At 64.7% G+C, this 115,343-nt stretch carries 108 protein-coding genes and 1 pseudogene (2 of these 109 running past the window's edge); 63 read left to right on the top strand and 46 right to left on the bottom strand.

Annotated elements, in window-relative coordinates:
- The 4 genes from CH296_RS12080 to CH296_RS12065 form a co-directional block, all read right to left on the bottom strand.
- A protein-coding gene (locus CH296_RS12080; protein WP_094684844.1) for a CaiB/BaiF CoA-transferase family protein crosses the window boundary here: on the bottom strand, positions 1-112 show its 5' portion. The gene continues 998 nt to the left of window position 1, outside the view; only the first 112 of its 1,110 coding nucleotides appear in the window; it begins with the start codon at positions 110-112; its stop codon lies beyond the left edge, outside the window.
- 31 nt (positions 113-143) lie between these two features.
- Positions 144-785 carry a TetR/AcrR family transcriptional regulator gene (locus CH296_RS12075; RefSeq protein ID WP_094684843.1) on the bottom strand — a complete coding sequence of 214 codons (642 nt, stop codon included), beginning with the start codon at positions 783-785 and terminating at the stop codon, positions 144-146.
- Positions 786-839: 54 nt separating this feature from the next.
- Positions 840-2,261, bottom strand: coding sequence for a lipase family protein (locus CH296_RS12070; RefSeq protein WP_373557279.1), 1,422 nt, complete (start codon positions 2,259-2,261; stop codon positions 840-842).
- A 212-nt stretch (positions 2,262-2,473) separates the two neighbouring features.
- On the bottom strand, positions 2,474-3,355 hold the full coding sequence (locus CH296_RS12065) for a dioxygenase (RefSeq protein ID WP_094646571.1): 882 nt from the start codon (positions 3,353-3,355) through the stop codon (positions 2,474-2,476).
- An 83-nt stretch (positions 3,356-3,438) separates the two neighbouring features.
- On the opposite strand from CH296_RS12065, the gene CH296_RS12060 reads away from it, so the two are divergent.
- Complete coding sequence (locus CH296_RS12060) at positions 3,439-3,840, top strand: hypothetical protein (RefSeq protein WP_094646570.1); 402 nt, start codon at positions 3,439-3,441, stop codon at positions 3,838-3,840.
- On the opposite strand, the gene CH296_RS12055 is transcribed toward CH296_RS12060, so the two are convergent.
- Positions 3,812-4,021 (bottom strand): hypothetical protein, encoded by a 210-nt coding sequence (locus CH296_RS12055; RefSeq protein ID WP_094646569.1) that lies wholly within the window; start codon positions 4,019-4,021, stop codon positions 3,812-3,814. The two genes, CH296_RS12060 and CH296_RS12055, sit on opposite strands and share 29 nt — an antisense overlap.
- A 49-nt stretch (positions 4,022-4,070) precedes the next feature.
- Between CH296_RS12055 and CH296_RS12050 the strand changes: the two genes are divergently transcribed.
- From CH296_RS12050 to fahA, 4 genes are all read left to right on the top strand, one after another.
- Positions 4,071-4,643 (top strand): MarR family winged helix-turn-helix transcriptional regulator, encoded by a 573-nt coding sequence (locus tag CH296_RS12050; protein WP_094684842.1) that lies wholly within the window; start codon positions 4,071-4,073, stop codon positions 4,641-4,643.
- Positions 4,644-4,715: 72 nt separating this feature from the next.
- A complete protein-coding gene (locus tag CH296_RS12045; protein ID WP_094684841.1) occupies positions 4,716-5,909 on the top strand; it encodes a homogentisate 1,2-dioxygenase in 1,194 nt (397 codons plus the stop codon).
- Complete coding sequence (locus tag CH296_RS12040) at positions 5,906-6,694, top strand: hypothetical protein (RefSeq protein WP_179277705.1); 789 nt, start codon at positions 5,906-5,908, stop codon at positions 6,692-6,694. Before CH296_RS12045 ends, CH296_RS12040 begins: the two co-directional genes overlap by 4 nt.
- Positions 6,695-6,725: 31 nt before the next feature.
- On the top strand, positions 6,726-7,892 hold the full coding sequence (gene fahA, locus CH296_RS12035; protein ID WP_094684840.1) for a fumarylacetoacetase: 1,167 nt from the start codon (positions 6,726-6,728) through the stop codon (positions 7,890-7,892).
- 8 nt (positions 7,893-7,900) lie between these two features.
- Here fahA and CH296_RS12030 read toward each other — a convergent pair whose 3' ends face one another.
- Both CH296_RS12030 and CH296_RS12025 read right to left on the bottom strand, forming a co-directional pair.
- A complete protein-coding gene (locus CH296_RS12030; RefSeq protein WP_256980426.1) occupies positions 7,901-8,560 on the bottom strand; it encodes an IclR family transcriptional regulator in 660 nt (219 codons plus the stop codon).
- Positions 8,561-8,654: 94 nt separating this feature from the next.
- On the bottom strand, positions 8,655-9,194 hold the full coding sequence (locus tag CH296_RS12025) for a gamma carbonic anhydrase family protein (protein ID WP_256980425.1): 540 nt from the start codon (positions 9,192-9,194) through the stop codon (positions 8,655-8,657).
- A 171-nt stretch (positions 9,195-9,365) separates the two neighbouring features.
- On the opposite strand from CH296_RS12025, the gene CH296_RS12020 reads away from it, so the two are divergent.
- The 3 genes from CH296_RS12020 (at position 9,366) to CH296_RS12010 (ending at position 12,925) form a co-directional block, all read left to right on the top strand.
- Positions 9,366-10,589, top strand: a complete 1,224-nt coding sequence (locus CH296_RS12020; RefSeq protein WP_094646564.1) for a CaiB/BaiF CoA-transferase family protein — start codon at positions 9,366-9,368, stop codon at positions 10,587-10,589.
- A gap of 1 nt (position 10,590) precedes the next feature.
- The gene (locus CH296_RS12015) at positions 10,591-11,472 is read left to right on the top strand and encodes a hydroxymethylglutaryl-CoA lyase (RefSeq protein ID WP_094684839.1); all 882 of its coding nucleotides are present in this window, start codon (positions 10,591-10,593) and stop codon (positions 11,470-11,472) included.
- A gap of 73 nt (positions 11,473-11,545) precedes the next feature.
- Positions 11,546-12,925 (top strand): SLC13 family permease, encoded by a 1,380-nt coding sequence (locus CH296_RS12010; RefSeq protein ID WP_094684838.1) that lies wholly within the window; start codon positions 11,546-11,548, stop codon positions 12,923-12,925.
- Between the two features lie 33 nt (positions 12,926-12,958).
- Here the strand turns inward: CH296_RS12010 and CH296_RS12005 are convergent, their stop codons facing one another.
- A complete protein-coding gene (locus CH296_RS12005) occupies positions 12,959-13,471 on the bottom strand; it encodes an Lrp/AsnC family transcriptional regulator (protein ID WP_032395390.1) in 513 nt (170 codons plus the stop codon).
- 180 nt (positions 13,472-13,651) lie between these two features.
- On the opposite strand from CH296_RS12005, the gene hppD reads away from it, so the two are divergent.
- A complete protein-coding gene (gene hppD / locus CH296_RS12000) occupies positions 13,652-14,857 on the top strand; it encodes a 4-hydroxyphenylpyruvate dioxygenase (protein WP_094684837.1) in 1,206 nt (401 codons plus the stop codon).
- 28 nt (positions 14,858-14,885) lie between these two features.
- Here hppD and CH296_RS11995 read toward each other — a convergent pair whose 3' ends face one another.
- Positions 14,886-15,371: an Lrp/AsnC family transcriptional regulator gene (locus tag CH296_RS11995; RefSeq protein WP_045198207.1), complete on the bottom strand. Its 486-nt coding sequence runs from the start codon at positions 15,369-15,371 to the stop codon at positions 14,886-14,888.
- 158 nt (positions 15,372-15,529) lie between these two features.
- Between CH296_RS11995 and CH296_RS11990 the strand changes: the two genes are divergently transcribed.
- From CH296_RS11990 to lpdA, 4 genes are read left to right on the top strand one after another with little or no spacing between them, the layout of a single operon-like run.
- Complete coding sequence (locus CH296_RS11990; protein WP_094684836.1) at positions 15,530-16,645, top strand: thiamine pyrophosphate-dependent dehydrogenase E1 component subunit alpha; 1,116 nt, start codon at positions 15,530-15,532, stop codon at positions 16,643-16,645.
- Positions 16,642-17,646, top strand: a complete 1,005-nt coding sequence (locus CH296_RS11985) for an alpha-ketoacid dehydrogenase subunit beta (RefSeq protein ID WP_094684835.1) — start codon at positions 16,642-16,644, stop codon at positions 17,644-17,646. Before CH296_RS11990 ends, CH296_RS11985 begins: the two co-directional genes overlap by 4 nt.
- The gene (locus CH296_RS11980; RefSeq protein ID WP_094684834.1) at positions 17,643-18,929 is read left to right on the top strand and encodes a dihydrolipoamide acetyltransferase family protein; all 1,287 of its coding nucleotides are present in this window, start codon (positions 17,643-17,645) and stop codon (positions 18,927-18,929) included. The genes CH296_RS11985 and CH296_RS11980 overlap by 4 nt, the downstream gene beginning before the upstream one ends.
- Positions 18,926-20,293: a dihydrolipoyl dehydrogenase gene (gene lpdA, locus CH296_RS11975; protein ID WP_094684833.1), complete on the top strand. Its 1,368-nt coding sequence runs from the start codon at positions 18,926-18,928 to the stop codon at positions 20,291-20,293. The genes CH296_RS11980 and lpdA overlap by 4 nt, the downstream gene beginning before the upstream one ends.
- A gap of 21 nt (positions 20,294-20,314) precedes the next feature.
- Here lpdA and CH296_RS11970 read toward each other — a convergent pair whose 3' ends face one another.
- Positions 20,315-21,580: an EAL domain-containing protein gene (locus tag CH296_RS11970; RefSeq protein WP_094684832.1), complete on the bottom strand. Its 1,266-nt coding sequence runs from the start codon at positions 21,578-21,580 to the stop codon at positions 20,315-20,317.
- 269 nt (positions 21,581-21,849) lie between these two features.
- Between CH296_RS11970 and CH296_RS11965 the strand changes: the two genes are divergently transcribed.
- Positions 21,850-22,878, top strand: a complete 1,029-nt coding sequence (locus CH296_RS11965) for an Rv1355c family protein (RefSeq protein ID WP_094684831.1) — start codon at positions 21,850-21,852, stop codon at positions 22,876-22,878.
- Positions 22,879-22,956: 78 nt separating this feature from the next.
- Entirely contained in the window at positions 22,957-24,126 is a 1,170-nt protein-coding gene (locus CH296_RS11960) for a diguanylate cyclase (RefSeq protein ID WP_094684830.1), read from the top strand.
- 12 nt (positions 24,127-24,138) lie between these two features.
- Here CH296_RS11960 and CH296_RS11955 read toward each other — a convergent pair whose 3' ends face one another.
- Both CH296_RS11955 and CH296_RS11950 read right to left on the bottom strand, forming a co-directional pair.
- Positions 24,139-24,942 (bottom strand): hypothetical protein, encoded by an 804-nt coding sequence (locus CH296_RS11955; RefSeq protein WP_256980424.1) that lies wholly within the window; start codon positions 24,940-24,942, stop codon positions 24,139-24,141.
- 430 nt (positions 24,943-25,372) lie between these two features.
- Entirely contained in the window at positions 25,373-26,626 is a 1,254-nt protein-coding gene (locus CH296_RS11950) for an EAL domain-containing protein (protein WP_306436979.1), read from the bottom strand.
- Positions 26,627-26,885: 259 nt separating this feature from the next.
- Between CH296_RS11950 and CH296_RS11945 the strand changes: the two genes are divergently transcribed.
- Positions 26,886-27,368 carry a hypothetical protein gene (locus CH296_RS11945; protein ID WP_094684864.1) on the top strand — a complete coding sequence of 161 codons (483 nt, stop codon included), beginning with the start codon at positions 26,886-26,888 and terminating at the stop codon, positions 27,366-27,368.
- Positions 27,369-27,605: 237 nt separating this feature from the next.
- Here CH296_RS11945 and CH296_RS28605 read toward each other — a convergent pair whose 3' ends face one another.
- Complete coding sequence (locus CH296_RS28605; RefSeq protein WP_176460215.1) at positions 27,606-28,568, bottom strand: helix-turn-helix domain-containing protein; 963 nt, start codon at positions 28,566-28,568, stop codon at positions 27,606-27,608.
- Positions 28,569-28,761: 193 nt separating this feature from the next.
- On the opposite strand from CH296_RS28605, the gene CH296_RS11930 reads away from it, so the two are divergent.
- The 7 genes and pseudogenes from CH296_RS11930 (at position 28,762) to CH296_RS11900 (ending at position 34,164) form a co-directional block, all read left to right on the top strand.
- Positions 28,762-29,295, top strand: coding sequence for a 2,4'-dihydroxyacetophenone dioxygenase family protein (locus tag CH296_RS11930; RefSeq protein ID WP_094638811.1), 534 nt, complete (start codon positions 28,762-28,764; stop codon positions 29,293-29,295).
- Positions 29,296-29,315: 20 nt separating this feature from the next.
- Positions 29,316-30,611 (top strand): MFS transporter, encoded by a 1,296-nt coding sequence (locus CH296_RS11925; protein WP_094638812.1) that lies wholly within the window; start codon positions 29,316-29,318, stop codon positions 30,609-30,611.
- Complete coding sequence (locus tag CH296_RS11920) at positions 30,608-31,660, top strand: alcohol dehydrogenase catalytic domain-containing protein (RefSeq protein ID WP_094684829.1); 1,053 nt, start codon at positions 30,608-30,610, stop codon at positions 31,658-31,660. The genes CH296_RS11925 and CH296_RS11920 overlap by 4 nt, the downstream gene beginning before the upstream one ends.
- A 117-nt stretch (positions 31,661-31,777) precedes the next feature.
- Positions 31,778-32,593: pseudogene (locus tag CH296_RS11915) on the top strand (FAD-dependent oxidoreductase); the annotation flags it as partial.
- A gap of 54 nt (positions 32,594-32,647) precedes the next feature.
- The gene (locus CH296_RS11910) at positions 32,648-33,052 is read left to right on the top strand and encodes a VOC family protein (RefSeq protein ID WP_094684828.1); all 405 of its coding nucleotides are present in this window, start codon (positions 32,648-32,650) and stop codon (positions 33,050-33,052) included.
- Positions 33,049-33,363 carry a helix-turn-helix domain-containing protein gene (locus tag CH296_RS11905; RefSeq protein ID WP_094638814.1) on the top strand — a complete coding sequence of 105 codons (315 nt, stop codon included), beginning with the start codon at positions 33,049-33,051 and terminating at the stop codon, positions 33,361-33,363. Before CH296_RS11910 ends, CH296_RS11905 begins: the two co-directional genes overlap by 4 nt.
- Positions 33,364-33,453: 90 nt before the next feature.
- Entirely contained in the window at positions 33,454-34,164 is a 711-nt protein-coding gene (locus CH296_RS11900) for a hypothetical protein (RefSeq protein ID WP_094684827.1), read from the top strand.
- A gap of 162 nt (positions 34,165-34,326) precedes the next feature.
- Here the strand turns inward: CH296_RS11900 and CH296_RS11895 are convergent, their stop codons facing one another.
- Positions 34,327-35,628 carry an MFS transporter gene (locus CH296_RS11895; RefSeq protein WP_094684826.1) on the bottom strand — a complete coding sequence of 434 codons (1,302 nt, stop codon included), beginning with the start codon at positions 35,626-35,628 and terminating at the stop codon, positions 34,327-34,329.
- Between the two features lie 295 nt (positions 35,629-35,923).
- On the opposite strand from CH296_RS11895, the gene CH296_RS11890 reads away from it, so the two are divergent.
- On the top strand, positions 35,924-37,333 hold the full coding sequence (locus tag CH296_RS11890; RefSeq protein WP_094684863.1) for an FAD-binding oxidoreductase: 1,410 nt from the start codon (positions 35,924-35,926) through the stop codon (positions 37,331-37,333).
- Here the strand turns inward: CH296_RS11890 and CH296_RS11885 are convergent.
- The 5 genes from CH296_RS11885 to CH296_RS11865 all read right to left on the bottom strand — a co-directional run bounded on the left by CH296_RS11885 (position 37,317) and on the right by CH296_RS11865 (position 41,877).
- Positions 37,317-38,426, bottom strand: a complete 1,110-nt coding sequence (locus CH296_RS11885) for a CdaR family transcriptional regulator (RefSeq protein ID WP_094684825.1) — start codon at positions 38,424-38,426, stop codon at positions 37,317-37,319. The two genes, CH296_RS11890 and CH296_RS11885, sit on opposite strands and share 17 nt — an antisense overlap.
- Positions 38,427-38,455: 29 nt before the next feature.
- On the bottom strand, positions 38,456-38,824 hold the full coding sequence (paaI, locus tag CH296_RS11880; protein ID WP_170944730.1) for a hydroxyphenylacetyl-CoA thioesterase PaaI: 369 nt from the start codon (positions 38,822-38,824) through the stop codon (positions 38,456-38,458).
- A gap of 23 nt (positions 38,825-38,847) precedes the next feature.
- Positions 38,848-39,165, bottom strand: coding sequence for an EthD family reductase (locus CH296_RS11875; protein WP_032404457.1), 318 nt, complete (start codon positions 39,163-39,165; stop codon positions 38,848-38,850).
- Positions 39,162-41,189 carry a phenylacetic acid degradation bifunctional protein PaaZ gene (paaZ, locus tag CH296_RS11870; protein ID WP_094684824.1) on the bottom strand — a complete coding sequence of 676 codons (2,028 nt, stop codon included), beginning with the start codon at positions 41,187-41,189 and terminating at the stop codon, positions 39,162-39,164. Before paaZ ends, CH296_RS11875 begins: the two co-directional genes overlap by 4 nt.
- A gap of 76 nt (positions 41,190-41,265) precedes the next feature.
- Positions 41,266-41,877 (bottom strand): TetR/AcrR family transcriptional regulator, encoded by a 612-nt coding sequence (locus CH296_RS11865; protein ID WP_032380646.1) that lies wholly within the window; start codon positions 41,875-41,877, stop codon positions 41,266-41,268.
- Between the two features lie 111 nt (positions 41,878-41,988).
- Here CH296_RS11865 and CH296_RS11860 point away from each other — a divergent pair, with 111 nt between their 5' ends.
- The 11 genes from CH296_RS11860 to CH296_RS11810 all read left to right on the top strand — a co-directional run bounded on the left by CH296_RS11860 (position 41,989) and on the right by CH296_RS11810 (position 51,733).
- Complete coding sequence (locus CH296_RS11860; RefSeq protein WP_094684823.1) at positions 41,989-43,188, top strand: thiolase family protein; 1,200 nt, start codon at positions 41,989-41,991, stop codon at positions 43,186-43,188.
- A complete protein-coding gene (locus tag CH296_RS11855; RefSeq protein WP_032404454.1) occupies positions 43,185-43,907 on the top strand; it encodes an enoyl-CoA hydratase/isomerase family protein in 723 nt (240 codons plus the stop codon). The genes CH296_RS11860 and CH296_RS11855 overlap by 4 nt, the downstream gene beginning before the upstream one ends.
- Complete coding sequence (locus tag CH296_RS11850; protein WP_094684822.1) at positions 43,904-44,755, top strand: 3-hydroxyacyl-CoA dehydrogenase family protein; 852 nt, start codon at positions 43,904-43,906, stop codon at positions 44,753-44,755. Before CH296_RS11855 ends, CH296_RS11850 begins: the two co-directional genes overlap by 4 nt.
- Positions 44,752-45,522, top strand: coding sequence for an enoyl-CoA hydratase/isomerase family protein (locus CH296_RS11845; protein WP_045198180.1), 771 nt, complete (start codon positions 44,752-44,754; stop codon positions 45,520-45,522). Before CH296_RS11850 ends, CH296_RS11845 begins: the two co-directional genes overlap by 4 nt.
- A gap of 129 nt (positions 45,523-45,651) precedes the next feature.
- Positions 45,652-46,599, top strand: coding sequence for a 1,2-phenylacetyl-CoA epoxidase subunit PaaA (gene paaA, locus CH296_RS11840; protein ID WP_032379887.1), 948 nt, complete (start codon positions 45,652-45,654; stop codon positions 46,597-46,599).
- Positions 46,596-46,958, top strand: a complete 363-nt coding sequence (gene paaB / locus CH296_RS11835; RefSeq protein ID WP_032404451.1) for a 1,2-phenylacetyl-CoA epoxidase subunit PaaB — start codon at positions 46,596-46,598, stop codon at positions 46,956-46,958. Before paaA ends, paaB begins: the two co-directional genes overlap by 4 nt.
- Positions 46,959-46,986: 28 nt before the next feature.
- Positions 46,987-47,904: a 1,2-phenylacetyl-CoA epoxidase subunit PaaC gene (paaC, locus tag CH296_RS11830; protein WP_094684821.1), complete on the top strand. Its 918-nt coding sequence runs from the start codon at positions 46,987-46,989 to the stop codon at positions 47,902-47,904.
- Positions 47,905-47,945: 41 nt separating this feature from the next.
- A complete protein-coding gene (paaD, locus tag CH296_RS11825; RefSeq protein WP_068054497.1) occupies positions 47,946-48,407 on the top strand; it encodes a 1,2-phenylacetyl-CoA epoxidase subunit PaaD in 462 nt (153 codons plus the stop codon).
- On the top strand, positions 48,407-49,501 hold the full coding sequence (gene paaE / locus CH296_RS11820) for a 1,2-phenylacetyl-CoA epoxidase subunit PaaE (protein ID WP_094684820.1): 1,095 nt from the start codon (positions 48,407-48,409) through the stop codon (positions 49,499-49,501). The genes paaD and paaE overlap by 1 nt, the downstream gene beginning before the upstream one ends.
- A 17-nt stretch (positions 49,502-49,518) precedes the next feature.
- Complete coding sequence (gene paaK, locus CH296_RS11815) at positions 49,519-50,826, top strand: phenylacetate--CoA ligase PaaK (RefSeq protein WP_094684819.1); 1,308 nt, start codon at positions 49,519-49,521, stop codon at positions 50,824-50,826.
- A gap of 1 nt (position 50,827) precedes the next feature.
- Positions 50,828-51,733: a helix-turn-helix domain-containing protein gene (locus tag CH296_RS11810; RefSeq protein ID WP_094684818.1), complete on the top strand. Its 906-nt coding sequence runs from the start codon at positions 50,828-50,830 to the stop codon at positions 51,731-51,733.
- Between the two features lie 40 nt (positions 51,734-51,773).
- Here the strand turns inward: CH296_RS11810 and CH296_RS11805 are convergent, their stop codons facing one another.
- From CH296_RS11805 to styD, 6 genes are all read right to left on the bottom strand, one after another.
- The gene (locus CH296_RS11805; RefSeq protein WP_094684817.1) at positions 51,774-53,294 is read right to left on the bottom strand and encodes a GMC family oxidoreductase; all 1,521 of its coding nucleotides are present in this window, start codon (positions 53,292-53,294) and stop codon (positions 51,774-51,776) included.
- Positions 53,295-53,422: 128 nt separating this feature from the next.
- Positions 53,423-53,899, bottom strand: a complete 477-nt coding sequence (locus tag CH296_RS11800; protein WP_094684816.1) for a DUF5134 domain-containing protein — start codon at positions 53,897-53,899, stop codon at positions 53,423-53,425.
- A gap of 11 nt (positions 53,900-53,910) precedes the next feature.
- A complete protein-coding gene (locus CH296_RS11795; RefSeq protein ID WP_094684815.1) occupies positions 53,911-55,326 on the bottom strand; it encodes an APC family permease in 1,416 nt (471 codons plus the stop codon).
- Positions 55,319-57,265, bottom strand: coding sequence for a primary-amine oxidase (locus tag CH296_RS11790; RefSeq protein WP_094684814.1), 1,947 nt, complete (start codon positions 57,263-57,265; stop codon positions 55,319-55,321). Before CH296_RS11790 ends, CH296_RS11795 begins: the two co-directional genes overlap by 8 nt.
- Before the next feature lie 89 nt (positions 57,266-57,354).
- Positions 57,355-57,924 (bottom strand): TetR/AcrR family transcriptional regulator, encoded by a 570-nt coding sequence (locus CH296_RS11785; protein WP_094684862.1) that lies wholly within the window; start codon positions 57,922-57,924, stop codon positions 57,355-57,357.
- Between the two features lie 254 nt (positions 57,925-58,178).
- Positions 58,179-59,663 carry a phenylacetaldehyde dehydrogenase StyD gene (gene styD / locus CH296_RS11780; protein WP_094684813.1) on the bottom strand — a complete coding sequence of 495 codons (1,485 nt, stop codon included), beginning with the start codon at positions 59,661-59,663 and terminating at the stop codon, positions 58,179-58,181.
- Positions 59,664-59,954: 291 nt separating this feature from the next.
- Here styD and CH296_RS11775 point away from each other — a divergent pair, with 291 nt between their 5' ends.
- From CH296_RS11775 to CH296_RS11765, 3 genes are read left to right on the top strand one after another with little or no spacing between them, the layout of a single operon-like run.
- Positions 59,955-61,013 carry a carbon-nitrogen hydrolase family protein gene (locus CH296_RS11775; protein ID WP_094646531.1) on the top strand — a complete coding sequence of 353 codons (1,059 nt, stop codon included), beginning with the start codon at positions 59,955-59,957 and terminating at the stop codon, positions 61,011-61,013.
- Complete coding sequence (locus tag CH296_RS11770) at positions 61,006-62,007, top strand: phenylacetaldoxime dehydratase family protein (protein ID WP_094646530.1); 1,002 nt, start codon at positions 61,006-61,008, stop codon at positions 62,005-62,007. The genes CH296_RS11775 and CH296_RS11770 overlap by 8 nt, the downstream gene beginning before the upstream one ends.
- A gap of 20 nt (positions 62,008-62,027) precedes the next feature.
- Entirely contained in the window at positions 62,028-62,978 is a 951-nt protein-coding gene (locus CH296_RS11765) for a helix-turn-helix domain-containing protein (RefSeq protein WP_094646529.1), read from the top strand.
- A gap of 6 nt (positions 62,979-62,984) precedes the next feature.
- On the opposite strand, the gene CH296_RS11760 is transcribed toward CH296_RS11765, so the two are convergent.
- The gene (locus CH296_RS11760; protein ID WP_094646596.1) at positions 62,985-63,962 is read right to left on the bottom strand and encodes an alpha/beta hydrolase family protein; all 978 of its coding nucleotides are present in this window, start codon (positions 63,960-63,962) and stop codon (positions 62,985-62,987) included.
- A gap of 261 nt (positions 63,963-64,223) precedes the next feature.
- Here CH296_RS11760 and CH296_RS11755 point away from each other — a divergent pair, with 261 nt between their 5' ends.
- Together CH296_RS11755 and CH296_RS11750 are read left to right on the top strand one after the other, a co-directional pair.
- The gene (locus tag CH296_RS11755; RefSeq protein WP_045198157.1) at positions 64,224-64,676 is read left to right on the top strand and encodes a MarR family winged helix-turn-helix transcriptional regulator; all 453 of its coding nucleotides are present in this window, start codon (positions 64,224-64,226) and stop codon (positions 64,674-64,676) included.
- Positions 64,673-65,059, top strand: coding sequence for a DUF5313 family protein (locus tag CH296_RS11750; RefSeq protein ID WP_094646528.1), 387 nt, complete (start codon positions 64,673-64,675; stop codon positions 65,057-65,059). Before CH296_RS11755 ends, CH296_RS11750 begins: the two co-directional genes overlap by 4 nt.
- Here CH296_RS11750 and CH296_RS11745 read toward each other — a convergent pair.
- A complete protein-coding gene (locus CH296_RS11745; RefSeq protein ID WP_094684812.1) occupies positions 65,053-67,434 on the bottom strand; it encodes a response regulator in 2,382 nt (793 codons plus the stop codon). The genes CH296_RS11750 and CH296_RS11745 overlap by 7 nt on opposite strands.
- Positions 67,435-67,556: 122 nt before the next feature.
- Here CH296_RS11745 and glgX point away from each other — a divergent pair, with 122 nt between their 5' ends.
- The gene (gene glgX, locus CH296_RS11740) at positions 67,557-69,599 is read left to right on the top strand and encodes a glycogen debranching protein GlgX (RefSeq protein ID WP_094684811.1); all 2,043 of its coding nucleotides are present in this window, start codon (positions 67,557-67,559) and stop codon (positions 69,597-69,599) included.
- Here glgX and CH296_RS11735 read toward each other — a convergent pair.
- A complete protein-coding gene (locus CH296_RS11735; protein ID WP_094684810.1) occupies positions 69,580-71,013 on the bottom strand; it encodes an FAD-dependent oxidoreductase in 1,434 nt (477 codons plus the stop codon). The genes glgX and CH296_RS11735 overlap by 20 nt on opposite strands.
- A 122-nt stretch (positions 71,014-71,135) precedes the next feature.
- On the opposite strand from CH296_RS11735, the gene CH296_RS11730 reads away from it, so the two are divergent.
- A complete protein-coding gene (locus CH296_RS11730; RefSeq protein WP_094684809.1) occupies positions 71,136-71,696 on the top strand; it encodes a TetR family transcriptional regulator in 561 nt (186 codons plus the stop codon).
- Positions 71,697-71,701: 5 nt separating this feature from the next.
- Here CH296_RS11730 and CH296_RS11725 read toward each other — a convergent pair whose 3' ends face one another.
- From CH296_RS11725 to CH296_RS11715, 3 genes are read right to left on the bottom strand one after another with little or no spacing between them, the layout of a single operon-like run.
- Entirely contained in the window at positions 71,702-73,408 is a 1,707-nt protein-coding gene (locus CH296_RS11725) for a glycerol-3-phosphate dehydrogenase/oxidase (RefSeq protein WP_032395443.1), read from the bottom strand.
- The gene (glpK, locus tag CH296_RS11720) at positions 73,405-74,922 is read right to left on the bottom strand and encodes a glycerol kinase GlpK (protein ID WP_094684808.1); all 1,518 of its coding nucleotides are present in this window, start codon (positions 74,920-74,922) and stop codon (positions 73,405-73,407) included. Before glpK ends, CH296_RS11725 begins: the two co-directional genes overlap by 4 nt.
- Positions 74,919-75,773, bottom strand: a complete 855-nt coding sequence (locus CH296_RS11715) for an MIP/aquaporin family protein (RefSeq protein ID WP_094684807.1) — start codon at positions 75,771-75,773, stop codon at positions 74,919-74,921. Before CH296_RS11715 ends, glpK begins: the two co-directional genes overlap by 4 nt.
- 121 nt (positions 75,774-75,894) lie before the next feature.
- Here CH296_RS11715 and CH296_RS11710 point away from each other — a divergent pair, with 121 nt between their 5' ends.
- From CH296_RS11710 to CH296_RS11690, 5 genes are all read left to right on the top strand, one after another.
- Positions 75,895-76,878: a sugar-binding transcriptional regulator gene (locus CH296_RS11710; RefSeq protein WP_094631965.1), complete on the top strand. Its 984-nt coding sequence runs from the start codon at positions 75,895-75,897 to the stop codon at positions 76,876-76,878.
- A gap of 128 nt (positions 76,879-77,006) precedes the next feature.
- On the top strand, positions 77,007-78,272 hold the full coding sequence (locus tag CH296_RS11705; RefSeq protein WP_256980423.1) for a DUF6745 domain-containing protein: 1,266 nt from the start codon (positions 77,007-77,009) through the stop codon (positions 78,270-78,272).
- A gap of 61 nt (positions 78,273-78,333) precedes the next feature.
- Positions 78,334-78,828 (top strand): hypothetical protein, encoded by a 495-nt coding sequence (locus CH296_RS11700; protein WP_256980422.1) that lies wholly within the window; start codon positions 78,334-78,336, stop codon positions 78,826-78,828.
- A gap of 92 nt (positions 78,829-78,920) precedes the next feature.
- Positions 78,921-80,252, top strand: a complete 1,332-nt coding sequence (locus CH296_RS11695) for an MCE family protein (protein WP_094684806.1) — start codon at positions 78,921-78,923, stop codon at positions 80,250-80,252.
- A 67-nt stretch (positions 80,253-80,319) separates the two neighbouring features.
- Positions 80,320-80,679 (top strand): STAS domain-containing protein, encoded by a 360-nt coding sequence (locus CH296_RS11690; protein WP_045198136.1) that lies wholly within the window; start codon positions 80,320-80,322, stop codon positions 80,677-80,679.
- On the opposite strand, the gene CH296_RS11685 is transcribed toward CH296_RS11690, so the two are convergent.
- Complete coding sequence (locus tag CH296_RS11685) at positions 80,656-81,804, bottom strand: PP2C family protein-serine/threonine phosphatase (RefSeq protein ID WP_094631960.1); 1,149 nt, start codon at positions 81,802-81,804, stop codon at positions 80,656-80,658. The two genes, CH296_RS11690 and CH296_RS11685, sit on opposite strands and share 24 nt — an antisense overlap.
- A complete protein-coding gene (locus CH296_RS11680; protein WP_094684805.1) occupies positions 81,801-82,601 on the bottom strand; it encodes an alpha/beta fold hydrolase in 801 nt (266 codons plus the stop codon). The genes CH296_RS11685 and CH296_RS11680 overlap by 4 nt, the downstream gene beginning before the upstream one ends.
- Positions 82,602-82,687: 86 nt before the next feature.
- Here CH296_RS11680 and CH296_RS11675 point away from each other — a divergent pair, with 86 nt between their 5' ends.
- A complete protein-coding gene (locus CH296_RS11675; RefSeq protein WP_179277704.1) occupies positions 82,688-83,740 on the top strand; it encodes an NAD(P)H-binding protein in 1,053 nt (350 codons plus the stop codon).
- Here the strand turns inward: CH296_RS11675 and CH296_RS11670 are convergent.
- The 7 genes from CH296_RS11670 to CH296_RS11640 form a co-directional block, all read right to left on the bottom strand.
- Positions 83,737-85,221 (bottom strand): amidase, encoded by a 1,485-nt coding sequence (locus CH296_RS11670; RefSeq protein WP_094684860.1) that lies wholly within the window; start codon positions 85,219-85,221, stop codon positions 83,737-83,739. The two genes, CH296_RS11675 and CH296_RS11670, sit on opposite strands and share 4 nt — an antisense overlap.
- A 42-nt stretch (positions 85,222-85,263) precedes the next feature.
- Complete coding sequence (locus CH296_RS11665) at positions 85,264-86,466, bottom strand: MFS transporter (protein ID WP_032395450.1); 1,203 nt, start codon at positions 86,464-86,466, stop codon at positions 85,264-85,266.
- A gap of 140 nt (positions 86,467-86,606) precedes the next feature.
- Positions 86,607-87,782 carry a 4-hydroxybenzoate 3-monooxygenase gene (locus CH296_RS11660; protein WP_094684803.1) on the bottom strand — a complete coding sequence of 392 codons (1,176 nt, stop codon included), beginning with the start codon at positions 87,780-87,782 and terminating at the stop codon, positions 86,607-86,609.
- A 66-nt stretch (positions 87,783-87,848) separates the two neighbouring features.
- On the bottom strand, positions 87,849-88,601 hold the full coding sequence (locus CH296_RS11655) for an IclR family transcriptional regulator (RefSeq protein WP_094684859.1): 753 nt from the start codon (positions 88,599-88,601) through the stop codon (positions 87,849-87,851).
- A 93-nt stretch (positions 88,602-88,694) separates the two neighbouring features.
- A complete protein-coding gene (locus CH296_RS11650) occupies positions 88,695-90,197 on the bottom strand; it encodes a carboxyl transferase domain-containing protein (RefSeq protein ID WP_094681657.1) in 1,503 nt (500 codons plus the stop codon).
- On the bottom strand, positions 90,194-91,393 hold the full coding sequence (locus CH296_RS11645; protein ID WP_032395453.1) for a CaiB/BaiF CoA-transferase family protein: 1,200 nt from the start codon (positions 91,391-91,393) through the stop codon (positions 90,194-90,196). Before CH296_RS11645 ends, CH296_RS11650 begins: the two co-directional genes overlap by 4 nt.
- Before the next feature lie 212 nt (positions 91,394-91,605).
- Entirely contained in the window at positions 91,606-92,976 is a 1,371-nt protein-coding gene (locus CH296_RS11640; RefSeq protein WP_094646516.1) for an SLC13 family permease, read from the bottom strand.
- A gap of 194 nt (positions 92,977-93,170) precedes the next feature.
- Here CH296_RS11640 and CH296_RS11635 point away from each other — a divergent pair, with 194 nt between their 5' ends.
- The 7 genes from CH296_RS11635 (at position 93,171) to CH296_RS11605 (ending at position 102,514) form a co-directional block, all read left to right on the top strand.
- A complete protein-coding gene (locus tag CH296_RS11635; protein ID WP_045198123.1) occupies positions 93,171-93,869 on the top strand; it encodes a FadR/GntR family transcriptional regulator in 699 nt (232 codons plus the stop codon).
- 172 nt (positions 93,870-94,041) lie between these two features.
- Positions 94,042-95,235, top strand: coding sequence for an acyl-CoA dehydrogenase family protein (locus CH296_RS11630; protein ID WP_094684802.1), 1,194 nt, complete (start codon positions 94,042-94,044; stop codon positions 95,233-95,235).
- Positions 95,236-95,270: 35 nt separating this feature from the next.
- The gene (locus CH296_RS11625; protein ID WP_094684801.1) at positions 95,271-96,479 is read left to right on the top strand and encodes an acetyl-CoA C-acetyltransferase; all 1,209 of its coding nucleotides are present in this window, start codon (positions 95,271-95,273) and stop codon (positions 96,477-96,479) included.
- Between the two features lie 35 nt (positions 96,480-96,514).
- The gene (locus tag CH296_RS11620; protein ID WP_094684858.1) at positions 96,515-98,689 is read left to right on the top strand and encodes a 3-hydroxyacyl-CoA dehydrogenase NAD-binding domain-containing protein; all 2,175 of its coding nucleotides are present in this window, start codon (positions 96,515-96,517) and stop codon (positions 98,687-98,689) included.
- A 28-nt stretch (positions 98,690-98,717) separates the two neighbouring features.
- Positions 98,718-99,347, top strand: a complete 630-nt coding sequence (locus CH296_RS11615) for a TetR/AcrR family transcriptional regulator (protein WP_306436613.1) — start codon at positions 98,718-98,720, stop codon at positions 99,345-99,347.
- A gap of 132 nt (positions 99,348-99,479) precedes the next feature.
- Entirely contained in the window at positions 99,480-101,027 is a 1,548-nt protein-coding gene (locus tag CH296_RS11610) for a long-chain fatty acid--CoA ligase (protein ID WP_094684800.1), read from the top strand.
- Positions 101,024-102,514, top strand: coding sequence for an aldehyde dehydrogenase family protein (locus CH296_RS11605; RefSeq protein WP_094684799.1), 1,491 nt, complete (start codon positions 101,024-101,026; stop codon positions 102,512-102,514). The genes CH296_RS11610 and CH296_RS11605 overlap by 4 nt, the downstream gene beginning before the upstream one ends.
- A 4-nt stretch (positions 102,515-102,518) precedes the next feature.
- Here CH296_RS11605 and CH296_RS11600 read toward each other — a convergent pair whose 3' ends face one another.
- The 4 genes from CH296_RS11600 to CH296_RS11585 are packed head-to-tail and all read right to left on the bottom strand — an operon-like array spanning position 102,519 to position 106,001.
- Positions 102,519-103,181: a class II aldolase/adducin family protein gene (locus tag CH296_RS11600; RefSeq protein WP_094684798.1), complete on the bottom strand. Its 663-nt coding sequence runs from the start codon at positions 103,179-103,181 to the stop codon at positions 102,519-102,521.
- On the bottom strand, positions 103,181-104,116 hold the full coding sequence (locus CH296_RS11595) for a carbohydrate kinase family protein (RefSeq protein ID WP_094659053.1): 936 nt from the start codon (positions 104,114-104,116) through the stop codon (positions 103,181-103,183). Before CH296_RS11595 ends, CH296_RS11600 begins: the two co-directional genes overlap by 1 nt.
- Positions 104,113-104,592, bottom strand: a complete 480-nt coding sequence (locus CH296_RS11590) for an SRPBCC family protein (RefSeq protein ID WP_094684797.1) — start codon at positions 104,590-104,592, stop codon at positions 104,113-104,115. Before CH296_RS11590 ends, CH296_RS11595 begins: the two co-directional genes overlap by 4 nt.
- A complete protein-coding gene (locus tag CH296_RS11585; RefSeq protein WP_094684796.1) occupies positions 104,574-106,001 on the bottom strand; it encodes an FAD-dependent oxidoreductase in 1,428 nt (475 codons plus the stop codon). The genes CH296_RS11590 and CH296_RS11585 overlap by 19 nt, the downstream gene beginning before the upstream one ends.
- 138 nt (positions 106,002-106,139) lie before the next feature.
- Here CH296_RS11585 and CH296_RS11580 point away from each other — a divergent pair, with 138 nt between their 5' ends.
- The gene (locus CH296_RS11580; RefSeq protein ID WP_094684857.1) at positions 106,140-106,751 is read left to right on the top strand and encodes a TetR/AcrR family transcriptional regulator; all 612 of its coding nucleotides are present in this window, start codon (positions 106,140-106,142) and stop codon (positions 106,749-106,751) included.
- 12 nt (positions 106,752-106,763) lie between these two features.
- On the opposite strand, the gene CH296_RS11575 is transcribed toward CH296_RS11580, so the two are convergent.
- The gene (locus CH296_RS11575; protein ID WP_094684795.1) at positions 106,764-107,336 is read right to left on the bottom strand and encodes a TetR/AcrR family transcriptional regulator; all 573 of its coding nucleotides are present in this window, start codon (positions 107,334-107,336) and stop codon (positions 106,764-106,766) included.
- Between the two features lie 113 nt (positions 107,337-107,449).
- On the opposite strand from CH296_RS11575, the gene CH296_RS11570 reads away from it, so the two are divergent.
- From CH296_RS11570 to CH296_RS11555, 4 genes are read left to right on the top strand one after another with little or no spacing between them, the layout of a single operon-like run.
- Positions 107,450-108,364 carry a metal-dependent hydrolase gene (locus tag CH296_RS11570; RefSeq protein WP_032395475.1) on the top strand — a complete coding sequence of 305 codons (915 nt, stop codon included), beginning with the start codon at positions 107,450-107,452 and terminating at the stop codon, positions 108,362-108,364.
- A gap of 17 nt (positions 108,365-108,381) precedes the next feature.
- Positions 108,382-109,470, top strand: coding sequence for a PDR/VanB family oxidoreductase (locus tag CH296_RS11565; RefSeq protein WP_256980421.1), 1,089 nt, complete (start codon positions 108,382-108,384; stop codon positions 109,468-109,470).
- 17 nt (positions 109,471-109,487) lie between these two features.
- Positions 109,488-111,023: an NAD(P)/FAD-dependent oxidoreductase gene (locus CH296_RS11560; protein ID WP_094684794.1), complete on the top strand. Its 1,536-nt coding sequence runs from the start codon at positions 109,488-109,490 to the stop codon at positions 111,021-111,023.
- A complete protein-coding gene (locus tag CH296_RS11555; RefSeq protein ID WP_094684793.1) occupies positions 111,020-111,853 on the top strand; it encodes an SDR family NAD(P)-dependent oxidoreductase in 834 nt (277 codons plus the stop codon). Before CH296_RS11560 ends, CH296_RS11555 begins: the two co-directional genes overlap by 4 nt.
- A gap of 19 nt (positions 111,854-111,872) precedes the next feature.
- On the opposite strand, the gene CH296_RS11550 is transcribed toward CH296_RS11555, so the two are convergent.
- Positions 111,873-112,526, bottom strand: coding sequence for a TetR/AcrR family transcriptional regulator (locus CH296_RS11550; RefSeq protein WP_032395478.1), 654 nt, complete (start codon positions 112,524-112,526; stop codon positions 111,873-111,875).
- 124 nt (positions 112,527-112,650) lie between these two features.
- On the opposite strand from CH296_RS11550, the gene CH296_RS11545 reads away from it, so the two are divergent.
- The 3 genes in view from CH296_RS11545 to CH296_RS11535 are tightly spaced (each overlapping or abutting the next) and all read left to right on the top strand, a layout consistent with a single transcriptional unit that may run on beyond the window.
- Positions 112,651-113,784 (top strand): VOC family protein, encoded by a 1,134-nt coding sequence (locus tag CH296_RS11545; protein ID WP_032395479.1) that lies wholly within the window; start codon positions 112,651-112,653, stop codon positions 113,782-113,784.
- Positions 113,781-114,716, top strand: coding sequence for a fumarylacetoacetate hydrolase family protein (locus tag CH296_RS11540; RefSeq protein WP_032395480.1), 936 nt, complete (start codon positions 113,781-113,783; stop codon positions 114,714-114,716). The genes CH296_RS11545 and CH296_RS11540 overlap by 4 nt, the downstream gene beginning before the upstream one ends.
- Positions 114,713-115,343: the beginning of a bifunctional 3-(3-hydroxy-phenyl)propionate/3-hydroxycinnamic acid hydroxylase gene (locus tag CH296_RS11535; protein WP_094684792.1), read on the top strand. The gene runs 971 nt beyond the window's last position; 631 of the gene's 1,602 nt are visible here — the first part of the coding sequence; it begins with the start codon at positions 114,713-114,715; its stop codon lies off the right edge, out of view. Before CH296_RS11540 ends, CH296_RS11535 begins: the two co-directional genes overlap by 4 nt.

The raw sequence follows: 115,343 nt of genomic DNA, 5'->3' as shown, positions 1-115,343 counted from the left end.
TGATCACCTCGGCACCCATGTCGCCGAGCATCATCGTCGCGTACGGTCCGGCGAGTACACGAGAAAAATCCGCGACCACGAGTCCTGCGAGTGGTCCGGTGGCAGCTGTCATCGGTCCACTGTATTGCGCGGCACCCTGCAGTTCAGTTCAGGTCGGGAACGAAGGCTCCCAGCACGGCGACCATCGTCTCGACGATGAGCTCGATGGGTGGCCGGGGCGGGGCGGTACGGGACCAGTCGGAGACGATCTCGGTGAGCGCTCCGAGGAATGCTGTTGCAGCCAAACGGTATCCACCCGGGGGAACGAAGTCGGAACCGACTTCCGAGCGCAGGGTGTTCTCGAAGAATTCCACCCACTGTGCACGGCGGCGCGTCCGGTGCTGTTCGACGGCATCGCTGACACCCAGCATCTCCAGATACGAAATCCGCGCTCGCCGTGGGTCACCTCCAATCGATCCGACCAAGGCGGTCATCGCGGCGACGACCAGCGCGCGTCGGTCTCGGTCGACGTGCCCGTCGAGTGCGGCGACGACTGCAGCCAACGCGTCGTCTTGGATCAGGTCGTAGACATCCACGAGCAGCGCCTCACGGTTGGCGAACTCACTGTAGAACTGACTGCGCGCCAAACCGGCCGCGGTGCAGATATGGGCGACCGAAGTGGCTGCGTATCCGCGCACCCCGATGACCTCGATCCCGGCCTGCAGAAACCGTGCGCGTCGATCGGCTTTGCGCGCGGCGGACGATTGTCCGGCGTAGATGCGGCCCTGATCGTCGGCGACAGTCACCGGCGGAGTCTACCGCCGGTGACTGTCTAGCGGGCCTGACGCCGATCGGGCCCGTCACGCCCCGATCGGCTTGCCGAACAGTCCGGCGATTATCTCGCCGACGGCATCGACGAAGAGCGGGTGTGCACGTGTGTCGAGCGCCATCGAGCCGACATCGTTCGTTCGGCAACCCGGTTCCACAGGAACACCGGCAAACCGGTCGCGCATCCACAACACCGCGCTCGGAAAGGCAATCAGCTCCAGAGTGATGTGCTCGCTGAAATGGTCACGGGTGTAGGTGACATCGGCACCGGGACGGCTGCAGTACGAATCGACCATCGCGTTGACCGGCCCGATCGGCACCAGCCAATCCGGGTTCGAGTGGTAGACGTAGAGCGGCATGTTCGGGGTGGTGCCACCGAGTCGCATCGCGGACAGGGCCTTCTTCACCACGGGTTGTTGAATCGGGTCGCCGTCGGTATGCAGGAAACCCTTCAGGTTGACGAACGGGAGCAGCGCCGACGAGTAGCCGACACAGAGATTGTCCTTGGCCGCGAACAAAGTTCGGCCGAGCGGATCGATGTGCCGGTCGATGAAGTCGGCCAACTCGGGATCTTCGCGGCTGGCACCGATGATGCCGGCAGCGACGATGCCGGAGCCGAGGGCATTGTTCGCGTTGTCGACCAGGGCCCCGAGTTCAGCCGGGGTTCCGCCCTCGGTGACGCCGACGATATCGAGCTCGGGCGCATAGCTTCCGGCCAGCTCGGCTGCATGACCGGTGGCTATCGCGCCACCGGAGTAGCCGCTCATCCCCACCTTGGTGGCCTCCCCGGACAACTGCATCGGCGCGAAGTTCTCGGCCGCTCGGATGCCGTCGAGGGTGATCCGACCGGCGACCGGCCCCGCGGCGAACGAGTTGTTCGGACCTTGATGGTCGGGTACCGATACCGCCCAGCCCTGAGCCAACGCTGCCTGCACCTCGAGGAATTGAGCACCCGACGTCACTGCGCCCGTGACCGGCCAGGGAATTGCCCCCGCTCGCATCGCATACGAGGGCGCGCAGTAGGCGGCGAGAGAATCCTCGGCCAATTGGATGGATATCAGCGGGCGCGGTGCCGCGGGCACGCCACGGGGCTTGATGACCGTGGTGACCGCAGCTATCGGCTCGTCGCGTCCGTTGTTGGACCGAAACGATAGCTGCCAGGCGTCCACCTGTGTGGGGATGACATTGAGAGTGGCCAGCTCGACGGGCCGAGCGGCGATGATCTGACCTGGTTCGGCCGCGGCCACGACGTCGGCGGGAGGACGGTAGAAGCCGGTGTCGAACTCGGGGATTGTCGGCCACGTGAACGGTGCCAGAGGCGGCTGGACCACCACCTCGGGCGGATCGCTGACGTCGGGTGCAGCGGCAGCGGGACTGGTCGTCGCCGCAATGGCGGCGACGGCAGTCACCAGGCCGATTGCGACCCGAAGCGTCCAAGATCGAGCAGAAGACACGGCTGTACTCCTTCGCGCCGGAGGACGGGCTCCGTAGGACGCGCGCCCGGCGTCGGTTCGTACAGCGCATCCGACCATCTTGGACACCGATGTCCGAGATGGTGCTGAGAACTGTAGAGCGAAGTGGTGTGGATAACAATCCCCGGTTCGAAAAGAATTCAGAAGTGAACCGATTCCATCTCCAGCCGGCCATGCCTGCCCCTCCTACGACATCACGCGACCGCGAAGGACCTCTTCGCCAAACCGAATTGAAAGCCGGTGATGGCGGTGGTCACCGGAGCTTCCGGGTTCTCGGCCGCACCCAGAGTGACGAACAGTGGCGTGAAATGTTCGACGGTGGGGTGGGCGTACGGCATCCCCGGCGCAGCACTACGGAAGTCCGCCAGAGTCGCGACGTCACCACGCGACAACGCGTCGGCCGCCCAGAGATCGAAGTCCTCCGACCAGGTCGGCACAGTGTTGGTGGCGAAATTCTCCCGGGACAGGAACGGCAGACCGTGCGTCATGAACCCGGAACCGATCACCAAAACTCCCTCGGCGCGAAGTTCCTTCAACGCGGCGCCGATCGCCATCAGCCGATCGGGAGCGTGCGTCGGCAGGCTCAACTGCAGAACGGGAACATCGGCGTAGGGGTACATGACCTTCAGCGGAACCCAGGCACCGTGGTCGAGGCCGCGGGAGTTGTGCTGATGCAGGTTCTCCGACGCCGGAATGGCCGCGGCAACGCGTGCGGCCAGCTCCTCGGCGTCGGGCGTCCGATATTCCATCGAGTAGTAGCGCTGAGCGAATCCACCGAAGTCGTAGACCAATGGGGTTGCGGCACCCGAGGCGGACAGACTCAGCGGTGCCTCTTCCCAGTGCGCGCTGACGATGAGGATCGCTTTCGGCTTGGGCATCGACTGCGACCAGGTGAACAGCTGGTCCATCCACAGGGCGTCGTCGAAGACCGGTGGTGCGCCGTGGCTGATGTAGAGGGCGGGCATCGGCCCGTCGCTCGGGGTCCACAGTTTCTGCGAACGGCTCGCGGGCGCGGCATCGGCGAGAAACGCGTCGAACGCTGCGCCCGCGACCGGCGGGTTGATCACAGATGGCATGGCAGGTCCTTCGAAGTGATTAAGTTGAACCTTCAAGTTAGCATCGATCGTGCATTCTGGCCAGCATCGCTACGCTCGGCCCTATGCCGGACGCCGTCTACCGCGCACCGATGCCCGGGGGTGTCGAACGTGCCCTCACCTTCGGACTCTGCGGGATGGCGGCCGACGACGAACGATCACTACGACGGGTAGAGCGCTTCGAGCAGGTCGCGGACGGCTCCTGGGTCTGGACGCGTACCGAGCGCGGCGAGTACTTCCTCGGCCGAATATCCGGTCCGCTTCGCCAGGACCACAGCGCCGATGCGGTGGCGTCGAACATGACTTTCGTACGTGACTGCGAGTGGACCGACGAGCCCGTTCCCGAACATCGGGTACCGGCCGCGACGCTGCACACCTTCGCCCGCGGCGGGCGGAACTTTCAGCAGACGCACGACCCTCAGGTCGCCGCGGAGTCGGCTAACGTGTGGCGAGCTCGAGGTCGCTGACCTGGGGATCGACCTGCACGACGGCGTAGCCCTGAATCTCGAACTTGTTCTCACCCTCGGGCGGCCCGAGCACGGCGCGGACGATCAGCGTTGCAGCGGCAGCGACGAGTGCGATCACGACGACCACCGCGGCCACGATCAGCAGGGTCCGGGGGCCGCCGAACAGGTTCTTCGAGCTCATGCGTCCATCATGACTCCTGCGGGACGAGGCACGTATCGCGCCCAGCGAAATGATAAAGGTGTTGATCAGATGGTTTCGTGGTTACAATGAATCCGTGACCGACTCACCCGAGCCCGATTTCTGGTCGTTCATCGAGACCGCCAACAGCACGTTGGCCCGGAAGTACGGCTTCGAGCATCAGCTGGCCACAGAGGTTCTACTGACGCTCAACCGGGCGTCGAACATCGTCACGTACGACCTGGAGTCGACGGTTCATCGCCCGCGAGGCTGGTCATGGTCGTCGTTCCGGCTGATGTTCGTCACGTGGCTGGCGGGTCCGATCGAGCCGAAGCGGGCCGCCGAATTGACCGGCATGAGTCGCGCGACCGTATCGAACCTGTCAAAATCCCTGATCGCGGGCGGTTTGCTCGTCAGCACCCCCGACGAGTCCGACGGGCGTTCGGTTCGCCTGGCCCTCACCGAGCGTGGTCACGCAGAGATGATCGAGACGTTCGCCGAGCAGAACGAGCGGGAGAACGCGTGGGCCAGCGCGCTCACCGAGCCCGAGCAGCGGATTCTGGTGATGTTGTTGACCAAGCTGATCACCAATCGAAGCCAGTTCGACGTCCGCGGACGGAACTGACGGTTGCGTAGATCACGTCGAAATAGTTAATGTATTTACTACATCCGGTGAACTCGACCCAGGAGCGACGACGTGGCCTATTACCGCCAGCTCGGATCGGTGCCGCCGAAGCGGCACACCCAGCATCGAACTCCAGAGGGCAACCTCTACTTCGAGGAACTGATGGGCGAAGAGGGCTTCTCCTCGGACTCGTCTCTCCTCTATCACCGCCACATTCCCTCGGCCATCGTCGATGCCACGGTCTGGGAGCTTCCCGATCAATCGACGACGCCGAACCATCCGCTGAAGCCGCGACACCTGACGTTGCACGAGCTGTTCCCGGACTCCGTCGTCGCCGACACCGACGTCGTCACCGGCCGGCGACTCGTCCTCGGTAACGCCGACGTTAGACTGTCCTATGTCGTCGCGTCGAAAACCTCACCGCTGTATCGCAATTCGATCGGTGACGAGATGGTGTATATCGAATCCGGTTCTGCTGCAGTGGAAACGGTATTCGGAACCCTCCAGGCACAGCAGGGTGACTACGTGCTCATTCCGCGCGCGACGACGCACCGCTGGATTCCTCACGGTCCACTTCGCGCGTACGCCATCGAAGCCAACAGTCACATCGCGCCACCGAAGCGGTTCCTGTCGAAGTACGGCCAGTTGCTCGAGAACGCTCCCTACTGTGAACGCGATCTGCACGGCCCCAGCGAGCCTCTGCTCGGCGAGGGAACCGACGTGGAAGTGCTTGTCAAACACCGCGGTTCGACGGGGATCGTCGGGACCCGATACGTCTACCCGCAGCATCCGTTCGACGTGGTGGGGTGGGACGGCTGCCTGTACCCGTACACGTTCAACATCTCCGACTACGAACCGATCACCGGCCGCGTGCATCAACCACCGCCCGCGCACCAAGCGTTCGAGGGTTCCAATTTTGTGATCTGCAACTTCGTTCCACGCAAGGTCGACTACCACCCGCTGGCAATTCCGGTGCCGTACTACCACTCCAACGTCGACTCGGACGAGATCATGTTCTATGTCGGCGGCGACTACGAGGCCCGCAAAGGTTCCGGAATCGGCCAGGGTTCGATCTCGGTGCATCCAGGCGGTCACGCTCACGGGCCGCAACCCGGTGCCTACGAACGCAGTATCGGTGCCGAGTTCTTCGACGAACTGGCCGTCATGGTCGATACGTTCCGCCCGCTCGAACTGGGCGAAGGTGCGCTGGCGTGCGAGGACACCGGGTATGCGTGGACCTGGGCAGGCCGGGGACCGAACCGATGATTCCAAAGTTCTTTCATCGCCTGTGCGACGATGCCGCTGTTTTCCCTCCCGGCAATGCGCCGCTCGATGTTGCTGCGGCACAACATCTCGAGTACCGGGGCAGTTCTTTCGCAGACCTCGTCGGCCCGTTGGTCGTTCCGATGGACCGGGTGAACGAGCTCGTCCTCGGTGCTCGGATGGAGGTGGCGTTGACCGCACCTGCCGGACCAGGCAGTGTCGAGGCCGGCCTACGCGCCGCCGACCGCACGGCCGGGGTGACCGTCGTGGCCATCGAAGTGGCAGTCCCCGACGGCACCGACATCGATGCCCTGCGCACCATCACTCAGGACATCGACATCTACGTCGAGATTCCCCGGGATGCCCGACGAGACGCCATCTTCGATGCAGTCGACGAGTTCGGGTATCGCGCCAAATTCAGAACCGGCGGAGTCACGGCCGACCTGTACCCGGACGAGCAGGAGCTCGCCGCGTCCATCTACGAGGCCGCGCAGCGTGAGGTCCACTTCAAAGCCACCGCGGGCTTGCACCATGCGGCTCGTAACACCGATCCCGACAACGGGTTCGAGCAACACGGCTTCCTCAACGTGATCCTCGCGGCGCAGGCCGCCCACAGCGGCGCGCGAGTCGGCGAGCTCGAGAAGATACTGGCGATCCGCGATGCAGACGTCCTCGCCGGGCTCGTCGCCGGGATCGAGGGCCAACGCGCTTTCGCCTCCTTCGGTACCTGCAGCGTCCGCGAACCCCTCGACGATCTCGTCGCCCTCGGCCTCGTGCCACCCCTGTGAGCCCCACCCCCGTACATCAGGAGCGCCGTCCATGACGCACATCGACATCCCCGCCGATTCCGAGTTCGGAATCGACAACCTCCCCTATGGCATCTTCAGCACTCCCGGTACCGACGCACGCGTAGGAGTTCGGTACGGCGACACCGTGATCGATCTTTCCGTAGCTGTGGACGATCCCGATTTCGCCTCGCCCAGCCTCAATGCGTTCATGTCCCGTGGACGCACCCGCTGGGTGGAGGTGCGCACGTCCGTCACCGACATGCTCATCAGTGGCACCACCCCCACGGACGCAATCGTATCCGTTTCCGATGTCACGATGCACCTGCCGTTCGCGGTGGCCGACTACGTGGACTTCTACGCCTCCGAGCACCACGCGTCCAACCTGGGTCGACTCTTTCGCCCCGATGCCGAACCGCTGCTACCGAACTGGAAGCACCTGCCCGTTGCGTATCACGGCCGGGCCGGCACGGTGTTCGTCTCCGGTACCGACGTCAGGAGGCCGTGCGGTCAACGCAAGGCACCCGACGAGGCGTCGCCCACGTTCGGTCCGAGTCGGCGACTGGATATCGAGGCAGAGATGGGCTTCGTCGTCGGTGTTCCGTCCGACGGACCCATACCGCCGGATCGGTTCTCCGAGCACGTGTTCGGTGCCGTCGTCGTCAACGACTGGTCGGCTCGCGACATCCAGGCCTGGGAGTACGTGCCGCTGGGGCCGAATCTCGGCAAGAGTTTCGCGACGTCCATCTCACCGTGGGTGGTTCCCCTGCTCGCGCTCGAACACGCGCGAACCTCGACGCCGGTTCAGGATCCGGAGCCGCTCGAGTACCTCCGCGAATCTCGTTCGTGGGCTTTGGACATCGATCTGACGGTCTCGTGGAACGGCCATGCCGTTTCCCACCCGCCCTACAGTGCGATGTACTGGTCGCCGGCGCAGATGCTGGCGCACGAGACCGTCAACGGCGCAACCAGCCGAACCGGTGACCTGTTCGCCTCGGGCACCATCTCGGGACCCGAGAAGGATCAGCGCGGTGCCTTCATCGAACTCACCTGGGGTGGTAAGGAACCGGTGTCACTCGGCGCGGAGAACAGAACGTTTCTCGAGGACGGCGACGAGGTCGTCATTGCCGCCAGCGCCCCGGGGCCGAACGGCTCGCGCATCGGCTTCGGTGACGTCCGGGGCCGGATCACGCCGGCCTGAACGACTGGCTACCACTCGGATCGCACGACCAGAGATTTCTCGATCTCCAGCGCTGCGTCGCGCACGGCCTGCCCCCACAGCAGGCCGGCCGACGTCGCCACCCTCTCGATCGGACCCGCGACACAGACGGCGGCGACGATGCGCTCGTCTCGGCGGACCGGTGCACTCACCGAGGTCAGGCCCGGGGTTCGCTCCGACGCCGATTCCCACCACCCGCGGGCCCGACGCTCGGCGTCGGCGTCGAGGTCGCCTGCCAACACGTGACTGGCCGACCCCGCTCCGAGCGGAAGTAGCGCCCCCGCGGGCAAGGACGCCCGGAGTTCGTGCTCCGAATCCTCCGACACCAGACACAACCGATGCGATCCCCGCAGTACCCACAGCTGCGCGGATTCGCCGGTCTCCTGCCGCAGACGCCTGAGAATCGGCACGGCGAGTCCGCCGAGAGTGGACGTACCGAAGCGATCACCGGGATGAACAAGACCGTCGTTGTCCCGGCGCAGCATCGAGTACCGCACCATCTCGCCGACCAGCCGATAGACCGTCGATGCAGACAGACCCAGCATCTTGGCGAGGTCGCCGGTGGTCCGCGGACACGCCTCGACGGCGTTGAGAATCGCTGCGGCCCGAGCCAGAACCCCGGTGGTGGTGTCGGCGCTACCGTCCGTCACTGCTGTCGACCTCCGTTTTCGATTCCGGCACTGCACCGGCGACCTGGCCGACACTGACTACGCAGCATAGGTGTCGGACCGATCCGCGACGCCGTCAGCAGCGCCGAGCACCACGGTGGACTCCGGCCAAGGTGCGGTAGGTGAGCGCGTTGGCCGTGCAGTGCTCGACCTCCTCGTCGGTCAATTCCCGCCGAACTTTGGCGGGGACACCCGCCACCAACGATCTGGGTGGAATACGAGCGCCTTCGGTCACCAGCGCGCCTGCTGCAACGAGGCAGTTCGCTCCCACCACTGCGCCGTTCATGATGACGGCAGCCATGCCGACCAGTGTTCCGTCGCCGACGGTGCAACCATGCAGGACGGCATTGTGTCCCACACTCACGTTCGCACCGATCGTGAGCGGATAGCCCGGATCCACATGTGCGACAACGCCATCCTGAACATTGGACCCACTGCCGACCGTGATCTCCTCGGAGTCGGCGCGGAGAACGGCCCGATACCAGACACTGCTGTCCGGCCCCAGATTCACTCGTCCGACGAGCGTCGCAGTGGGGGCGACCCACGCGGACGCGTCGACGTTCGGAGAACCGCACTCGAGCGCGAGCAGCATCGACCCTGAGCTCGTATCGGTCATGAGTTCCTGTTTCCTTCCATCGGTACAGCTATTTCTGGAATCCACGTCACAGTGCTTGTCATCAGTGATCCAGCGCACTATGGTCATTCCTACCAGAAGATAATGCACTTATCAAATAATGATAATTATCTTCACTCGGACCTACTACCCAACTGCAGGGAGTGACCACCGGTGTCCACCACTACCGAGAACGGCCCATTGCACGGAATCCGTGTGATCGAGCTGGGCAACTTCATCGCCGCACCGTTCGCCAGTCGTCTTTTCGCCGACTTCGGTGCCGAAGTCATCAAGATCGAACGCCCCGGCGTCGGAGACGAACTCCGCGGCTGGCGTCGAAGCCGCGGAGACACCTCCATGATGTTTCGGACCATTGCCCGCAACAAGCATTCTGTGACCCTCGACCTTCGAACCGACGACGGCCGCGATCTGGCGCTGCGCCTGGTCGAAACCGCCGATGTCGTCGTCGAGAACTTTCGACCCGGCACACTCGAGCGGTGGGGTCTCGGGCCCGATCGTCTGCAGGCAGTCAATCCCGACGTCGTCCTGGTGCGGATCTCGGGCTACGGTCAAACCGGCCCGCATCGCGATCGCGCGGGATTCGGAGGTGTCGCAGAGGCTTTCGGCGGACTTCGCCACGTCACCGGGCACGCAGATCGCGACCCGGTGCGCCCGGCCGCACCCATCGGAGACGTCCTGGCCGGACTCCACGGAGCTGTCGGCGCTCTGGTGATGCTGCTCGCTCGAGAACGCAGCGGAGATCATTCTCGGCCCAAGGTCGCCGACGTCGCACTCTACGAAGCAGTGTTCATGGCCATGGAATCACTGGTCCCGGACTTCGACGCATACGGCACCGTCCGCCAGCGCACAGCGGGCAATCTTCCCGGCGTGGTCCCCAGCGGAATCTATCCATCCCAGGACGGCAGCGTCATGATCGCCGGTAACTCGAGCAGCGTGTTCGGCCGGCTCATGACCGCAGTCGGCCGAGCAGACCTGGCCGCGGACCCCGACTTGGCCGACGGCGACAGACGATTTCAGCGCGAGGCCGAGCTCGACGAGGCGATCTCGTCGTGGACATCGGCGCGCCCCACCTCCGTGGTCGTCGACGAGCTCGGTGCTGCAGGCGTTCCCGTCGGAGAGGTATTCGACGCAGGCCAGATCGCCGAGGACGAGCACTTCGTCGCCCGCGGCATGGTGCAGCCTCTGAAAGTCTCGGTGGAACAGGGCAGCACCGAGGAAGTGCGCTTTCCCGGAGTGGTTCCGCGCTTCGGCGACACCGCCACCGCCGTCAAGTGGGCGGGCCCGGATCTGGGCGAGCACACCGACGATGTTCTCGGCCGCACACTCGGTCTCACCGAGGAGCAGCTCGACGATCTCCGCGCCAGGAAGGTGATCTGAAATGCCGCGCGTCAACATCACCGACGTCTATCTCCGCGATGGTCTGCAGGACGAGAAGTGCATCGTCCCCACCGCCGACAAGCTGGCGGTGCTCGATGCAACCCTTGCGTCGGGCATCACCTCGCTCGAGATCGCGTCGTTCGTCTCTGCCACCCGGGTGCCGCAGATGGCCGACGCCGAGGAAGTCGTGAAACGCGCACCCCGCCGAGACGGAAGTCGTTACAGTGCACTGACTTTGAACAGTCGCGGTGTCCACCGGGCAGCCGAGACGGACATCGACGTGATCCAGATCGTGACGTCCGCCAGCGAGAGCCACAGCCGCGCCAACGCCGGACGCTCGCCCGACGACGCCTTGCGCGATCTGAGTTCCGCTGTCGCACTGCATCCGGACCGCACATTCACCGGCGGGGTCAGTACCGCATTCGTGTGCCCGTTCGACGGCGTCATCACGCCCGAGCGGCTCGTCGAAGTGTGTGAACGCATGGCCGACATCGGTGTATCGAGCCTCGGTCTGGCCGACACGCTGGGGATCGCCACCACCGACCAGGTACTGACAGGTGTCGACGCCGTACGAACAGCGTTGCCCGAGTTGACAATCAGCCTGCATCTGCACAACGCTCACGATCAGGCCCTCGACACAGCGGTACGTGCAGTACTCGACCTCGAGATCGAATACTTCGACAGCGCACTCGCCGGGTACGGCGGTTGTCCCTTCGCCCCGGGCGCGCACGGAAACCTGGCCACCGAACAACTCGTGGATACGTTCCATCGCGCCGGAATCGACACCGGTATCGACACTGACGGTCTCACCGCCGCTGCCGATCTCGCTCGTGCAGTGGTCGACCGCGCCCTACCTCTCCCCACCCCCGCCTCCGCTCTGTGATCAGGCGGGCTCCGGCCCGCGCATCGCCGCTTCCTCCGCGGCACAACCTCATCCTCCGTCCGAAAGGCCAGCCATGGTCTACGCAATCTCGATCGTCGCCCTCATCGCCATCTTCACGGTCGCGACGATCACTCCCATCAACATGGGTCTACTCGCCTTCGCCGGCGCGTTCCTCATCGGTGGCGCGATATCCGGCATCCCCATCGACGACATCATCGACGCATTCCCCGGTAGTACGTTCATCATCGTCGGCGGCATCACCTTGCTGTTCGCCATCGCCAAAGCCAACGGAACCATCGACGTCGTCATCGATCGTTCCCTCCGACTGGTGGGCGGGCGACGCTGGGCCATTCTGTGGATGATGTTCCTGCTGTCCGGGCTGCTGATGGCCCTCGGCTCCGTTCTCGCCGTCGGCATGCTGGCACCGATCGCGATGCCACTGGCCAAGCGCAACAACGTCAATCCCTTCCTCATGGGCATGGTCGTGAGCCACGGCGCTCTTGCGTGCTGCTTCTCCCCGATCAACCTGTACGGCGCTTTCGTCAACGGCCTGATGGATTCCACCGGAGTCGGCTCACATCCGCTTGCCCTGTTCCTCATCCCGTTCGTGCTCAACACCTTCATCGCTCTCGTGCTCTTCCTCGTTCTCGGCCGCGACCTGATCACAGATCGAACGCGTGCGTTCGACGTTCAGGACCTGCGCGACCAGGAGAGCGGACTGCCGACGCCGTCCGGACCGCGTCCGGGCCACACCGGGTTGCCCGAGGGCCGCGGTGGCGGCACCGCAGTGCAAGTCGAGGCCGATCCCATCGAAGCTGCCTCGGTCACAACGGTTCCCGATCAGCCCGTTCCGCTGAATCGAGTGCGTATCCTCACGCTCCTCGGCATCGCCGCCCTGGTAGTGCTGTCGGTGACCTTGGGTGTCGACATCGGCGTCAGCGCGATCTGCGTGTCGGTGGTGCTGCTGCTGTTGGCACCCAAGACCCACCCCAAGGTGGTCGACAACATCGCCTGGCCCGCCGTGGTCCTCGTCTGCGGCGTCCAGACCTACATGACGGTCATGACCCAGAACGGCACACTGGGATTCCTCGGCGACGCCGCGTCGGCCCTCGGCTCACCACTGCTGACGGCACTGATCCTCTGCTACGCGGTGGCCATCATCTCGGCATTCGGATCGTCGATCGGCACCATCGGTATCGCCCTACCCCTCGCTGCACCGATGTTCGCCGCCGGTGAGCTGGGTGCCATCGGATTCGTTGCTGCCATTGCTTTCTCGGCGACGGTGGTCGACGTCAGCCCGTTCTCCACCAACGGTGTCATGGTCCTGGCCGAAGCACGAGTGGACGACAAGGCCCGATTCCAGCGAAAGATGCTGGGGTACTGCGGACTCGTCGTTCTGCTCGCCCCGCCGACGGTCTGGCTTCTGACAGTGGTTGCACCATCGGTCACCTGACTCGGCGAAACGACACGCCCCTGCTCACCGCCCTCATTCCCGCGAGGGTCGGTAGGCGGGGGCTTTCGGCGTTCGATCGGTCTCTGCGGTGTTCAGCAGCGGCATCGTTCGGAACTCGACCAGTTCCGAAAGCACCACCACACTCGTCGACCGGGCGATCGTACGAGACTGGTTGAGTACGATCAGAGTTCGTTGCAGATCGTCGTGCGAGGCAGCCGCGACTCGGCACAACACATCACCGGCACCCGTGGTGGCAAAGGCTTCCAGGACGCCGGGGATCTGCTCGAGCACAGCGACGACGTCGCCGAGCGCACCTTGCGCGATCTCCAATGTGACGAACGCCTGGACCCCGTAACCTGCTGCAGCCAAGCCGATTCGCGGCCGGTATCCGGTGATGACACCGCTGTCCTCCAGCCGTTGCAGCCTCGCTGTCACCGTCGCCCGTGCCACCCCGAGGTTCCGTGACAGCTCGAGCACCCCGATTCTCGAATTGTCCTGCAGCGCAGCGAGTATTGCGCGGTCCAGCTTGTCGAGCGTCGGTTCCATCGTGCACCTCGGTGGTCATCGTATTTTCTAGACATATCGTATAGCAGAACGAGAGATTGTCTGCGCTATATGTACAGCTGAGACAGTAGAAACGAGGTCGATTGACGACCTATCCGCCAGATGTTTTGCTCGACGGAACAACTGGTCGACACGACACCAGCTCGGCAACAGGGAGATTCAATGAGCCTCGACAACATCCTCAACGACGACGAACGGTTGGCCGATCTCGACGCCGAACAATTGCGTCAGCTCGTCGGCCTGGTCGAGTACGACGACAAACGCGACCCCTTTCCGGTCAGCGGCTGGGACGCCATCGTGTGGGTGGTCGGCAACGCGACGCAGACCACGCACTTCTTCCAGTCCGCCTTCGGCATGGAATTGGTGGCGTACTCCGGCCCGACGACAGGTCAGCGCGACCACCACGCGTACGTACTCAAGTCGGGCGCAGTGCGATTCGTCATCAAGGGAGCCGTCGATCCCGACAGCGACCTGGTGGCGCACCACACGCGGCACGGCGACGGCGTCATCGACATCTCACTGGCCGTCCCGGATGTGGATCGATGCATCGAGCATGCGCGGGCGCAGGGCGCGCGAGTACTGCAGGAACCAACCGATATCTCCGACGAGCACGGCACGGTGCGGACTGCGACCATCGCCACCTACGGCGACACCCGGCACACGTTGGTCGACCGATCCCGGTACACCGGCGCGTACCTCCCCGGCTACGAGCCGCGGACGTCGACACTGCAGCGACCGGTAGGCGCTCCCAAGCGGATCTTTCAGGCCCTCGATCACGTGGTGGGCAACGTGGAGTTGGGCAAGATGGACGAGTGGGTGGACTTCTATCACCGCGTCATGGGATTCACGAACATGGCCGAGTTCGTCGGAGCCGACATCGCAACCGACTACTCGGCGTTGATGAGCAAGGTCGTCTCCAACGGCAACCACCGCGTGAAGTTCCCGCTGAACGAGCCGGCCGTCGCCAAGAAGCGATCGCAGATCGACGAGTACCTCGACTTCTATCGAGGCCCGGGCGCACAGCATCTGGCGCTCGCGACCAACGACATTCTGTCTTCGGTCGATGCCCTGCGCGCAGCGGGCGTCGAATTTCTCGCCACCCCCGATTCGTACTACGAGGACCCGGAACTGCGGGCCCGCATCGGCAACGTCCGGGTACCGATCGAAGAACTGCAGAAGCGTGGAATTCTCGTGGACCGAGACGAGGACGGGTATCTGCTGCAGATCTTCACCAAGCCTCTGGTCGATCGCCCCACGGTGTTCTTCGAGCTGATCGAACGCCATGGCTCGCTCGGCTTCGGCATCGGCAACTTCAAGGCCTTGTTCGAGGCCATCGAGCGTGAGCAGGACGCTCGCGGCAACTTCTGACTCGTGATCTGTTCGACGCCGCCCACCGTCAGCGTTCGGTGGGCGGCGTCGTGCGTCCCAGACCGCCTCGGTCCTCGTCGAAGATCAGCCACGTGCGAGTCGCGCGGACTCCGTCGAGTGATTGCAACCCCTCCAGCACCACCTGCCGCAAACTCTCGTTGTCGGGAGTCCTGATGAGCACCAAGACGTCGAAATCGCCACCGAGCAAACTGAAATGGTCGACGAATTCCATTGCACGCAAACCCTCGGACACGGTCCGCCACGAATCCTGCCGGATGGACAGCGCAATGAACGCAGAGGTCCCCAGCCCTGACGCCGCATGGTCGACCTGCACGGTGAACCGCTCGATGACCCCCGAGTCCTTCAACCGATCGACACGCGTATACGTATGTGCACGAGAGAGATTCAATCGATCGGCCAGTACCCGCATCGAGACCCGACCGTCGGCGGTCAACTCGGTGAGGATGCGCCGATCGGTGTCGTCCAGCTCCACACGCCTCGAGACGTCGTCCATTCGTCCGCTCCTACCTGGTCGTTCTATGCACTGATCGGACATATCGCTGGTGTACGCGAGGATCGGTAGCCATATGTCTGCAATTCTACGACCATAGGACTTCTTCCTCACCGAATCGGCCAGAATCGCCGTACAAGCCGATTTCAGGAGAGTGCGCCATGACGACCGTCGAGAAGGTTCCGGCAACGTCCTATCAACAGTTCATGCCCGCCGACCGTCCCGTGCAGTATCTCGCACCCGACGGGACAGGCGTCGACAGCGCCGCACGGTATGCGCGCCCGTCCGACGAACGGCTGCTGGAGATGTATCGCTCGATGGTGCACGGTCGCCGATTCGACCAGCAGGCAACGGCATTGACCAAGCAGGGCCGGCTCGCGGTCTATCCCTCCTCGCGTGGACAGGAAGCCTGCCAGATCGCCGCAGCCCTCTGCCTGGGTGAGCAGGACTGGATGTTCCCGACATACCGGGACTCGATGGCTCTCGCGGCGCGAGGCGTCGACCAGGTGGAGTTGCTCGGTATGCTCGCAGGCTACTGGCACTGTGGTTACGACCCGACCGCCTACAAGGTCGCTCCCCAATGCACACCGCTGGCAACACAATTGCTGCACGCGACCGGTTTCGCGTACGCCGAGGCCAAGCAGGGACGAGACACCATCGCCCTGGCATTCTGCGGAGACGGCGCAACCAGCGAGGGCGACTTCCACGAGGCCCTGAACTTCGCCGCCGTCTTCCGGGCCCCGGTCATCTTCCTGGTCCAGAACAATGGTTTTGCGATCAGCGTTCCGCTCGCGCGTCAGAGCGCGGCTCCGTCGTTGTCGCACAAGGGCGTCGGCTACGGCATCGGTAGCGAACAGGTCGACGGCAACGACCCCGTCGCGATGATGGCCGTCATGGACGAGGCAGTGAAGTACGTCCGCGCGGGCAAAGGACCGGTGGTCGTCGAGGCGCACACCTACCGCATGGACGCCCACACCAATGCCGACGACGCCACCCGCTACCGCAAGGCCGACGAGGTCGAAGGATGGTTGGCCCGAGATCCGCTCTCGCGCTTGGATTCCTACCTCGAAGGCCGAGGAATCCTCACCGACGAGCTCCGCGAGCAGATGACGGTATCCGCCGACGCCGACGCAGCAGCACTTCGAGCCGGCATGAACGTCGAGCAGGACGTCGACCCCGAGGATCTGTTCCGGTTCGTCTACTCATCCCCCACCCCCGGATTGACCGACCAGCGCAATCAGGTCGCCGCCGAAATCGCAGCAGGAGAACTGTCATGACCACGATCACCATGGCCGGGGCCCTCAACGCCGCCCTGCGCGACGCGTTGACCGAGGACGAAAGGGTCGTTGTTTTCGGCGAGGACGTCGGCACGCTCGGCGGCGTCTTTCGCGTCACCGACGGACTGACCCGCGACTTCGGTGACGACCGCTGCTTCGACACCCCGCTCGCCGAGTCGGGCATCGTGGGATTCGCGATCGGGATGGCGATGTCGGGCTACAAGCCCGTCGTCGAGATGCAGTTCGACGCGTTCGCCTACCCGGCATTCGAGCAGATCGTGTCCCATGTGGCCAAGCTGCGCAACAGAACTCGTGGCTCGCTCACCGCGCCGATGGTCATTCGCATCCCGTTCGCGGGCGGCATCGGCGGCGTCGAGCACCACTGCGACTCGTCCGAGGCCTACTACACGCACACCCCGGGGCTGAAGGTCGTCTCCCCGTCGACCGTCGCCGACGCGTACTCACTGATGCGTGACGCCATCGCGGATCCCGATCCGGTGATCTTTCTCGAACCGAAGCGGCTGTACTTCTCCAAGGACGACATCGAATTGGGAAAGACCGAGCCGATCGGCACGGCGGTCGTACGCAGAGGCGGTACCGACGTCACGCTTCTCGCCTACGGACCCACCGTGTCGGTGGCCATGCAGTCCGCGGAATTCGCGGCCGAGGACGGCCGGAGCGTCGAGGTGATCGATCTGCGGTCGCTCAATCCGTTCGACGACGAGACCGTCGCGGCCTCGGTTCGTAAGACCGGACGCTGCATCGTGATTCAGGAGGCGCAGGGCTTCGCCGGCGTCGCTGCCGAGATCGCCTCACGCGTATCCGAGCGCTGCTTCCATCACCTGCACGCCCCTGTACTCCGCGTTGCCGGACTCGATATTCCCTACCCTGCACCGAAACTCGAGCACTTCCACCTGCCGTCCGCAGACCGGGTACTCGACGCGATGGACCGGCTGCAGTGGAACGATGCTCCCGATCTCAGCAAGGCGGTCACGGTATGAGCATGCAGGTGTTCCTGCTCCCCGATCTCGGTGAGGGACTGACCGAGGCCGAGATCGTCGAGTGGAAGGTCAAGCCGGGCGACATCGTCACCATCGATCAGGTCGTCGTCGAGGTCGAAACTGCAAAAGCGTCCGTCGAGGTGCCGTGCCCCTTCGAGGGTGTGGTCGGCGAACTGCATGCCGCCGAGGGCACTTCACTGGCCGTCGGCGCTCCCCTGATCAGCATCACCGGCGGCGCCATCGTCGATACGCCCGCCGCCCATGAGCGGTACCGCGAGGAAGAACGCGCCGGCTCGGGCAATGTGCTCATCGGCTACGGCACAGGACACGGCCCGACCGGTCGTCGCAAGCGGAGTGCGGCTGCGCCGCAGCAGAGAGCGGCTGCGCCGCAGGTGAGCGGAAACTCGACCCAGGCTACGAATTTCCACTCACATGCGCCGAAGGTGCTCTCCCCCATCGTTCGGAGCATGGCGTTGAAGGGTGGGCTCGATCTGGGCAGTATCGACGCAGAAGGCAGCCACGGCGTCATCACTCGTGCAGACGTCGAGCGAGCTTTGGCAAGTTCGACGGTTGCTTCCTCGCCGGAGGGCGTCACGCGAATACCCATCACCGGTATTCGTAAGACCATCGCAGACAAGCTCTCTCGCAGCCGTTCGGAAATTCCTGAGGCCACCGTCTGGGTCGACGTCGACGCGACGGCTCTGCTGCAGGCCCGACGCGACCTCGATGCCTCCATAGACGGCGTCAAGGTGACGCTGCTGGCGGTCCTCGCGAAGCTCACCATGGTCGCGCTGGCCAAGTTCCCGGAGCTCAACAGCACGGTCGACACCGCTGCAGGCGAGATCCTGCGTTACGAGAATGTCGGACTCGGCATCGCCGCGCAGACCGACCGTGGACTGATGGTTCCCGTTGTGCCCCAGGCCGACAAGGCCGACCTGAAGGAACTGTCCGAACGGCTGGCCGAGCTGACCGAACTCGCGCGAACCGGTTCACTGCCCGCAGCCCGGCTGAGCGGCGGAACGTTCACCCTCAACAACTACGGAGTGTTCGGGGTCGACGGCTCGGCCGCGATCATCAACCACCCCGAGGCCGCGATCCTGGGCATCGGCCGCATCATCGACCGTCCCTGGGTGGTCGACGGCCAATTGGCCGTCCGCAAGGCCGCGCAGTTGTCGTTGGCGTTCGATCACCGCGTGTGCGACGGCGGAGTGGCAGGCGGGTTCCTGCGCACCGTGGCCGATTTTGTCGAGAACCCCGTCGTGGCATTGGGATCCGTCCGATGAGCGACGTGGACGTTCTCATTCTTGGTGGAGGGTCGGGCGGCTATTCGTGCGCCCTGCGTGCCGAACAACTCGGCCTCTCGGTCGCGCTGGTCGAGGAAGACAAGCTCGGCGGTACCTGCCTGCATCGCGGATGCATCCCCACCAAGGCGCTGCTGCACACCGCCGAGGTTGCCGATGCAGTGCGCGGTTCGGCGCATGTCGGCGTCACGGCATCGTTCACTGGTGTGGACATGCCCGCGGCACTGGGCTATCAGCGCAGCGTGGTCGCCGGCCTGTACGCAGGTCTGCAGGGATTGCTGAAGCGTCCCGGTATCGAGATCGTCTCCGGTCGTGGCCAGGTGGTCGGTCCTCGCACCGTCGAGGTCGACGGTCGACGCATCACCGGGGGCTCGCTGGTTCTCGCCACCGGGTCGTATTCACGCACCATCCCCGGTATCGAACTGGGGCCTCGCGTGCTCACGAGTGACGGGGCGATGGCACTCGATCGGGTACCGGAGTCGGTCGTCGTGCTCGGCGGCGGTGTGATCGGTATCGAATTCGCCAGTATCTGGGCATCGTTCGGTGCCCAGGTCACCGTCGTCGAGGCGCTCGATCGCATCGTGCCGGGCGAAGACGAATGGTCCTCGAAGCAGTTGACCAAGGCATTACGCAAGCGCGGCATCGACATTCGTATCGGCACCAAGGTCGAGTCCGTCACCGAATCTCCCGACGCAGTCTCTGTGTCACTGTCGTCCGGGGACACCCTCTCGGCCGACCTCGTCCTGGTGTCCGTCGGACGCGGACCCCGCACCGACGGCCTCGGCCTGATCGAGCAGGGCATCGCCACCGAACGCGGCTTCGTAAGCGTCGACGACAATCTGCTCACCACCGTGGACGGCGTCTATGCCGTCGGCGACATCGTGGCGGGATATCAGTTGGCACACCGCGGATTTCAGCACGGCATGTTCGTCGCCGAGCACATCGCCGGCCTCGCACCGGCACGCATCGACGGCGATCTCATTCCGCGCGTGACCTATTCACACCCGGAGGTCGCATCGGTGGGACTCACCGAAAAGGCCGCGGAGCAGAAATACGGCACAGTGACCTCCGTTGTCTACGACCTCGGCGGCAACGGCAAGAGCCGCATCCTGTCCACCGCCGGCGGAGTCAAAGTGATTCGAGCCCGTGACGACGGCCCGGTTGTCGGTGTTCACCTCGTCGGCGACCGCGTGGGCGAGCTGATCGGCGAGGCACAACTCGCCGTGGCATGGGAAGCACTGCCATCAGAAGTCGGGAGTTTCGTGCATGCTCACCCCACGCAGAACGAGGCACTCGGTGAGGCGATGATGACACTCTCGGGACGTCCGCTGCACGCGCACAGTTGACCGCTGCCGGAACAGGTTTCGTCATGGTCGACCCGATGTCAGGTCGGGCCCGGGTCGGGTGGGGCTCGAACTGTGCACGATCAGTGTGCGCGCAGAGTCGCAGACCTGGGCCGGATCGGTGCTGAAGAAATACCTCCACTCGTTCGACGGCGACGCTGGAGCATCGGGGTCGAGCGGGGCGGCGACCAGGGCGCAGTAGAACCGTTGGCCGATGACGGCGATGGCACCGATTCTTTCCGAGGGTTGAACCAGGTCGGCGTGGCGCACCCCATCGGTGGCAGTGAACAGTGCGCGCGGTGCGTCGAGCGCTTTGACGTACGGGTGTCGGCGCGCCAGACGCTGCAGTTTGCGCGCCATGTCTGCGCTGCACAATTCCGGTTCGCGGAACGCGACAACGATCGTCAGAGTCTCGGTGGTCGTCATCGCGAAGTCGAGCAAATGGTCGGAGATGGACGTGAGGAGCGAGATCGACGTCGTGTCGGTGGCGCGGTCGTCGAGAATGTCCGTCAACGGTCTCGTCACAGGAGGGCGTGGCTGCACAGGGAAGGAGGAGGTCGGGGATGCATCGAGGGGGCCGGGACGGCCGAGATGAAACCCTTGCCCGTAGTCGGCACCCCACGCCAAGGCTTTGTCCTTCTGTCTCTCGGTTTCGATTCCTTCGGCGATGAGTGTCACCTCGAACCGGCTCGAGTATGCGAGCGCGGCGAGCAAGGTGGCGAGCTTGTCGCCGGGGAGGTCGTCGTCGAGCAACGATCTGTCGAGTTTGATCACTTCCGGTGCCAGAAGGGGCAGCAGTACCAGAGAGTCGGGGTCGGCACCGACGTCGTCGAGAGCGATGGTGACTCCGTCACGTCGGAGTCGGTCCGCCGATCTGAGCAGGCGTGCAGGGTCGGTGAGCAGGGAGCGTTCGGGGAATTCCGCAACCGGCCGAACCTGGGAGCCGCCTGCGCGGAGCAACTGGCTGAGGCGGCGGACCGAGGCCGACGAATTCTCGGAGGACATCGCTTCGGCTTCGATGTTGACGAACAACGTACGCGGCGCGTGGTCTGCAGGGGTGGACTGTGCCGCTGTGGTGACTGCCGACTCGATGCATCTGCGGTCCAGCTCGTCGACCATTCCCATGGTGCGAGCGATGTCGAAGATCTGTTCCGGCGAGGTGTCCGGAAACGCCGGCCACCGGGTGAGTGCCTCGTGCGCGACGACCAACCCGGTCCTTGAGTCGACGATCGGCTGAAAGATCGAGGTCAGTGAGCTGAAACGCTCGTCGAAGCCCCTGTCGACGCCCAATTCTCACCCCACGTTCTCGGTCCCACCGCTGCACGTACACAGAGACTTTCGTTCCCTGTGCCGCGGCACGCGGGCGCGTTGTCCGTACGCGGGCTTCACCACAGCGGATGGACGGCGTCTGCTTAGTTCTTATCAAGCGATCCGCAGCCTGGCAATGATTGCCGCCCGTTGTTCAGTAACGTGAACCAGCCTGGTGTCGCGTCCGGCTGTGGGACGTGATCGGTGCCGTCCGTCGGCGACAATCATCCGAAAGATGCGGAGACTCAGCAATGTCAGAGCACAGAGTGTTCGATCCGTCCGAGCATGAACACGACTCGATCGTCCGTGGTCTGATCGACGATCCCGCCATCGGCGTCGTCGACACGACACCCGACCAGTTGGCCTCGCTTCGTGGGCTACTTCCCGCGATCGCCGGCGACCTCGCGGAAGAGCCACGGTGGGTGTACTACCCATGGCGGCGCTCATTGGTGCGGGTCCTCGGTCCACGCGGCTTCGATCGGCTGCGACTGGACCGCAACAGAAACAAGATCACCACCGAAGAGCAAGCTCGGTTCAGAGCTCTGCGGGTGGGAATCGTCGGGCTGAGCGTCGGTCATGCCGTCGCGCATACCCTCGCACTGGAGGGATTGTGCGGGGAGTTGCGTCTGGCGGACTTCGACGAGCTCGATCTGTCGAATCTCAACCGCGTCCCGACTTCGGTGCTCGATCTGGGCGTGAACAAAGCGGTCGTGGGAGCCCGACGAATTTCCGAGCTCGACCCCTATCTGAATGTGCAGGTCTTCGCGAACGGTGTGACGGCCGAGACGCTCGGTGGCTTTCTCGACGGACTCGATCTCGTCGTCGAGGAATGCGACTCGATCGACACCAAATTGCTGGTCCGCCACCACGCCCGCGCCCGAGGTATTCCTGTGGTGATGGAGACCAGCGACGGAGGCGTCCTCGATATCGAACGCTTCGATATCGAACCCGACCGACCGGTGTTTCACGGACTGCTCGGCGAAATGGACACCGCGGATCTGGCCGACATGACCATCGAGCAGAAGAGCACAATTGCAGCGACGTTGCTCGAACCGAGCAAGCTGACCCCTCGAATGATTGCGTCGGTACCGGAGATCGGGCGCACGCTCTCGACGTGGCCCCAGCTCGGCGGAGACGTCGCACTCGGGGGTGCCGCTGTAACCGCTGCCGTGAGGGCATTCGGCCGCGGCGAACCACTCCCTTCAGGTCGGCGGCGGATCGATCTGGATGGGTTGGTACGCACCGGCCTCGACCCTGCCGCCGGTCCTGCAAACGTGTGAGCGGGCGCACCACCGGCGAGGAGCTCCGACAGATACTGTTTGTTGGGTTCGCCCAACCCTGATCCGAGGAATCATCCGATGAACGTGATCGACCAGCCGCCTCGTCGGCGCACGAACTTCTGGCGATCACGGCTCGACACCCGCACGGCCGCAGTCATCGCGAGCGCCACCGGTGCGGTGCCGCTGTTGGCCATTGCGCTGCTGTCACCGACATTCCTACGGCCGAACGCACTTCCGGTTCTCATCGCCGTGCTGACGTTCACCGCAGTCACCGTGCTTTTCGCCGCCAAGGTGGGGCGGTTGAGCGAACGCCAATTCGCGGTCCTGGGTTTCGGGGGTATGACCGGAGTCGCGATCAGTGCCTACCTGATCGCGGATCCGGCAGGAACGCGTGCGGTCACCTCGATGTTGGCCATCGTTCCGGCCATCGCCGCATCGAGCTCACCACCACGTGTGACTGCCGGCCTGTCCGCGGTCTCGGTGGTGATGGCCACGGCACTGTCGGTGATCAGTGTGGGGTCTTCCGGGTGGGCAGTGACTGCGGTCGCAATCGGTGCCGCCGTGACCACGGTGCTGGTGCCGGTCGCGCTCATCGGTGGCCTGCGCCGAACACTGTCGGTGGTCAACCGGAAACTGCAACAACTGGCCGACACGGATCCGCTGACCGGTCTGGTCAATCGACGCGGACTGCTGTCGAACGCCGGGATCCTGGTGCACGAGGCCTGCGAGCGAGGGAAACCGTTGTCTGCGCTCGTAGTCGACGTCGACTACTTCAAGGCCGTCAACGACACGGCCGGTCACACAGCCGGCGACCGAACGCTCGCCGCGGTTGCCGCTACCCTGGCGAATGCGGTGCACGCGGTGGTCGGCGCATCGGATGCGGTGGTCGCCCGGACCGGCGGCGAAGAGTTCCTGATCCTTGCCACACACCGAGAGGATCACGAGCTCACGCGGCGGATACTCGACCGAGTCCGGTCCGACTGCACGGTGACCGTGAGTATCGGAACGGTGACTGTGGACGTGCGACCGGCCGCGTCCGATGACGGTGCGTCACCCGCGACAAGCTTCGCTTCGACCGAATCGGGCGGTCTCGATCAAGTACTCGATGCAGTCGTCCGCGCCGCTGATGCCGCGCTCTACCGAGCCAAGACCGACGGCCGAGACCGCGCCTGCCACGCGGGGACCTTGACGATCAGCTGGCAGGGCACCGTACAGGGTCGGCAACACGAAAATGGTCGAGGCCAGTGATGTAGCGAGCCGCTATGCCACGCACAGGACGTGCCGATCGTCCCCACACAGTGCGCGGACCTCGTCGACCATCGAGCGCCACACCTCGGGCTGCGCGGCCTGCGCGAGGGTAGTTCGGTCCCACCACATCATGACGGTCCGGTACTGCTCACTCGGATACGCGGCAGCGGGGATGCCGTGGTCGATCCGCCCACCGGAACTCTCCCACAAACGCAGAACGTGATCGGCCGCGCTGGCGAACAGGTACCGGCTGCCGGTCAATTCGAGCGTCGGCAACGCTGTTCGAGCCAGGACATTCGACACCGTCCGCCCTGCGGCCCCCGCATCGACCCACGCGCTTTTCATTTCCACGATTCCGTGGGGAAGTCGAGACCGAAGCAGGTCGGTAACCGGTGCCAGTCCGGGCGAGTCCTTCCACTCGGTGAGGACATGGGATTGCTCGACCATCGCGTACGGCCCCTGGGCTCGAACGCCGCCGAGCATCTCTCCTGCCTCATCGCACACCACGTAGAACAGTGCTGTCGTTGCGCCGGAAGCCACTTCTTCCATGTCGAGAGCCGCGGTGACACCGTGGCGTGAATACGACTCCCACGCTCCTTCGACGTAGCGGGACCACAGTTCCGGGGAGCCCGACGGCGTCGCGGCTGTCAATGTCAGGGCTCCGTCCGCGCAGGGCGTCGACCGGTGGACGGAGTCCAGGCCTCGCCCCCGGACGAGGCTCGTCCTGTCCGTCGGCACACTGCAAACCGAGCGGGGACGGTCTACGTATTCGATGGTGCGTGCCGAGGGCACGTCGGGGAGGAGGGGGGTAGTCATGGGCGCACTCCTGGCTGATCCCTCGACGCCCTTCTGGGGCAAAATCGAGAGCATGGTTGATTCCTGAACAATCGTCAAACCTATTGTGTCCAGAAAACAACCCTACGGACCAGCGAAATAGCCTAAAACGTACTGCAGACCTGTTATTTGTCGTCACTCTGTGACATATCACTGGGCGAGTCCGACAGAAGGTCTGCGGTCACTGTGGATAGTCACATATCCAGGTCATGATGTCCGAGGCGGTCAGCGGCACGCTCTCCATCAGGAGAGTGATCCGTGTGAGCATCTGAATCGAACGAACTGTGTCGATCGCGAGTCCAGCTGACCCACGGCTGCGTCCCTGAAATCTGCATAGGTGCGCATTGTTCGCTGGAACCGAGGATGCTGTCCGGCGGCCGTGGGACCCCGCATGCTGGCCGATGTGTGCTGTTCAGTGCGGGTAGCGCCGCAGAATCGCTCGGGCGGCTCGGGTGACGGTGGCGCGGTCGAAGGTCTGCACGAAGTCGAAAGTGCGGTCGAGGTCAGGGCCGTTGTCGTGGCGGTCACGTGCGGACAGAAGTGCCGCGTGGTGTGGACCGAGGGTGATGACGGTCCATTCCTGGACGAGTGGGTCGCCGGGGTCGAGTGGGGCATGTCGAACGTTTCCGTCGACGAGGGCGGGTAGGCCCACGCCGTAGACCCCGGCGAAGCCGATGGTTTCTGCGAGATGATGCCATCGAGCGGAGGTGGTGGGTGTGAAGTGTTGTGCGCGTTGAAAAGTGCCGAGTGCGATCATCGATGATCCGGACGCTGCGGCGTGCGCTTCGAGGGATTTGCTCATCTGAATCAACAGCTTTTTCGTTCCGCGCCGGGCGGTGGCGTGTGCCGAGGCGATCGCGTAGGGGGTGCTCGAGTCGGTGGTCGGTGTGGTCCAGACCGGGTCGGCGGGCATAGGAACGACCGGCTCGTCGAGGAGTTCGGCAGGGTCTTCGACTGCCGGGAACAGTTGCCCCGTTCCGTATGTGGCTCCGATGGTGATCGCGGCCAGGCGGGTGGCTTCGGTGTCGACGCCTTCGGCGACGATCACTGCGTGGGAGCGCTCGGCGTAGGCGGCGAGGGCATGAGTGGTGGTTCCGACGTCGTGTCCGGTTTCGGTGAGCAGGTCCGCTGCGGTGATGACGATGTCGGGCTCGATCAACGGCAGAAGGGTCGTCGCGTGGGGGTGGTCTCCGACGCCGTCGAGTGCGATCAGCTTTCCACCGGTCCGCGCGGACGCTATCGCGGCCATGGCCTGGTGGGGGTCGGCGAGGACGGCTGAGGCGTCGACGGTGACGACGACGCGTTCGAGCATCGTCGATGTGCGTTCGCGGTCGCTGTCGTCGAGGGCGCGGCGTGATTGCGCGTCGAGGGTGAGGATCAGGGGCAGGTGTTCGGCGAGGGTACGTGCAGGTGCGGTGTTCGCAAGTGTGGTCTTGTGCAGATCGAATTGGGGTCGCTGTTGCATCAGGTGTGCGGCGCGGCGCAGCGCGTCAGCGGAGTCCAGTGCAGAGCCGGCAGGGCCTCGTAGTTGGAGTTCGGCTCCGGCAAGGGCGTTGTCGTCGAGTCGTCGGATGGGTGCGAACTGCATGGTGACGACCAGTCCTATCGATTCCGAGAACGAGGTGGACGGTGAATGCGCGGTCTCGGTATCGCGATGTGCTGCCATGCAAAATCCTCCCCGGCCACGCGAGGTCGCCCTGGCCTTCGTCAAAACCGATCCGAAGTCAGACGGATAGGTCGATACGAGTGCCGGCGACTCGACACCGAAGCGACGATACCGCGCGAGGCGATCGCGCTGCCACGACATGTCTTCGAGCGGTCGCCTCCGGCTCAACCGGTCGCTGTGGAACTCTGAGTGCGGACCGTCTGTAGACGCACGAACGCGCGTACCGGACCGTTAGCGCCGATGCGGGACAATGACCGTGATGCCGAACGAACCTGTTGACGACGACTCCGAGACAACCCAGCACGCCCGCTTCGGATTTCCCTACCGCTGGAGACAGATCGACCCGGCGCGCCGCGGAATCGTGCTGGCGTGGTTGGCATTCACCGTCACCTTCGGCGGTGCCCGGCTGGTCACCTGGCTTATACATATCGACACCAGCGATGTCGGCGACATCAGCGCCGGCGGAGTGCACCTGCACCACTACCTGTGGGGGATTCTGTTGCTGGCAGCCGTCGCCGTCTTCGGTCTCGTGGACCGTTCGCCACGGACACGGTCGTGGATGGGAGCGGTACTCGGGGTGGCCCTGGCGCTGATCGTCGACGAAACAGCATTGCTCATCACGCTCGAAGATGTGTACTGGCACAGCGAGGGCTGGTCATCGATTGCGCTGGCGATCACCATCATCGGCGTCGTGGGGACCGGACTGGTCCTCACACGCAGTGGCGTCGAGCGAGCCGATTGAAACGCATGCTTCACGCGTGTCGAGTATTCGAGCGGCCCGTTCACAGTTCGGGTCGAGCATGCATTCGCGCGACCGCGTCGCGTCCTGTTCGGCACCCCGACAGCGGTCAGGCCGTCAGCCACGGGCCTCATCGAGTCGCCGGCGACGTCGAACTGGAGTAGTACTGTGCGTCGACAGTATCGACTACGTCAGAACCCCTGCATATACTGCGCCGCAGCAGCTTTCGCGAACCTGGCGTCAGCGCGATTCCCTGACGAATCGAAGAGGCCCGGGGTGATCTCGCACTTCACTCGGGGTGAGATCGTAGTGTCGGCGAACCAAGGTCGAGAGCTGAGCGTGCGAGCTGAATCCCCACTCGGCGGCAATATCGCTGATGCTTTTGTTGACTGTCGTCTGCAGCGCGAGAATCGCGCGGTCGAGCCGCTCTTCTCGTATGGTCCTACTGACCGATGTTCCAGCCTGAGCCATCGAACGATTGAGATGCCGCAGCGTCACTCCCAGAGCGGATGCGACGTCGGCGGCGGACAGCTCGGGATTCGAAATGTTGGCCGCGATGAAGGACAGGGCTTGTTGCTGTCGAATCGCACCGAGATCATTTGCCAGTCCGGCCATCGTCGCGATGAATTCCACAAGGGCGGATGACTTCTCGATCTCGATTCGGGGAGCAGAACCGCCGCCTTCCGGGCCGAACAGCGCGCCTGTGAGTGCTTGCACGGTCGCCGACTGAGCACTCGAGACGATCGGTCGGTCGATGTCCGATCGTCCGAATTGCTGCTGCATTGTCTGTCGTGGCACATCGATGAGCAGCTGCCGCATGTCAGACCCGAATGCGAACAAGTACGGGTGAAGGGTGTCGTAGACGATCACATCACCCGCATGCACCGGGAGGCATCCCTCGGGGTGATAGAAGAACCCCGATCCCTCCATGAGGAGGGTAGCGAAAATGGACTCTTTGGGGTGGTTCCGCACCAGATCCGGAGTGCGTTCGATGATGTGAGGGTTGCCATCGATGTGGGCCAGCTTGAGATCGTCGATCTCGAAGTTCGATTCCTGCGCCACCAGGCCCTCGACGGAATAGGTCCCGCATCGCAATCCCACGAGGGCCTCAGCGTTGTAGTGCTCCCAGTATTCGAGCCGGTCCGTGGGTGCGACATCGTCTGTGCGGATAGAACGCACAGCGGTGAGCTGACTCGCAGGCATGACACCTCCACAATGTGATCTGCGCCATCCTACTGCACGTTTCCTATCGCCCCCGCAACAGCCGAGGCCCGTTTCAGATGTCTCAAAGCCGCAAGAAGTTCGACCGGTATCAGAAAGCCGCGCAAGCGAGTGATGCAGTTCACTGATCGAGTCCCATTCGGGACGCGCACTACTCCTCGATCGGAAGACTGACATGCCTGAACAGCCCAACACCGAATTCTGGCAGGACCTCAAGCCCATCGCCGACTACATGAAGCCGGATGCTCAACCGGAGGTTTTTCACCAATTCGCACCGGTGGACGACGAGCGCTACTACGTACCGTTCAGCGACACTGTTGCCTCGCGCCCCTTGTGGATCTCACCCCGCGACAACAGGTGGGCCGATATCCTCTGGTCGAAGACTGCGGGACTGGTCAATCGGCATTACCACCCGCACGAAGTCTTCGCGTACACGATCTCGGGTAAGTGGGGCTACCTCGAGCAGCCGTGGACGGCCACAGCAGGTTCGTTCGTGTTCGAAACTCCCGGCGAGGGCCACACCTTGGTCGCCTACGAGCACGAGGAGCCCATGCGTGCGTTCTTCGTCGTCAAGGGCCCACTGATCTGGCTCGACGAAGACGGAAACTCGACCGGACACTTCGATGTCCACGACTACCTGGCCCTCTGCCGGGAACACTACGACAAGGTGGGTATCGGGGCGGACTACGTCGATACCCTCATCCGCTGATCCCAACTCGAGGCCATGACATGACTGCCATCGATGCGGGACAGGCCGATGCCACCCGCGGTTACCGTCCTCCCCCTCGCGGTGGACATTACGAGAACGTTCTCCTCGCCGTCCTGTTCGGCACTTTCGGTTTCGTCTTCTTCGACCGACTGGCACTGAACTACCTGACTCCGTACTTCAAAGACGAGTTGGGCCTGGACAATTCACATATTGGGCTGTTAGGCGGCGTACCGGCGCTCGCGTGGGCCGTCTCCGGACTGGCCATCGGCTACCTCTCCGACCGCAAGGACCGCCGCAAGCCGTATCTGATCGCGGCGATCATCGTGTTCACCCTGTTTTCGGCCATGTCGGGACTGGTGGGTGGAATCGCCAGTCTCGTCCTGCTCCGTGCAGTCATGGGATGCGCAGAAGGAGGAGTTCTGCCTCTGGCCCAGCCGATGATGATGTACTCCTCGAGTCCCAAACGACGTGGGCTGAACATGGGCATGGTGCAAGGGTCGTCGGCGGGCTTGATCGGAGGCGTGCTAGGACCGTTCGTGACCGTGTGGCTGGCGGAAAGTTTCGGGTGGCGTACGGCGTTCTACGCCACCGTGGTGCCCGGAGTCGTACTCGCGGTCCTCGTCCTGGTGTTCGTTCGCGACTTGCGACTACGGGAGCCGGCGACTTTGGCTCAGGATGCGGCGGACACGGCTGCACCGATTCACCGGGGTGACCCTTCGATGACGTTCTGGCAGGCTCTACGCACACGCAATGTGGCTTTGTGCCTTGTCATTTCGGTGTTCTACCTGACCTGGTTCACCACTACTCAGACTTTCGCTCCGCTGTATCTGAGCGAGATCAAGGGGTTTTCCGGGGGGGAATTGAGTTTCGTGCTCAGTGGCATCGGTATTGCATGGGTGATCTGGGGAGCTCTGGTGCCTGGAATTTCGGATCGAACAGGACGCCGACCAGCAATGATCGTCTTTTCGGCCCTGGCCGTGTTCGCACCGTTGGCCATTGTGTACGTCGGCTCACCGAGCATGTTGTTCGCCGCTCTGATCGTGACGTACACCGGCATGGGGTGCTTCACCTTGATGATGGCGACGATTCCCGCCGAGACCGTGCCGAGGCACCTCATCGCGACCTGCCTCGGTGCCATCATGGGTACCGGCGAGATCATCGGGGGGTTCGTCGCCCCTTGGTTGGCGGGGTTGCTGTCCGACTCGTTCGGTTTGCAGATGAGTATGTTGATCCCAGCAGGTGCCGCAGCAATCGTGGTCGCATTGAGCTTCGGACTGGTCGAAACAGCGCCTTCTCGAACGGAAGAAGTTCGATGACAGCACCAGTCCTGGCTGTGCGCTGGCACGCCGCCAGAGACGTTCGTCTCGACGAGCTTGTCAGAACTCCCCCGGACAGGGGATTCGTCGAGATCGCCGTGGCCTACTGCGGGGTGTGTGGAAGCGACCTGCACGAGATCGCTGACGGCCCACACGCGATACCGGTCGATGCGCCACATCAGCTCTCGGGAATGAGCGCTCCCATAACCCTGGGGCACGAATTCTCGGGAACGGTGTCGGCTGTCGGCGCGGACGTCACCCACGTACGCGTCGGCGATGCAGTTGTCATAGAACCCAACTACAGATGCGGGCGGTGCGACCAATGTCGGATGGGCCGTTACCACACCTGCGCATCGTTCGGCTTCGTCGGCCTGATGGGAAACGGTGGCCTCGCCGAGCGCGCCACAGTGCCCGGATACATGGTGCACCGCCTACCTTCGGGTTTCGACCTCGCGTCGGCAGCAGTACTCGAACCTGCTGCCGTCGCCTTGCACGCGGTTCGACGGTCGTCGTTCACCCCCGGTGGAACCGCTGCCGTCGTCGGACTCGGCCCCGTCGGTCTACTCGTCGGCCAACTCCTGCGTATCAAGGGGGCTTCACGAATTCTGGGTATCGATCCCGAACCCAGCCGCCGAGAGGCTGCACTCACCACTGGGTTCGATCAGGTGGCCGATCCGACCACCATCGAACCGGGACAGGCGACGGGCGAAGATGCTGTGGACGTGTCGTTCGAAGTCGTCGGCCGGCAGTCCGCAGTAGACCTCGCGATCTCCTTTGCGCGCTTCGGCGGGGAAATCATACTTCTCGGACTCGCCCCTCGAATCTCCTTGGCAGCATTCAATTTCGTCAACTCGGAAAAGACGCTGAAAGCGAGCGTCGGATACAACAACTGCCACGCCGAACTGATCGACCTCGTCGAATCGGGCACACTCGACCTTCGGCCTTTGATCACGCGAATAGTCCCGTTGCGTCATGCCAGTGAAACGCTCACCCGCATGGCATCAGGTGGCAACACCGGAATCAAAACGCTCGTGGACTGCAGAGCTTGAAGCCCGCCGTCGGCCACCCTGCATAAACAACCTGTAAGCGAATCCGTCATCGAAGTAACGAAGACGAGACAGCCGCAGGTCCTGTCCTGCAACGGGATTAGGCGCAATACAGACTTCTTCGGCTGCAGGGAATCGGTTCTCCAGCGGAGTGGCAGGCGGGTTTCTGCGCACTGTTGCCGATTTCGTCGAAAACCCCGTCGCGGCAACAAGGCACTACGTAAGCGCGGCATCGACATTCGTACAGGCACCAAGGTCGAGTCCGTCACCGAATCTCCCGACGCAGCCTCTGTGTCACTGTCGTCCGGGGACACCCTCACTGCCGATCTGGTGCTGGTGTCGGTCGGACGCGGACCCCGCACCGACGGCTTCGGCCTGACCGAACAGGGCATCGCCACCGAACGCGGCTTCGTCACTGTCGACGACAATCTGCTCACCACCGCGGACGGCGTCTATGCCGTCGGCGACATCGTGGCGGGATATCAGTTGGCGCACCGCGGTTTTCAGCACGGCATCTTCGTCGCCGAGCACATCGCCGGCCTCGTACCGGCACGCATCGACGGCGATCTCATTCCGCGCGTGACCTATTCACACCCGGAGGTCGCGTCGGTCGGTCTCAACGAAAAGGCCGCGAAGCAGAAGTACGGCACAGTGACCTCCGTTGTCTACGACCTCGGCGGCAACGGCAAGAGCCGCATTCTCGCCACCGCCGGTGGAGTCAAAGTGATTCGAGCCCGCGACGACGGCCCGGTTGTCGGCGTTCACCTCGTCGGCGACCGCGTGGGCGAGCTGATCGGCGAAGCGCAACTCGCCGTGGCATGGGAAGCACTGCCATCAGAAGTCGGAAGTTTCGTGCACGCTCACCCCACACAGAACGAAGCACTCGGTGAAGCAATGATGGCGTTGTCGGGCCGTCCGCTGCACGCGCACAGGTAAGGACGTCGAATTGACCCCTTGACGCCCCACTTGCATTTTGCAAGCATCGAGGGCATGAGCCTGTTCATCACCTGTCCCGTCGAGAACGTCGAGCGCGCGACGTCCTTCTACACAGCCCTCGGTTGGACCCTGAACCCCGAGATGTCCGACCACAACGTGTCGTGCTTCGCCATCACACCGGGGCAGTACGTCATGCTCGGCAGCCGCGATATGTACGCGAGCGTGGGCGGCACCGAGGAGCTGATCGGCGGTCCCGACACCCCGTCGAAGGTCACGGTCTCGTTCGACCTCGGTAGCCGAGAGGCAGTCGACGAGTTGACCGAGCGCGCCGGCGCTGCCGGTGGACGAATCGGAGACACCGATGACTACGCCTTCATGTACCAACGCCAGTTCGACGACCCGGACGGCTACCACTACTCGCCGTTCTGGATGAAGCCGGATACCGATTCGGCCGAATGAGTGACCTGGCCTACGCCCTCGACGTAGTCGGCGCTCGTTGGGCGCTGCTCATCGTGGAACGGCTACTCGATGGGCCGCAACGCTACGGAGATCTGCAGCGCGAACTGGGCGTTCCGACGAACATGCTCGCTACCCGGCTACGCGAACTCGAAGCGGCAGGCGTGTTGACTCGTCTCCCCCTCCGGCACAACACTCGGGCGTATGCGCTGACCGAGAGAGGTCTCGCTTTGCGTGACGCAGTCGGCGCACTCGAGCGCTGGGGCAAAGAAGCTGCGCCACCAGTTCGTGATTCCGACGTGAGCGCGACCTGACTGGCACCCTCATCGTCGGCGACCTCATGGGAGTGATTGCACGCGCGGGACAACACACCGAACAACTGCGTGAGAGGGCTGCGGAGACGAGTGAATACGGCACAAGCCCTGATCGTGTTCTACATCGCGACCTGGGTCGGAGTGTCGGCGGTCGCGGCGATCGTCGGCAAACGGGGTGCGCTGTCCTGGGTGGCTGCGGTTGCATGGACCGTCCCCGCCGCCTGGCTGACGCTCGTCGGAGCATGGATTCTTCCGGACCGAAATCTGTACGAGCCTGCGGCCTCGGTCGCACCGTCCGAGCTGTGGCCGGTCTATCTCGCGTTGGCCGTATGGGTGACGCCCTTCGCGGCCGTGGCTGTGTGGCTGCGAAGCGGGAAAGCCGTTCGTAACGCATGCACGGCCTGCGGGATTGCTGCTGCGACGGGCGTAGCAGTGACCCTCTTCCAGATGACCAACCCGGACGAACTGATCTTTCTGACAACTCGAAGCGACCGGCCGCACGTCTACATCATCGTTGGCTTCGCCCTCGCCGTCATCGGGCTGGGTCTCGTCGCAAGCGTCGTCCGGCAACCGGGAAAACGTCACCTCAACCGTCTGGTCGCGGGCGCGGTCGCCTTCGGGGGTGCTGGCGTGACAACCTCGATCGGCGGTCTGCTCTGGCTCAGCTGGCTGTGCGTTGTCGCCGCGACAGTCACTCTGGTCACCGCAGCGATCCGCGCCGATCGCCGACGCCGAATGCCTCGTCGTCACGAAGAGAGCGCAAACGAACTCGGACAGGGTGGCCGCGCGCGGTCGGCGTGATCGAAAACCCGGTCCTGCCTCATCATTTCCCTGCAGGCAGTCTGGAGCAGATGGCAACGAGCGTGCGCGTTGGTCCGTGTTTTCAGCCGTTGCGGTCGGTCTTGCATACAAATAACGAAAGCCCCGAAATTGTGTTGGTTTCGGGGCTTTCGAGCAGGTGCGTCAGACGTTCAGATCCTCGTCTCGACGGTTCTTGATTCGCGACGTTGCCACGAAGGAGATCGCCGCCAGGATCATCAGGTAGATCGAGATCGACATCGAGGTGCCGGTTCCCTTGAACAGTGCCTCGGAGATCGTCGGAACGAAGGCTCCACCGAGCACGGTGCCGATGGCGTAGCCGATGGATGCACCACTGAATCGGACTGCAGCAGGGAACATCTCGGCATACAGCGCCGGCTGCGGACCGTACGACAGCCCGAGTCCGACGGCGAACAGCCCGAGGGCCACGTAGATCCAGTGCAACTCACCGGTGTCGACGAGAAGGAAGAACGGAATGGCGCACAACACCATTGCCATGTTGCCGAGGTTCATGATCGTGGTGCGGGCGTATCGATCGGACAGATGTGCGCCGAGCAGAGTGAACACACCCCAGACGATGGCCGCGAACAAGCTGGCCACCAACACGTCCACGCGAGCGAGTCCGTGTTCGCGCGTCGAGTACGCGACGATGAAACCGCCGACGATGATGTAGCCGTTTCCGTTGGTGCCGATGAACGACAGGGCAGCGAGCATGACCTGCTTCTTGTTGGTGCGCCACAGTGCGCGAACGGGAGTGTGGTTGCGCTCCTTGCGTTCTGCGAGCTCCTTGAACACCGGAGTCTCCTCGACACGGCGTCGGATGTAGAAGCCGACGAGGATCAGCACGAAGCTGATGAGGAACGGAATGCGCCAGCCCCAGGCCTCGAACTGCTCTTCGCTGAGCAAACCGGTGCACAGTGCCAGTGTTCCGACCGCGATGAGCATGCCGAGCGGAACACCCATCTGGGTTGCTGCGCCGTAGATTCCGCGCTTGCCCTTCGGAGCGTGCTCGACGGCCATCAGCGCAGCGCCGCCCCACTCGCCGCCGGTGGAGAATCCCTGCAGGATGCGTAGCACGATCAGGATGATCGGAGCCCAGATGCCGATTGTCGCGTATGTGGGCAGCAGACCCATTCCGACGGTGGCCGCACCCATCAGGGTGAGGGTCGCGATGAGGACCTTCTTTCGGCCGATCTTGTCGCCGAAGTAGCCGGCGACGATGGCCCCGAGAGGACGGAAGACGAAGCTGATACCGATGGTCACGTAGGCGACCAGCTGTCCGGACGAGCCCATGGGTGCAAAGAACAGTTGGGCGAAGATCAGCGACGCGGCCTGCGCGTAGATGAAGAAGTCATACCACTCGACGGTGGTACCGACCATGCTGGCCATGGCGGCGCGGCGATGCTCACGCGACACCCCGGTGGGCGTCTCGACCTGAGTTGACATCGACTTGTCTCGTTTCGTTCGGGCTCCGGCGCTCGGGCATCGAGCGGCCGTTCGGAGTGGGGCGGGGCGGGTTGCGATGGGTGAAGGACGGCGATTAGGTGCAAGCGCAGAATCGGATAAAACTCACCGTCCATTCGGTCGGTAATTACTGTGACCGGCGCCACCGTAGTTTGTCAAGGTGGTCGCGTACATAACAAGGCGATGGACGCACTTCGTCGGAAACTACCGATCGGGGCCTGTCGCTTCGTCCGAAACGACGCAGACGTCCACAGTGACGCCGGTCATACTCGAACTCATGGCCGCACCCACGTCGACTCTCGTTCACCACTCTCACGTCATCGACGAACTGATGCGCGCCCTCGGTGCCGACGCGGTGGTGACCGACCCGGACATTCTCGCCGGTTACCGGCACGACGCCGCAGCGTTGTGCGAATCCACCCTGCCTCTGGTGGCGGTACTGCCGACCACGGAATCGGACGTGCAGGCCATCATGAAAATCGCGTCGGCACACCGCATTCCCGTTGTGCCGCAGGGTGCATTGACCGGCCTGGCCGGAGCAGCGAACGCCAGCGTGGGAGCCATGGCCCTCAATACCCGGCGCATGAACAAGATCGTCGAGTTGGACGTCGTCAACCGCACCGCCGTCGTGCAACCCGGTGTCACCAACAAAGAGTTGAAAGATGCTGCCGTGCAGCAGGGACTGACGTACCTCCCTGATCCATCCAGCTGGGAGGCCTCGACGATCGGCGGCAACATCGCCACCAACGCCGGCGGCCTGTGCTGCGTGAAATACGGTGTTACAGCACGATTCGTCCGTGGGCTGCGCGTCGTACTCGCCGACGGCGGCGCGACGTTCGTCGGTCGACGCACCGTCAAAGGTGTTGCAGGCCTCTCTCTGGCCGAACTGTTCGTCGGCTCGGAGGGAACGCTCGGCATCATCACCGAGGCCACCGTCGGCCTGGACTTTCCCAGTTCAACTCCGCTGACGACGGCTGCGACCTTCCCCTCCACTGTCGCTGCAGGAGAGGCAGTGTCGAGGATTCGTGCAGCAGGTATCACCCCGAGCCTGTTCGAGCTGTTGGACCGCACCACTATCGCCGCGATCGACGCCTACGCCCGGATGGACTTCGGCACCGACGCAGCCGCAGTGCTGATCGCCCAATCCGACATCGGCGCAGGCGCTGTGGAGGAGCTCGAGGCTATCGCCGCACTGTGCACCGCAGCCGGTGCGACCGATGTGGCCGTTGCCGAGGACGAGGTCGAATCGGAGCAGCTCGTGCAGGCCCGTCGACTGGCGTACCCGGCACTCGAGCGTCTCGGTTCGCCGTTGGTCGACGATGTGTCCGTTCCCATTTCACAACTCGCCACGATGATCGACGAGGTGGGTCGGGTCGCAGACCGGCTGGGTATCGTCATCGGAGTCGTCGGCCACGCCGGTGACGGGAACATCCATCCGACGGTCATCGTCGACCCCCTCGACCCCTCATCGTTGACGAAGGCGCACAGCGCGTTCGACGAGATTGCGGCATTCGCCCTCTCACTCGGTGGAACCATCACCGGCGAGCACGGGGTGGGACTGCTCAAGCGGGACCTTCTCGAGACCGAACTCGACTCGGTTGCAGCGGAACTGCAGCGCGGCATCAAAGAATTGCTCGACCCGCACTACCTGCTCAACCCCGGGAAGGTCCTCACCGCCCGGCCCTGAGCCGTAGCGACATCCAGACCAGCAACCGGGTGTCCGCGTCGTCGAGATCGAGACCGAACAACTCCTTGGTACGCCGGAGTCGGTAGCGGAAGGTGTTGGGGTGCAGGTACAGCGATGCAGCTGCGGCGGCGACGTTGGACTCGTGCGCCAACAACGCCAGCACCGTCGCGGCGTACTCGGTACCTTCCGAAGCATCGCAGGAGAGCATCCGTTCGACGGCAGGCAACGCCAACGACACCTCGGACAGCGCTGCCCCCGCCCTACGCAGCGTGGCGTGGACTCGGACGTCCTCGAACATGACGGTCGGAGAACCGTCCTCGCATGCGTCGAGCGCCCACTGCGCATGCACTCGAGCAGTCATCGGGCGCTCGTCCGGCCCACCGAGCGCGAACGTCACCGGAATTCCGAGGGCAGATACAGCCCTGCGTCGAAGGTGCTCGAATTCGTCTACGGTAATTGGGATTTCGGAACGCATCACGAGGAAGGCAGCGCCGTCGATCACGACAGCACCCGAGTCGAGCTGTTGCCCGAAGGTCAGGTCGAGCATCCCCCGCAGTCGCGACGCGGTGGCTTCCGGCCTGTCCGACTGCACCCGGGTCGCCAGCACCGTGTACAGCTGCCCCTCGGGTGTGACGGCTGCTGGATCGGTCAGTAGTTCACGCGCCCTGGGCTTTTCGACACCCACAGCCTGCGGTCGCTGACTCAGCAACGGTATTGCTTCGGCTGCTGCCCGTAGCAGTGCAGCCATCGCGGCCGGCTCTGGCCGCGATACCGCCGCGGTGGGGACAATGCACCAGATCGAACCGAGATATTCGCCGCCACTGGTTACCGGCACGGCCAGGCGAGGTAGCACCCCGGCTACGGCGACGATCCGCACAGTGGAACTGCGCCGGAACTCCTCGTCGGTATGGTGCGCCATGTACTCGGCCGGAACCTGCTTGCCGAGAATCCCGTCGCGCCGCACGTCGTCGATCGGTTGCCCGGGCAGCGACGAGTAGGCCACGACGTAGCCGGCCGGGTCCATCACCGATACCGCGCCGCCCACAGCAGCCGCCGTGGCGTCGGCCAAGGCAGACAGATCGGCAGTGGTCATCGACTCACCGTACTGCCGAGCAGATCCGACTACCTGGCCACGGTGCGACTGTCACCTCGGAATTCGGCGACCAGCTCGTCTCGACACGTCACCGACACGTCGTAGAGGCCGTTCCGGCCGAACCGCGCACGCTCGACGGCATCTGCAACCAGCACGTCCCCGGCCTTCGTCGGACGGAGGTATCGGATGTCGCAACGTGCCGCGACGGCCGAATCGTCGTGCGAATTACAAGCCATCGCGAACGTTGTGTCCGCCAGCAGGAAGACGTAGCCACCGTGCGTGATCGCATAGCCGTTGACCATGTCCTCGGTCACGACCATCGACATCCTCGCGTGTCCAGGTGACAGCTCGATCAATTCGATGCCGAGCTTGCGGGACGCCGCGTCGACCTCGAACATCTCTCGCGCGATCATCGAATCCGTCACGGCTGCAACACCGACTGCTCGTTCTGGGTGAACATCGTGACGCCACCGGTTGCGAAGTTGCGCAGATCCTTGCCCGCGGTCTTCATCTCGGGCGAGGCCAATCCTGCCTTCAGCGATGCCTCGTCCGCGAAGTACAGGCTGGCGATCGCGTAGTACGGCGGCGGTGAATCGTCGAGCGAGTCGAGCGTGCCCCAGGTGAAGTCGACCAAACCGGGGACAGCCCGCGCGAGGGGCATGTGCACCTCGGCGTAGTGACGATCGAATGCGGCAGTGTCCTCGGGCATCCCGTAACAGACGGCTACTCGTACGCTCATGATGCGGCCTCGGGCTTCGCGACCAGGGTCAGCACGTCGTAGGTCGCGACGGGATCGCCGTCCTGGTTGACAACCACTGCATCCCAACGCACCTCGCCGTAATCGGCACTCTGACGCGGTGTGATGAGCTTGGCCGTCAACGTGACCGTCAACGAATCCCCGGCCTTGACCGGCGTCAGGAAGCGAAGGCTGTCGACGCCGAAGTTGGCCAGGACGGGGCCCGGGGCCGGGTCGACGAACAGCCCGGCGGCCAGGGAGACCACCAGGTAGCCGTGCGCGACGATTCCACCGAACAGCGGATTGGCGGCTGCCGCTTCAGGATCGGTATGAGCGTAGAACGTATCCCCGGTGAACTCGGCGAAATGATCGATATCAGCGCGGGTGACCTGCCGTGGTCCACCGATGATGGTGTCGCCCAGTTTCAGCTCGCCGAGGTTCTTACGGAACGGGTGGACGTCGCCGGTCGTCTGCTTCGCCCCGGCGACCCACTTGTTGCCGATGGCCGTCAGGACGTCCGGTGTTCCCTGAATTGCAGTGCGCTGCATGTGGTGCAGGACGCCGCGGATACCGCCGAGTTCTTCACCGCCGCCTGCGCGACCGGGTCCGCCGTGCACCAGGACCGGCAGAGGCGATCCGTGGCCGGTCGATTCCTTGGCGTCCTCGGAGTTCAGGACCAAGATGCGGCCGTGGTACGGCGCGCTGCCCAGGACGATCTCACGCGCGATCGCAGAATCCTTGGTCACGAGAGATGCAACCAGAGAGCCCTTTCCGCGGGCTACGAGATCGAGCAGGTCTGCGGTGCCGTCGTAGCCGATGACGGTCGATACCGGCCCGAACGCCTCGATCTCGTGCGGTTCGGGCGCGGCCTTGTCGCCGGCCTTCAGCAGCACCGGTGCCATGAACGCGCCTGCTCGCTGATCCACCGCGTCGGGATCGCCGAAGACCACCGATGCGGACTTGGTCAGTCCACGAATGGATTTGAGGACTTCATCTCGCTGATCGATGCTGGCGAGGGCACCCATGGTGACCCCCTCGTCGGCCGGATCACCGACGACGACCTTCTCCAGCTTGGTCTTCAGTGCCTCGATGACGAGCTCGACAGAGTCCTGCGGAACCAGCACCCGGCGAATGGCTGTGCACTTCTGCCCGGCCTTGGACGTCATCTCGGTGAAGACACCCTTGACGAAGAGATCGAACTCTGGATCGTCCTGTGCCACATCGGATGCCAGTATCGAAGCATTGAGGGAATCCGCCTCGGCCGTGAAGTGCAGTCCCTCGCCCACGACGTTGGGATGAGAACGCAGGGTCGCAGCGGTATCGGCGGATCCGGTGAAGGCCACCGAGTCCTGGCCGCCGAGGTGGTCGAGCACACCGCGGGCACTGCCGCACAGCAACTGCACCGAACCCTCGGGCAGCAACCCTGACTCGATGATCCGGCGGAACACCAGCTCGGTGAGGTACGCAGTTTGGCTGGCGGGCTTGACGATCGACGGCACGCCCGCGATGAACGCGGGGGCAAGCTTCTCGAGGAAGCCCCAGACTGGGAAATTGAACGCATTGATCTGGACGGCGACGCCGCGCCTCGAGGTGTAGATGTGCTGACCGAGGAAGGTGCCCTTCTTACCGAGCTGCTCGATCGCGCCATCGAGATAGACCGTCTCGTTGGGGAGTTCGCGTCGGGCCTTACTCGCGTAGCTCAGCACGGTTCCGAATCCGCCGTCGATGTCGACACCGGAATCGCGGGTGGTGGCGCCGGTGTGCCGGGAGAGTTGGTAGAACTCCTCCTTGCCTGCCATCAGCGTCAGGCCCAGTTGCTTGAGCAGGGCTGCACGCTCGTGGAACGTCAGGGCTGCGAGCGCGGGCCCTCCGACGGTGCGGGCGTAGTCCACCATGCCTGCGACGTCGAGTCCGCTGGATGACCCCCGAGCGATCTCGCTGCCGTCGACGGCGCTCAGCAGCGGCGCTCCCTCATCGGTTGCGGAATACCACGTGCCCTGGGCATAGCTTTCCAGAAGTCTGCTCACAACGCCTCCATCTCACCGTACGTTCGGTCGGTAATTACCATCGCCGTCAGACGCCGAGATGTCAAGACTTGTCGCCCTACGTGCGGCGCAGGCCGTCGAAGGTCAGGGCCACGACGGCGTCGGCCAATTCCTCGACCGATCCGCCGGTGCGCGGGCGATACCACTCGATCAGCGAGTTGACCGTGCCGAACACGAGCTTGGACGCCAGCGCGGGATCCACCCCTGGACGCAGGTCGCCCTCCTCGGCCGCAGCCACCACGAGCCCGGTGACGAACGAGTCGAATTCGCGCCGACGGGCGAGGGCCCGCCGCTCAACGTCGGTGTTGCCCCGCACACGCAGCAGCAGCGTCACGTAGGGAAGCTCCGCACACAGGATGTCCACGCTGCGACGCACCAGGTATTCGAGGCGGTCGATGTATCGCCCGGTCGTGGCCCGATCCTCGGTCGTCACGGCGAACAGCGCATTGAGAGCCCGCGACAACGCGAGTTCGAGCAACTCGGACTTGCCGGACACATGGTGATAGATCGAGGACTTGGTGATGCCGAGCCGCTTCGCCAGAACTTCCATGCTGGTGCCGTCGTATCCACGGTCGTTGAAGACCTTGACCGCCACTGCCAAGAGCGAGTCCAGGTCGTATCCCGGCCGCCCTGGCTGTCCGGTCTTGCGCGGCGCGCGTGCGGTTGTCATTGCCACATCTTCTCAGTCGGTGCCCGATTCCACAGCACCGTGGGCAGCAAACCTTGACAAACAACCGAATGTTCGGTTATTAATGACGCAACCGTACGGAGGAGATTTCAAGTGGGCGAAGTATTTCTCGTGGCCGGCGCACGCACGCCGCACGGACGCTACGGCGGCGCACTGTCGACCGTGCGTCCCGACGACCTGGCGGGGATCGTGGTCGCCGAGGCCGTCCGCCGAGCCGGCGTGCCCGTCGATCGAATCGACGAAGTGATTCTCGGTGCCGCGAACCAGGCGGGCGAGGACAATCGTGACGTGGCGAGAATGGCAGTTCTGCTCGCAGGACTCCCCCACACGGTGCCGGGCTACACCGTCAACCGACTGTGCGCGAGCGGACTGACGGCAGTGGCCAACGCCGCGAGCACCATTCGCAGCGGTGAGGCCGACATCATCGTCGCCGGTGGCGTCGAGTCCATGACCCGCGCGCCCTGGGTCATGGCGAAGCCGGGGACGGCGTGGGCCAAGCCCGGAGACATCTTCGACACCGCCCTCGGCTGGCGATTCACCAATCCGACCTTCGCCTCCCACGACGCGGGGACCGATCCCAAGATCACCCTGTCGATGGGCGAAACCGCCGAGGAGGTCGCGCTCAGCGAGGGCATTACCCGCGAGGAGTCCGACGCCTTCGCGTTCCGCAGTCAGCAGCGTGCCGTCGCCGCCCAGGACGCCGGACGCTTCGCCGACGAGATCGTGCCCGTCACGACCAAGAGCGGCGAGGTCACCGAGGACGAGACGCCGCGACGCGGAACCACTGTGGAGAAGCTCGGCACCCTGAAGACCGTGTTCCGCAAGAACGGCATCGTCACCGCCGGAACGTCCTCGCCGTTCACCGACGGTGCATCGGCACTGGTGGTGGCATCGGAGGAGGCCGTGAACAAGTACGGCCTCGAGGTGCGCGGACGCATCGTCACCAGCGCGAGTGCCGGTATCGCGCCGCACATCATGGGGCTCGGGCCGGTGCCCTCCACACAGAAGGCGCTCACCCGCGCAGGATGGTCGGTCGAGGATCTCGGTGCCGTCGAACTCAACGAGGCCTTCGCGGCACAGTCCCTCGGCGTCATCCGCCAGCTGAAGCTCGACGAGAACATCGTCAATGCCGACGGCGGTGCCATCGCCCTCGGACACCCTCTCGGCTCGTCGGGTGCTCGAATTCTGTTGACGCTGTTGGGCCGGATGGAACGTGAGAAAGCGTCCCGCGGACTCGCGACGCTCTGCGTCGGCGTCGGGCAAGGCGTGTCGATGTTGATCGAGGCACCGTGAACACGCTCGTCGTCGAGGAGCTGACGGACCGCGTTGTCGTCACTCTGAGTCGCGAGAAGCAACGCAACGCAATTGATTCCGAGATGATCGGCGAGTTGCACGAGGTGTGCGCGCTCGTGGAGCAGGATCCGAGAATCGTCATCCTGACCGGCGCGGGCGAGCACTTCGCCGGGGGTGCCGACATCAATCAGCTGCGGGCCCGCACCCGCGACGACGCATTGCGCGGCATCAACCGAAACCTGTTCGACCGCATCGCCGCACTGCCCCTGCCGACGATCGCAGCAGTGCGCGGTTACGCGCTCGGCGGTGGAGCAGAGTTGTCCTACGCCTGCGACATCCGCATCGCGTCGCCGACGGCCGTGTTCGGCAATCCCGAACCGGGCCTGGGCATCATGGCTGCCGCCGGGGCCAGCTACCGGTTACCGACACTGGTGGGAGTGTCCGTCGCGAAGCAGGTTCTCCTCGGTGGCCGGACGCTCGACGCCGAGGTGGCACTCCGCTCCGGCCTGGTGCTGGACGTCGTCGACGAGCCCTTGGCCGCAGCGCATTCCCTCGCGGATCGCATCGCCAAGCAAGCACCGTTGGCACTGAAGCTGACCAAGAAGATTCTCGATGCGCCCGGTTCGCACCCGTGGGCCGACGACATCGCGCAGGCCGTGCTGTTCGAGACCGAAGACAAACAACGCCGAATGACGGCATTTCTGGAGAAGAAGAAATGACAGTTCCCTCTAACGTGGCCGTCGTCGGTGGTGGACGCATGGGCGCCGGTATTGCCCAGGTGTTCGCGGCTCTCGGCTCGAACGTCGTCATCGCCGAAGCCGCCGACCAGCAGGCCGCCCTCGGACGAGTCTCCACCGGACTCGACCGGGCGCACGAGCGCGGCAAACTCAGCGAGGATCCCAATGCGATTCTCGCCCGGGTCTCCACCGTCGCCGGGCCCGCGGATCTCCCGGCCGAACTCGACCTGGTTGTCGAAGCCGTTCCCGAGATCCCGTCACTCAAGGTCGAGGTGCTTGCTCTCGTCGACAAGATCGCCGGGCCCGAGACCGTTATCGCGTCGAACACGAGCTCTATTTCCATCGCCGAACTCGGTGCGGCGCTGAGTGATCCGAGTCGCTTCGTCGGGATGCACTTCTTCAATCCGGTTCCGGCGTCGACTCTCGTCGAGATCGTGCGCGCGCCGGCCACCGCCGCGGACGTGGTGGAGCGAGTACGGCAGTGGGTGTCGCTGCTGGGCAAGACCGAGGTGCTCGTCAACGACTCCCCCGGATTCGCGACGTCACGGCTCGGGGTTTGCCTGGGGCTCGAAGCCATTCGGATGTTGGAGGAAGGCGTCGCCGACGCCGAATCCATCGATCGCGCCATGGAACTCGGTTACAAGCACCCGATGGGTCCGCTGCGGTCGACCGACCTCGTGGGGTTGGACGTCCGGCTCGCGATCGCAGAACACCTGGCGTCGACCCTCGGCGACAGGTTCACACCCCCGCAGTTGTTGCGAGACATGGTTTCTCGCGGCGATATCGGACGCAAGTCCGGTCGCGGCTTTCACGATTGGACGAACGCATGACGGTACGGTTCGACATCACCGACGGCCTGGCGACCATCACACTCGCTCGCTCCGAGGCACACAACGCCCTCGACGTGACGACAAAAGTCGCGCTGGCGGAGGCCGTCCAGAACGCTGCCGCACCCGAGGTGCGCGCAGTACTCATCACCGCCGAAGGCAAGAACTTCTGCGTCGGCCAGGATCTGGGTGAGCATGTCACCGCGCTCGAGGCCGATCCGGCCACAGCGATGGATACCGTCGGTGAGCACTACAACCCGGTCATCCGAGGGCTCGCAGCGCTCGACGTACCGATCGTCGTGGCCATTCCTGGCGCCTGCGTCGGCGCCGGTCTCGGAATCGCGCTCGCAGGAGATATTCGGGTCGCGGGCACCAAGTCGACGTTCGCGACGGCGTTCACCGGCATCGGCTTGGCCAGTGACTCGGGATTGAGTTTCACTCTGGTCGAGGCACTCGGATCGAGCCGGGCCGCGGGTCTGATGCTGCTCGGCGACAGGGTCACCGCCGCGCAGGCCCTCGACTGGGGCCTGATACATCGCGTCGTCGACGACGCCGACGTTCTCGAGACAGCACGCACGCTGGCCGCGTCACTCGCAGCCGGACCAACCCAGGCCTACAAGCAGGTCAAGTCGCTGATCGCGCGCTCCGGACTGTCCGACGCACTGGACCGCGAGGCGCAGGCGCAGACCGCCCTGGGCCAGACCGCCGACCACAAGGCCGCCGTCGACGCGTTCCTGAACAAGACGAGAGCCTCCTTCGTCGGCATGTGAGCAGAAGTTCGACCCCTGCTACGAATTTCCGTGCACGTGCGGCGTAGCCGCTCTCACCGCACTTGTGCCGGGGGTCACTTCGATGCATACTGGTTACCAACCGATCATTCGGTAATGAAAGTAGGACTTATGACCACGTCAAACACCTTGTCCGCCGAGACGCTGCAGGACGGGTTCGACGACACCGTTGCCCGCGAACAGCGCGTCGAGCCCCGCGACTGGATGCCCGACGGCTACCGCAAGTCGCTCATCCGCCAGATCGCCCAGCATGCGCACTCCGAGATCATCGGTATGCAGCCGGAGGGCAACTGGCTCACCCGTGCGCCGTCACTGCGCCGCAAAGCGATCCTGATGGCCAAGGTGCAGGACGAAGCCGGCCACGGCCTCTACCTGTACTCCGCCGCCGAGACGCTCGGTGCAGACCGCGCCGATCTGACGGTCAAGCTCATCGAGGGCAAGCAGAAGTACTCCTCGATCTTCAACTACCCCACCCTGACGTACGCCGACGTGGGCACCATCGGCTGGCTCGTCGACGGTGCAGCGATCTGCAACCAGGTTCCCTTGTGCCGCAGCAGCTTCGGCCCGTACGCACGCGCGATGATCCGCGTCTGCAAAGAGGAGTCGTTCCATCAGCGACAGGGCTACGAACTGCTCGCCACGATGATGCGCGGCACCGACGAACAGCGCGCCATGGTTCAGGAATCAGTCAACCGCTGGTGGTGGCCGGCTCTGATGATGTTCGGCCCGCCGGACGACGAGTCCCCCAACACCGAGCAGTCGATGAAGTGGGGCATCAAGCGCCACACCAACGACGAACTGCGCCAACGCTTCGTCGACATGTCCATCCCGCAGGCGAAGGCCCTGGGCGTCACGTTCCCCGACCCGGACCTGAAGTGGAACGAGGAGCGCAAGTCGCACGATTTCGGCGAGCCCGACTGGTCCGAGTTCATGCAGGTGATCAAGGGCAACGGTGCCTCCAACGTCGAGCGCATCGCGAACCGGCGCGCAGCTCACGACGGCGGAGCCTGGGTCCGTGAGGCCGCAACCGCATTCGCCGAAAGGAACGCAGCATCATGACCGAATTCACCGCCGAGGGCGGCCACGGAGCGGTGCCCACCGAGGGTGTTCCGGTCGAGCCGAAAAGAGAAGCAGTCAAAGCCGATTGGCCGCTGTACGAGGTGTTCCTGCGCGGCAAGCGCGGCCTGAACCACGTGCATGTCGGATCGCTGCACGCCGCCGACGACCACATGGCGCTGCGGCATGCTCGCGACGTCTACACCCGACGCAACGAAGGCGTCAGCATCTGGGTGGTTCCGTCCAACTCGATCGTCGCGTCGTCGCCGTCGGAGAAGGATCCGTTCTTCGCTCCGAGTGGCGACAAGGTGTACCGCCACCCGACGTTCTACGAGATCCCCGACAACGTTCCCCACATGTGAGACCCACACTTCAAGAGGACACGCACTCATGACTGATCACGACAGCGCCTACGAGGGCCTCGTCGACGAGAATTCGCACGGGCAGTGGGCATTCGGGACGAGCTTCGACGACCCACTTGCCGGGGTCGACACCACCGTGCCCGACGACGTCGACCCGAAAGCCCTTGCCGCGTACTGCCTCATGCTCGGCGACGACGCGCTGATCAGCTCACAGCGTCTCGCGCAGTGGAGCACCCGCGCGCCCGAACTCGAAGAAGAAGTCGCCCTGGCCAACGTCGGCCTCGATCTCCTCGGCCAGGCCCGGCTACTGCTGGCCCGCGCCGCCAAAGCCGATCCCACGGTCGTGCCGTTCATTTCGGACACCTCTCCCGCACCGGCCGAGGACGCGCTCACGTTCTTCCGCGACGAGGCCGACTTCCGGAACGTACGACTCACCGAGCTCGACAACGGTGATTTCGCCAAATCTCAGGTGCGCCTTCTGGTGTTCTCGACGTGGCGTCTCGCACTCTTCACTCGGCTGCAGGATTCCCGCGATCCCGTTCTCGCCGCGGTTGCGAACAAGGGCGTCAAAGAGCTGACGTACCACCGCGACTACTCGGCACGCTGGGTCGTCACTCTGGGCTGCGGCACGGAGGAATCGAAGCGACGCGTCCGCGACGCGGTGGCTCGGATCTGGCCGTACGTCTCCGAACTGTTCGTGCCGACGGACGAGGAAATCGCACTCGCGAAGGTCGGTGTCGGCGTCGACCCACGCGACGTGCGCGAGGAGTTCGATTCCGTTCTGGCACAGGTGCTGCACGCCGCCGAGTTGGAGGCACCCGAGGGCAAGTCCGTGGGCACCATCGGCGGCCGTGGAGGCAGGCGAGGTATCCACACCGAGGCATTCGGGCCGCTGATCGCCGAGATGCAGGTCGTGGCGAGAGCGCATCCGGAGGGAGTCTGGTGACCACTCTCGAACGAACGGCACGCGAGATCGCCGCCACCGTCATGGATCCCGAGATGCCGCTGCTCACTCTCGACGACCTCGGCGTCCTGCGCGACGTCGAGGTACGCGAGAACGGCAGTGTGCTCGTCACGATCACACCGACGTACTCAGGATGCCCGGCGATGGCGACGATGCGCGACGACATCGCGCACAAGCTCACCGACCACGGCTACTCCGAGGTCGAGATCGTCACCAGCCTCTCCCCCGCGTGGAGCACCGACTGGATCTCCGAGGAGGGCCTGCGCAAGCTTCGCGAAGCCGGCTACTCCGTACCCGGCCCCGCCCCGGCGCGGACGAGTGGTCCGGTCCCGTTGACCCTGACAGTGAAGCCGCGGCAGATCGCCTGCCCCCAGTGCACTTCCACCAATACCCGCCTCACCTCCGAGTTCGGTGCCACCCTCTGCAAAGCCCAGTACCGGTGCGACGACTGCCTCGAGCCCTTCGACCACGTGAAGGAAATTTGATGACCGTCACCGCTGAACCCGTACAGAAGAATCTGCGGAACAAGCCTTTTCACACGTTGACCGTCGCGGATGTCGAGCCACTGTGCGACGACGCCGTCGCCGTCACGTTCGACGTGCCAGAACACCTCACGGACGAATTCGACTTTCGCCCAGGGCAATCCCTGATGCTCAGCCGCACGGTGGACGGCGTCGAGCACCGTCGCTCCTACTCGATCTGCGCACCGGTGGGCGCGCGTCCCCGCGTCGGTGTGCGGGAGGTGAGCGACGGCCTGTTCTCCTCGTGGTTGGTCCACGACGTCAAGGCAGGCGATCGAATCGACGTCCAGGGCCCGAGCGGTAGTTTTCACGCCGACCCGGCCGCAGGCGGCCGACACGTGCTCATCGCAGCCGGCTCGGGCATCACCCCGATGCTCTCGATCGCCGCTTCGGTGTTGGCGAACCCCGACGCCGAAGTCGTTCTGCTGTACGGCAATCGGCGTACCAGATCGGTGATGTTCGCCGAGGAGATCGCCGATCTCAAGGATCAGTACGGCAGCCGGTTCGACGTCATTCACGTCCTGTCCAGGGAACCGCGCGAGGTCGAACTGTTCAGCGGAAGACTCGACGCCGACCGGTTGCGCGAGATACTCGACTCCGTCGTCGCGACCCCCGAGATCGATCACTTCTGGCTGTGCGGTCCGTTCGGAATGGTGACCGACGCCCAGCAGGTACTCGGCGATCTCGGCGTGGCCAAGGACAACGTCCATGCCGAACTCTTCTACGTCGACGATGTTCCGCCACCCCAGGAGAAGCATCGCGAACCCGGCGTGACCGGACCGAGCAGCGAGGTCACGATCACCCTCGACGGCCGCTCCGTGACGGGCACTCTCCCCCAGGACGAGTCGATCCTCGATTCCGGTGAGCAGCTGCGCTCCGATCTCCCCTTCGCGTGCAAGGGCGGCGTGTGTGGCACCTGCCGCGCGAAGGTCACCTTCGGCGAGGTCGACATGCGCCGCAACTACGCCCTCGAAGACAACGAGGTCGCTGCCGGCTTCGTGCTCACCTGCCAGACCTTCCCCCTCAGCGACACCGTGACCGTCGACTTCGACGCCTGAGACACGAGAGAGCAATCATGACCAGTGTGCTGTCCGCCCCCACCGATACCCCCGATATCGAGTTCGCGTCTCGCGATCGGATCTCCACCCTGCAGTTGGAGCGCCTGCAGTGGTCACTGCAGCATGCGTACGACAACGTTGCTCATTACAAGAAGGCCTTCGACGGCGCGGGGGTGCATCCGACCGATCTGAAGGACCTGTCGGATCTGGCGAAGTTCCCGTTCACCGCCAAGGCCGATCTGCGGGAGAACTACCCGTTCGGCATGTTCGCCGTCCCGCAGAACCAGGTCTCGCGCATTCACGCGTCCTCGGGAACCACCGGCCGACCCACCGTCGTCGGCTACACCGCGAACGACATCAGCAACTGGGCCGACCTCATCGCTCGCAGCCTTCGTGCCGGCGGGGTGAAGCCGTCCGACAAGGTGCACGTGGCCTACGGCTACGGACTGTTCACCGGCGGCCTCGGCGCGCACTACGGCGCGGAACGTCTGGGCTGCACCGTCATTCCGATGTCCGGCGGTATGACCGATCGTCAGATCCAGCTCATCGAGGACTTCGAGCCCGACGCCATCATGGTCACACCGTCGTACATGCTCACGATCGTGGACGCGATGATCAAGAAGGGCATCGACCCGGCCAAGACCTCACTGAAGACCGGTGTCTTCGGCGCGGAGCCGTGGACCGAGGAGATGCGCAAGGAGATCGAGAAGACTCTCGACATGGACGCCGTCGACATCTACGGCCTGTCCGAGGTGATGGGGCCTGGCGTCGCGATGGAATGCGTCGAAACCAAGGACGGACTCCACATCTGGGAGGATCATTTCTACCCGGAGGTCATCGACCCGGTGACCGGCGAAGTCCTGCCCGACGGCGAGGAGGGTGAACTGGTGTTCACGTCGTTGTCCAAGGAAGCGATGCCGATCATCCGGTACCGCACCCGCGATCTGACGCGACTGCTGCCGGGCACGGCCCGCACGATGCGTCGGATGCAGAAGGTCACCGGCCGTACCGACGACATGATCATTCTGCGCGGCGTCAACCTCTTCCCGACGCAGATCGAAGAGCTGATCCTGACCGTGCCCGTGCTGGCACCGCAGTTCCAGTGCGTGCTCGAGAGGGCAGGCCGCATGGACTCGTTGACCGTTCTCGTCGAGGCCCGCCCCGACGCCGCACTCGACTCGCACGCACCAGCAGCGGCGACACTGAAGAAGCTCGTCAAGGATCGCATCGGCGTGAGCGTTGCGGTCGACGTCGTCGCACCCGCGGCCCTCGAGCGTTCCATCGGCAAGGCTCGCCGTCTGATCGACAACCGTCCAGCCGTATGACATGAGCCCGGTGGCACAGAGTTTCGAGCAATGGCGCGAGAACGTCTCGACGGCGTTCGTGCCGTTGGACGCTGTGTCCACCGGGCCGTCGTCGTTCGAGGGCACGCTGGTGTCGTCGACGCTGGGGGCCTTGCAACTGAGCGAGGTGACCGGCCGCGAGGTCGACGTCCGGCGGACCCGCGCGACCATCCGGCGGTCCGATCCGGGCTTGATCAAGGTCGGTCTTCAGCTGACGGGGCGCGGCACGATCGTTCAGAACGAGCGCGAGGCCGTGCTGAACCCGGGTGACTTCGCGGTGTACGACACCAGCGCCCCGTACGAGCTGCATTTCGCCGGCAATTTCGAGATGTTCGTCGTGATGTTCCCGCGTCGAGAACTGCGTATCGACTCTCGTGAACTGACCACTGTGGCGGCGCGGTGCATCGAGGGTGCCCGCGGCGTGGGCGCGTTGGTGTCGCCTTTTCTGCATACCCTGCGCCGCAACGCCCTCGACGGCACTCTGCCCACCACGCCGATGCTCGAGCACGCGGTACTCGATCTTCTCGGTGCCGCTCTCGACGACGCAACACCCCACGAGGCTCCGGGTTCGACACTGCTGATCGAGGCCAGGGGCCTCGTCGAATCGCACCTGTCCGATCCCTCGCTGTCCACGGCCTCTCTCGCTGCGCGCCTGCACATCTCGACGCGCTACCTACAGAAGCTCTTCGAGTCCGACGGTCGCACGGTGGCCGGATGGATCAGATCCAGGCGGCTCGATCGCTGCCATCGCGATCTCCGCGACCCTCGATTCGCCGCGGACAGCATCGGAACCATCTGTGCGCGTCACGGTTTGATCGATTCCTCGAACTTCTCGAAACTGTTCAAGGAGACGTACGGGATGTCGCCGCGGGAGTACCGCACCGGCTGAGCGGGGCCGGCGCATCCTCCGCAGGCCCCGCCCGTACGATCTACCTCCCCAGAATCAGATCCGAGGCCCGCTCACCGACCATGATGGACGGCGCGTTGGTGTTGCCCGATGGCACCGTGGGCATGATCGACGCGTCCGCGACCCGCAGCCCCTCGACGCCACGCACTCGAAGATTGGCTCCGACAACAGCATTGGGATCCGAGTCCGCACCCATCTTGCAGGTGCCGACCTGATGGTGGTACGTGCCGGCGGCCTGTCGAACATAGGCCCGCAGGTCGTCACGAGTACGCGCGCTCGGTCCCGGAACCACCTCGGCCTTACGCCACGGTGCGAAAGCGTCGGACGCACCGATCTCGCGGCAGATCTCCACCGCGTCGACCATCGCTTCGAGGTCGTACGGATCGGCCAGAATGTTCGGATCCGCCAGTGGCAGTTCACTCGGGTCCGATGACGCCAACCGCAACGTCCCGCGCGAGCGGGGAGCGACGATGCCGGGTGCGATGGTGTAGCCGTTCTCGGGCACCGGGTATCCGTCGGCCGGGTACGGAATGTGCATGAACAGGGGCTGCAGATCCGGTGCAGCGCCGGCCCATCCATTGCTGCGGGCGTAGAGCTGCGCCTCGAGCAGATTGTTCGTACCGGCTGCGAGCGGCGCGAGGGACTCGTAGATGTTGCTCAGCAGCAGGTGGTCGTGCAGATTCTCGCCAACACCCGGCAGGTCCACGACCGTGTCGATCCCGAGTTCGGTCAAGTGCGCGGCGGGTCCGATTCCACTGAGCAGCAAAGTCTTCGGTGATCCGAGAGCTCCACCGCAGAGGATCACCTCGTGATCCGCGAACGAGCGCTCCACCTCGGAACCCCCGCGGCTGTACTCGATTCCCACCGCACGGCCGTTCTCGAGAACCACCCGGTGAACGAGTGCCCCGGTGGTGACAGTCAGGTCAGGATGCCCGATCACCGGGCCTACGAAGCTCTTCCACGCACTCATCCGTTCGCCGTCGCGAGTAGTGGTGTGGTTGTAGCCGGCACCCACCATCTCGTCGGCGTTGAAGTCGTCGATCAGCTTGTGCCCGTGTTCGACGGCCGCGTCGACGAAGGCCGCCGCCAGTGGATGCGGGGTACCCATGATGGACACCGGCAGTGGCCCGTCGCCGCCGTGGAACTCGTTGGCCCCGAGTTCGTGCGACTCCGAACGCTTGAACAGCGGCAGCACGTTCTCCCAGGCCCACCCGGCATCGCCGGTCGCGGACGCCCACCCGTCGTAGTCGCTGGAATGCCCTCGTACGTAGATCATTCCGTTGAGGGACGAGCTGCCGCCGAGTACGCGTCCGCGCGGCCAGAAGATCCGTCGATCGTTGGCGTGCTTCTGCGGAGTGGTGAACAGTCCCCAGTCCTGCGAGCCTCCCAACAGCGTCGGCCAGCCCTGCGGTGAGTGGATCGCCGGATCGGTATCCACAGGTCCGGCCTCGATCACGTGCACGGTGTGACCGGCATCGAGCAGCCTCCTGGCGATGACACTTCCCGCTGATCCTGCTCCCACTACGATGTAATCCGTCGACATGCGCTACTTCTTTCTGTTGTGACCGTCGACACAACAGTGGCCGAATCTGCGAGCCCATACATGTCGCTGCGCGCACACATTGTGGGTCAGATGCGCACCGAGAAGAGCGACGATCGGAGCGAGCTCGGTCAGAAGGCCATCGGTGCCATTCCCAGGATCATCAGCGCGGAACCTGCTGTCACTCGTCGCCCGGGCGGGTTCGTGCGCAGCAGGTGGATCGTCACGGCCATCCACCCCACCAGGAGCAGCGCGGCGATGATTCTCGGATCCACTTCGACTCCATGCTCGTGCCGCATCGACGACTGCGGTTCCGCGTGGGAGTGCATCGGCGACAGCATCATCAGCAGCACGGCCATACAGGTCAGGTCCACAGCGCACGGGATCGACCGTGTTCTGTTCTGCCGGTCTGCGGTGACGTGTACGGCAGCCGCAACAAGAGCGAGTATCGAGATCAGCGCCATGGACGGGTCGGCACCGAGGGCCACCATGGCGACCATGACAGTGCCCATGCACAGGTGTGCCCACCGCACCCGCCCCGTGTGGTGGCCGCGTCCGAGCAGCGGAAGAACGGCACCCACTGCACCGAGCGCCATCAGCACCGTCATGAGCACGGGTCTCAGACCGCCGTGGATTCGGGAGTGCGCCGCCGAGTCATCCGCGCCGTGACCGTTCCCGCCGCGAAGAACACCGCCACGACGACCAACAGCAGCGCGGCGAGCACCCCTGAACCGCCGATGAGCAGTGTGAAATTGTCCAGCACCAGACCGAGAATCCCCACCAACCCAACGGTTCCGAGCGCCGGGGCGACAACGGTGTGCCAGGTACGCGTATCGACGGTCGATCGACGGAAGAACGCGATGATCGCGCCTCCGGTGAGGATCATCAGAACCAGGATGCTCACGGTGGCAAGTCCGGACATCCACGTGAACAGTTCCAGCACCGGGTCGGCGCCTGCTGCCGCGAAGACCACGAGAACCACCGCCGCCGAGACGGTCTGGAACAGTGATCCCAGGTGCGGGGAGCCGTGCCGAGAGTGGGTGCGCGCCAACATCGACGGGGCGACACCCTTGCGGGCCAGCGCGAACACGTACCGTCCGATCGCGTTGTGGAACGCAAGCAGGGCAGCGAAGAGGCTGGTGACCAGCATGATTTCCATGATGTCCGCCGCCATCGGGCCCAGGTACTGGGCGGCAGCGGCGAAGGTCAGCCCTGCCGTGTCGTCGGTCGCGGCCTGCGCGACGGACGAACTGCCGAAGGCAAGCACCACCGCCCAACTCGAGACCGCATACACCAGACCGATGGTGACGACCGCGGCGTAGGTCGCGATCGGAACCGTCCGGGTGGGGTTGCGGGCTTCCTCGCCGTAGATCGCGGTGGCCTCGAAGCCGATGAACGACGCAATGGCGAACATCAGGGCGATTCCCGGGGATCCACTGAAGAAGGCCGAGGGAGTGAAGGATTCGACGTCGATGCCGGCGGCACCACCCTTGGCGAACACCGCGACCGACAGCATCACGATGATGCCGATCTCGAGCACCAGCAGTACCCCGAGGACCTTGGCACCGAGATCGATGCTGCGGTACCCGAGCGTCGCGACGATCGCGAGGAGGCCGAGCGCCCAGACCCACCACGGCAGGTCGGGACCCCCGTACTTCACCACCAGGCTGTCGACGGTCGATGCAGCGAGGCCATAGATCCCCGCCTGAACAGCCGTGTACGTCAGCAGCGCCAGACCCGCGGCGCCGAGGCCCATGGTTCTCCCGAGCCCCTTCTCCACGTACGCGTAGAACGCGCCCGTGTCCACCATGTGTCGGCTCATGGCCGCGTATCCGACGCTGAAGATCAGCAGGACGATCGCCGCGACTATGTAGGCGAGTGGAGCGCCCGCCCCGTTGCCGGTCGCGATCATGACCGGTAAGGCTCCACCGATGGCGGTCAGCGGCGCCGCAGCGGCGATGACCAGGAACACGATCCCGACGACGCCGATGGAACCGCGCAGTACGCCTGCCGAACTCGACTGTGTATCAGACATTCTGCTCGCCGCCCTCGCAGCTCGATGCGGCGCAGTGCGAAGAACTCGAGCGGGGCACGTCGAGGGTGGGGTTGCGGTCGAAGAATCCCGCAGGCTTCAGTTTGAAGCCGGTGTAGTCCACCGGCATGATCGGCCAATCCTCGGGCCTCGGGAAGTGGGTCAGCCCGAAGGTGTGCCACAGCACGATGTCCTCGTCGACGAGGCTACGGTTCGAGGCGACGAAGGCCGGCAGGCCCGCTCCCCCGTGGTGCTGATTGACGAAATCACCTGCGGCATACCGTTCGCTTCGGTCGAACTGCGTCACCCAGAGATGCTTGGTGGCGAACGTGGCGCGTCGCGCGATCGACGAGTTGTCGTCGGCCAACAGCAGCGGCTGCCCCTCGGGATGCAATGTATATCCGACGGGCTTTCCGAGCCGGCTCGAGGAGGTGGGATTGGTGACGTGCCAGACGCGGCCGACCCTGCCGTCGGCGACGCGTTGGGCCTCCGATTCCGTGGCCAGCGGGGTGTGTTGCAGAGCAAAGGCATTGCCGTGCAGGTTGTCCAGGCCCATCGGTACTCGGCGGGTCTCGATCTCCTCGACGGAGTTGCCGATGCCGTCGATCATCATGTCCAGTCGCGCACTGAACAGGTGCTGGTGGCACGGCGCACCGAGCCCCGGGGCGATCTCTGTCGCGTAGGGGTAGTCGCCACCGGGATGCCCGGAGGTGAAGACGATTCCTGTTGCCTTGACCTCGAATTCGATGCTGCCGTCGAGGTACAGGTACCAGAAGAATCCGTAGTCGTAGTTGCCGATGGTGGTGAAGAAGGAGATCACGAGACGTCGCTGACGCCGGGTCTCCTGCGAACCCGACCACAGATCGGTGTGCTTCCACAACACCCCGAAGTCCTCCTCATGCATGCACACGGCATTCGGCAGCGTCTTCGGATTGCCGAATTCATCCGCGATCACAGCATCGAAATACGTGATGTCCCCGACGCAGTCACAGCCGAGTTCGAGTGAATTCGCGTACCGTCCCACCAGATACTCACCGGTGTCGAAGTAGTTCTGCCACGACCGCACCGGGGATGGGTCCCCATAGGGCACAACCATTTCGGCGATCGAAGCGCGGTGGATGATCGGCCGGACGATACCGTCGTCCTCGAACCCGATCTGGTGCAGAACCAGACCTTCACGCACATCGAAGCCGACTCGGAAGGACCACTTCTCCCAGTCGACGCGATTGCCTCGAACCGTGAAGCTCGGACCCTCGGGTTGAGTGATCTCGATCGGCTTCTGCGTGGTGCGCAGCGGACCGGTGACGGCCGGATCGTCGAAGTTTCCCGACTCTTCCGGGATGGGAACCACGCCCAGGTCGACAACCTTGTCCACCGTCCGATTCATCACGTCCACGAACGCGACCAGCCCGTCTATGGGATGGGCCCACGCGTGATCGGCGGGGTGGTCCTGCCGAAAAGCCAGGCCACGGAGTATGCGTCGGCCACGCTCGCCCGGGTAGTCGAACACGCCTGCCGACAGGGGTGCCACTCGAACGTCGGCCACGTCGAGTCCGCGCGCGGCCAGTGCGGCGAGCCAGTCCGGGTCGGTGGAGAGCACATTCTCGACGAGCTCGAATTCCTCGTCGAGAACCGGCATCTGGCCGTCACGGATGGCGTCGAGGCGGGTGGAGCCGATCACCCGACGCTCGTCGAGGGAGACCAGAAGGTCGACGGCATCGGGCGTCGAAATGTCGTGCAACAGCACCCGGAAGGTCCGCCGGGTGGTCGGTTCGGAGACGTACAACTCGGCCTTGTCCGGTTCGTCCAGTCCGACGTAGACGAACCGCGTTGCGGCCGTGACGAATCCGGCGGTGTCGACGATGTCTCGAACCTGTGCGATCTCGTCTTCGGTGGGCAACGACAGAGCGTGGTCGATTGCGTGGGGCGTGAGGGTTGGCATGGGTGGTCCTCGGGGTCTGGTTTTGATTCTACGTACGTTGAATAACGAAGGCATGCGGCATTGCAGGATTCGCCTGCCGGCAGGGGTGGCTACAGCTGAGCTATGAACCGGTCGAGCATCTCGAACTGCCGGTCGGCAGTGGTGTCGTCGGGGGTGAGCACGCCGAGAATCTGCATACCCATCATCATGTTGAGCAACATTTCGACGGCGAGATCGACATCGAAGTCGCCGGCGTCGCCTTCTGCGCGAGCCTGCTCGAGAAATTCCGCCATCCGCGCCCGCCACGACACCAGGGATCGACGGTTCGTGTCGTCCATGTGCTCGTCGTACATCGCGCGCTGCCACAGCGAGACTGCAATTCTCGCCTCGAGCAGAGTCTCTTCGGTCGTCGGCATCACTTCTCGGCAGAAGATGCGGAGGGCATCGAATCCCGTTGCGTTGCCGAGAGCTTCGTCGATCCGTCGGTTCGTAGCCTCGAAGACGTGCTCGAACGCGGTTCGGAGAATCTCGTCCTTACCCGCGAAGTAGTGGCTCAGCGCGCCGTTCGTGTATCCCGCCTCGGTCGCGATGTCCCGCATGTTCGCGGCATCGATCCCCTTGGCAGCGATCAGACGCCACGTTGCCGCGGTGATCGCGCGGCGGCGTTCGTCGTGATCCACGAGCTTGGGCACAGCCCTACGGTAGCGGCTCCCTGCTCGGACCTAGGGTTCGGGCATCGTCATCATCGCCTTCCGATCCGTTCGCACGTTGTTCTACGTCCGTTGAATCAAAGCTTGAGGCCTACTCGTTACGAATCGAGTTTCCTTCGGTAAACACCGCGTTACCCCAGGTGAGCGGAACTTCGACCCCTGCTACGAAGTTCCACTCACATGGGTCGTTCCGCAGGCTCCACTCCCGCTCACCTGCGGGGGCTCTACAGAACGATCGTCACGACCTTCTCCTCGGTATTGGCCTCGATGCCCGCCCACCCGAGCTCACGGCCCGTGCCACTGGATTTCATGCCGCCCCACGGGAGTGCGGGATCGATTGCCGCCCAACCGTTCACCCATACCGCGCCGGAGCGGACCTGCGCGGCCAGGGTGTGCGCCCTCGACACGTCTCGGGTCCAGATCGAGGCGGCCAGTCCGTACACGGTGTCGTTGGCGATGCGGATCGCTTCGTCCGCGGTGTCGAACGGAATCACCGTACCGACGGGCCCGAAGATCTCCTCCTGGGCGATCTTCATGCCGTTGTCGGCGTCGGCGAAGATGGTCGGCTCGACGAAATACCCGGCCCCGTCGGGACGGCCACCTCCGGCCGCCACTCGGGCACCGCCGTCGCGTCCGGCCTGGATGTACCCCAGCACGCTGTCGCGCTGCGTGGCGTTGACGAGTGCGCCCATGGTCGTCGACGGATCGAAGGGATCGCCCACCACCTGAGCCGACGCAGCAGCGGCCAGACCGTCGACCACCTGTGAGTACAGCGAGCGATGCACCAACACTCGGGTGCCGGCCGCACACACCTGGCCCTGGTTGAAGAACAGGCCCATCGCGGTTCCGTTGATCGCTGCCTCGAGGTCCGCGTCCTCGAGGATGATCTGCGGCGACTTGCCGCCGAGTTCGAGGGTGGTCCGCTTGAACGTGTCGGCAGCCTTCTTTGCGATGAGCTTGCCGACTCGAGGACTTCCGGTGAAGCTGATCTTGTCGACGTCCGGGTGACCGACCAGCGCGTCGCCGGTCACTTCTCCCAGTCCTGGAACAACATTGACGACTCCCGCAGGTACGCCCGCCTCGTCGATCAGTCGAGCCAGGTGCAGGATCGACAGCGGTGCGTCCTCCGGCGGCTTGATCACTACGGTGTTTCCTGCGGCCAGTGCGGGCGCGAGCTTCCATCCGGCGATCATCAGCGGCGTGTTCCACGGGACGATCATGCCGATCACGCCGACGGGCTCGCGAACGGTGTACGAGTGCGTCGGCTGCCCGAAGTATCCCGCAGTGGGAATGGAGCTGCCGGTGATCTTGTCTGCCCAGCCGGCGAAGTGCCGGAAAGTGGCTGCTGAATTGGGAATGTCGAGCATCGCCGGTTGACCCACCGGCTTGCCGACGTCGAGGGCCTCGAGTCGAGCGAGCAGGTCGCCGTCGCGCTCGATGAGATCGGCAATCCGGTTGAGCAGCTTCCCGCGGACTGCTCCAGGAGTCGCGCCCCACTCACCACCGAGCTGGGCCCGGGCCGCGCGCACCGCTGCATCGACGTCCGACGCGCTAGCCGCAGCAACCTCGGCCAGGGGCTGTTCCGTCGTGGGGTTGATGTCGGTGAAGGTGCCACCGTCGGATGCGCCGCGCCACTGCCCGGCGATGTAGAGCTCGGTGGCGGTGCCGGTCGGCAACGACGGTGCGGCCGATTCCTGTACTGCAGTCATGTTTCTTGGCTCCTTCTCGGGTGCCGATCGCGGCACCTGTGGCGTGTCTGCTCCAGACTGCGCCCGTGCCTACGAGAAGGTCTTGTGTGATCGCGCACACATTGTGCGGCAGATGCGCACCGCCCATCGAGCTCCACGCGTGACGATCGTGTGTCCACACACGAGGTCCCGGTTACCGCAATGTTTCGGTATCCGACCGTGCGACGGAGAGTCAATTTTTCCGACACTTCGAGGCCATCGAATGGCCTTTCAGCAGGCAAAACTGGGGCACTCCCAACGAAAGGCCCGTCCATGAACCACCATCAGTTCCGCGCCGCAGCAGTCCAGGCCGCGCCGATCTTTCTCGATCTCGACGCCTCGATCGACAAGGCGATCGGCCTGATCGAGGACGCAGCTCGCGCCGGAGCCGAGCTCGTCGCGTTTCCCGAGACCTACCTGCCCGGCTATCCCTGGTACATCTGGCTCGACGCCCCGGCATGGGGATTTCAGTTCACACAGCGCTATTTCGACAACTCGCTCGAGTACGGAACTCCGCAAGCAGCTCGAATTGCGCAGGCCGCCAAAGACAACCACATCATGATCGCGATGGGCCTGAGCGAGCGATACAAGGCCAGTCTCTACATCGCCCAGTGGATCATCGACGCGGAAGGCAAGACCGTCGCTATGCGTCGCAAGCTCAAGCCGACTCACGTCGAACGCACCGTCTACGGCGAGGGCGACGGATCGGATCTGTCGGTGTACGACACGGACCTCGGACGAGTCGGCGCACTGTGCTGCTGGGAGCACTTGCAGCCGCTGTCGAAGTACGCGATGTACGCCCAGAACGAGCAGGTTCACATCGGAGCCTGGCCCAGCTTCTCGCTCTACACCGGAGCGGCCTACGCCCTCGGGCCAGAGGTCAACACGGCCGCCAGCCGCATCTACGCCGTCGAAGGCGGCTGTTTCGTCATCAGTCCGTGCGCGACGGTCTCGCCCGAGATGATCGACATCATGTGCACCGACGACGCCAAGCGCGCGATGCTCACCGCGGGCGGCGGGCATGCCCGCATCTTCGCTCCCGACGGCCAATTGATGCACGAACCGCTCGCCCCCGACGCCGAAGGCCTGGTGTTCGCCGACATCGACACCAGCCTGATTTCCATCGCCAAGGCCGCCGCCGACCCGGCCGGCCACTACTCGCGTCCGGATGTGACGAGACTGTGGCTCGACAAGACTCCCGGCGACCGCGTCGTGTCGGGTGCGCAGCCAGTGGCGAACGCGCGCTACGACTCCACCGAGGACGTCGCCGCCGAGGTACGGCTCGAGATCACCGAGCAGCTCGCTCACGACGAGGACGCCGCCCGTGTCTGAGCTCGAATCCGCGATACCCGATCACCTCGTCGTTCCACGGTCGTGTCCGCGCAGAACACCCGAGAGCTACCAGCCGCCCTTCCCGTCGTACGTGGCTCGCTTTCCGGTATCGACCGAGCGAGTCGTGATGGGCTACTTCGGAATACAGGGCGTACCCGACGCCTCCCCGTGGGGTGACGACGGCCCACCCCGGACGGACCGGGCGCGCTACACCGACGAGGAGGGCATCGACACGACGGTGTTCATCGGCTACTGGGACGACGTGGCCGCCTTCGACCGCTGGTTCGACACCGTCGGCCGGCACTGGACGAGCGTCCGAGGCCGCTTCGTCGAGATCATCAGACCGACCGTCGACCGTTACGAGACGCTGTTCTCGTCCACCGGACGAATGGAAGGTGTTGCCACTCTGACCGATTCACTCAGTGGAACCATCGTCGAGCATGCCTACTGGGGCGGGGTTCGAGATCGAATCCCGTTGTCGCAGAGTGACTCGCTTGCTCCCAGCGGGGAGCCTCGGGTGGTGCGCGAGGGCGACAGAGTCAGGATCATGCCGCAGGAGAACCTCTGCCTCATCCGATCCGGGCAGGATTGGGCCGATACCGCCGGGGCCGAACGAGAGATGTACCTGCGGGACGTCGAACCGGTATTGCGTGCCGGCATGGACTTTCTCCGCGACGACGGACTGGCCATCGGATGCTTCGCCAATCGGTACATGACCGTCGTGACCGACGACGGCACCGATACCGACAAATCGTTCGGTATGAGTTGGTGGCGCAGCCTGAGCGATCTGGAGGCATGGGCCGAGTCGCATCCGACGCACGTGGCCATCTTCGGTGCCGCGCTGAAGTATCTGTCGACGATGGGCCCCGCAGCCGCCCTGAGGCTCTATCACGAAGTGACCGTCGCGGCGGCGGACGAGCAGTACTTCGAGTACTTCGGCTGCCACGACCGCACCGGTCTACTGCGCACCGCTGCCGAGCGTTCTACTCTGTGACCGGACGGGAGGTACCTGACATGGGCGATCCGCTGCGCACCGATTCGGTGGACCGGGCCGACAGCGTCGACTTCTGGACCGCGGCGGTGAGCCGGACGTACGTCGATCTCGAGTGCACGATTCCCGAGAACGCGTCGGCCATCACCGGGCATATCGAGTCCACCGGACTTGCGACTCTCGGGTTGTCGCGAGTGTCGGCGACAGCTCAGAGCGTGCTGCGAACGCCTGCAGGTATCTCCCGAACCAGTGACGACTACTTCCTGGTCAGTGTCCAGACGTCGGGAACCGGGTTCGTCGTCCAGGACGACCGAACTGCGGTCCTGCAACCGGGAGACTTCGCGCTCTACGACACCACCCGGCCCTACAGTCTTCGCTTCGACGACCCGTTCGCCCAATACGTTCTGATGCTCCCCGGAGCAACGCTGAGGACGCTCGTCCGGGATACGAATTCTCTGACCGCGCGCGCTGTGTCCGGACGGCACGGAGCGGGAAAACTGCTCGTCAGCATGATCTCGTCGATCATGGACGACGCCGACATGAGTACCGCGTCGGCCGAGGCCGTGTCGCAGAGCGTCGAGTACATTCTGGTCGCGGGCCTGGTCGGACTCACCGGGGTCGAGAAGCCCGCCCCGTATGCGGCGTCGGAGAGACTCGGCGAGATCAAGCGCGCGATGACCGCGCGACTGCGTGATCCGGACCTGACCGTCACGGAAGTGGCTGCCTCGCTGCACTTGTCGCTCAGTACGGTGCATCGAGCATTCGCCGGTGAGCCGTGCACCGCCAGTGAATGGATCTGGATGCAGCGACTCGACGGCGTCAAACGGGCACTGTGCGAGCCGCAGAATGCCCGCACCACCATCGGCGCGTTGGCGGCATCGTGGGGATTCACCGACCCCGCGCATTTCAGCCGCGCGTTTCGTGCGCGCTTCGGCTGCACCCCCAAGGACTTTCGCGACATCAGCCGCAGCTGAGTCGGCTCAGATCTCGAGCGACCCGGCCAGTGTCGGCCAACTCTTGGGCAGCTGCTCCACCCAGTACGGCCACGAATGAGTTCCGGTCTCGGTGAAGTCGAATGTCGCCGGGATGTTCAGCTGGCCGAGTCGGTCCGCCAGTCGATGGGTGCAGTAGTTCGCGCCCACTTCGATGAGGCCGCCGACCACCACCACATCCAGTGCCGCTGCGCTGTCGAAGCTCTCGTGCGGTCCCGGCGCTCCCGTTCCCACCGACACGTACACGTCGGTGCCGCGCAGACTTTCGGCGTTGACCACCGAATCGTGTTGCACCCAGGCAGGATCGAGAGGTCCGCCCCACATGTTGTCGGCATTACCGCCGAACGCTCCGACGATCGCGCGAATGCTCGCCTGCCCCATCGGCTCCGAGGAGGCGAAACAACCACTGTACGACGCAACCCCGGAGTAGAGATCGGGGTGACGTGCGGCCAGCATCATGGCGGACTGCGCACCCATGGACAGCCCTGCGATCGCGTTGCGTCCGTTGCCATCCACGGCTGCGTCGATCAACGGGGGGAGTTCCTCGGTCAGGAACGTCTCCCATTGGTATCGGCCGAGTTTCGGATCGTCCCGTTGCCAGTCGGTGTAGAAGCTGCCGGGGCCTGCCAGCGGTAGGACGACGTTGACGTTCTTGTCGGCGAAGAATTCGGCCGCGCCGCCCTTGCGGAGCCACATGCTGTTGTGGGGGTCCTCTTCTCCGATGCCGCTGAGCATGTACAGCGTCGGCCGCGAGCCGGACTGTGCTGCCGGGGTGAGCACCTGCACCTCGACGACGGCCCCCATCGCTGGCGATTCCACGCTCAGCGTGCGCAGGGTCTGCGACGCGATGGACGTGTCGACGATCCGCGCGACCGGCGCGACGGGATCGGCCGTCGCGACGCCTACCGAGGACACCGACAGAGCTGCGGCGACGACGAACGTGGTGAAGATGCGTCGACGACGCATGGCGATCCTCTCGGGAGGTGTCAGCAGGGCAGGATTTGTCACAACGAAATGGCGAATTGCATGGAGCATTGCACAGCGACCGACCGGATGGAATGCCGAACGTCGATCCGCCCGATTCGGACCGACCGGGACTCTGACAACACCTCGCCGCGCGAGCATTTGCCCTTCTTTGCAACATCTTTCGGGCATCGAGTACCGACTTTCGATATCGCATCGCCCACTAATGGTTAGTGCACTACTCAATTCTGGTAGCCTGGGACCGTGGCCACCGCCGAAGATCCACTCGCACTCGATCGACAGGTCTGCTTTGCACTCGCCGTCGCCAACCGTGCCGTGCTGTCGGTGTATCGGCCCCTGCTCGAGCCGATGGGGCTGACGCATCCGCAATATCTGGTGATGCTGGCACTGTGGGGCGAGTCGCCGATGTCGGTCAAAGCCATCGGATCGGCACTGCAGCTCGACTCCCCCACCCTGTCGCCGCTTCTCAAGCGTCTGGAGTCGATGGGGTTGCTCACCCGCAATCGAAGCGTCGAGGACGAGCGCGTTCTGCTCGTCGCGCTCACCCCGGCCGGGGCCGCACTCCGCAAGAAGGCCGAGAAAATTCCACCCGCCGTCGTGGCGAAGCTCGGCGCGTCGCTCGCCGAGCTCGACGAACTGCGACGCGTCCTCACCCGCGTCAACGACGCGGCCATCGCAGCAGGAGCACTGTCGTGAACGCTCGCCCGACCCGCACCCGTCCGCCCCTCGGCCAATGGCTGGGCTACGCCGTCCTCGGCCGCAAACTCCCCGACGAGTTCCAGGGCTGGGTCCGACGCGACCTCGTCGGTCCGGGAGCGACGCCGCGTCACATCCTGCGCTCGATGATTCCGTTCCTGCCGATCTTCATCGGATTTTTCGTCCTGTTCCCAGGAGCGATCTGGCTACGCGCCTCGATGGTGTTGCTCAGCCTGCTGCTCGCGCTGTTCTACACGGCGGCGTACATGGATCAGAACCGTGCCCGACGCCTGGAAATCCACGGGCTCCCGGCCGGTCTGAAGAGCGAGAAGAAGACGGCCGAAATGGAACGGGAACGCGAGAAGTACCGCCGCAATCACTGACGCTCTCGGTCGAGCCCGGCGGTGAAGTCGTCGACGATCATGGTTGCCAGGTCGCGGGTCTTTCGGTTGGAGTTCTGCGACAGTTCGGTCAGCTGGGTGAACGCGGCATCTTCGTCGATGCGGTAGACCGACATCAGAATTCCCACTGCCCGGCCGATCGTTCCGCGGGTGTCGAGGGCAGTGCGCAGCGTCGAGGCCTGGTTGTCACTTTCGGCGAGGATCTGTTCGCGCATACGGGAGAGTTCGTGGTGTACCCGCACACGGGCGACGAGTTCTCGATCGTGGAACGGTTTGACGATGTAGTCGTCGGCCCCGCGGCCCAGGCCGTCGAGCACGAAGTCCGTTCCCGCTCGCGCGGTCAGCAGTATCACGGGCACACGCTGCAGGCCGGTGTCGCGGCGGATCTCGTCGACCAGGTCCAGTCCGCTGCGCCCGGGGAGCATGACGTCGGTGAGCACGATGCCCGGCGGCGTCGACCGTGCCAGATCGAGTGCGGTCTCGATATCGCCTGCGGTGGCGACCGACCACCCTTCCTCGGTCAGCAGCCTCAGCAGGTAGTTGCGCATGTCGACGTTGTCCTCGACGAGCAGAATGTCCGCTCGATCGGGCGTCGCCTGCGTCGATTCGTGGGCCACGAAGATCGCCGACACCGAATCGGTCGGTGTTGCCGGACGGTCGACGGGCACCGCAGCCTCGACCGGCACCCGGGGCACGACCACGGTGAACGTGCTCCCGATGCCCACCTCGCTGTCGACATCCACATGCCCGTTCAGGGCTGTGAGCAGGTCCGATACCAGCGCGAGCCCGATGCCGAACCCTTCGATACTGCGCGCTCCCGCGTGCTCGACCCGGTGGAATCGATCGAAGATGCGCGACAGATCGTCTTCGGGGATTCCGAGCCCGGTATCGGCGATCACGAGCCGAACGGTGTCGGTCTCGGCCCTCAGACGCACCGACACCCGGCCCGTGGGGGTGTACTTGATGGCGTTCGCGACGAGGTTGAACACGATCTTCGACCACATCTCGCCGTCGCTGAGCACGACGACGTCCTCGGACGTATCGACTTCCAGGTCGAGACCGCGGTCCGACGCCACCGTCGCGAACAGCGTCGCGCAGTCACGCGTCACCGCCGTGAGATCGGTGGGTTCGAGACGGGCCTCGAGTCGGCCCGCGTCGGCGCTGACGACATCCATCAGATCGTCGACGAGTCGGCGTAGTCGTACCGATGCGCGGTGGACCACGTCGAGGGATTGCCGATCGGGTTCGCCCAACTGCGAGGAAGCACTCTCGCGTACCGAGTCCAGCGGACCGGCGAGAAGGGTCAGCGGTGTTCGGAATTCGTGCCCAACGGTTTCGAGCAGTCGCGTCTTCGCCGCATCGGCCTCGGCCAGCGCCACGACGCGTTGCCGCTCCATCTCGAAGGCCTGGGAGGCGGTCAGCGCAGTCGATACGCGTTCGGCCACGACGCCACAGAACGAGGTGAAGGCATCGTCGATCACTCGGTGGCTGCTCACCCCGATCAGCAGCGCACCGACCGGCTGCACACGGCCTGCCATCGTCAACGGCACGACGACGGCCCGAGGAACGTTGCCGTCCACGCCGACCGTCGCCACGGCCACTGCGCCGTCGGCGACCCGGGCGAGATCGGCGCACTCCCACGTCGAGCGCTCGTAGCCGACGTCGCCGCCGGTCACGACACACTCGACGCGGCCGTCCGCATTCATGCCTTCGCGGAGGTAACCGGAGACGAGCGGAAACTCCGATGCTTCGGCCGCGAGCGCGCCCACGGCCGCCCGGCAGATGTCCTCGGCACCGTCGGTGTCGATGCCTGTCAGCGTCCCCAGGCTCAGCAACGCCTGCATACGACGGTCACCGAGCACCTGCTGGGTGACCTCCGACGTGGCGACGAACACGCCGAGGACCGCGCGCCCGGGACCGTGGATCGGGCTGTAGGAGAAAGTGAAGTACGTCTCTTCGAGGAATCCGTACCGGTTCATCATGAACCGTTGGCGAGCACCGTGCACTGCCGTGCCGCCGTCGACGACCTGTCGGGCCAACTCTCCGATCTCGTCCCAGATTTCCGCCCAGCAGACCTTGGCCGGCTGCGCTGCGGCCGCAGGAAACTTGTCGCCGAGGAAGTCGGTGTACGTGTGGTTGAAGATCTGCACCAGGTGAGGACCCCACCAGATCAGCATCGGAATCGTCGACGGCATGACGGTGCGAATCGCGGTGATCAACTCTTGCGGCCACTGATCCAACGGCCCCAACTCGGTCGCCGCCCAGTCCAGTTCCCGAAACCTGGCGTCGGTCGCGTTGTCACCCGGAAACAGCTCGTCCAGGCGGGCCGAACCGGCATCGGGTCGTGGGGAGTTCATCGCATCGTCCTTCGTAACTTGCGCCCGCTGGTGCTCGGCGGCCGCAATCTCGCCGTCGATAGTAGCCGAACGCTCGGTATGCAGGCGTTTCGCTCGAGCCTTACGGGGGTACTGCCGCGACCATGCCCTCCTCATTCAGTCTCCCGTACCCCTTGGGCGTCTCACGTCTGTCGAACGACGGTGCCAACCTTGCCGTCTACTCCGAAACAGCGGACTCGGTCTCCGTGGTCGTATTGAACGACGACGGAACAGAGCGCAGTACAACGCTTTTGACGCAGCGCACCGGCCACGTCTTTCACGATCTGGTTCCCGACGTCACCCCGGGAGCGCGGTACGGTCTGCGCGTCGACGGTCCGTGGGACCCCGCGTCGGGGTTACGGCACAACTCGGCGAAGTTGCTCCTCGACCCGTACGCCACCGCCATCACCGGTCAGGTCGACTGGAACGAGTCGGTCTTCTCGCATCTGCACGACGAGCCGGAGACCCGCAACGACGAGGATTCGGCACCGTACATGCCGTATTCCGTTGCTGTGCAATCGAACTTCGATTGGTCGGGAGACGAGTCACCGCGCACACCGTTGGACAAGACGGTCGTCTACGAGGTGCACGTCAAGGGATTCACCGCCACCAATCCCGATGTGCCCGAGGACATTCGCGGCACCTACGCCGGACTGGCACACCCCGCAGCCATCGCACATCTGAAACGAATCGGCGTCACGGCAGTGGAACTGCTGCCGATCCACCAGTTCGTTCAGGATTCGCATCTGCTGGAGGAGGGCCGTCGCAATTACTGGGGCTACAACTCCATCGGCTTCTTCGCCCCGCACAACGAGTACAGCAGCACCGGCGACACCGGCGGCCAGGTGGACGAGTTCAAGGCCTTGGTCAAAGCCATGCACGACAACGGCATCGAGGTCATTCTCGACGTCGTCTACAACCACACCGCCGAGGGCAACCATCTCGGACCGACCCTCTCGCTCAAGGGAATCGACAACGGCTCGCACTACCGACTCGTCGACGACGACCGGAGCGCGTACTTCGACACCACCGGTACCGGCAACAGCCTCAACGTCGGTCACCCCGCCGCCCTGGCACTCATCCTCGACTCACTGCGCTACTGGGTGACCGAGATGCACGTCGACGGCTTCCGCTTCGACCTGGCCAGCACCCTGACTCGTCAGGACTCGGACCTCGACGTGCACAGCGCGTTCCTCAGCCTCGTGCATCAGGATCCGACGCTCGCGCCGGTCAAGCTCATCGCCGAACCGTGGGACACCCAGGGCTACCAGGTGGGCGGCTTCCCGGCGCGCTGGTCGGAGTGGAACGGCAAGTTCCGCGACGACGTTCGCGATTTCTGGCGCGGCGAGAGCGGCGCTCTGCCTGCACTGGCGCAACGTGTCACCGGAAGCCCGGACGTCTACGAGAGCACCCGTCGACCCACGTTGGCCAGCGTCAACTTCATCACCGCACACGACGGCTTCACGTTGGCCGACCTGAACTCCTACGACGACAAACACAACGAGGAGAACGGCGAGGACAGCCAGGACGGCGAATCCGACAACCGCTCGTGGGGTTGCGGTGCCGAGGGCCCGACCGACGACGAGGGTGTCAACGCATTGCGAGCTCGCCAGCAACGCAATCACCTTGCGACGCTGCTGCTCTCGGCCGGTGTGCCGATGATCCTCGGCGGCGACGAGCTCGGCCGGACGCAGAACGGCAACAACAATGCCTACTGCCAGGACAACGAGGTCTCCTGGTTCGACTGGAGCACAGCCGATCAGGACCTCATCGACTTCACCACGCACCTCATCGCGCTTCGCACCGAGCACCCGGCACTGCGCCCCACCTGGTTTCGGCACGACAGCGATTCCGACGAGGAGGGAGCCGGCCCGGACACCGTCGACTTCTATCGCGCCGACGGCGAGAAGCTGTCCGACGAGGATTGGTCCGACGGCAACGCCCACAGCATTCTGGTCCTCATGCGCGCCGGGGAAAGTGATGCCTCGTTCGCGTGGATGGTCAACGCCTCACCCGGAGCCGTGGAATTCACTCTGCCGAAGGGCACCTGGACTCAGACGATCTCGAGCGACCCGGATCAGGCCTACGAGGCCGGCGGCCCGTCCATCCTGATCCGAGAGCACTCGTTCACGTTGCTGCAGGGCTGATCGAGGCGGAACACTCTGGCGTCCACCGGTCTCGAACAGCCTGCCATCGATTCGAGTCCGATCGTCCGGCCCATGCGATGTATCCATCGGGCCGGACGAGGACTGCCGGACCGCGGTCGGCTCGACGGGGGATGTCCGTTCGGCCGCAATCGTTCTCGCCGATCATCAGAAATGCGGAGTCGCGCAGTGCCGTGGTGACGGTGCCGTCGGTGAGGGGTATCTGCACGGCGCGCCGGCCGACCAGCGGGTGCTCTCCACGTCGGCGAGGGTACGAGATCGAAATACCGGAAAACATCCCGGCGATCCTGCCGACCGCACGTCGTCTGCGAAGCACCCGTGCGGAGACGATGTTGCGCAACGTCCGCGAAACCACCGAGCGCAGCAACAACATGCGAATCGTCACGCCGCTACTGCGCAACACCAGCTTTCCCACTGGATGCCGCTCGTCGTGATAGGTGTCGAGGATCTTCTCGTCGGCACCGCCGAGGACGGCTGCCAGCTTCCAGCCGAGGTTCATCGCGTCCTGGATTCCGGTGTTCATGCCCTGTCCCCCGGCAGGCGAATGTACGTGCGCCGCATCGCCGGCCAGGAATACCCGGCCCACTCGGTAGCGCCGGACTTGCCTCTCGTCGCAGGAGAAGCGCGAACTCCATCGCACGTCGGTCCAGCCGTAGTCGGTTCCGATCGCGCGGCGCACCACGTCACGAAGCCGCGTCTCGTCGACGGACGCAGCTACATCTGCGGTGTCGGTACGGTCACAGGCGATCACTCGAAACCACCCGTCGCCGAACGGCGCGACGAACGCAAAGCAGTCCTTGCCTGCGCCGATGTTGATCAGACCGTTGGGCGGATCGACCAACCGTACATCCGCGAGCATGATCGACCGCAGCAATTCCCTGCCGGGGAAGTCGAGTCCGATCGACGTGCGGACGATACTGTGCACTCCGTCGGTTCCGGCCGCATACGACGCCGTCCACTCCTGCACGCTGCCGTCGGCCACCGTCCCGCGCACCACTACTCCGTCGGCACTCTGGTCGAGACCGGTGACCTCGACCCCGCGCAGAATCCGCGCACCGGACGCCCGCGCGTACTCCTCGAGTCGAGAGTCCACGTTGGTCTGTGGCGTGACCAGCAGATACGGAAACTGCGACGGTAGTGCGCCGAGGTCGAGGGACAGTCCGTTCCAGAGTTTCAGTCCCGGCGCGTGCGCTCCGGTGGAGAGCAGGTCCTCGGCCAGACCACGACTGTCGAGGATCTCCAGCGTGCGGGCATGTACTCCGAAAGCTCGCGACAGCGGTGATGGTGCATCGTGTTTCTCGAGCACCGTCACCGAGCGGCCGGCACGCGCGAGTTCCCCCGCCAGCATGCAGCCCGCCGGACCTGCACCGACGACGATCACGTCCGAATGGTTCATGACGCACTCCCACTGTGGTCAGCGAATTCCTGGGTCAGCGAATTCTTGGTCAACGACTGTTGACTTCCGACGATAGACCCGCCGAGCACCGTGGTCAACGGTCGTTGACTTAGGCTACGGAGATGACCGAACGACAAGCTCGATCCGCGACCGCCACCCGGGCTCGCATTCTCGACGCAGCCCGCGCCCAATTCGCGGCCGACGGCTACGACCGCACCACCATGCGATCCGTCGCCGCCACCGCGGGCGTCGACGCGGCGATGGTCGTCAGGTACTACCGAACCAAGGAAGCGTTGTTCGCCGAGGCCGCCACGTTCGAACTCGACATTCCGGATCTGACCCACGTCCCACCGGAGCGCATTGCAGAAGTGTTGATGCCCAGGTTCTTCCAGGTCTGGGAGGAAGACGGAACGTTCCTCGCCCTGATGCGCGCTGCGGCTACCAATGCCGCGGCGGCAACGACCATGCACCAGGTGTTCGCCACCCAGGTCGCGCCGGCGCTGGCCGCAGTCTCGCCAGATCGGTATGCGGAGCGGGCTGCCCTAGTGGGAACCCAGGTCCTCGGTCTGGTGTTCGCACGCTACATCCTCGCAGTACCTCCTTTGGCCGAGATGACCCACGAGCAGTTGGTTCGGTGGGTAGGACCGACGCTGCGGCGCTACCTCACCGAACCACTCGACTGAGTAGGTCAGCTCACCCCGGCACGCACGTCCGGTGCGCCGAGTCGGGCTGCGTCGGCAGTGTCGTCATCGGGCTGTTGCTGCGAATCCCGTTCTGCCAGAACCCGAAGCCGATAGTGCTCGATCTCTTCGGCAACGTGCTGGTCGTCCCATCCCAGGATGGGTGCCACCAACCGGGCCACCTCGTCGGCCGCCGCTTCACCACGATCGGGAACCTCGATGGAGATGCGGGTACGACGCGTCAGAATATCTTCGAGGTGCCGCGCGCCTTCGTGACTCGCGGCATACACGGCCTCGGCCTTCAGGTACTCCGGCGCACTCTCGAGAGGCTCGCCGAGCTCGGGATTGCCGTCGATCAAGTCCAACAACTCACCCATCAGAGTGCCGTACCGACCCAGCAGATGCTCGACGCGTGAGACACGCATACCGGTGCGCTCGGCCGTCAGGGCACGGGAGTTGAACGCCCCGAGGTAGCCATCGGCACCGACGAGCGGAATGTCCTCGGTGACGCACTTCGGTACCGTCCGCTCGAGCCCGTGCACTGCGGAATCGACTGCGTCCTTGGCCATCACACGATAGGTGGTGTACTTGCCACCCGCGATCACCGTCAATCCGCGCACCGGACTGGACACCGCGTGCTCACGCGAGAGCGTGCTGGTGGAATCGGATTCACCGAACAGCAACGGTCGCAGTCCCGCGTACACACCGACGACGTCGGTGCGGTCCAACGGATCGGCGAGCAGCTTGTTCACGTGGCCCAGGATGTAGTCGATGTCGCTCTGGCTCGCGGCCGGGTGAGCCAGATCGAGCTTCCAGTCGGTATCGGTCGTACCGATGATCCAATGACTTCCCCACGGGATGACGAACAGCAGACTCTTCTCGGTTCGCGTGATGATGCCCGTGGCACTGTTGATGCGATTGCGCGGCACCACCAGGTGCACACCCTTGGACGCGCGAACCTGGAATTGTCCACGCCCACCGACCATCTGCTGCACCTCGTCGGTCCAGACACCGGCAGCATTGATGACCTGCTTGGCCCGTACCTCGAAGGAGCGGCCCGTTTCGAGGTCGCTCGCCACGACGCCGACGACCTTGTCGTCCTCCCTCAGGAAGCCCGTGACGCGAGTGCTGTTGGCGCACAACGCACCGTAGGCGGCCGCCGTACGGGCGAGCATCATCGTGTGCCGCGCATCGTCGACCTGACCCTCGTAGAACTTCACCGCACCGCGGATGGCCGAGCGCTTGCCGGACGGGAAGGACTCGAGTGTCTTCTTCTTGCCGAGGTGCTTGTGATGACTCGGCACGCCGCGTCCGGCACCCATGACGTCGTACACGCCGATGCCGAGCCCGACGTACGGGCGGTCGATCACCTTCTCCAGCGGATAGATGAACGGCACCGGACGAGCGAGATGCGGGCAGAGCTTGTTCAGTACCAGCGAACGCTCCTTGAGCGCCTCGAACACCAACGCGAAGTTGAACTGCTCGAGGTAGCGCAGACCGCCGTGGAAGAGCTTGCTCGAGCGGCTGGACGTGCCGGCCGCGTAGTCACGCGCTTCGAGCAGACCAACCTTCAGGCCGCGTGTGACGGCGTCGAGTGCGGTGCCCGCGCCGACGACGCCGCCGCCGATCACCAGGATGTCGAGCTCTTCGGCTTCCATCCTCGCCAGCGCGTCGGCGCGCGACTGCGGGCTCAAAGCCGTTGTGGTGGAACTCATTCTTCATCAACCCAATCGAGAGTACGTGTTACTGCCTTCTTCCAGCCGGCGTAGAGCTTCGCCCGCTGGTCCTCGTCCATGGACGGCGTCCATGTCTTGTCCTCGGCCCAGTTCTGACGGATGTCGTCCTCGCTCTCCCAGTACCCGACGGCGAGGCCGGCCGCGTATGCCGCTCCGAGAGCGGTGGTTTCGGCCACGACGGGCCGAACCACGTCGACGTTCAGAATGTCGGACTGGAACTGCATCAGCAGCTCGTTGACCACCATGCCGCCGTCGACCTTGAGTACCTCCAGATCGACGCCGGAGTCTGCGTTCATGGCCTCGATCACCTCACGCGTCTGATACGCGGTGGCCTCGAGGACGGCGCGGGCCAGGTGTCCCTTGTTGACGAATCGTGTCAGTCCCACGATGGCACCGCGGGCGTCCGACCGCCAGTGCGGGGCGAAGAGACCGGAGAACGCGGGGACGAAGTAGGCACCGCCGTTGTCGTCCACCGACCGTGCGTCCGTCTCGATGTCGGCGGCCGAGGAGATCATGCCCAGGTTGTCGCGCAGCCACTGCACCAGCGAACCCGTCACGGCGATGGAACCCTCGAGCGCGTACACCGTCGGCTGGTCGCCGATCTTGTAGCAGACCGTGGTCAGCAGGCCGTTCTTGCTCATGACCTTTTCGGTGCCGGTGTTGAGGAGCACGAAATTGCCTGTGCCGTAGGTGTTCTTGGCCTCGCCGGGAGACAGGCAGGCCTGCCCGAAGGTGGCTGCCTGCTGGTCGCCCAGGATGCCGGAAATCGGTACCCCGCGGAACGGACCGCGCTCACGGCCGGTGCCGTACACCTCGGAGCTCGAGCGAATCTCGGGCAACATCGACATCGGGATGTCCATGTCCGCACAGATCTGCTCGTCCCACTGCAACGTGTCGAGATCCATGAGCAGGGTACGCGAGGCGTTGGTCGGATCGGTGTAGTGCAGCCCACCGTCGGTTCCGCCGGTCATGTTCCACAGCACCCACGTGTCCATGTTGCCGAAACACAGTTCTCCCGCTTCGGCTTTGGCGCGTGCTCCGTCGACGTTGTCGAGGATCCACTTGACCTTGGGTCCGGAGAAGTAGGTCGCCAGGGGCAGCCCGGTCTTCGCGGTGTACTTGTTGGCGTCGCCCCCACCCAGTGCGGTGGCGATCCGATCGGTTCGGGTGTCCTGCCAGACGATGGCGTTGTAGATCGGCTTGCCCGTCGCGCGCTCCCACACCAGCGCCGTCTCACGCTGGTTGGTGATGCCGACTGCGGCGATGTCCTCGCGCGTCAGATCGGCAGCGGCCATGGCACCGGCCGCGACGGCGCGCACGTTGTCCCAGATCTCCGACGCGTCGTGCTCGACCCAGCCGGCCTGCGGGAAGATCTGCTTGTGTTCCTTCTGATCGACCGCGACGACGGTACCGGCGTGATCGAAGATCATGCAGCGTGAGGACGTGGTTCCCTGATCGATCGCGGCGACGTACTTTCCTGCGAACTCGGTCATGGCTTCTCTCCTGTGGTCTGGGTGTCTGCTGGGAGTCGTGATGGCGGCTCGGGCGTCGAACCTTCGTCTTTGCGCAGGTTCCTACCGATGAGCAGGTCGTACAACAACACTCCTATCGGTCCGCCTACGAGAGGTCCGACGATCGGGACCCAGAAGTACAGGCCGCCGTATTGATCTCGCCAGGCTCCACCGTATCCGGTGATGTACGACGCCAGGCGAGGTCCGAAATCTCGGGCCGGATTGATCGCGTATCCGGCGTTGGTGGCCCATGCGAAGCCGATGGCGACCACGATGAGGCCGACGATCAGTGGAGCCATGTTGGCCATCGGCGCGGTGCCGAGCGAATCGGTCACTGCCACAATGAGGAACAGCAGGATCGCGGTGCCGATGATCTGGTCGATCAGTGCCGAGGAGACGCTGACGGGCAACGTTCCGTTGCCGGGAAGCGTCGAGAAGATCGTCTGGGTGGCGGTGGTGTGCCCGGGGTCGACTGCATTGATCATGTCGTTGTAGTTCCAGCGCACCAGCAGCGCGGCCACGAAGGCACCTGCGGTCTGCGCGAGGATGTAGGGCGCAACCATCTTCCAGCTGAATCCGCGGAAGAGTGCGAACGTGATCGTGACCGCGGGGTTGAGGTGCGCGCCGGTGATTCGACCGGCGACGTAGATGCCGAACATCACCCCCAGGCCCCATGCCCAGGCGATCGAGTCGTGGTCTCCGAGACTTCCCGATTCACCGCCCGAGACCACCTGCGCGACGACGCCGGCGCCGAACAGAATGAGAATCATGGTTCCGGCGAACTCGGCAGCCATGTGCGCCGGCAGTCCCCATTCCGGTTCCTTACGAGCCATTGTGTAGCCTCCGCAAAGTTGGTGATGCACGCCACATTGCGTGCTGTTTGCCACGGTAGACGGCCTGCACTGCGTTGCACAGCTGATGCACATATGTGCAAATCGGTCGTACACTGCGACGGTGACGGACCCACGCATTGCGCCCGAATCGGATCTGCGGACCGGCCATGCCACCCAGGCAGCGCGCCTGTACTACTTCCAGGACATGACGATGGCGGCGATCGGCCGTGAGCTGGGCGTATCTCGCTCGACGGTCTCACGACTCATCACGTTCGCGCGGGCATCGGGACTGGTGGAAATCAAGATCTCCACCCCGCTCGGTCAAGCACCGCGAATCGAGCGTGCATTCGCCGATCTGTACGACATTCGTGCACATGTCGTCCCCGTGTCGGAAACCGTCGACGAATTGCAGCGCCTCGATCGCGTCGCCACCTTCGCGGGCCGATTGCTGACATCGTTCTTCGAATCCGACATGGTGATGGGCGTCGCCTGGGGAACCACCGTCAGCGCCGTCAGCCGCAAGCTCGCACCCAAACGAACCCACAACTCCACCGTCGTGCAGCTCAACGGCGCAGCGAACACCCGAACCACCGGAGTCTCCTACGCCACCGACATCGTCCGAACCTTTGCCGACGCCTACGGTGCTGTCGCGCAGGGATTTCCGGTGCCCGCCTTCTTCGACTACCCCGAAACCCGCCGACACCTGTGGCGCGAACGCAGCATCAAGCGAGTACTCGAACTACAGGATCGGATGAACCTCGCCGTGTTCAGCATCGGCGTCATGAGCGGTGCCGTTCCGAGTCACGTCTACAGCTCCGGCTACCTCGAGCGCGAGGATCGAGCCGAGCTCCAACGGGACGGTGTCGTGGGCGACATCGCCACCGTGTTCCTGCGCTCCGATGGCAGCCACGACCGAATTGCTTTGAACGACAGATCGAGTGGACCGAGCCTGGATCGGCTCAAGGTGGTTCCGCGCCGAGTCTGCATCGTCGCCGGAGCGTCCAAACTCGATGCCCTCACCGCAGCGCTGCGCGGCGGATTGATCACCGACCTCGTCATCGACGACATCAGCGCGGCCCAGTTGATCCTTCGCTCACGCGGCTGACCTACGTGAGCGGAACTTCGTAGCAGGGGTCGAAGTTTCGTGCACATGGGTGCCCTCTTGCGCTCATCCGATTCTCGTGTCACTCTTTTCTTCATGACAACCGGAAAGGCGGACACCGCCTCCCTCACGTGAGCGCCGTGCCGATGCCGTCGACATTTCCCCGTCGCGGCACATTCAGTGACAATCCCGATGACTACGCCGAGAGCATCAGTGCGGTCTGCGCGAAGCGCGATCGATGGCTCCGCTACGGCCTGAAGGCCGGCCCCTCCGATAGAACCACGGCGGAATCAGCCGTGGCACAGTTGTATCGAAGAGCCGGTTTCGACGCGCCCGAGTTCGTGTGGGTACCGTCCCCCGCTGCCGCCGCGTCCTTCGTCACGGCAGAGCAATTGGTGAGCGAAATCCCCACGACCGCAGCAAAAGACGAGAAGTCACCTGCACGCATCGCATCGTTGCTGTCGAATTCGCGTCGACGAATGGACGAGCGAATCGACAAGCGAAGAATCGAATGGCCGCGGTGGTACTTCCACCAGAATCCGAACATGCCGAGCGATCGAGAAGCGCGGATGACCGTTGCAACACGTTCACCGGAGGACGCGGCCCGAGCCGGCATCAGTCCCGATCCCATCATTCGCCGGACAGTGTGGGATTCGTTGCGCACCAGTCTGTTCGACGGTGTCGCTTCGGCGACGAGAAGCCTCGCTCCGCAGTCGTTCGGCAGTATCACCTGGTACGGCCAGCAGGAAGCGCATCGCGTCGCCTACTACGACATCTATCGCACCTTTCACCTCGCCGCGTTCGAGCGCGAGGACAACGAGCTTCTCGACATTCAATCGGCCCTCGTCGAATCGACGGGATGGTGGTGGGCGTTCGACGACGTCGCAGTGATGTCCGAACGCCCCACAGCAGTGCACACCGAGCCGGTTCCCAATCCGGTGCACGGTGAAGTGCGCCTGCACAATTCGTCTTCTCCAGCAGTCGAGTTCGGTGACGGCAGCGGTGTCCATGTCCTGAACGGGACCGTGGTTCCCAAGTGGGTGATCCACGATCCGACGGTCGAGCGCATCACCGTCGAACGCAACGTCGAGATCCGACGGAGCGCCATCGAACGAATCGGTTGGGACAACTATCTCGACCGAGCCGGTTTGCGACTGGTCGACACCGACGCCGATCCGGGCAATCCCGGTTGCACCCTGCAACTGTTCGCCACCCCGGCGGGCTGGGGCAGCGAGGGTCGAATCCTTCTCGCCGTCAACGGCTCTCGTGAACGCGACGGCGAGCGCCGACGCTACGGACTTCGCGTCCCCGGCGCGTTCTCGTCCGCGGTCGACGCCGCGGGCTGGACCTACGGCCTGGCCGGAGCCGACTACGGCCGGCTACTCCGCAGAACCTGACACCTCACCGCGACACCACATGCCGGCTACACACACCCCGACAACACCCAAGGTGACTCACATGAACTCGAACATCACACTGTCCGCACTGACCGACCTCACCGGCCTCGACGTATTCGACTATCTCGACAAGGAGATCTCCGTGCCCGTCATCGACGGCCTGCAAGCTCAAGGCGATCTGATCGTCGTTCCGTACGTACTGCTCGACGGCATAGTCGTCCCCACCGGCCAGACGCGACGCGAGAAGGTGCCGTTGACGGGAATCGAACTACTGCGCAGCGCCGCAGGCGGTAACCCCCACAGCCTGGTGGCCGACGGTGGCGTCTGCTCGTGGGCCAGTCCCGTGCACGACGTCCGAGGTCTGGCCCTGGGCATCCTGACCAACTCGCAGACGGCATACCTCATTCATCCCGAACACGGAGCCACCGGAATCGCGCCGGGGACATACGTCATCGGCCGGCAGCGAGAACGCGGACAGGGCGGCTGGTTCCCATTCGACCCACTTGGTTGCCGACTGAGGATAGTGGTGCCCATCACATTTCTGCCGAAGTGCTAGGTCCATCTCACAAACCGATCTTCGGTAGTAAGTGTGACGTTGTGTACCACTAAGGTTCGCGACATGGCTGCTGTTGTCGTCTCCACGGTCGCATGACCGGCTCCCCCTCGCCGGTCCAGAACCGACTCCTCGGAATCGCCCTTGTCCTCCTCATCGTCATGTTCGTCGGGTGGAGCGTCACCTCGTACAACAAGACGTTCGAGGACGTGGTGACGGTGTCGCTCGAGACCGACAGCGTCGGCAACGCGCTTCCCCGCAATGCGGATGTGAAGGTTCGCGGCATGATCGTCGGCGAAGTCCGCTCGGCGACAACGGCCGATGGCGTCGTCACCTCGGAGTTGGCCATCGAGCCGGACATGGCCGAGATGATTCCGTCGAACGCCACTGCGCGACTGCTGCCGAAGACGTTGTTCGGGGAGCGGTACGTCGCACTGGTCCTGCCCGAGGGCAAGCCGGCGTCAGCGATCACCGAGGGCACCGTGCTGAAGCAGGATCGCAGCGGTAACGCCGTCGAGGTCGGGCAGGTACTCGACGGCCTGTTGCCGCTGCTCCAGGCGGTGCCGCCGGAGGACCTGTCGAACACCCTCGGTGCGTTGGCTCAGGGACTGAGCGGGCGTGGTGAGCAGCTCGGTCTCACGATCGACAGACTCGAGAACATTTTTGCCGAGCTCAACACGGAGTTGCCCGCAATCCAGGAGGACCTGCGCGGGCTCGCCGATTTCTCGCAGACCTACGCCGATGCCGCTCCCGAGCTGATCAACGCACTGGACAACCTACGGACCACCGGCAATACCGTCGTCGAGAAGCGCCCGGCCCTCGAATCGCTGTACGCCTCGGTGACCTCGGCCTCGTCCACCACCGCCGATTTCCTCGACGCCAACTCCGCGAACGTCATCGGATTGGCCGCGAACTCGCGAGAGGCCGTCGAAGTCCTCGCCGAATTCTCGCCCGCGCTCGGTTGCACCGTCGCCCAGTTCGCCGAGGGGGCCAGGCGTGGACGGATCGTCACCGGCGTCGGGGACGAGTACCCCGGCATCAACGTCTCGATGCCGTTCGTCAACCCGAAGGGTCGGTACCTACCGAACCAGGACGAGCCGAGACTGTTCGAGCAGAACCGCGGCCCGACCTGCCCTACTCCCATCGAGCGTTCGACCGGCGAGTACTTCCCGCAGTATCCGGGCGGCTCCGCGAACGACGGCTCGTACCAGGTGCCGACTCGAAACCCCGGTGACCAGGACATTCCGACGCTGCCTGCACCGCAGCTCTCCCCCGTGCCCGCCTCGTATGCGAATTCGGTGACCGAGCAGCAGACCCTGGCCGTCGTCTACGGCGGGGCCACCGGAATCGACCCCGCCGCGGTGCCGTCCTGGACCACGACGGTCGGCGCTCCCGCGCTCAGAGGAACGCAGGTCACGTTCGAGTAGGACCAACTGATTGAATGGTCCGCATGCCCCGTCGACGAGCGCGGCGGGTAACGATTCAGGAGTGCAGATGTCAGCCGATACGAACACCGCCGGATTCTCCATCCAGTCCAGCAACGACGGCCGCGCGGCCGTCATCGCTGTCGCCGGTGAACTCGACGTCACCACGGCCCCCGCGTTGTCGAGCGCGATCGACGCCCAGATTTCCACCACGCCTGCCGCGTTGATCATCGATCTGAGCAAGGTCTCGTTCTTGGCCTCGGCTGCCATGACGGTGCTGGCATCGACGCAGAAGAACCACGGGGACAGCGTCGCCTTCTCGGTCGTCGCCGATGGGCCGACCACCAGCCGCCCGATCAAACTGATGGGTCTCGATCAGGAATTCGCGCTGCACGCAGATCTGGCGTCAGCCCTCGCCGCTCTCGACTGACGACACCCCCAGCGCCATCACTGCTGCATCGTCGGCCAATCCGTCGCCGAAGCTGTTCAGTAGGACTCGCAGATCCTCGACGATGATCGCTGCCGTCGCCGGGGCGTGGGCTGTCGCGAACTCGAGCAGCGCGCCCTCGTCGTCGTATCGACCCGTGCCCACCCGGGCCTCGGTCAAGCCGTCGGTGTAGAGCATCAGGGTGTCGCCTGCGCTCAACGTCACGGTGGCAGGCACGAAGCGGGCGGCACGCAGAATTCCGACGAGTTGCCCACCCGTCATGTGTACGTAGTGCGCGCTGCCGTCGGCCCGCATCACCAGCGGAGGTGGGTGACCGCCGCTGGCCATCGACACCTCGAATCCTCCGTCCGAGCGACTGAGCACTCCGAACACCGCGGTGCAGAACTGCGCATCGTTCTCGCGGAACTCCTGCCGCAGAACCGAGTCCAGGTTGTGCAGAACAGCGACCGGATCGTGGTCGTACACCGCGGCCGCGCGCAGGGTGTACCGCGTCAACGACGTCACGGCTGCGGCCGACGCACCCTTGCCGCACACGTCGCCGAGGAAGAATCCCCACCGGTCGTCCGACAGCGGGAACAGATCGTAGAAGTCTCCACCCACCTCGTCGCTCGATGCCGCGTGATAGTGCGCGGCAGCGGTCATTCCCGACGGCGGCAGCAGGGCAGGCGGCAGCAACGACCGCTGCAGGGTCTTCGCCAGCAGCTCCGCTCGAGTTCGGGACTCGAGCAACTCGCGTTCGTAGGTGCGACGGTCCCTGGCGTCGAGCGCGGTGATGCGAATCAGTACCGGCGCACCCGTCTCGTCGGTCTTGACGTTCGCGGTCATGAACACGGGCAGCCGTCGCCGATCGGACGTCACGAAATCGATCGCGATGCCGTCGAGCTGGCCGTACATCCGCAGAATCGGACCGAAATGGGTCTCGTAGTGAATCCGGCCACCAGCGGTGAGGAGTTGGGTGAAGTCGGTACCGATCAAGGCGTCGACCTCGAATCCCAGCCAGTTCGCCAGCGTCGAGTTCAGTCTCACGATCCGCATGTCCGGCAGCACCGAGAGGTAGCCGCACGGCGCGTTCTCGTACAGGTCCTCGATGTCGAGTTCGTGGATCACGACGATCTCACGAAGGTCGCAATCGCCTCGGCGGTCTGTTCGGGCTGGGTGACGTGCGGGCAGTGCCCGCTGGCGTCGAGGGTCTGCAGGGTGCTGCCTGCGATGTGTTCGTGGACGTATCTACCGACCTGAGGCGGTGCCAGCGAATCCCGAGCACAGTCGACGATCATCGTGGGCAGGGCGACCCCGGCCAGATCGGCGCGATTGTCGGACAGGAAGGTGGTACGGGCGAACACCCGTGCGCACTCGGGATCGGTTCGGCAAAAGCTCGCGGTCCACATGTTCTCGAGATCCGGCCGATCCGGTGCGTTCACCACGATCGGTGCCATCGACGCGGACCACCCGAGATAGTTGCTGTCCAACGACTCGAGCAACTCGTCGATGTCCTCGCGGCTGAAGCCACCCCGGTAGTCACCGTCGTCGATGTATCGGGGGGACGGCGTCAGGAGAAAGAGTTTGGAGAATCGCTCGGGAGCCGCCTGGACCGCGAGAACACCCATCATCGACGCCACCGAATGCCCCACGAACGTCACATCGTGCAGATCGAGTTCCTCGGCGATGTCGACGATGTCGCGGACGTAGGCCTCCAGCGGCGCGTACTTGTCGGCATCCCACGCCGCGGGGTCCGAGGCTCCCGACCCGACGTGATCGAAGAGCACGACCGAGAAATTCGGAGCCAGGATATCGGTCACCGAACGCCACAGCGTCTGGTCGCAACCGAAACCGTGAGCCAGCATCACCACGGGCCCGTCGACAGCCCCCACGACCCTGACGTTGTTCCTGATACGCGCACTCACCCGCACAGTCTGCCATCTGCTTCCGACACCGGGGAGTGAGACTGCTCCGACGGGGTATGGCCTGTGTCTACAGAAACGAGAAAGTCATGCGAGTGCTGGTCACCGGCGCAACCGGATACATCGGGTCTCGGCTGATCCCGGTCCTGCTCGAACAGGGTCACGACGTGCACGCTGCGATGCGCAATCCGAGCAAGAAATCGCGCTTCGCCTGGGGCGCTCACGTCACCGCCGTGCACTTCGACCTCGACGAGCACGAGACCTTCGACATCGCGACCGAGAATGTCGACGCGGTCGTGTACCTCGTGCATTCGATGGACGAGGGCGACTTCGTCGAGAAGGATCGGCATGCCGCGCAGGCCATGGCCGCCGCGGCCGAGCGCAACGGTGTGCGCCGGATCGTCTACCTCTCCGGACTCATTCCCGACGACGGCACGCCGCTCTCGGATCACCTGCGCTCTCGCCTGCAGGTAGAGGAGACGTTCCTCGACAGTTCCGTCGATGCCACCGCGCTGCGGGCGGCGATCATTCTCGGTTCCGGATCGACGTCGTTCGAGTTGGTGCGACGGATGACCGAGCGCCTGCCGCTCACGCCCATCCCGACGTGGATGCGCAGGCAGGTCCAGCCCATCGCCGTCGTCGACGTGGTCGCCATCATCGCCCGCGCTCTCGGCGACACCGCACGCCCGGGAACGTTCGACATCGGCGGAACCGAGACGATGAGCTACCCCGAACTACTGCAGGCGTACGGCAGCGTCGCCGGTCTGCGTCGCATACAGATTCCGGTACCGCTGTTGCCGACCGGTCTGGTGGGGCGTGCCGTCGCCAAGATCACCGCCATGCCTGCCGGCACGGTGATCTCGTTGGTCGACAGCCTCACCCACGACATGGTGGTGCGCCGCGGGAACGCAGCAACAGAGGTGTTCGCCGAGCCCGATACGTCGCTGATGAGCGTCCGAGAGGCCCTCGAGCGTTCGATCACCGTCACCGCCGAGGAGGGCACCGATGCCCACGCCGATCCCCAGGCTGCCGCCGACACCGATCCCGAGTGGGCAGGCGGAGTCGTCGATATCGTCGACGGCCATGTGCGGCAACGCCCGTCGGGCATCGTCGGAAAGGCTCTGCTCGGAGTGACCCGCTAACCGATATCGGCGTAGCGGTGGGCCCACGGCACGGCTCGCTCCAACTGACCGGCCAGTTGGACGAGCAATGCCTCGCCGCCGAGGGGTGCGGTGAAGTGCGCGCCCATCGGAAGACCCTCGAGGGTCCAGTGCACGGGAACCGACAGCGCCGGACGCCCGGTGACGTTTCCCAGCTGCGTGTAGGGAATCCACGAGATGTTGTCGTCGATCATCTGATCCACGATGCCGGTGTAGCGCAGGATTCCTGCAGTTCGGCTGCGCAGCAACAACTCCGATGCCAGCTCCAACGGCTTCGCCAGATCGAAGGCACCGATCTTCGGGGGGAGCTCCGCGAGAGTGGGCGTGAGCAGCAGGTCGTAGGTCTCGAAAAAGGTGGCCAGCGCACGCACGTGCACATGGCGACCTTCCACTGCTTCGAGGTAGTCGACACCACTGGCGGATCTGCCCAGCGCCGCCATGATGCGGGTGTCACGCTCGAATCTGTCGTCGCCGCAACCGGTTCTGCGTTTCACCTCGTCCATCTCCCACGCCAGGTAGGTGAACCAGGCCAGCAGGAATTCGCGGTTGAGATTCGCGTCGTCGTACGGTGGGGCGTCGAGAAGTTCGACGGTGTGGCCGAGATCGGTGAGTGCCTTCGCAGCGGACTCCATCGCGGCGACGGCCTGCGGGTGGGGCGACGGATTGACCGATGTCACGGCATACATTCCGATGCGTAAAGGCTTGGGGTCCTTGCCCACTCGGGACAGGAACGTTCCGTCCGGACGCGCGGGCAGATAGCCGGACGTCGCCTCACCGCCCGCCAGCACGTCGAACATCGCGGCGGTATCGCGCACCGACCGCGACACGACGCCCTGCACTGCTGCCCCGTGCATGGGTTCACCGAACGTGGGGCCCGACGGCACCAGTCCGCGTCCCGGCTTGAGTCCGACCAGACCGCAGCACGACGCCGGAATCCGGATGGAACCGCCGCCGTCGTTGGCTCCCGCCACCGGGACGATGCCGGACGCCACCGCAGCGGCCGATCCACCCGACGATCCACCGGGAGTTCTGCTGCGATCCCATGGATTTCGAGTCGCGCCGTGCACCGCCGGTTCGGTGATTCCCTTCGCCCCGAATTCCGGAGTGTTGGTCTTACCGAAGATCACCAGGCCCGCATCGAGCCAGCGCTGCACCACCGTGGAATGCTCGGGCATCGGCAGGTTCGTCAACGCACGCGATCCACTCGATGTGGGCAGGCCTGCGTAGTCCTGCGAGAGGTCCTTGATCAGGAACGGCACGCCGGCGAAGGGGCCCTGCAACGGTCGCGTCAGCTGGTCGTCGGCTTGCTCCCGCATCACCCGAACCACGGAATTGATCCGCGGATCGATCGATTCGACCTGCGCCAGTGCGCAATCGAGCAGTTCGCGCGGTGTCACATCTCCTGCGGCCACGAGACCGGCCAGACCGAGGCCGTCGTACTGGCGATACTCGTCGATGCGCATACCGGCCACAGTATCCGAGGCCATGTCGGCCTCGGAGCGGAATCAATGCCGCGAGTTCGACCCTGCAAGGGGCCGCAATGCCCCCATCACGATCAACGAACACGCCAGGAGCGCAGCGACCACGAGCAACGCTCGAAGTACGTCACCGTGCCCGCCGAGGAAGCCGATGAGGGGCGGACCGCCGAGAAAGGCGAAGTATCCGATGGAGGCGACCACACTGACGCGAGCGGCGGCAGCTGCCGGCTCGTCGGCCGCCGCACTCATGGCAACCGGGAAGCCGAGGGAGACGCCCGATCCCCACAGAAACGCGCCCAGAAACGCAAGCGGCACAATCGGACTGAGCACGAACAACAGCACGCCGACCACCGAGACTCCCGCGAGACCTCGCAGTACGACGACGCGACCGTACCGATCCAGCAGACCGTTGCCGAACCACCGCACCGCGGTCATGGCGACCAGGAACGTGGTGAACGCCAGGGTCCCTGCGACGGCCGATGCACCGTATCCGTCGATCAATGCGATGTTGAGCCAATCGTTTCCGCTGCCCTCGGCAAACGCGAACGACAAGGCCACGACACCGATCAACAGGGTGCGCGGCTCCTTCCACCGAGCGAGGGCATGTGGCCGCGAGGTGTCGGGGGCGGGCTGTTCGGGTTCGGCGTCGGACTCGTTCAGAAAGTTACGGACTCCCCACGGGATGGCTCCGACGATCGCGGCTGCGACCGCCAGCAGATGCACCGTCACCGAGACGTTCAGCACCACCATCAGTGTTCCGATCAGGGCTCCCACCACGGTGCCCGCGCTGAAACCCGCGTGAAAGCGCGGCATGATCGATCGCCCGAGCCGCCGTTCGGCCACTGCGCCATGGACGTTCATGGCCACATCCCATGCGCCGTTGGCGAATCCGAGCACGAACAGCCCGAGAAGCAACGGCACCACACCGACGAGATAGCCGGTGGAGATGATGGTCAGACCGGCCGCGAGGACGACAGACATCACAGTCACCGTGAGCCGAGACCCGAAGCGGTTGATGATGATGCCGGACAGCGGCAGGGCGAGCAACGACCCGACGGCGATGGCCAGCAGCACGATGCCGAGTTGGGACGACGTGAGCTCGAGCCGGTCCCTCACCTGCGGAATGCGCGATGCCCAACTGGCGAAGGCGAAGCCGGCTCCGATGAACGCGATGTAGGTGGCCCGTACCGCGGTGGTCGTGCGCGCCGAGGTCGCGTCGATATCAGACACTGTGAATTACCCTGTTTCTCTCGCTGTTCCGCAAGGGTAACGAACGAGGGGTCGGCCGCAGCGATCGCCGCCGAACTCGAAGTTATGGATGGATTCCGGCCGAATTCTGTCCATAACTTCGAGTTCGACAGTCCACCCGCTCAGAATCCGATGGGCAGTCCCGCATAGTTCTCCGCCAGTCCCGTTGCTCCTGCCTCGCTGGAGGCCACCCAACGCAACTGGGAGAGCTGCAACTGCGCGTCGAACGGGTCGTCGCCGGTGTGCAGCATCGTCGTCATCCACCACGAGAAGTGCGTGCAGCGCCAGACGCGTCGGAGTGCGTCGTCACTGTAGGCATCGGCGGCACGGGAGTCGTTCTTGCCCAGCAACGATGTCAGCGCCGGGGCCAACAGGGCCACGTCGGCGACCGCGAGGTTGAGGCCCTTCGCTCCGGTCGGCGGCACGATGTGCGCGGCGTCGCCGGCCAGAAAGAGTCTGCCGTGTCGCATCGGCGTCTGCACGTAGCTGCGCATCGGCAGCACGCTCTTCTCGGTGATCGGTCCCGGTGTCAGCTCCCAGCCGTCCTGACCATGACCGAGCCTGCGTGCCAACGCATCCCAGATCCGCTCGTCGGACCAGGTGGCGATGTCGGTGCCGTTCGGAACCTGTAGATACAGCCGGCTGACCGTCGACGATCGCATCGAGTGCATCGCGAATCCATCCTGATGCCAGGCGTAGATCAGCTCGTCCGTCGACGGTGCCACGTCGGCGAGCACCCCGAGCCAGGAGTAGGGGTACGTTCGCTCCCAAGTGTTACGCACCGAATCCGGCATCGCCGCGCGGCTCGGACCGAAGGAACCGTCGCACCCGGCGATGACGTCGGCGTCGATCCGCATCGATGTTCCCGACGCGTCGGTGAACGTGACGTACGGGGCGTCGGACTCCACGTCGTGCAACGCGGCGTCGGAGACGTCGTAGTAGATCTGCTGACCGGCTTTCTCTCGGGCCGCAACGAGATCCTTCGTCACCTCGGTCTGCCCGTACACCCACACGCTCCGGTCCACCAGATCGCGAAAGTCGATGTGGTGTCGCTCTTCCGGCCACTGCAGATAGATTCCGCGGTGCTCGTGGCCTTCGCGATGCAACCGCTCGCCCAAGCCGTGGTCGTCGAGCAGCCGAACCGTCGAATGTTCGAGGATGCCTGCGCGGATTCGCGAGAGCACGTACTGCTGCGTGCGCGACTCGATCAGAACGGAGTCGATTCCCTGCTCCCCGAGCAGGTGGGACAGCAGCAGACCCGCGGGCCCTGCACCGATGATGGCGACCTGTGTACGCATGCATCGAGTACACCGCGCATGCGACCTCCGGACAAGAGGTAGTTTCCACTCAGTGAAAGCCCGCGTTCACCCCCGTAGGGTTCGCTCGATTCCTCGGGCCGCAACCTGCAGAGCTGCAACCAGTCTGGCGCGATCTCGACCGATGCTCGGAACCACGATTCCCAGTGCCGCCACCACCGTCTCGCTCTCGCCGCGGACGGGTACGGCCACCGAACACGCTCCCAGTGTCATCTCCTCGACCGTCTGCGCATACCCCTCGCGATGCACTCGGCGTAGTTCACTGTCCAACTTTCCCGGGTGAGTCACCGTGTACGGGGTGATGCGGGCCAAGTTCCCGAGCACTCGGTCGTGCACCTCGCGCGGAGCGTAGGCCAGCAACACCTTTCCGACTCCGGTCGCGTACAACGGCAGACGGGCTCCGACCCGGCTGATCGCGGGCACCGACGCGTGTCCGGCCAACCTGTCGAGGTAGAGCACCTCGTCGTCGTCACGAATGGCCAGATGCACCGTGGCGAGCGTGGCTCCGTAGAGATCGTGCAGGAACGGCGACGCGATCTCGCGCAGGTCGGATTGATCCGCGGCCAACATACCCAGCTTCCACAGCCGACGTCCGACCACGAACTTGCCGTCGTCGCCGCGAACGAGTGCTCCCCAGTCGAGAAGCTCGTGCACCAAGCGGTGAGCCGTGGCGATGGGAAGACCTGCGCCGTCTGCCAATTCGGTCAATGTCAATGCAGGCTTCTGCTCGTCGAACACGCCGAGCAACGCCAGCAGTCGAGACGCCACCGAGACCCCCGGATCCCGCGCATTGCCCGCCACCTGCACGACGATAGCCTCCCCGGTCATCGCCGAGCTCGAAGTTATGGACGAATTTCAGCCGAAAGTCATCCACAACTTCGAGTTCGGCGGCAATCAGACCGCGGCAGCCGCGAAGCCGATTCTGTTGAAGCGCTTTTCGCGGGCGATCATCCGCATCGACGGATCCTGGGCGATCAGGTCGGCGAGCTCCCGGTGCAGCACCGCACCCACCCGGTCGCAGAACTGCTGCGATTCGTCCGCCGCGTCGGGCAGCTCGGGAATGATGATGTCGACGACACCGGCTCGGAAGAGATCGAGCGAGCGTACTCCCTGCTTGGTAGCCATCTCGGCCGCATGAGCAGTGTCCCGATGCACGATGGCCGACGCACCCTCGGGCGGCAGCGGCGAGAGCCACGCGTGTTGAGCAGCAAGAACGCGATCAGCGGGCACCAGTGCCAGAGCGCCACCGCCCGTCCCCTGCCCCAACAGCAACGACAGCGTCGGTGTTTCGAGGTCGACCATGTCCGCGATGCACCGCGCGATCTCGCCGGCCAGGCCACCTTCCTCGGCCTCCTTCGACAACGCCGCGCCCGCGGTGTCGATGACGGTGACGAGCGGAAGCTTGAGATCCTGAGCCAGACGCATACCGCGTCGGGCCTCGCGAAGCGCTGCGGGACCGAGCGGGGTTCTGGTCGTCTGCCCACGTCGATCCTGCCCGAGCAGTACGCACGGCATGTCGCCGAACCGAACGAGAGCCAGAATCAGACCCGGATCCGACTCCCCCTGCCCGGTTCCGTTGAGCGGCAGCACATCTGCCGCCGTACTGAACAGCAACTCGCGCACGCCGGGACGATCGTTCCTACGGGAGGCCAGGATCGACGTCCATGCGGGCACGTCCTCGATCGTCCATTCGAGCGCCTCGACGGTGCGGGGCCGGCACGACGGGATGTCGGTCATGATACGCAGCGCCCGATCGACGATTTCGCCGAGCTGCTCGGGCGGGCGGATGGCGTCGATGAGCCCGTGGGCCTGGAGGTTCTCCGACGTCTGTACGCCCGTGGGGAATTTCGCGTCGTAGAGGGCCTCGTAGACGCGAGGCCCGAGGAAGCCGACGAGGGCACCGGGCTCGGCGACGGTGACGTGTCCGAGCGATCCCCAGGACGCGAAAACTCCACCGGTGGTGGGGTGCCGCAGGTAGACGATGTACGGCAGGTTCGCCGCCTTGTGCGCAGTGATCGCGGCGGTGATCTTGACCATCTGCAGGAACGCGACGGTGCCCTCCTGCATGCGGGTTCCGCCGGAGGTCGGCAACGCGAGCAGCGGCAGCCGCTCGTCCGTCGACCGGTGCACGGCAGTGACGAGCCGTTCACCCGCCGCAACCCCGATCGAGCCGGCCAGAAATGCGAACTCCCCGAGCAGGATTGCGACCTTGCGGCCCCGAATGGTTGCCGACCCGGTGAGGACGGATTCGTCGAGACCGGTCTTCTCACGGGCCGCCGCGAGTTCGCTCGCGTACTGGTCGTCGATGACGTAGTCCGCGGTCGGGGTGTCCCAGGAGTCGAAGCTGCCGGGATCGATCACCAGATCGAGCAGTTCGAGGGCGGTCATTCTGGTCATCGGATCGCTTCTTTCAGCCAGTCGCGGACGAGCTCGTCGTCGGCACCGAGTACCGGCGGAGCCAGATGGTTGGTTTCGGTGACCTCGGTGCCGTCGGATTCGAAGAAGCGCAGCGGCGGGCCCGGAAGAGTGACCGTGCCCAACGTCGCGTGCTCGACGTCGACCAGCAGGCCTTGAGACTTGGTCTGCTCCCACTCGTACACCTCCTGCACGTTGCGCACTTTGCCTGCGGGAACTCCGATCTCGTCGAGAAGGGCCAGCAGCGGTTCGGTGTCGTAGGTGCGGAAGATCTTGGAGACGAGTTCGATGACGTCGTCGCGACTGTCGACGCGTTGTGGGTTGGTGGCCATGCCTTCGAGATCGGGGTCGATACCGAAGCCCTCGCAGAACCGATGCCACAGGCCCTCGCTGCCCACAGAGATCTGCACTGCGCCATCCGAGGTCGGAAACAATCCGTACGGGCAGATCGATGGGTGATGGTTGCCCTGCGCCGTGCCGATCTCGCCGGCAACGGTCCACTTGGTGCCCTGGAAGGCGTGTACTCCGACGACGCTGGCGAGCAAGGAGGTACGGACGACCTTGCCGCGTCCGGTGCGGTCGCGTTCACGTAGTGCGGCGAGAACGCCGAAGGCTCCGTACATTCCGGCCAGCAGGTCGGCGATGGGAACGCCGACGCGTTGGACGTCTTCGGGACCGGAGCCGGTGAACGACATCAGCCCGGCCTCACCCTGGGCGATCTGGTCGTAGCCGGAGCGGCCACCCTCGGGGCCGTCGTGACCGAATCCGCTGATCGACAGCACGACCGTGCGTGGGTTGATCTCGGCGATGCGTTCGGGCGAGAAGCCGAGGCGGTCGAGCACTCCGGTGCGAAAGTTCTCGAGCAGCACGTCGGCTCGTTCGATCATGTGCTCCAACGCTTCTCGGCCGTCGTCGGTCTTGAGATCGAGTGCGATGGATCGCTTGTTGCGGTTGGCCGAGAGGAAGTACGTCGACTCACGTTCGGCGTCGCGCGGAGTGACGAAGGGGGGACCCCAGACTCGGGTGTCGTCGCCGCCCTTGGGGGTCTCGACCTTGATGATGTCTGCGCCGAGGTCGCCGAGCATCATGGCCGCGTGCGGGCCGGCCAGGGCACGGGTCAGATCGACCACCACGGTGCCTTCGAGCGGTCCGGTTCTGCCTGTCGTGTTGAGGGGCATCGAATTGATCCTTACGTCGAAGCGAGGTGGGAGCCGGACCCGAAGTCCGATTGGATGACTGGGCTAGTGGCCTAGCCAATTCCATTGGACCAGCGAACCCAAGAGAAGTCAAGTAATGATTTGCGGGCGTTTGCCCAGCTCAGACGCGTGATGGCGGCACGTCGAACACACGTGCCGCCATCATCGAGAACCGCATCCGAGCTACTGTCGAGCTACATCCAGCCGGGTACCACCAGCAATCCCCAGGCGACCAGTGGACCGATGACCACAACCAGAGCGCTGTACTTGAGGATCTGCTTGTAGAACACATCTCGGTCGATGTCCTGGGCGTTGGCGAGCACCAGGGCTCCGTTGGTGGAGAACGGGCTGACGTCGACGATGGTCGAGGCGATGGACAGGGCCACGATGACTCCGATAGCGCCTACTTCGCCCGCGAGCAGGAACGGGACGGCCAGCGGGATGGTGACGCCGAGGATCGCGGTGGACGACGCGAAGGCCGAGACGATGGCACCGATGTAGCAGAGCAGCAGCGCCACCAGGAGCGGGATACCGATGCTCGCGACCGAATCGCCGACGTATTCGACGGTTCCGGCTTCCTGCAGGACCCCGACGAACGTGAGCACGCCGCCGATGAGCAGAACCGTCGACCAACTGATCTGGTTGATCGCACCCTTCTGCGCCTTGGGCGATGCGAGAGCGAGAACCACGGCCACCGTCATCGCGATGAAGCCGACGTCGAGATCGAGTACGAGTGCGAACAGCGCCAGCGAGGCCAGGCCGACGAGCGTGAGAATCTGATCGAAGGTGATGGCCTTGACCGCGGTGGCCAAGGGCGGTGCATTCTCGACCGTGACCGTCTGACCGGACGGACGAGGCGTCGAGGAGCCGAAGCCGCGCATGACCGTCCGAGAACCCGAGCCGCCGACGCCGCCCGAGTCGCCGTCGGGACGACTGCCGTCCTCGTCGTGCACGCTGCGTCCGATGAGGGAGCGGCCACCGAGGAACATGAACAGCAGCGCACCGATCGCGGCGTTGAAGAACAGGCTGCCGAGGAAGAGTGTGAGCGGACTGTTGACGAGTCCTGCGTTGGCGGCGATGTTGTTGACCGTGACGCCGTAGATGCTGATGGGCGAGAATCCGCCCGCCTGCGCGCCGTGGATGACCATCATGCCCATGAGCAGAGCGTTGATCTTGTAGCGCGCGGCAAAGCCGAGCGCGATCGGGGCCACGATGGCCACCGCGGCAGGCCCGAGCGCCCCGATGGAGGTCAGGACGCCGGTGATACCGAACATCACCCAGGGGATGAGCGCCACCCTGCCGCCGACGAGTCGAACGGCTCCGCGGACCAGCAGGTCGACCGTGCCGTTGTTCTGCGCGATGGCGAACAGGTAGGTGATGCCGACGAGCGTGAGGAAGAGACTGCTCGGGAAGCCAGCAATGATGTCGTCGGCCCCCATGCCCACGGCAAGTGTTCCGACGAAGAACGCCGCCACGAACCCCAACGCACCCATGTTCACGGGGAACACGGTTGCGGCGAGGAACATGACGACGAGCGCAAGGATGGGTATCAACTCGGTCGACATCGAAGGTCTCCGGTCCGTCTGTGGTGTCACCCGAGCGGTTGCCCAGGATCTCCAGTGGCTAATTGGACTGGCCACTGAGTCAATAGGGACTCAACCAGTGAAGTGGATCACTTGTCAACCCCGAATGTGTCTGCCGTTACCACGTGGGCGGCGGCTAGGGTGGAGGTCCAGAGGAACAGAGAGCGAGTGACACAGTGGCTGAGCAAATTCGCCCCGTGACCCGACCACGGTTGTACGAGGTCATCGTCGAGCAGCTGTGCAAGCACATCGCCGATCGCGATATGAACCCTGGCGATCGACTTCCGCCCGAGCGTGAACTCGCCGGCCACCTGGGAGTCAGCAGAGCGTCGCTGAGTCAGGCCCTCGTTGCACTCGAGGTGCAGGGCATCCTCGCCGTGCGCCACGGCGATGGGGCGGTACTCGTCCGACGGCCCGTGGGCGACATGGCAATTCGCGCCCTGCGCGAGCACGCCGATCGACTGCCCGAGGTGATCGAGGCCCGCGAGGCACTCGAGGTCAAGCTCGCCGAACTGGCCGCAACGCGGCGCAGCGACGACGAGATGGCAGCCATCGACCACGCGGTGTCCGTGATGGCCACCGAGATCACCGACGGCGATCGCGGAGACTCCGGCGACGAGCTCTTCCATCACGCCATCACCGAGGCCGCGCACTCACCGCTGCTCGCCCGCCTGATGGGCGAGATCGCCGAGCTGATTCGCGAGACCCGCATCGAGTCACTGTCGCAGTCCGACCGCCCACAGGCCTCGCTCGAGCATCACCGACGCATCGCCGAGGCCGTCCGCAATCAGGATCCGGCCGAGGCGGGCCGGGCCATGGCCGACCACATCCGACTCGTCTCGGACGTCGCGCTACTGCGCTCTGTCGACGGCTAGAGAACTCCCCGCCGAGCTCGAAGTCATGGATGAATTCTGACCCGAATCCGTCCATAACTTCGAGTTCGGCAGCTCGGGCAGCACCCGTGGTTGACATCCACGACATCGTCGCGCCATCATTATTGGCACAGCGCCAATAAACCACAGTCGCGCTTCGAGCCAAGGACCCCCCATGACTGCACTCGCAGACCGCGCCATCGACGACCTCGCCACCGAGCTCGCCGACGTGCGCCAGCTCGCCCGAGGATTCTTCGAGAAAGAGGTCGCACCGCACCGGGAGGAATTCGCGGCGGCCGGACGCCCCAGCCGCGAGGTCTACCGCACCGCAGGCAGCCTCGGGCTGCTCGGCATGTCGGTACCCGAGCAATACGGCGGAGGCGGCGGCGACTTCCGCCACGAGGCAGTGCTATTCGAAGAACAGGTCCGCGCCGGCGACTCGGCCATGCAGCTCGGCGTGCACAGCGGCATCGTTCCGCACTACATCCTGGCCTACGCGTCCGAGGAGAAGAAGCAGCGGTGGCTGCCGAAACTGTGCTCGGGCGAATGGATCGGAGCCATCGCCATGACCGAACCGGGCACCGGATCGGACCTGCAAGGCATTACAACCCGCGCCGTGCGTGACGGCGACGACTACGTGGTGACCGGCGGAAAGACGTTCATCTCCAACGGAGCTCACTGTGATCTGCTCATCATCGCCGCCAAGACCGATCCCTCCGCGGGAGCCCGGGGACTGTCATTGCTCGTCGCCGAGGTCTCCGATGACACCGAAGGTTTTCACCGCGGACGCGTGCTGCACAAGATCGGCCAGAAGGGCCAGGACACAGCCGAACTCACCTTCGACGGTCTTCGCATTCCCGCCTCGAATCTGCTCAGGGGCGGGAGTGGAGCCGGCAGGAACGACCAGGAAAGTCATGAGGGTCGCGGTTTTGCGCAGTTGATGCAGCAGCTCCCCCAGGAACGCCTGATCTGCGGCATCGCCGCCGCTGCGATGATCGACGCCGCCGTCGCGCAGACCGTCGAGTACACCAAGTCGCGCAGCGCGTTCGGCAAGACATTGTTCGATCTGCAGAACACCAAGTTCGAGCTCGCCGAATGCGCCACCATCGGCCGCGTCGTGCGTACCTTCGTCGACGACGCCATGGCACAGCATATTTCGGGCACACTCGACGTCACCACGGCCGCAATGGTCAAGTACTGGACCACCGACCGACAGTTCGAGGTGGTCGACCGGTGCCTGCAGCTCTTCGGTGGGTACGGCTACATGGAGGAATACCCCATCGCCCGCATGTTCGTCGACGGACGCATCGCCCGCATCTACGCCGGTGCCAACGAAGTCATGAAAGAGCTCATTTCCCGTTCCCTGTAGAACTCGGTAATTCTGTTGCCCCAGAAAGGCACCCCATGGAGGCATTCCTCTACGACGCAGTGCGCAGTCCACGTGGCCGCGGCAAGAGCTCCGGCTCACTGCACACCGTCAAGCCGGTCGATCTGGCCGCGAACACGTTGTCCACGTTGCTCTCTCGACACTCCCAGCTCGATCCGGCCCTGATCGACGACGTCGTGCTCGGTGTCGTCATCCCGGTCGGCGATCAAGGCTGCGACATCGCCCGAACCGTCGCGATGGCGGCCGGCCTACCGGACAGCGTGGCCGGCGTTCAGCTCAACCGCTTCTGCGGATCGGGGCTCGAGGCCGTCAACACTGCGGCGCAACGTGTTCGGTCCGGATGGGATCGGCTCATCGTCGCCGGTGGCGTCGAATCGATGTCTCGTGTGCCGCTCGGGGCGGACGGCGGCGCGTGGCCGTGCGACCCGCTGACCAACTACGGCAGCTACTTCGTCCCACAGGGAGTCAGCGCAGATCTCATCGCGACGATCGAGGGGTTCGATCGGGACGAGGTCGACGCCTACGCGGTACGTAGCCAGCAACGAGCGGCGCATGCCTGGTCGATGGGTCACTTCGAGAAGTCGGTCATCCCCGTCTTCGACACGAACGGCCGGCTGATGCTCGATCACGACGAGATCATGCGACCCGAGACCACCACTGCCGACCTCACCGCCCTGACACCATCGTTCGCACAGATGGGTTCGCTCGCCGGGTTCGACGCCGTCGCGATGCAGAAGTACACCGAGGTCGAGCGCATCGATCACGTACACCACGCAGGCAACTCCTCGGGCATCGTCGACGGCACCGCGATGGTTCTCATCGGCTCCGAAGAGGCCGGTCGCGCAGGCGGATTGACCCCACGCGGACGCGTCGTGGCCGGGGTCGTCGCCGGATCGGACCCGACGCTGATGCTCACCGGCCCGGTTCCGGCCACCCACAAGGTGTTGGCCGCGGCGGGACTCGGTCTCGACGACATCGCGGTGTTCGAGGTCAACGAGGCATTCGCTTCGGTGGTGCTCAACTACGCGAAGAAGCTGGACATCGACCACGAGCGCATCAACGTCAACGGCGGCGCGATCGCGATGGGCCACCCACCGGGCGCAACGGGAGCGATGCTCACCGGAATGGCTCTCGACGAGCTCGAGCGCCGGGGCGAGCGCTATGCGCTGATCACGCTCTGCATCGGTGCCGGAATGGGCGTCGCCACCATCATCGAGCGCCTGTGACCACCCCCGCGCTCGAACAACGACCCGAGGACACGATGAATACCTCTGCTGCACTGACGACGTCGACGATCACCGGCGAGATAGGGACCGACCGCGTACTCGTGCTGACGATCGACGACCCGACGCAGTCCACCAACACGATGAACACCGCGTTCGGCGAATCGCTCGGACAGACCGTCGACTGGCTCGAAGCCAACGTCGATGACTACGACGGCATCATCGTCACCTCGGGAAAGGATTCGTTCTTCTCCGGTGGCGACCTCGAACTGCTGCGCGACGCAGGACCCAACGACCACAAGGCCATCGCCGACGCCCTCGACTTCACCAAGGACAAGTTCCGTCGGCTCGAGAAGCTGGGCAAGCCCGTCGTCGCTGCACTCGGCGGCACCGCGCTCGGTGGCGGCTTCGAGATCGCGCTGGCCTGCCATCACCGAATTGCAGTGAACAGAAGCAACTCCCGCTTCGGCCTTCCCGAGGTAACCCTCGGTCTGCTCCCTGGCACGGGCGGCGTCACCCGAACGGTGCGGATGTTCGGAATCGTCGGCGCATTGACCCAGGTGGTGGGCCAGGGACAACGCTACCGGCCGGCCAAGGCACTCGAGATCGGACTGATCGACGAGGTCGTCGACACCCACGAGGAGATGATGGCGAACGCACGTGCCTGGATCGTCGCCAATCCCGTTGCAGTGCAGCCCTGGGACAGGAAGGGGTTCGAGATTCCCGGCGGCACCGCGGCCTCACCCGCGTTGGCTGCGCAGCTGCCTGCCTTCGCGGCCACGGTGCGCAAGCAGGTCAAGGGTGCACCCATGCCCGCCCCCATCGCGGTGGTTGCTGCCGCGGTGGAAGGGTCGGTGCTCGACTTCGAGTCGGCGTCGATCGTGGAAACCCGACACTGCACCGCACTCGCCTGCGGTCCGGTCTCGGGCAATCTGATCCAATCGATGTTCTTCGATCTCGGATCCATCAACAAGGGCGGCTCTCGTCCGAGCGGCGAACCGCACCGGGTACCCGAGAAGGTGCTGGTGATCGGTGCCGGGATGATGGGTGCCGCCATCGCCTACGTCGTCGCGTCGGCCACGGTCCCCGTCGTACTGCGTGATGTCTCGATCGAATCCGCCGAGCGTGGAAAGGATTACGCGCGTTCGATTCTCGGCAAGGCCGTCGCGACGGGGCGCACGACCCAGGCCGACGCCGATGCGGTGCTCGCGCGGATCACACCCAGTTCCGACGCGGCCGATGCCGAGGGATGCGATCTGGTCGTCGAGGCCGTGTTCGAGGATCCCGCCGTCAAGCAGGGCGCGTTCGAGGCCGTCGAGAAGTATCTGACCGCCGACGCACTGCTGTGCTCGAACACCTCGACCCTGCCCATCACCGAGCTGTCGACGGGAGTCTCGCGCACCTCGGACTTCGTCGGCACGCACTTCTTCTCTCCGGTGGACAAGATGCCGTTGGTGGAAATCGTTGTGGGAGAACACACCAGTGATTCCACTCTGGCCCGCGCATTCGACTTCGTCCGTCTGATCGGCAAGACGCCGATCGTCGTCGCAGACAGTCACGGCTTCTTCACCACTCGCGTCATCGGCCGGTTCATGGACGAGGCGATCTCGCTGGTCGCGGAGGGCGTTCACCCCGCCACCGTCGAGCAGGCCGCTCTCCAGGCGGGCTACCCGTCCGGTGCGTTGGCTCTCATGGACGAGATCTCGTTGACCCTGTCCAGGCACATCCGCGAGGGCATGGCGCAGGCCGCCCGCGCCGAGGGTCGACCGTGGATCGTGTCGAATTCGTATGCTCTGGTCGATCGGCTGGTCGACGAGTTCGATCGGCCCGGCCGCAAGGGCGGTCGCGGCTTCTACGAGTACGCCGAGGACGGCACCAAGGCGGGGCTGTGGCCGGGCCTGGTGGAGCACTACCACCGCCCCGATCATGGAATTCCGTTCGAGGACATGATGGATCGGATGTTGATCGCACAGTCCCTGGACTCGGTCGCATGCCTGGACGAGGGAGTCCTACGCACGGTCGCCGATGCGAACATCGGCTCCATCCTCGGCATCGGCTATCCCGCCTGGACCGGCGGGGTGCTGCAGTTCGTCGATCAGTTCGACGGCGGGCCGCAGGGGTTCGTACATCGAGCCGACGAGCTGCGGGCACGGTATGGCGATCGGTTCGTCGTACCGAGGTCACTGCGCTCGCGCACCGAGCGGTACCTCTGACGCCTCACGGAGTCGGCTCGGTGCGATCATGAGAACCATGCCGGCTGCAAGTACACCCAAGTGGAATCGACTCGAACCGGACGAGCGTCGGACACAGATCCTGGCCAGCGCCGTTCGGTTGTTCGGCGACAAGCCGTACGCCGAGGTGTCGATGTCGGACGTCGCCGCCTCGGCCGGCGTCGCCCGCGGGCTCATTCACCACTACATCGGCAGCAAACGCGATCTGTACCTCGAGAGTGTTCGCTTCCTGGTCACGGTGCCGCCGATCGAGGACGTACATCTGCCCACGGGCTCACTCGAGGAGCGGGCCCGTGGCAGTGTGCACTGGCTGGTGGGGGTGATCGAGACACACGGCACGGCGTGGGTGTCGATGGCGAGCGGTTCGGGTGTGGACGAACAGGTGGCGCAGATTCTCGACGAGGCCGACGATCTGGCTGCCGAACGCGTGCTCGACGCAACGGCATTCGAGGGCAGAGGCGGTGACCGTCGCATCGCGACGTCTGCGGTGCGCGCGTTCGGCGGCATGGTCAAGGCAGCGGGCCGCGAGTGGTTGGTGCGCGGCACACTGACGCGCGAGCAGGTCGAGACTCTGCTGACGGATGTGCTCGTCACCGTTCTCGCAACCGCACGTTCCTTCGACGACGCTCGGGAACGTTAGCAAGACAACCGTTTTCGCGGAATCGCCAGCCGGGTCGCCCTACACCTCCACTATTGACACAGTGCCAACAAGGTGGAACTGTGACGGTATTCACCCGGGCGCCCTCGCCCCCTCTCGCACAAGGGACTCGACATGTATCTCACCCAAGGCCTGCATCGCTCCGCCGCAACGACTCCGAACCGCGCAGCGACGGTGTTCGGCGATCGCGTTCGTACCTTCGCCGAACAGATCGACAGAGTGGCACGACTGGCGGCAGGCCTGCACTCCATCGGCGTCGAGTCCGGCGATCGAGTTGCGATGCTGGCGTTCAACAGCGACCGTTACTCGGAGTACCTGCTCGCGGTGCCGTGGGCCGACGCCGTGCTCAACCCCGTGAACATCCGATGGTCGCCCGTGGAGGTCGCGTACGCACTCAACGATTCCGACACCAAGGTCCTGCTGGTCGACGACACCTTCGGTGCGATGGTCCCGGCACTGCGCCCGGCATGTGCCGGCCTGCAGACCATCGTCTACTGCGGAGACGGCGCCACCCCCGAGGGCATGGTCTCGTACGAGGACCTGGTCTCGTCCCACGATCCCGTCCCCGACGCCCGCCGTAGCGGCGACGCACTCGCAGGACTCTTCTACACCGGCGGCACCACCGGCTTCCCCAAGGGCGTCATGCTCTCGCACGCGAACCTCGTCACCTCCGGCCTGGGAACGGTGGCGACCGGACAGCTGCTCGACGACGCATCGATCCTGCTCCATGCCGCTCCGATGTTCCACCTCGCCGATCTGGCCGCGTGGGTGGGGCAGGTCATGCTCGGCGGTACCCACGTCATGGTTCCGTTCTTCGAGCCGACCGCCGTCCTCGGCGCGATCGCCGAGCATTCGATTACCGATGTGTTGTTGGTGCCGACGATGATTCAGCTTCTGGTCGACCACCCCGCATTGAGCGAGTTCGACACCTCCTCGCTCAGTCGTGTGCTGTACGGAGGATCCTCGATCTCCGCAGGCGTCCTCGAGCGCACCCTGGCACGCCTCCCGCAGGCCCGTCTCACTCAGGCCTACGGCATGACCGAGCTCGCACCGGTCGCATCGCTGCTCTGGCCGGAACACCATGTGGGAGAACGCATCGGCTCGGCCGGTCGCGCGGCCCCGCACTCGGAGATCCAGATTCTCGGCCCCGACGACGAGCAGTTGGCCACCGGATCCGTCGGCGAGATCTGTGTTCGCGGTGGACACGTGATGCTGGGCTACTGGAACAAGCCGGACGAGACCGCCGCGGCCGTTCGCGACGGTTGGATGCACACCGGCGATGTGGGCTACCTCGACGCCGACGGATTCCTGTTCGTCGTCGATCGACTCAAGGACATGATCATCACCGGCGGCGAGAACGTCTACAGCGCAGAGGTCGAGAGCGCACTGAGCCGCCATCCCGCCGTCCTGGCCTGCGCCGTGATCGGTGTGCCCGACGGCGAATGGGGCGAGCGCGTCCACGCCTGTGTCGTGTTGGCCGATGGCACCTCGCCGACGGTCGAAGAACTTCGCGATCACACCCGCAGCTACGTTGCCGGATACAAGACCCCGCGCACCATCGAGTTCGTCACCGCGCTGCCCATGAGCGGCGCGGGAAAGATCCTCAAGCGCGAACTGCGGGACGCCCACGTGGCGAAGGACGCGCTCGGAGCGTCCCTGTGACCAGCCAGGTCCAGGCGCGAACCACGTTCGATTCCTTCTCCCCCATCGACGACGGTCCGGTCGCCTCGTTCCCCGTCGATGGGGCGGAGTCCGTCGCGCGGACGGTCGGACTCGCGCGAAAGACACAGCGCACATGGGCCTCGCTGCCGCCACGTTCTCGCGCCCGACACCTGCGGGCATGGCGACACGAAATCTGGAGTCATCGAACCGAATTCGTCGATCTCATTCACCGCGAGAACGGCAAACCCGCCGACGATGCACTGCTCGAGATCGTACTGACCCTCGAGCACATCGCGTGGGCGGAGAAGCAGGCACCGAAGCTCATGCGGTCGCGCCGAGTCGGCCCCGGGTTGCTGCTCGCGAACTACTCCGCTCACGTGGAGACGGTGGCACTCGGTGTCGTGGGCGTCATCGGTCCGTGGAACTACCCCCTGTATGCACCCAACAGTGCGATCGGTTCGGCGCTGGCAGCAGGTAACTGCGTGGTGTTCAAGCCGAGCGAATACACCCCCGCGGTTGCGGCACGATACGTCCGCGCGTTCCACGAAGCCAATCCGTCTCTGCCACTGGGCATTCTGTCGCTGGTGACCGGATACGGCGAGACCGGTGCCGCGCTGTGCCGATCGGGTGTGGACAAGATGGCGTTCACGGGCTCGACGAGAACCGGCTCGAAGATCATGGCCACGTGCGCCGAGACGTTGACACCGGTGGTCGTGGAATGCGGCGGCAAGGATCCGGTGATCATCGCTGCGGACGCGGACATCGCGGCAGCAGCCGAGGCGGTGGCCTGGGGAGCATTCGGCAACAGCGGGCAGACGTGCGTCGGAGTCGAGCGGGTGTACGTGGAGCGGAGTGTCGCAGCACAATTCACCGGCGCTCTCGTGCAGCATGCGCGCTCCATCCGGCCCGGTGGTGATGCGTCGGCCACCTACGGGCCGATGACGATGCCCGGCCAGATCGACATCGTTCGACGCCATCTCGCCGACGCCGAGGCGGCGGGTGGTCGAGCACTGATCGGCGGACTGTCCTCGATCGGCGAGCGATTCGTCGGGCCCACCGTGTTGGTGGACACCCCCGAGAGCTGCTCGGCCGTTCGCGAGGAGACCTTCGGCCCCACGGTCACCGTCCGTGAGGTCGACAGCATCGACGAGGCGATCGAGCTGAGCAACGATCATCGGTACGCTCTCGGCGCTTCGGTGTTCTCCCGCAGGCAGGGCAAAGAGATTGCGGCGCAGCTGGTGTGCGGTCAGGTCACCGTCAATTCGGTGATCGCGTTCGCCGGAATGGGATCTGTTCCGATGGGTGGTGTCGGTGCCAGCGGCTTCGGGCGGGTACACGGCGACGAGGGGTTCGCCGAGTTCTGCCGCACTCACAGCCGCGTCACGAAGCTGTTCGACATCCCCGGATTCGAGCTGGTGACGCTCCACCGCAAGCGCTGGGTCATGCCGCTGATCGACCGCCTGCTCGCACTCCGTCACCGTCGGTGATCGGTCAGTCCTCTGCGCGCCGCGCGGTGGTGCCGTACGACCGTCGCACCACCTCGTCGAGGGTCGCCGCCAACTGCGCGTCGGTCATGGCGCGTGGGGTCGCCGCTGCGGCAGCGGACAGATACACCCCGCACAGCCATTCGAGCAGTTCGATGTTCGACAGTGCGGCCGCGAGATCGTGACCGGTGGCCACCGATCCGTGATGGGCCATGATCACCGCCGACCTCGACCGCATCGCGGTCACCACCAGGTCGGCGAGCTCCGCCGTACCGAACGGCGCGAACGGCACCACCGGAACCCTGCCGCCGAGGGACAGCTGCGCGTAGTGAACGGGCGGCAGTTCGTCCGCGACGAGCGACAGTGCAACGGCCGCCGAGGAATGCGCATGCACGACGGCACGAACCTCGGACGACGCGTAGATGCCGAGGTGCAGACCCAGTTCCGAGGTCGGTTCACCTGGTCCTGCGCGGACGATTCCGTCCGTACCGACGAGCGTGACGTCCCCGATCGTCGCGTCCGCCAACACCAGCCCGGTCGCCGTCACCGCCACCACATCACCCGCGCGTGCGCTGACGTTGCCTGCGGTGCCGAGAACCAAGCCCTTGCGGCCCAGTTGCCGGGCGGTCTCGGCGACGGACTGCCGTAGCTCCTCCACGTCGACCGACATCAGACGGTCCGGCAGGTGCGTGCGAACGTCCGAACGTACTCGAGGTCGTAGGTGCCGAAATCGGTACCGAGTCCCTGCGCAACCTGAGCCGCGGTCGCATTGCCGAGTTCGGCTGCCTCGACGACGTTCATGCTCAGGGACAGGCCGCGAACGAACCCGGCCGAGAACGCATCTCCGCATCCACTGGTGTCCACCACGTCCACGGAGAACGCGGGGACCTCGACGACACTGTCGGTCGTGACGACGAGAGTGGGCGACGCGCCCGCGGTGGCCACCACGCAGGACGCTCCGAGCTCGAGCAGTCGACGACACCCGTCCTCGACAGTGGCGCAGCCGGTCCAGCCGAGGACCTGCTCGTCGTTGGGCAACAGGTAGTCCACATGGGGCAGCGCGGCCGCGAACGCACCGAGCCCTTCCGGAACGGACGGGGCCAGGCTGTCCACGGTGACGACGACACCGTCCTCGTGGGCGCGGCGTGCGATGTCGCGCGCGGTGTCCGGTCCGTAGAACTCGGGCCCCCCGAGATGCAGGAAGTCGACGTTGTGAAACATGTTCCACGGAACATGCTGAGCCAGATAGCCGTTGGCTCCGATCACGTGCAGAGCCGGCCGGGATCCGTCCGGCCTGATCGGCAGTACCGATGCCGAGGTCTGGACCCCGTCCATGCGGTGAACGAGGGAGACGTCCACTCCGTCGTCGATGAGGAGCTGCAGTAGGAACGTGCCTGCCGAATCACCACCGACCACTCCCGCGGTGTGTACCGCGGCACCCAGTCGGGACAGCACCAGTGCCGTTCCCGCGGCCGTACCCGCGGCCGACATCGCGATCTGCTCCGCCAGGACCGCCGCCTGACCGTCGGGAATCTCGGACACCGGCCGCACCAGAGTGTCGAGTATGTGCACCCCCAGGGTGAGGACCTCCGCCGGTGCTCTCATCGGATCGTCGCAGTTCGCTCGGAGAGGATCAGCGCCTCGAGGTTGCACATCGAGACGTCGAATCGTGCGGACATCCCGGCGGTCGCGATGGGCCGCACCACACGCCCCATCCAGCTCGGTGCAACATCGAACCAGAATTCGAAGGTCATCGCGGTGGAGGTACCGCCGGCGAGCGACGTGAAGCGAAAGACGTTCGCCACGTTGACGAGTGGCGCGAAACCCTGACCCGAATCGATTCGCAGTCGGTTCGGTTCCAGCTCCCGGACGGTCCATGTGGCGTGAGTGGTGAAGCGGCCGAGCGTCGCCACCTCCTCCGTGTACACACCACCTGTGCGTGCGGTGCCATGATGAGCGATGACCGACCGGACGTCGGTGACCCACTCTGCGTACCGACCGGTGTCGGCGGTCAATGCCCACACTTCCTCGGGGCTCACCGAGAGGGTGCGATGGGCCGAGACTACGAAGCGTTGTTCCACGAGAGCTCTCCTTCGGTCGAAAGTATTGCTGCTGCTGCGTTTTCACCCGATCGCACAGCCCCGTCCATGTACCCGTTCCAGTAGTCGGAGTGTTCGGCTCCTGCCCACTGCACTCGGCCGAACGCAGTGTCTCGCCACCGGCCGAGTTCGGTCAGCACTCCGGGGGCAAGAACGGCGGTGGGCCCGCCGCGGGTCCAGTGCTCGCGAGTCCAATCGAGCTCGATCCATTCCGTCGGTTCGAGCGCGCGCGGCCCGACGGCGGAAGCGAAGGCGCGCAGCACCTCGCCGCGTCGTTCGGCGTCGGTGCCGTCCGACCAGTTCCGGCCGCCGCGGTGGCGTGCACCCCAGGTGCCGACGAATCCCATCAGCACTCCCTGGCTTCCGTCGGGTGGTGAGTTGTCGAACATCGAGGACACCGGTACGTCGCTGTCGCGAAAGAGCGCCTGGCCGGAGAGCCCGCTCGCGCGCCAGAACGGTTCGGGGTACACGGCCTCGCACTTGGCCAGGCCGCCGAAGTTCATTCGCTGGAACAACGCCTCCTGCGGTGCGGGAAGCGCGGGGCTCCAGTCGATTCGGGTGACCAGAACGGGCGGAATCGCGACGACCGCCGATCGAGCGATCCATGATTCGGTGTCGCTGCACACCACCACGCGATCCGGATACTGCTCCACACGTCGAACCGGGGTGTCGAGCCGGACGGCGTCACCGAGCTGCTTCGCAATTTCGATGCAGATCGCCTGTGAGCCACCGAGGAATCTCCACTGTTGTGCTCCACCGGCGACACTCATCAACCGATCGACGGTGCCGGGGGTGTACTCGTTTCCCGCCCCGGCTACGTACGCCAGGCCGAAGAGCGCCGATGCGTCGGCGGACGTGCCACCGAACACCGAACCGAGCAGGATGTCGAGCAGTTCCACCCCACCGGCGGTGGCCGAGTGCCTCCGGGCCCAGGTGGCGAGAGTCTGGGTGTCCCACTCGCGTGCTCGGGGTGCCGACCACGGTCGGTCGACGGGAATCTGCTTGGCAGCCCGATCGATTCGCGCCACGAGCACACCGACATCGGGTAGTGCCGCCAGATCCGGCGGCACCCCGCCGTCGAAGCGTCGAGCGCTTCCGTTCTTGACGTACATGCTCGATCCGGTGTCGTACGCGGGGAACGTCCCGACGCCCACCGATGCGGCCAGGCGGAGGACATGGTCCTGCGTCGGACCCACGAACTGCCCGCCGGTCTCGACGACCGAGTTCTCACCGAGTGCGTGGTTGACCGTGCGCCCACCCACCCGGTTCCTGGCCTCGAGGACCTGCACGGTCAATCCTGCGGCCGTCAGTTCCCTGGCGGCGGTCAGACCCGCGAGTCCTGCGCCGACGACCACTACGTCCACGTGCGGGGCCTGCGACATCTCGGTCATGGGTGCTCCTTTCCGGGCTGTTCGATGTAGCGGCGACAGTAACCCAATATTGGCCATTCGGCCAGGATTGACTAAAAGCGCCTGATGGAGAGCACAGCGATGGAGGTGGAAGACAGCACTCCGACTAACGTTGCAGCCATGACCGAAGAGCGCCGGAAGACTCGATACGCGCGCGGCCAAGAGCGCCGCGACGCGCTGGTCGACGCGGCCATCGGCGTGATCGGAACACGCGGACTCGAACGCGTCTCGTTTCGGTCCGTGGCCGAAACCGCCGGCTTCCCGCCGTCGACCACCAGCTATTTCTTCGGCTCGGTCGGCCAACTCATCGATGCCGCAATAACTCGTATCGCCGAGAACGTGACGGCGAAGGTCACGGCTCTACTGGACGTCGCGAACGCAGGCGGGCTCACTCGCGACGATCTGGCCGACGCGATCATGGACCTCGTCTCGCTGCTGTCCTCCCCCGAGGACGACGACTCCCTCGTCCAGTTCGAGGCGTACCTCGCCGTGCGCAGACGGCCCGAGCTGGCGGATTCGGTGCACCGAATCATGCGGATGATCGAGGAGGCGGCCGAAGCGGCGTTGGGGGCATTCGGGATCGCCGAACCACACCTACCGGCTCGACATTTCCTGGCCCTGATCGACGGCTACACCCTGCACGAGATCGCAAGGCCGACACCGGGTGGCAATCGGGCGGAACTGAAGGATGCCCTGTTGCGCGTGCTCGACTCGTACGCGCCGCGAGGTTGAGCCCGGATACCGCTAGTCGACACCTACGAGAAGCGGCACGATGCTGCGGTGCGCGAACGCGAGCAGCTCGTCGTAGGTATCGAGCGGGGCGGCGGCCGAGGGTGTCAGTAGGATCGAATGGACCACGCGCACAACAATTTCCGGTGCGTCCGGCACGGCGAAGGTGTCCGATTCCAGTTCACCCCTGGTGATGTGCGTGGCAGCGTTGATCGCGGTCACGAGCAGTGCCGATGCGTTGGTGGTCAATTGCTCGAGCACCAGCGAGCTCTCGGAGTCGAACATCTTCAAGAGCACAGGGTTCGTTCGCACCGAGTCGATGGTCGTGGCGAATCCGTGTGCCGCCCGATCCGCACGTGACCTCTGTTCGGCAGCCGCAGCTGCCACCGCCGCGAACAGCCGCGACGACTCCCGCGCCATGACGGCCCGAACGAGTTCGTCCTTCGATCCGATGCGGCGATAGACGGTCACGCGATTGATCTTGGCGCGCTTCGCGACGTCGCCGATGGTGGTTCGAGGAATTCCGACCTCACCGAACAGTTCCAAGGCGGCATCGAGAATCGGCCCGTTGTCCCCATCTGGATGCATCGCTCGATCCTATCGGCCGTCCACCGTCTATTCGGTGCAACATTGCAACATAATATGTTGCTATGTAGCATCGCTGGCAGCAGCAGCACGATCTCGAAGAAACGGAGTCTCGAATGTCTCGGAACAAGGCGGGCGACTCGGACGAGCAGTACACGGACGAGTCCTACGCGATAGTGGCGCGCGCGGTGACATTCGACTGGTCCGGAGTTCCACTCCAGTACATCCCCCACGAGTGGTACGCCACCCACTTCTGGAACGTGATGCACCTGGTTCTGCCCGAGGGAGAACGAGCGATGGCGGACGTGTTCGCCCGCGCGCTGCCGTACATCGACGACCGCAGACTGCACGAGGAAGTCGTGGGATTCGTCGGCCAGGAAGCCACGCACGCGTCCTCCCACGAAAGCTTCCGCACCTACCTCGTCGCGCACGGAGTGGACATCGAACCGATTCTGCAGCGCATCCGCTTCGCCGTGGGTGTGGTGTTCGGCGATCACGGCCTCACCGGCCGCGCAGGCAAGGCATGGCTGAACGAGCGCCTCGGAATCTATGCAGCAGCAGAGCATTTCACCGCAGTGGTAGGCGAGTGGCTGCTCGACAATGCCGAATTCGACCGCATCGGCGTCGACCCGACGATGCTGGATCTGTTGCGTTGGCACGGAGCGGAAGAACTCGAACACCGCAATGTCGCATTCGATGCGTTCCAGTACGTCGACGGTGGCGCATTCCGCCGCGCCCGAACCGCGGTGATCGCCAGCGCTGGGTTGGCCGTGTTGTGGTTCAGTACCGCCGCGTACCTGTACAGGAATTCGGTCGCCACGCCACGAACCGGTACGCGGCGGCTGCGCGCCCCGTGGCCGATCGCGTTCGCACGAGCGTCACGCAAGCACCTGATACCGGGCCTGTCGTTCCTGTTCGTGCAGCTCGCCCTGTACATCCGTCCCGGCTTCCACCCCTCGAAGATGGGCGACATCGACAAGGCCGTGCAGTACCTGGCAGTCTCCCCCGCGGCGCTGGCGGCCCAGCAGTGACGACCACAGTGCCTCCGGTGCACAGCCATCTCGGCGAGATCACCGTGACGGCACCGGGACGGGGACTTCGCGCCATCGGTGCCGCGTCCCGTTTCTACGCCAGGCTCGTCACCGATTCGCCGATCGTGACGGCCCTGTCTCCGGCGCGGCCCCGACGAAGCGTCGGATACGAATTCGAGACCGTCGTCGACGATACGATCGACGAGGCCGAGGACGTTCGCTCGCTGCTGCTCTCGCGCAGGGACGGTGCACCACTACCGACATGGCAACCCGGAGCTCACATCGACGTCACCACTCCGTCCGGTTCGGTGCGGCAGTACTCACTCGCCGGTCGACCCGGGTCAGGTGATCACTACCGCATCAGCGTCCGCAAGATCCCCGGCGGTAGAGCGTCCACCGAGATCCACGCGCTCTCACCAGGCGATGTCCTGCGAGTTCGAGGGCCCCGCAATGCCTTTCCGATGGCGGAGGCCGAGCATTACCTCTTCGTGGCCGCCGGAATCGGCATCACCCCCATCCGGGCGATGATCGAACGCGCCGTCCGGGACGGGGCGCGGTGGACGCTGTACTACCACGGTCGCTCTCGAGCGAGTCTGCCGTTCGTTGCCCTACTGCAGCAGTTGGCACTGACCTCGCGCGGGCATGTGATCGTCAAAACCGATGATATCGACGGATTTCCGGTTCCGGAGGACATCGTCGATCTCGGGATGGGCAACTCCGCGATGTACGTCTGCGGGCCCGCGGCGCTGTCGGGCAGGCTCCGCGACGAGTCCCTCGCCAGTACGGCCGTTCGTGAATTCCACACCGAGTTGTTCGCGCCTGCAGCGGTGGTCGACGGCATGCCGTTCGTGCTGAAGCTCGATCGCTCGGGAGACACCATCGAGGTCGGTGCGCGGGAGACCGCTCTCGACGCACTCCGCCGGTCCAGGCCGGATCAGCCGTTCTCGTGTCGGCAAGGCTTCTGCGGAGCGTGCGTCGTCGGTCTCGTCGCCGGACGCGTCGAGCACCGAGATCGCGTTCTGAGCACGGCCGAACGCGAGAACTCACTCACCCTGTGTGTCTCGCGCGCTGCCGTCGACGGCGAAGCTCTCGTCCTCGATCTGTAGAAGGAGCCTATACCCTCATGCCTGCAACACCATTCGACAGTGCCACGCCCGTACCGCACACCGACGTCGCGATCATCGGCGCGGGCTTCGGTGGCCTCGGGGCCGCGATCAGGCTCGAGCAGGAAGGCCGCAGCGACTTTCTGATCTTCGAGCGCGATACGGCGGTCGGTGGAACGTGGCACGTGAACACCTATCCCGGTGCTCAGTGCGATATTCCGTCGGCGCTGTATTCGTTCTCGTTCGCACCCAACCCCGACTGGACGCGGCTCTACCCGCTTCAGCCCGAGATCGAGGCGTATCTCAACGATTGCACCGATCGTTTCGGTATCCGCGATCGCATCCGTTTCGGGCACGAGGTACTCGACGCGACGTGGAACGACGAACAGGCCCAGTGGGTGGTGCGGACGAGCGAGGGAACATGGTCTGCGCGCATCCTCATCGGAGCACTCGGCCCGTTCAGTGAACCGGCAACTCCCGACATCGGAGGACTGGAATCGTTCTCGGGCACCGTGTTCCACTCGGCGAAGTGGGACCATCGGCACTCCGCCCAGGGCCGACGCCTCGCCGTCATCGGCACCGGAGCATCCGCGGTGCAGTTCGTTCCGCGTCTGGCCCCCGAGGCCGCGCACCTGACGCTGTTCCAGCGGACACCGACATGGATCCTTCCGCATCCCGACCGGCCGATCTCCGAAGCCGGCAGGTCCCTGCTCAGGAAGTTCCCCCGGGCCCAGCGGGCGATGCGCCGCACGTTCGATCTGTTCCAGGAAGCGTTGGTTCCCGGACTCATCGGCCATCGATCGTTGCTCGCACCGCTCACGGCATTGGGGCGCGCGCATCTCCGTCGTCAGGTGAAGGACCCTGTACTTCGCGAGAAGCTCACACCTGGTTACGAATTCGGTTGCAAGCGACCGACGTTCTCGAACAAGTTCTACCCCGCCCTGTGCCGTGAGAACGTCGCCGTCGAAACCACGAGCATCGCGCGGATCGTGCCCGAGGGCATCGTCACCACCGACGGGACCGTGCACCAGGTCGATGCCATCGTCCTCGGGACGGGATTCACCGTGTCCGGCCACACCGGCTTCCGGCGGATCGTCGGTCGTGACGGAAAGTCGTTGGCGGACCACTGGCCCGACGGGGAAATGTCGTCGTACCGGGGCACCACGGTGCACGGCTTCCCGAATTTCTTCATGCTGCTCGGCCCCAACTCCGTGGTGTACACCTCCCAGGTGGTCACCATCGAGGCTCAGGTGAACTACATCCTTGCGGCACTGCGCGCGATGGACGACAACGCACTGGCGACCCTCGAGGTCAGCATGCGGGCACAGATCGAATTCGCGGATCACACCGACGAGCGTCTCGCGGGATCGGTGTGGAACTCGGGAGGATGCAGCAGTTACTACTTGAGCCCGTCCGGACGCAACGTGACGTACTGGCCCGGTTCGGTACGCAATTTCACCCGGCGTATGTCCACCATCGAACTGCGTCATTATCACTGCCGCAGTGCGCTTTCCGAGGTAGATCCGATGCTCGCGACCAGCAAGGAGCTCGCATGAGCGGCACCATCGAACTCGCGGGAAAGGTGGCACTGGTCACCGGCGGAGCGCGTGGAATCGGAGCCGCGACGGTCGAGAGATTGCGCGCGGCGGGAGCGTCTGTCGCGGTGGTGGATCGAGATTTTCCCGCGGATCCGACCGGTACGGAAAGGACACTTCTGCTCGTCGGTGACGTCACCGATCCGGCAGCGATGGCGGACTGCGTCGTGGCAACGATCGACAGGTTCGGCCGCATCGACATCGTGATCGCCAATGCCGGGATCACCCCGCCGCCGGCCACCATCAGGTCGATCGACCGCGCCGTCTTCGACTCGGTGATGGCGGTGAACTTCGGCGGCGTCCTCAACATCGTGCGGGCCGCCGCCGACGAGATCGTCGCGAGCGGCGGACACATACTGCTCGTATCGTCCTGCGCTGCATTCACTCCCGGGATGGGTGGGTCCGCGTACATGGTGAGCAAGGCGGCCGTGGAACAGCTGGGCCGCGCTCTGCGCATCGAACTTGCTGCCGTCGGCGCATCGGCCGGTCTCGCGTACTTCGGAGTGGTGGACACCGATCTGGCACGGCACACCCTCGACGACGACCCGATCGGTCGGCGAATCGGAGGATTTCTTCCGTGGCCGCTGAGCCGACGCCTGCCGTCTCAGCGAGCCGCCGAGTTGCTCGTACACGCGGTCCGGACCCGTCGGGCACGATTGATCGCCCCTGCCGTGTGGACTCCGTACTTCTGGTTCCGGGGAATGCTCAACCCGATTCTGGAACGCAGCCTCGTCCGGGACCGTCGGGTTGCGCAGATCATCCGGGATCTGGAGGAGACACACGCACGCTGACGTTCCGTAGCCGCGTGGGCTATGCGCTCTCACCGTCCACGCTGGGAACGTCACTCATCGGCGGGAGCGGCCGGGCGCACAGGTCACGCGCATCGGCGTCGGACATTCCCAGCGCGAGCAGCACGCTGTACGCCATTCGATCCACGGCCTCGTTGTCGTCACGATCAGGTTGCTCGAGCAGTAGCTGGCCCAGACCGAGCAATGCGCCCGCCACCAGAGCCAAGGACAGCTGTATGTCCTCGACCCGGAAGTACCCCGCATCGACTCCGGCGACGATGTCCCGTGCCGCACGTGGACCGAGACCGTGCTGCGAGGTGATCAACTCGGGACCGGAGTGGATGAGCACGCGGCTGAGTTCTGGTTGCAGGCGAAAGAGTCGGCCGGAAATTCGAAACGATCGAGTGAACGCCTCGGCGGGGTCGGCGTCGACATCGGTCAGCGAATCGAGGTAGCCGCCCAGCAACTCCAGGGCACCGTCGACCGCCGACTGGAACAGCTGCTCTCGACTGACGAAGTGGTTGTAGAACGACCCCATACCCACGTCGGCGGCCTGGGTGATCTCTGCGATCGGCGCGTTCAGTTCGCCGCGGGCGATGAAGCCCTGCGCCGCTTCGATCAACGCTCCACGCGTGCGGGCCTTGCGGCGCTCGAGTCGATTCGGGGTTTCGGTCATGGTCCCTACTTCTGTCTGCGCTGGTCGACGGCCTGACTCTTCCTCATGGCTGACGATTCTGTCAATACTATTGACTGACGGCACTGTCATAGGTGACGATATTGTCACCAACGAGGGAGGCTCAATGGCACAGGACGTCGACGGCCACAAGGACATGCACGTGGACCAAGGCGCGCTCACCGGCGAGCACCCCGGTCGCGCGAAGGATCCCATCATCAAGGTTCGGGACATCGCGTGGCTGGAGTTTCGCAAGCCGGATCTGACCAAGGCCGAGGCGTTCGCCGTGGCCTTCGGTTTCACCGTCTCGCTTCGCACTCCGGAGGAGATCCATCTGCGAGGTACGCACGTCGGCGCACCGTGCGTGATCATCCGTCGCGGCAAGCGAACACGCTTCGTGGGCGCAGCCTTCGCCGCCGCAGACGATGCCGACCTGATGAGGCTGGCCGAGGCCACCGGGCAGCGCGTCCAACGACTACCCGACACACTCGGCGGTGTCGCCGTGAATCTCACCGACCCGGGTGGACAACCCGTCCAGGTGGTGTCCGGGTACACCGAGCATCCCGAGCTGCCCGGCCAGCCAGCGCACACCTACAACTTCGGCGACCCGCGCTACCGACTCAATGCGACGCAGCGGCCTCCGCGTCAGCCCGCCCGAGTCCAACGTCTGGGACACGTGGTGCTCCAGCGCACCGGCTACCTCGAGAACCTGAACTGGTACCTGCATCATCTCGGACTGATCGTCAGCGACTTCCTCTACTACGACGGCCAGCGTGATCGCGGTCCGGTGATGAGCTTCATCCGCTGCGATCGTGGCAACACTCCGGCCGATCATCACACTCTCGCAATGACTCTCGGTCCGTCCAACCGGTACGTACACTCGGCCTACCAGGTGTCGGATCTCGATGCCATCGCCGCGGGCGGGGAGTACCTGACCCAGCGCGGGTACCGGCATTCGTGGGGTATCGGCAGGCACATCCAGGGCAGCCAGATCTTCGACTACTGGCGGGATCCCGACGGTTTCCTGGTGGAACATTTCAGCGACGGCGATATGTTCGACAGCTCCCTCGAGCCCGGCTGGGCACCGATGACCGCATCCGGCCTGGCTCAGTGGGGGCCGCCTGCGTCCAAGGACTTCCTCGGGATCGCGCCGAGCAAAGCGTCTCTGCACGAGCTCAAATCGATCATCTCCTCGCTACGCACCGACAACGAATTCGACACCGAACGCCTTCGCGGCCTGATGAAAGTGGCTTCCTCATGAGCATCGCTGTACTGCGCACCGCCGACGCCTGGTGGGTGGAGACCCCGGCCGGGGCGTCCCGAATCGACACCTCGGCCACCACCACCGCCGAGCTACTCGCCGATCGAGCAGCCATCGAGTCGGCGCGCGAGTCCACCGATGTCGTTGCCGTGGAGACGTTGTCGCCGATCTCGCCGGTCACCGCGCCCTGCCGAATCATGGCGAACATGACGAACTTCGTCTCGCATGTGAAGGACTCGGGAATGAACCCCGAGACGGTGCCGCTGACGTTCTTCCGCAAGACCTCGGGCTCCATCAGTGGACCCACCGACGACGTTATCAAGCCCGCGCACGTCAAACTGCTGGACTACGAGATCGAGATCGGCTTGGTCTTCGGCAAGACCCTCACCGTCGGCACCAAGATCGACGCGTCCAACGTGGCCGAGTACGTGGCCGGGCTCGTGATCACCAACGACGTCTCGGCGCGCGATGTCCAGTTGCCCAAAACTCAGTTCTACGAGGGAAAGTCGTACCCCACCTTCACGCCGGTCGGGCCGCGCCTCGTACTGCTCGAGGCCGGCGAGTTCGACCGGTTCGGAGACCTCGCATTGACCTTGCGCGTCAACGGTTCGGTCCGACAGGACAGTACGGTCGCCGACATGATCTACCGTCCGGTCGAATCACTGAAGGCGCTGAGCAAGTTTCAGCGGATCGATCCGGGCGATCTACTGCTCACCGGTACGCCGGGGGGCACCGCACTGAAGGCCCCCGCCAAGCCGATCGAAATGATCGGATCGCTGGTTCCGCCGTCGGTCAAGTGGAAGGTCTTCTTCAAGAAGCAGGCCAAGAATCCGGCGTTTCTGAAGGACGGTGACGTGCTCGAACTGACGTGCTCCACTCCCGACGGAGCCCTCGATCTGGGAGTCCAGCGCACCCGGGTCTCCTACCGATGACCGAAAACACGTCCGACGGTCGCCACTTTCCCGTGGTGATCGTCGGCGCCGGTCCGACGGGCATGACCGCTGCGTTGCTGCTGGGTCGGTACGGCGTGCCCTGCCTCGTGTTGGACAGGTGGGAGGACGTCTACCCACAGCCTCGCGCGGTCCATCTCGACGACGAGGTGTTCCGCATTCTCGGCGATATCGGCCTGGCCGAGGACTTCGCGGGAATCTCGCGCCCCGGTCGCGGACTGCGATTGTGCGACAAGCAGATCCGCACGCTAGCCGAGTTCGAGCGGGATCCCGACGATCGACCGCACGGGTATCCGCAGGCCAACATGTTCGATCAGCCCGATCTCGAACAGCTGATGCGCAAACACATCTCACAATTCGAGTGCGTGGAGATGCGCGGCAATTGCGAGATCACCGACGTCCAGAATCTGAAGAATTCGGTGCGGGTCCGGTACGACTCGACCGTGGACGGGACCCCACACTGGGTGACCGCCGACTACGTACTCGGCTGCGACAGGGCCAACAGCATCGTTCGAGCCTCCATCGGTTCGAAGATGCACGATCTCGGCTTCGCACAGCGATGGTTGGTGGTCGACATCGCCACCGATGCGGACCTCGATCAGTGGGACG

It is taken from the genome of Rhodococcus sp. 14-2496-1d (genome assembly GCF_002259365.1).
Taxonomy (GTDB): Bacteria; Actinomycetota; Actinomycetes; order Mycobacteriales; family Mycobacteriaceae; genus Rhodococcoides.
The sequence above is the reverse complement of the archived record's forward strand: the minus strand, read 5'-3'. Positions and strand labels throughout refer to the sequence as shown.

Bases quoted from the DNA above. Each gene is read 5' to 3' on its own strand.
- CH296_RS12065 (WP_094646571.1), bottom strand. From the start codon at position 3,355: ATGCCATCTGTGATCAACCCGCCGGTCGCGGGCGCAGCGTTCGACGCG.
- CH296_RS12060 (WP_094646570.1), top strand. From the start codon at position 3,439: ATGCCGGACGCCGTCTACCGCGCACCGATGCCCGGGGGTGTCGAACGT.
- CH296_RS12055 (WP_094646569.1), bottom strand. From the start codon at position 4,021: ATGAGCTCGAAGAACCTGTTCGGCGGCCCCCGGACCCTGCTGATCGTG.
- CH296_RS12050 (WP_094684842.1), top strand. From the start codon at position 4,071: ATGATAAAGGTGTTGATCAGATGGTTTCGTGGTTACAATGAATCCGTG.
- CH296_RS12040 (WP_179277705.1), top strand. From the start codon at position 5,906: ATGATTCCAAAGTTCTTTCATCGCCTGTGCGACGATGCCGCTGTTTTC.
- fahA (WP_094684840.1), top strand. From the start codon at position 6,726: ATGACGCACATCGACATCCCCGCCGATTCCGAGTTCGGAATCGACAAC.
- CH296_RS12025 (WP_256980425.1), bottom strand. From the start codon at position 9,194: ATGACCGATACGAGCTCAGGGTCGATGCTGCTCGCGCTCGAGTGCGGT.
- CH296_RS12015 (WP_094684839.1), top strand. From the start codon at position 10,591: ATGCCGCGCGTCAACATCACCGACGTCTATCTCCGCGATGGTCTGCAG.
- CH296_RS12010 (WP_094684838.1), top strand. From the start codon at position 11,546: ATGGTCTACGCAATCTCGATCGTCGCCCTCATCGCCATCTTCACGGTC.
- CH296_RS12005 (WP_032395390.1), bottom strand. From the start codon at position 13,471: ATGGAACCGACGCTCGACAAGCTGGACCGCGCAATACTCGCTGCGCTG.
- hppD (WP_094684837.1), top strand. From the start codon at position 13,652: ATGAGCCTCGACAACATCCTCAACGACGACGAACGGTTGGCCGATCTC.
- CH296_RS11995 (WP_045198207.1), bottom strand. From the start codon at position 15,371: ATGGACGACGTCTCGAGGCGTGTGGAGCTGGACGACACCGATCGGCGC.
- CH296_RS11990 (WP_094684836.1), top strand. From the start codon at position 15,530: ATGACGACCGTCGAGAAGGTTCCGGCAACGTCCTATCAACAGTTCATG.
- CH296_RS11985 (WP_094684835.1), top strand. From the start codon at position 16,642: ATGACCACGATCACCATGGCCGGGGCCCTCAACGCCGCCCTGCGCGAC.
- CH296_RS11980 (WP_094684834.1), top strand. From the start codon at position 17,643: ATGAGCATGCAGGTGTTCCTGCTCCCCGATCTCGGTGAGGGACTGACC.
- lpdA (WP_094684833.1), top strand. From the start codon at position 18,926: ATGAGCGACGTGGACGTTCTCATTCTTGGTGGAGGGTCGGGCGGCTAT.
- CH296_RS11965 (WP_094684831.1), top strand. From the start codon at position 21,850: ATGTCAGAGCACAGAGTGTTCGATCCGTCCGAGCATGAACACGACTCG.
- CH296_RS11960 (WP_094684830.1), top strand. From the start codon at position 22,957: ATGAACGTGATCGACCAGCCGCCTCGTCGGCGCACGAACTTCTGGCGA.
- CH296_RS11955 (WP_256980424.1), bottom strand. From the start codon at position 24,942: ATGACTACCCCCCTCCTCCCCGACGTGCCCTCGGCACGCACCATCGAA.
- CH296_RS11950 (WP_306436979.1), bottom strand. From the start codon at position 26,626: ATGGCAGCACATCGCGATACCGAGACCGCGCATTCACCGTCCACCTCG.
- CH296_RS11945 (WP_094684864.1), top strand. From the start codon at position 26,886: ATGCCGAACGAACCTGTTGACGACGACTCCGAGACAACCCAGCACGCC.
- CH296_RS28605 (WP_176460215.1), bottom strand. From the start codon at position 28,568: ATGCCTGCGAGTCAGCTCACCGCTGTGCGTTCTATCCGCACAGACGAT.
- CH296_RS11930 (WP_094638811.1), top strand. From the start codon at position 28,762: ATGCCTGAACAGCCCAACACCGAATTCTGGCAGGACCTCAAGCCCATC.
- CH296_RS11925 (WP_094638812.1), top strand. From the start codon at position 29,316: ATGACTGCCATCGATGCGGGACAGGCCGATGCCACCCGCGGTTACCGT.
- CH296_RS11920 (WP_094684829.1), top strand. From the start codon at position 30,608: ATGACAGCACCAGTCCTGGCTGTGCGCTGGCACGCCGCCAGAGACGTT.
- CH296_RS11910 (WP_094684828.1), top strand. From the start codon at position 32,648: ATGAGCCTGTTCATCACCTGTCCCGTCGAGAACGTCGAGCGCGCGACG.
- CH296_RS11905 (WP_094638814.1), top strand. From the start codon at position 33,049: ATGAGTGACCTGGCCTACGCCCTCGACGTAGTCGGCGCTCGTTGGGCG.
- CH296_RS11895 (WP_094684826.1), bottom strand. From the start codon at position 35,628: ATGTCAACTCAGGTCGAGACGCCCACCGGGGTGTCGCGTGAGCATCGC.
- CH296_RS11890 (WP_094684863.1), top strand. From the start codon at position 35,924: ATGGCCGCACCCACGTCGACTCTCGTTCACCACTCTCACGTCATCGAC.
- CH296_RS11885 (WP_094684825.1), bottom strand. From the start codon at position 38,426: ATGACCACTGCCGATCTGTCTGCCTTGGCCGACGCCACGGCGGCTGCT.
- paaI (WP_170944730.1), bottom strand. From the start codon at position 38,824: ATGTTCGAGGTCGACGCGGCGTCCCGCAAGCTCGGCATCGAATTGATC.
- CH296_RS11875 (WP_032404457.1), bottom strand. From the start codon at position 39,165: ATGAGCGTACGAGTAGCCGTCTGTTACGGGATGCCCGAGGACACTGCC.
- CH296_RS11865 (WP_032380646.1), bottom strand. From the start codon at position 41,877: ATGACAACCGCACGCGCGCCGCGCAAGACCGGACAGCCAGGGCGGCCG.
- CH296_RS11850 (WP_094684822.1), top strand. From the start codon at position 43,904: ATGACAGTTCCCTCTAACGTGGCCGTCGTCGGTGGTGGACGCATGGGC.
- CH296_RS11845 (WP_045198180.1), top strand. From the start codon at position 44,752: ATGACGGTACGGTTCGACATCACCGACGGCCTGGCGACCATCACACTC.
- paaA (WP_032379887.1), top strand. From the start codon at position 45,652: ATGACCACGTCAAACACCTTGTCCGCCGAGACGCTGCAGGACGGGTTC.
- paaB (WP_032404451.1), top strand. From the start codon at position 46,596: ATGACCGAATTCACCGCCGAGGGCGGCCACGGAGCGGTGCCCACCGAG.
- paaC (WP_094684821.1), top strand. From the start codon at position 46,987: ATGACTGATCACGACAGCGCCTACGAGGGCCTCGTCGACGAGAATTCG.
- paaD (WP_068054497.1), top strand. From the start codon at position 47,946: ATGGATCCCGAGATGCCGCTGCTCACTCTCGACGACCTCGGCGTCCTG.
- paaE (WP_094684820.1), top strand. From the start codon at position 48,407: ATGACCGTCACCGCTGAACCCGTACAGAAGAATCTGCGGAACAAGCCT.
- paaK (WP_094684819.1), top strand. From the start codon at position 49,519: ATGACCAGTGTGCTGTCCGCCCCCACCGATACCCCCGATATCGAGTTC.
- CH296_RS11810 (WP_094684818.1), top strand. From the start codon at position 50,828: ATGAGCCCGGTGGCACAGAGTTTCGAGCAATGGCGCGAGAACGTCTCG.
- CH296_RS11805 (WP_094684817.1), bottom strand. From the start codon at position 53,294: ATGTCGACGGATTACATCGTAGTGGGAGCAGGATCAGCGGGAAGTGTC.
- CH296_RS11800 (WP_094684816.1), bottom strand. From the start codon at position 53,899: ATGACGGTGCTGATGGCGCTCGGTGCAGTGGGTGCCGTTCTTCCGCTG.
- CH296_RS11795 (WP_094684815.1), bottom strand. From the start codon at position 55,326: ATGTCTGATACACAGTCGAGTTCGGCAGGCGTACTGCGCGGTTCCATC.
- CH296_RS11790 (WP_094684814.1), bottom strand. From the start codon at position 57,265: ATGCCAACCCTCACGCCCCACGCAATCGACCACGCTCTGTCGTTGCCC.
- styD (WP_094684813.1), bottom strand. From the start codon at position 59,663: ATGACTGCAGTACAGGAATCGGCCGCACCGTCGTTGCCGACCGGCACC.
- CH296_RS11775 (WP_094646531.1), top strand. From the start codon at position 59,955: ATGAACCACCATCAGTTCCGCGCCGCAGCAGTCCAGGCCGCGCCGATC.
- CH296_RS11765 (WP_094646529.1), top strand. From the start codon at position 62,028: ATGGGCGATCCGCTGCGCACCGATTCGGTGGACCGGGCCGACAGCGTC.
- CH296_RS11760 (WP_094646596.1), bottom strand. From the start codon at position 63,962: ATGCGTCGTCGACGCATCTTCACCACGTTCGTCGTCGCCGCAGCTCTG.
- CH296_RS11745 (WP_094684812.1), bottom strand. From the start codon at position 67,434: ATGAACTCCCCACGACCCGATGCCGGTTCGGCCCGCCTGGACGAGCTG.
- glgX (WP_094684811.1), top strand. From the start codon at position 67,557: ATGCCCTCCTCATTCAGTCTCCCGTACCCCTTGGGCGTCTCACGTCTG.
- CH296_RS11735 (WP_094684810.1), bottom strand. From the start codon at position 71,013: ATGAACCATTCGGACGTGATCGTCGTCGGTGCAGGTCCGGCGGGCTGC.
- CH296_RS11730 (WP_094684809.1), top strand. From the start codon at position 71,136: ATGACCGAACGACAAGCTCGATCCGCGACCGCCACCCGGGCTCGCATT.
- CH296_RS11725 (WP_032395443.1), bottom strand. From the start codon at position 73,408: ATGAGTTCCACCACAACGGCTTTGAGCCCGCAGTCGCGCGCCGACGCG.
- glpK (WP_094684808.1), bottom strand. From the start codon at position 74,922: ATGACCGAGTTCGCAGGAAAGTACGTCGCCGCGATCGATCAGGGAACC.
- CH296_RS11715 (WP_094684807.1), bottom strand. From the start codon at position 75,773: ATGGCTCGTAAGGAACCGGAATGGGGACTGCCGGCGCACATGGCTGCC.
- CH296_RS11700 (WP_256980422.1), top strand. From the start codon at position 78,334: ATGAACTCGAACATCACACTGTCCGCACTGACCGACCTCACCGGCCTC.
- CH296_RS11695 (WP_094684806.1), top strand. From the start codon at position 78,921: ATGACCGGCTCCCCCTCGCCGGTCCAGAACCGACTCCTCGGAATCGCC.
- CH296_RS11690 (WP_045198136.1), top strand. From the start codon at position 80,320: ATGTCAGCCGATACGAACACCGCCGGATTCTCCATCCAGTCCAGCAAC.
- CH296_RS11675 (WP_179277704.1), top strand. From the start codon at position 82,688: ATGCGAGTGCTGGTCACCGGCGCAACCGGATACATCGGGTCTCGGCTG.
- CH296_RS11670 (WP_094684860.1), bottom strand. From the start codon at position 85,221: ATGCGCATCGACGAGTATCGCCAGTACGACGGCCTCGGTCTGGCCGGT.
- CH296_RS11660 (WP_094684803.1), bottom strand. From the start codon at position 87,782: ATGCGTACACAGGTCGCCATCATCGGTGCAGGGCCCGCGGGTCTGCTG.
- CH296_RS11650 (WP_094681657.1), bottom strand. From the start codon at position 90,197: ATGACCAGAATGACCGCCCTCGAACTGCTCGATCTGGTGATCGATCCC.
- CH296_RS11645 (WP_032395453.1), bottom strand. From the start codon at position 91,393: ATGCCCCTCAACACGACAGGCAGAACCGGACCGCTCGAAGGCACCGTG.
- CH296_RS11640 (WP_094646516.1), bottom strand. From the start codon at position 92,976: ATGTCGACCGAGTTGATACCCATCCTTGCGCTCGTCGTCATGTTCCTC.
- CH296_RS11630 (WP_094684802.1), top strand. From the start codon at position 94,042: ATGACTGCACTCGCAGACCGCGCCATCGACGACCTCGCCACCGAGCTC.
- CH296_RS11625 (WP_094684801.1), top strand. From the start codon at position 95,271: ATGGAGGCATTCCTCTACGACGCAGTGCGCAGTCCACGTGGCCGCGGC.
- CH296_RS11620 (WP_094684858.1), top strand. From the start codon at position 96,515: ATGAATACCTCTGCTGCACTGACGACGTCGACGATCACCGGCGAGATA.
- CH296_RS11615 (WP_306436613.1), top strand. From the start codon at position 98,718: ATGAGAACCATGCCGGCTGCAAGTACACCCAAGTGGAATCGACTCGAA.
- CH296_RS11610 (WP_094684800.1), top strand. From the start codon at position 99,480: ATGTATCTCACCCAAGGCCTGCATCGCTCCGCCGCAACGACTCCGAAC.
- CH296_RS11600 (WP_094684798.1), bottom strand. From the start codon at position 103,181: ATGTCGGTCGACGTGGAGGAGCTACGGCAGTCCGTCGCCGAGACCGCC.
- CH296_RS11595 (WP_094659053.1), bottom strand. From the start codon at position 104,116: ATGAGAGCACCGGCGGAGGTCCTCACCCTGGGGGTGCACATACTCGAC.
- CH296_RS11585 (WP_094684796.1), bottom strand. From the start codon at position 106,001: ATGACCGAGATGTCGCAGGCCCCGCACGTGGACGTAGTGGTCGTCGGC.
- CH296_RS11580 (WP_094684857.1), top strand. From the start codon at position 106,140: ATGACCGAAGAGCGCCGGAAGACTCGATACGCGCGCGGCCAAGAGCGC.
- CH296_RS11575 (WP_094684795.1), bottom strand. From the start codon at position 107,336: ATGCATCCAGATGGGGACAACGGGCCGATTCTCGATGCCGCCTTGGAA.
- CH296_RS11570 (WP_032395475.1), top strand. From the start codon at position 107,450: ATGTCTCGGAACAAGGCGGGCGACTCGGACGAGCAGTACACGGACGAG.
- CH296_RS11560 (WP_094684794.1), top strand. From the start codon at position 109,488: ATGCCTGCAACACCATTCGACAGTGCCACGCCCGTACCGCACACCGAC.
- CH296_RS11555 (WP_094684793.1), top strand. From the start codon at position 111,020: ATGAGCGGCACCATCGAACTCGCGGGAAAGGTGGCACTGGTCACCGGC.
- CH296_RS11550 (WP_032395478.1), bottom strand. From the start codon at position 112,526: ATGACCGAAACCCCGAATCGACTCGAGCGCCGCAAGGCCCGCACGCGT.
- CH296_RS11545 (WP_032395479.1), top strand. From the start codon at position 112,651: ATGGCACAGGACGTCGACGGCCACAAGGACATGCACGTGGACCAAGGC.
- CH296_RS11540 (WP_032395480.1), top strand. From the start codon at position 113,781: ATGAGCATCGCTGTACTGCGCACCGCCGACGCCTGGTGGGTGGAGACC.